The organism is Sphingomonas sp. P4_D12 (assembly GCF_056401895.1).
Genome location: NZ_JBFUIL010000012.1, coordinates 1 through 113325 on the forward strand (window position 1 = coordinate 1; position 113325 = coordinate 113325).

A 113325-nucleotide genomic window follows, 5' to 3' on the forward strand; every position below is an offset into this window, starting at 1 on the left:
GTCGATGGGGCATGGCGCCGGCCGCTGTCTTCATGGAGAGCGGCAGTCCCGACACGGCGAACCGCGAGCGGGCAAAATTCCATTCCCCGTCTAGGCAGGACATTAAGCGGGAAACCCGCACCTGCTGTCTCGGACGGTAACGCAGGGGAAGGCCAAAGCCCGCCTGCGAGGGCGCGCCTGTGCGGGGATTTGGGGGGAAGTCAATGTTTGGGGATGCCGGTTTAAATGTTGGGGGGCGCCGGTTTAACTGTCCTATGGTCCGGCCACAGCTTTTCCGGCATGCGGATAAGTCTAAGCGTATCCCGCAAGTCGGTTGGTTGCTAACCGCTAATCGAGCCCTGCGCCATATATATTCCTCTCGCGATACCCTTGCCTCAGTCTGTTAATTCGCCTTCAGAATATTCATCTAGATAACTTATCCGATCCGTAAGATCTTGGACAAGCTCTTTCGTCAAGAAGGCCGGGCAAGCCCGGATAATACGGAGCTTTTTCTCAAGAAAGTCTATTATGTCATTTCTGTATTCTTCGGTGGGAAGCATGATGCTATACCGATCTCCAAGAGCATTTATATCCTCCAAGGGCATAAGCGTCAGACTGGCCGGCGAAACGACCACAGTTCCAGAGGAGTTTTCGTAGTAACAGTCGTAGAAATGGCTTGCGTGGATAGTCATACCATCGAGGCAGGCGCTATTAAAAGAAGCTTGTCTCACTGTACACTGATAAAATCTGGCCTTAGATAGATCGGATTTTGTCAAATCTATGTCGCTTATCGACATTCCCATGAAAAGAGTTCCTCTTAAGCTGGAGAAGCTCATCTCTATTGCGCCAGAATTAATGTTAGATATTTCTTGCTTGTCAGCTACGATGTTATCAAGGCATCGTGCGATAATAGAAGTTGGGGAATTATGCAGGATCCTGTGTATAATGCTTGAAAGATGAGTAGGGCTTGTCCAGTGCATTACTATTTTTGCGTTATCGTCTTCGGATATTGATCTAAAGGCAAGCGAAATAGAATTAATAATCACCCATAAGCAAGTTTCTGCGTTGGCCTGTTCAAACTGTGTTCGAGTTAAACCGCCGGGATTTAAATTTACAGGAAATCCGTCCGCGGCTGCTCGCATGGCAAGCGATTGGAATTCGATCTTTTTTGATCTCGCGTTCTCCTTTTCAACAGTACTCCCGACCTTAAGGCGGGCTTCGTCTCTGATGAAGTGGAGCATTTCAGGTGTAAATATTCCTGTACCAGTCGCTTTAAACCAGTCCTGCAGAGCATAGTCGGGGCGACGGTCGGCCTGAGTAGCAACCTCGTCCGATATCGCTAAAATTGACCGAGATGCCAAATATTCTCCGAAGCTCTTGTGGGTAAACTCGAAGCCCCTCTGAGAAACTTCGGACGATTTTAGGTAAAAATTTAGCGCAAGATTCGTGACGTCGTCTCCGTTGTCCTCGGTAAATGCTGACCAAGCTTCTCTTGCTTCGGTTATGTCTAATGCGAGCTCGAAATTATCGACCGTCGCGACTTTTGTGTCACCACCGAGCCACGCTGCGAGGGCGATGGTTTCCATCAGCTTGTTGAAGTCAGATTTCGACATGTGACGGCCTGGACCGTGGCGTTTGGGAGAGCCTTCCCCCCATCCTCGGTCATAAATCGAATCAACCAGTGCCGAATAAATCCTATTTCGATTTTCCGCTGCCTGCTCCCAGTGATCAGTCGCGTAGCCAGCTAGTGCCAACAGGTAGCACAGCAGTGGCTCGTGAGTTATCCCCGCCAACCTTGCAGCCGAAAAAGCGGCCGGAGTATCAAGCGGCTCATTCTTTAACTTGGCCCATTGCGACCACCATTGCGGGCGCTGGTCTGACGTCCACAGATCATTATCGCTATCCGCGTGTTCGTTGACCGGCAGGAACCCATGGACCTCAAGGCATCCATGCAGGGGGGGCGTCAAATACTTTTCCGCAGCTTGAAATGATGGCATTCTCCCGCTTACCACGACTTTTATTAGCCTGTTGCCACTGCCCGTTAGCGTGGACACTAAGCTGTTCAGACGGTTGGCAAAAAGTCCTACAACTTCTTTTGCCGCCTCTCCCGGCGCGACGAGCTCGTCCAATCCGTCGAAGATCAACAGGAGAGGTGGGCCATCTTCAACTGCCGAACGAGCGAGGGGAGCGCTCGTAAATGCGCTATCAGTAGATTCCGCGAAGTATGAATTGATGGACTCGCGCAAGTCTCGTTCTAAGCCGATGTGCTGCAAGGGGATAAACAATGGGCGCCACTGCGACATTTTGGCGGTTCGGCTTGCCAAAGCCTTTAGCGTAGTAGATTTTCCGCTTCCTGGGCCGCCGCCGATCAACCGCAGCCAATCTGCAGGATCTGGGTCGCCTAACCAAGTGCTTAGTACGTGATCCAGCATCGCCACCTCATGGCTTTCAGAGGTGGGTCCGGAGGCATAATGGTAGGATGCGCGAGATTGCTTTTCCTTTACCCATAGGCATCGCAACGGCACGTAAAGCTGAGATATTGCTATCTTACCCTCTTCTTGACCGAAGAGAGGCCTAACACCAAAATCATAGACGAGTTTTGCTCGATAGCGCGACCAACTTAAGGCCATGTTCGCCGCAGGCTCGCCAGGGTTACTAATAGTGTCCATTACCGGTTGATAAAAATCTGGTTTTCGAGACCATATTTCATAGATGGCGCGGTTGAACGCGGCATCCATCTTATAGTTAAATTCGATTGGGTCAGATATTTTGTTCGCCGAAACAAGATATTCTATAACTCGTCGAATAATTGTGCGATATACTGGTATAGAAGTAGGGTGCTGGAAGAAGTTGCTCGGTATCATTAGCGGATCGCTAGTGATGACTGCTTTCGCCTCGTCGATTCCAGCTCGGAGCGCGGCCTTTAAGTGCTCAGGATCGAAATTCTCGGTCTTACTGATTTGGTCCATCGACCACGCGAAAGATAACACTGCGAGCGCCCACGCACGCTGCGCGGGGTTCGGATCCATGCGTACTGAGGCAAGAAATTTGACGAGTGCTCCGATCCCACTCGCCGCGCCATCTGGCGCTCCTTTCATAAAGAAATCAGTGGCGGCGGCGCTCAACCCGCCTGCAAACTCCGACCAATCCGCGGAAAGCCGGATCTCGGGCATCAGCTCAACTGACACTACGCTTGGCGTGTCCTTATTTTCAGTCACGAATCCCCCCTCAGCAGTCTGGATCTCGGCTGCAATCATTATTGATGCCACAGCAAGGTATGACCAAAAATGGTGGAAAAGGTCCATTTTGAATTAGGCCGACTTACGGTGACGTAGCCTAATTGAGGTGGCCAGCCTCCTGCTTAGGTGGCGGGTCGTCGTTCGGTGCTCCAGAGCAGGAGGGTAACAGGCGGCGATTAGGCAGAACTGGATGTTTCTGAGGAGCGACTCCAGTCGGCGACCGTGTCGAGCCGGTGAACTACGCGGCCTTTCTGACGTTCCACGGACCAAGGCGATAGCCGGTTAAATCTCTCGATTACGATGCCAGTTTACTAATGCACCAAACTCCCTCGCACTCATCGCTTTGGGATACGCGCAGCCCCGTGCCTTGCGCCGCTGCACCCAAGGCCCACATCCTTACCATGCCCCCGACGATCTCCATCCAACCCGTCGAAGTGCATCCGGGCAGCAGCACCGAGCGCCTCCCCGCCCTGGGCGGGCGCGCAGCCTTTTAGGCGCCTGACCTAGGGACCCCTCGCGCCGGCGACTGTGCCGGCTCCCTGGACAGAAGCGGCGTTTCCGACGGCCCATGAGCCGCGTTCGCTTGCTGGTGAGCCGCGTCGCCGAGCTTGCTCGCGCATTGCGGGCGCGGCGGCCCTAAGCGCTTCTGCTAGACCATGTAGGACTCGGCCGGCGCCGGGGCGCCTTGGCACTGGGACCTCCCGTATCAACCGGCCAATCAGAGCGCCGGCCACACCGTCACCGCAACGCCCCGCGTCGACTTGAGCGGCGATGGTGGGTCGCGTACCTCACAGTGACGTTGAGGCTGCGCGGGCGTGCGTCAGCATTGGTAGCGAATGGGGATCGATATGCCGGAATCGCCTGAACTTGAGATACTCCATGCCACGATCGAACGCGTCTGGAGCGAACATGACGAGGCGAAGAGGCTCGCGGCGATCGAGGATCTGTATCATCGCGACGCGCAGATCTTCGAGCCGGCGCGCGCGGTGACAGGCCATCAGGCAATCTCAGACGTGGTGAAGGGAGTCCTTGCCGACATGCCTCCTGGCTTCAGCTTCAAGGTGTTGCCGGGAGGCCATGGCCATCATGGCATCGCCACCGCGCAGTGGACGGGCGGTCCCGGCGATCAGGTCATCGTCAGCGGCGCCGACGTTGCGCGGATTGCGGACGGGAAAGTCATCGAACACTATTTCTTCTTCGACGCAGCGGACTGAACGCTTCCTCGGACGGCACGCCCGGAGCGGCCGGAAAGCGCCGCTCCGACCGGAGCGTTATACGAGCACCGGGACGCCTCGATCGCCCGGCGCGGCCTCCGTGGTTTGGGACCTGCCCGATCCGCGGTTCAGGAGTCGTGGCCACCGGATAGCGGCCGTTCGGTAAAACCGAGCAACAAGGCGCTCGCGACCTGTCGCGCTTCCGAGGCGAGCGCTTCGTCCGCGAGTTCGCCGGACGTCCAGAAGGACAGCACGCCGCGAAAGGCGAAGGCGAGTTGCCGCGGCAAACAGCGTAGCGCCTCTTCCTGCCGGCTGGTGGTCAAGCCCTCGCCATCGCCCAGCGCCAGCCGCCACAAGGCCGTGGAATGGGCCAGGGCCTTTCCGGGGACGGGGCCGGCCGTACCGATCCACCCCATCACTGCCCGATTGATCCTCGGCTCCTCCAGCATTCCCGCTGCCGCGATGCCGATGGCGAGCAGCACGCGGTCGGTCGCGTAGGGGAGCGGTGGCTGTTCGGCGAAGCGCTTCGCCATCGTGTCGATGCGCCGTTCGGCAAGGGCGTGCATGATCGCCGCCTTGCTCCCGAACTGGTTGAACGGCGTCGCGAAGCTGACTCCCGCCTCGGCCGCCAGGTCGCGCATTGAGAACTCGGCCTTGCCCTCGCGCAGCAAGCGCTCCGCCGCATCGATCACGCGCTGACGCAGCGGCTCCCCCCTGGTGGCGGTCGAAGAAGGTTGGGGCTTGTCGCTTGCCATCTCACTATCTATATCATGATATAGTTATCAACTCAGTCTGGAGTTAGACCATGGCGGCTGCCTTGCCCAAGACTTTCCTCATCACCGGCGTCAGTTCGGGCCTCGGGCGTGCCTTCGCGGCGGGCGCGCTCGACGCGGGGCATCGCGTGATCGGCACCGTGCGGCGGGACAGCGACGCCGAAGCCTTTGCCGCGCTGGCGCCCGGCCGCGCCCATCCGCTCGTGCTCGACGTGACCAGCTTCGACGCGATTCCGGCGGCGGTGACCGATGCCGAACGGACGGTCGGTGCGATCGACGTGTTGGTGAACAATGCCGGCTATGGTCACGAAGGGGTATTGGAGGAATCCTCGATGGACGACCTCCAGCGCCAGTTCGCGGCCAATGTGTTCGGCCCGGTCGCGATGATGAAGGCAGTGCTGCCGGGCATGCGCGCGCGGCGTCGCGGCCATATCGTCAACGTCACGTCGATGGGCGGCTTCATCACCATGCCCGGCATCAGCTTCTATTGCGGCAGCAAGTTCGCGCTTGAAGGCATTTCCGAAGCGCTGGGCAAGGAGGTGGCGGATTTCGGGATCCGGGTGACGGCGCTCGCTCCCGGTCAATTCCGCACCGACTGGGCCGGACGGTCGATGGATCGCACCCCGCGCAGCATCGCGGACTATGACGCCGTCATGGATCCGATCCGCGCCGCACGACAAACCAAGAGCGGCAATCAGCCGGGCGATCCGGCCAAGGCGGCGCAAGCGCTGCTGGCCTTGATCGAAGCGCCGAACCCGCCGGCGCGGCTGTTCCTGGGTGAAGATGCCCTGGGGCTGGTCGACCAGAAGCTCGATCAGATGAAGGCCGAAATCACCGCCTGGGATTCTCTCTCGCGCTCCACCAGCTTCACGTCCGCCTCGAGCCCTTCAACTCCCTAAGCGACCCTCCTCGCGAGGGCGCCGAACACAACACGGCCGGAGCTCTGGGGCTTCGGAGCCGGCCGCGTGCCCATTCGCCATCATCATTCGCATGGAAAGAAACTTGTCATGACCACGACTGCCGATATCTCCACCTCGAACCGCAACGGGCTCACGGGCTATTATGCCCTCCGAGCTCTCGTATCGGCCTTATGGGTCGCCCTGGCGTTTACCATCGGCAAGGCCCATCCGCCGCTCGGCATCGCGCTGATCATCGCCTATCCCGCATGGGACAGCCTCGCCAATTATGTCGATGCGAAGGGCAATGGCGGCCTTCGCGCCAATCCTAGCCAGATGCTGAATGTCATCGTGAGCGCGATCGTCGCGCTCGCGGTCGCGGCTACTCGTGATTTCCACGTCGTGATCGCCATCATCGGCATTTGGGCCGGGCTTGCCGGTATTCTGCAATTGACCACTGCCGTTCGTCGCTGGCGCACCTCCGGCGCACAATGGCCGATGATCCTGAGCGGCGGGCAATCCGCCTTGGCCGGCGCAGTGTTCGTGAAGAAAGCGACCGATGCGACCGCGAGCCTGACCGTCGCCGATGTCGCGCCCTACGCGGCGTTCGGCGCCTTCTACTTCGCCATTTCCGCGGCGATCCTGTTCCTAAAGCGCAGCGATCACGCGGCGTTTCGGTCGCGGTAGAACTGGACGCCCAATTGCAGGCTTTCGGCGATGCGGTCCGCCTTTTCCTGGAACGCGGCGGCCGCCTCGGGCGCGAGCACCTCGGTGCTGGTCTGGCGCCACAAAGCGAGCCAGCGCGCGAAATTGTCGGGCGTCATATGCGGCTCATGGCGGACATGGGCGACCATCGGCTGGCCCTTATAGCGGCCGCTGGTCAGCAGCACCGACGACCAGAACGCCTGGAGCTTGGCGAGGTGACGCGGCCAGTCCTCGATCGCGCCGTTGAAGATCGGGCCGAGCACCGCATCCTCCCGGACGCGCGCATAGAAAGCGGGAACGAGTTTGGCGATGTCGTCTTCGGTGATCTCCATGGCCTGGAGATAGGTCGGCGGGGCTGAATTGCGACTCTGTGGCCCAATTGCGGGACTGGCCGCTGCGCCGCCAAACTCGACGAGCCGCCCGGCGCCCCGGACGGCTCGTCTTCACATCAGAACTTCACAGAGATCTTGCCGTAATAATAGCCGCCATTGATCCCGTAGGGCGAGAAGGTCAGCGGCGAGTCGATGACGTTGCCGCCATTCACCAGGGTGAAGTTGGTCGTGCCCGGTACCAGCGCGACCGTCGGCGGCTTCTTGTTGAACAGATTGTTGGCGCCGATCGTCAGCGTGACCGTGTGGGCGATCGTATAGCTGGCGTCGAGATCAACGATAAACGCGGTGCCGATGTCCTGTTTGTAATAGGTGCCGCCATCGGGCGAGGCATAGGACGAGCTCTTGCCGAACAATGTCCCGCGCAGGGTCGAGGAGAAGGCGCCGAGCTTATAGGCTGCCGACCCGACGATCTTCACCTTGGGCGATGCGGTTTCCAGATTGGAGATCGCCGATTTGTCGAACAAGGCGATCGGCGTCGTGCCACCGGAGGGCGTGAGCTGGGTCGGGGCGAGCCCGATCCGTGTCGCCTTGGTCTCGTTATAGGTCCCCGAAATCGTCCAATCGACCTTGCCGGCATCGCCGAAGTCGCTGAAATAGGTCAGCACGACATCGACGCCGCGCGTCCGCGTGTCCGCGCCGTTGGTGAAGATGTTGATGCCGGTCTGGCTGACGGTCGGGTCGAGCACGTTGCCGTTGGCGACGATCGCCTGCGTCACCACCGGGAAATTGATCGCGCCGCCGCTGCCGAAGATCGATCCGGTGCCGAGAATGCGGTTGCGGATCTTCACCTGATAGGCATCGAGCGTGATCACCAGCCGCGATGCCGGCCTGAACACGAATCCGGCGCTATAGTTGGTCGACTTTTCCGGACCGAGGTTGCTGAAGCCGAGCAATTTGGCCGCGGCCGAGTTGGCCGGAAGCTGGACGAAGGCCGAGGTCGGCGAAACGTTGGTCGCCGAATAATAGCTTTCGGCCAAAGTCGGCGCGCGGAAGCCGGTCGAGACCGTGCCGCGGATCGCCACCGCCGGGCTGAAATCGTAGCGGCCGGTCGCTTTCCAGGTCCAGGTCGAGCCGAAGTCCGAATAATCCTCGTAGCGCAGCGCGGCATCGAGCTTCAGCCCGTCGACCGGCTCGGCCGACAAATCGAGATAGCCGGCCCAATTGTGCCGGCTATGCTTGCCCGCATCGGACGGCCGGAAGCCGGGATAGGATTGTCCGCCCTCCTTGTAGATCGAGCCCGGATCGCCCGATCCGATCTCATAGATATTGCGCCGATATTCGCCGCCGAACGCGATGTTGAGCGGATGGGCGAGGCCGAGATCGACTTCCTTCGAGAAATCCGCGTTGATCGTCCATTCGGTCGCCTTGAACAGCCCGTCATAGAAATCGGTGGGCGTGAAATGGGTGTCGATGAACAGCGAGCGGTTGGCCGAATCGAGCGTGTAGATCAGGTTCTTGTCCTGCCCGTAGGTCGCGCTGAGATCCCATCGGAAGCCGTTCAGGTCGCCCTTGATGCCGCCGGTCACCGAATAATCGTCCTCGCGAATGCCCTCGCGCGGGTTGAAGCCGTTGGGCGGGGTGTCGCCATCGGGATCGTAGACGATCGAGCCCGGCGCGCCGAGCGTTCCGCCGACGCCGAGCACCGGCGAGGCGATGATGCGGTCGGGCACGCGCAGATTTTCATACGCCGACGCGATGCGCTTCGAATAGCTGCCGAAGCTGTAGACCTCGACGTCGCCGAAATCGTAGCCGGCATTGTACTGCAAATTGGTCAGGTGCGAGCGCGCGTCGCCGTTGATCCGGTTGACATAGGGAAAGCCGGGAATCCCGGCGTAGAGAGCCTGTTGCGCTGCCGAGAGGTTGGTGCGCAGCACGCCGTTGGAGTCGGTCACGCGGCGATCCAGGCCGCCGACCTGGCTGAACGCGTGGAAGCGGTGGAAGAAAGTGAGGTCGAGGAACCCATTCTCGCCGATCTTGGTGCCCATGGTGAAACTGCCGGCCCAGGTCTCGCCGCCGGTATCGTAATAGGAGCCGCCGGTGGCGATCGCTTCGCCGCCGCTGGTATCGTCCTTCAGGATGATGTTGATGACGCCGGCGATCGCGTCCGAGCCGTATTGCGCGGCCGCGCCCTGTTCGAGCACTTCGATGCGCTTGACCGAGGCGGGAGTGATGAGGTCGAGATCGGCCGCCGCCGCGCCTTGATAGGGGCCGCCGAGGACGGCGAGGTTGGCGGTGCCATGCCGGCGCTTGCCGTTGACCAGTACCAATGTGTGATTGGGGCTGAGGCCGCGAAGTCGCGCCGACAGCGTCAGATTCGCGGTGTCGCCGCCGAACGCCTGGGCGTTGAACGAGGGGACGAGCTGGGTCAGCACCTGGTTGAGATTGGGCTGACCGACGCGGCTGAGTGTCGCCGCGTCCAGGACCTTGATCGGCGCGGAGCTTTCCGCCGCCGTGGTGCCGACGACGCGGGTGCCGGTGACGATGATCTCGTCGCTGGCTTGGCCACTTACCGCTGTCGCCGCGGGAAGCGTGGCGGCCTGGGGATCGCCAGGTGCGTCCGCGGGCGGCGCGGTTGCCGCCTTGTCAGCCGTCACATCCGCCGTCTTGTCGGCGGGAGTGTCAGCTGTTCTGGCCTGTGCCCCGGCCGCCCACAAGATGCCGAGTGCCAGTGCCGTAATAGATACCGATCTTTTCATTGAAGGCCCCTTTCAACAGAAAGCCTTCAGACACCCCTCCCGCTCAGTGCCGTTCGTGAAGCTCCGGCGGACGTTGCTTGTCCTGGATCGCCGCGACGCGAACGGATTGGCCGCCTGGCCCACCGGGGCGCGGCAGCGGTGGATATGGAAAATGCGACTGGGCGCGCGGCCGCGTTGGACGCGGGGGAGCCGCTGCCCAGTCGTGTAAACAGTGTAAGGAACGGCGTGAGCCGCATCGTCAGACGGTCCAGACCTTGTCCAAGGCGGTGCAGAAAGCGGCCATCTCGGCCATCGATCCGACGGTGACGCGCGACACGCTGGGCCAGATCGGCCAGGATCGGCCGATCTCCACGCTCTGCGTCCTGAACGCGGCCTGCATGTCCTTGGCCGGCTTGGTCTTCCAGTCGATCATGAACATGTTCGCCTCGGTCGGGATGACCTTCAACCCGCGTTTCTTGACATGATCGACGGCGAAGGCGCGCGCCGCCTGCATCTGGGCGCGGCGTTGCGCGATCAGCGGCGCGGCGGTGAGGCTGGCGGTCGCGCAGACCAGAGAGGGGAGCGGCAATGCGCCCGACTGCATGCCGCCGTCATAGCGCATCATCTTGGTGATATTGGCGGGCTGGGTCATGATATAGCCCATCCGCATTCCGGCCATGCCGAAGATCTTCGAAAAGGTCCGCATGACGATGACGTCGGGATATTTGACCGCGAAGGGTGACGCCACCGGCACGCCGGCGAAATGCGTATAGGCCTCGTCGATCAGCACCATCGATCCGGCCGGCTTGTTCTGGATCAGCCATTCGATATCGGCGAGCGGCGTGATCGTCCCGGTCGGGTTGTTGGGCGTGCAGATATAATAAAGCCCGGCATTGGGGTCCGCGGCCAGCATCGCCTTCACGTCGTGGCGGAAATCGGGGGTCAGCGGCACCGCCTTGACCGGTGCGCCGAGCCACGCCGCGGTGCGCCCGGCGAGCTCGAAGGTCGGATCGGCGGTGACCAGACCCTTGGTCGGCGAGCAATAGGTTACTACCGCGCGCGACAGCGGATCGCTCGATCCGGGCCAGGGGGCGACATGGTCGAACGGCACGCCTTCGACCGACATTACTGCCTTGATGAAATCGTTGCGCTCGGCGTGCGGGGAATAGCGATTGCCTTGCGCGATCATCTTCGCCGCTGCTGCCTGGCCGGGGGCGAGCGGCCCGGTCCAGCATTCGTTGGCGCCGATCCGCGTCTTGGCGGAGGGGGCAGGATCGGGCACGCCGGCCGATGCCCAGGCGGGCCGGCCGCTCGCCGCCGCCAGCGCACCGACGCCAAAGATCGCGGCGATGCGGCCGAGGTCGCGGCGGGCATAACCGCGGCTGAGCAGGTCATCGGCCGATTCCTCGTTCAGAACGGTGTCAATGACGGTTTCTTTGTCGATCATCTTGTCTGTCTCCCTGTTCGCGTTGGTCGGTCCCATCGACCAGTCGCCGTTGTCAGAATTTTATCGCGTTCCTCAGCATCACGATCGAAATGAAGATGAGATAGAGGCCGAATACGCGCTTGAGCGGTCCGGCCGGCAGGCTGTGCGCCGCGGCCACGCCAAGCGGCGCCGTCAGCACCGACATCGAGGCGATCACCACCGTCGCCGGCAGGTTGACATAGCCGAGCGATCCCCAGGGCAGGCCATGCTCGCGAAAGCCGATGATCGCGAAGCCGATCGCGCTGGGGATCGCGATCAGCGCGCCAATGCCCGACGCGGTCGCGATCGCGCGATGGATCGAGCGGCCATGCAGCGTCATCACCATGATCGCGATCGTGCCGCCGCCAATCCCGAGCAGCGAGGAAAAGGTGCCGAGCCCGCCGGCAATCGCGACGCGCGGCGCCAGGCCAGGCATCGAATCCGAGATGACGTGATCGCTGAAGCGCGGCACCAGAAAGTTGAGCGACATCAGCAGCACGCCGATGGCGAAGATCATCAGCAGGACATGCCCATCGACATGGCTGGCAAGGACGACCCCGACGGCATCGCCGAAGATCAGCCATGGCGCCCAGGCGCGCAGAATCTCGAATTCGACCGCGCCGCGCTTGGCATGCGATCGCAAGGATCGCAACGAGGTCAGGATAATCGTCGCGGCTGACGTGCCGATCGCGACGTGCGCATATTGATGCTTGTCGCCGCCCAATAACGGCAGGACCAGCATCAGCGCTGGAACGACGATGAACCCCCCACCAATACCAAAAATGCCGGCGGCAAAACCCGCGATCAGTCCGGCGCATAACAGCGCGAGCAACGGAATCAGCCAAACGCCTTGTGAAGCAGTCAAGAGCGACCCTCCCTTTTAGGTGAGGCCTCTCCTGTGAGACGGGGCTTGTCGCCGCCCTGTCGATTCGTAAGCTGCGCAAGCGATCGACCATTTGCAACAAGAAAATAGGACGATGGCTTTTTTCGTAACTAATTTACTTAAATAAAGGGATTTTGGTCGCCGATTACCGTCCGTGCAGCCGGGCAAGCGCGACGCCGGCCAGGTTCTGCGATCGCTTCACGTGACGAATCTGCAGCTTGCCCAGCCGCGATTGCGACGAGGCCAGGGCCTGGAGGTGATGGATGTGATCACGCGGGCATCTGACCGTGCCATTGGCCTGACCGACGACCGCCAGCGAATCCCCCAGGAACACCGCTTCGTGCAAGCCAAGTTCCCCGGCCAGCTCCACCGCGTGCAACAACGCCAGCCATTCCGCGTCCATCGCCGACCCAGGCCCGAGACGCTGTCGCACATAGTCGCGCCCCTGCACGACCACCGCGGTTTCCATCCCCGACGCCGGCCGCCAGCCGCCGTCGAAGAATAGCTTCACACGTCCAGCGATCGCCATTCCCCCGGCGCGATGCCGTCGAGCGACCAGTCGCCGATGCTCCACCGCACCAGCCGGAGCGTCGGGTGGCCAACCGCCGCGGTCATGCGGCGGACCTGGCGGTTGCGGCCTTCGCGGATCGTCAGGCGAATCCAGCCATCGGGTATGTTCTTGCGGAAACGGATCGGGGGGTCGCGCAGCCATAGATCGGGGGCCGGGATGCGCTCGGCCTCCGCCGGGCGCGTGATGCCGTCCTTCAGCCGCACGCCGCTCCCCAAGGTCGCCAGCGCGTCGTCGGTCACGTCGCCTTCGAGCTGGGCGAGATAGGTCTTGGCCGTCTTGAATTTCGGGTCGGCGATCCGCGATTGCAGCCGGCCGTCATCGGTCAGCAGCAACAGCCCCTCGCTGTCGAGGTCGAGCCGCCCGGCAGGATAGACTCCCGCCACGTCGATGAACGCGGAGAGGGTAGGGCGAGACGACCCCTCGGTGCCGCGGTCGGTGAACTGGCACAGTACGCCATAGGGTTTGTTGAACAGGATCAGCCGCGCCATCCGGCGCCTTTGATCCACAGCGGTCCGATTTACAATATTGAGGAGCGGCGAGTTGAGTGCGTTAATTGAGTTATCGCCCAATTCCCAACCGTCACCCCGGCCTTATGCCGGGGTCCACCATGCCGCAAGCGTGGGACAAGAGGCGCCAGGGCCGGGCTTAGCCGCACGGTGGATGCCGGGACGAGCCCGGCATGACGAATTGGCAGTGAAATCGTGAGCCTAAGCGGATACCACCGCCTCGACCTCGGCCCGCCCCTCCGCGCCCAGGCTCAGCGCCACCGCCTCGGCGACCTTGATGCCATCGACTGCCGCCGAGAGAATCCCGCCGGCATAGCCCGCGCCTTCGCCCGCCGGGAACAGGCCGGCGGTGTTCAGGCTCTGAAAATCCTTTCCGCGAGTGAAGCGCACCGGCGACGATGTCCGCGTCTCGACCCCGGTCATCAGCACGTCGGGATGGTCGTATCCGGGGATCTGGCGGCCGAATACCGGCAGCGCCTCGCGCATCGCGGTCACCGCGAAATCGGGCAGGCATTGGCTGAGGTCGGTCAGTTGCACGCCGGGGCGATAGGAGGGGGCGACCTCGCCCAATTCCTGCGACGGCCGTCCGGCCAGGAAGTCGCCGAGCTTCTGCGCCGGTGCCTTGTAGTTGGAGCCGCCCGCGACGAATGCGCGCTCTTCCCAATGGCGTTGCAGCGCGATCCCCGCGAGCGGATCGCCGGGATAGTCGCGCTCCGGATCGATCGCGACGACCAGCCCCGAATTGGCGTTGCGCTCGTTGCGCGAATATTGGCTCATGCCGTTGGTCGCGACGCGGCCCTCTTCGGACGTCGCCGCCACCACGGTGCCGCCCGGGCACATGCAGAAACTGTAGACTGCACGCCCGTTCGAGGCGTGGTGCGAGATATGATATTCGGCCGCGCCGAGGATCGGATTGCCCGCGCTGGGACCGAAGCGCGCTTTGTCGATCCACGATTGCGGGTGTTCGATGCGGACGCCGAGCGAGAAGGGCTTGGCCTCGACATATACACCCGCGGCCTGGAGCATGGCAAAGGTGTCGCGCGCGCTATGGCCGATCGCCAGCACGACGCGGTCGGCCTCGAGATACTCGCCGGTGTGAAGGTGAAGGCCGCGGATATGGCGCTGGCCGGTAGCGTCGGTCGCTATGTCGACGCCGTCGACGCGCGCGCCGAAACGATATTCGCCGCCCAATTCCTCGATCGTCGCGCGGATGCTCTCGACCATCGTTACCAGGCGGAAGGTACCGATATGCGGATGCGCCTCGGTCAGGATTTCCTCCGGCGCACCTGCCTTGACGAACTCGGTCAGCACCTTGCGGTCGAGATGGCGGCGGTCCTTGATCCGGCTGTAGAGCTTGCCGTCGGAAAAGGTGCCCGCGCCGCCTTCGCCGAACTGGACGTTGCTTTCGGGGTTGAGCACGCTTTTGCGCCACAGGCCCCAGGTGTCCTTGGTACGCTCACGCACGACCTTGCCGCGTTCGACGATGATCGGACGGAACCCCATTTGCGCGAGCACGAGCGCGGCGAGCAGACCGCACGGGCCGGTGCCGATGACGACGGGGCGCAGGCCCCTGCCGGTGGCGCGGGCGATCGGGCGATAGGTGGTGTCGGGGCTGGGCCGGACATTGCGATCGTCGGCGAAGCGCGCGAGCAATGCCGCTTCGTCGCGCACGGTCAGGTCGATCGCATAGATCAGCATGATCGCATTCTTGCGCCGCGCGTCGTTGCCGCGCCGGGCGATCTCGAAGCTCAGTAGCTCGTCCGCATTGATCCCCAGCCGCGCGCAGATCGCGGCGGGAAGCGCTTCGGCGGGATGGTCGAGCGGCAGTGCAAGGTCGGTCAGGCGGATCATCGGCGGTGCTGTAGCGGGGTAGGGGGCGCCATGCCAGATTCCCCTCCCGCTTGCGGGAGGGGCTAGGGGAGGGCGTGTTTCTCTAGCGCCGCCTTCGACATGCCCTCCCTCATCCCCTCCCGCAAGCGGGAGGGGAGCTTAGGTCAGCCCTTCGCCAGAGACCACGTGATCATGCATGTCGTCTTGCCGGCGATCGTGTCGTTCTCGCCCGCTTTGGCCCACCGTCGGCGCTCAGCGCCAGAAACGTTTGGCGTCAATCAGGGCGTCATAGGCTTGCTCGGCCTGGCGGAGCAGCTGCTCGCGCTTGCCGCTCCCCGGCGGTTTGGCGTCGATCCCGAGCGACGCCAGGATTCGGGGCGCGACGACCAGGTCGTTGAGCTCGCCGAGCTTGTCCTGCAACGTCTCCAGTGCTTCCAGAAACGGCTCGTAGCGGCGCCGCGCCTTGCCGGTGCGATAGAGCGAGGCGAAGAACTGCGTCGCATAGCGCAGCTTCTTGGTGGCGATCCGCGCCTTGTGGCGATGTTGGTCATCGAGTCCGGCCAGCCCCTTGCCGCGCCGCTTGAGCTGGCGCCGCCGCTGCTCGAGCAGATCGGCCGCGAACGGCTCGATATCGCCATGCAGTATCGCGGCGTCCGCCGGAGTCGAACGCCAGTCGCCGAACGACAGCCATTCGGTCAGGTCGAGCATCAGCAGGCGGGTTCGCGCTGACGCCAGCTCGGTCCGGACATGGTCGAAACACGAATCGCGCGCGACGAGCAACCGCTCGCGCAATGTATGGCTCCCGCGCTCGATCAGCGCGTCGAGATTGCGCACGTCACCGAGTTCGGCGGCAAGCCAGCTCAGCTCGACGCGCAGCAGGTCGCCCCGATCGTCGCCGGCGATCAGCGGCTTGAACAGCGAGAACGCGGTACGCAACCGGCGCAACCCGACTCGCGCCTGATGCAGCGGCTCGGGCGCGCCGGTTCGCAACACGATGTCCTCGTTGCAGCGGAACTGCTTCAGGCAGGATCGGGCGATGACCCGAAAAGCCTCAGCCGGCGTGCAGTTCGGGTCGATCGTGATCGGTTCGCTCCTGGCCGGAAGGTCGATTTCGCCTTCGGCCAGCAGATAGCCGCGCTCGGCCTTCGACAAAGCGGAGAGGCGGAGTGGTGCCGCCTCGTCCAGGCGGCGCGCGACGTCGAACAATGCCTGCGCCGAACCGCTCTCCAGCTCCAATTCGACTTCGCACAGCGTCAGGCGCCGATCGCCCGCGCGGATCTCGCCTTGGTCGATCGCACAGGCGAAACGCGTGCCGCCAGCATCGAGTGCACGGGTCGCGCGCCGGACGTCGGTCACGAACACCCGCTCGAGGCGCGCCACCGCGTCGCGCCCGACGATTTGCGCCAACGGGCCGCTGCGAGCATCGAGTACCGGCCGGTCGCTGCGCACCTCGTGCTCCCATTCGCCGCGCACGAACAGTCCGGCCGCGGCGCCCTCGCTCTTGACCGTCTGAACCTGCGTCCCGCCTTCGCGTCGGATGCGCAGCGCATAGCCGGCCTCGCGCACCTCGCGGTCCGGCGTGTCGAAATAGGTTGCCACGAGATACTCGACGTTGGCATCCGCGCCGGCGAACGCCGTCGCCGCATCCAGTCGATCGCGGTCGGCTGGATCGAATTCGAGCTTCAACTCGATTTCGCGCGGTTGATCCATGGTCGACAAAAGGCTCCCGAAGGGCGCGCCGATCAAGATGCTTTCTGCGGACCGCTCCTCGCGGGCACGCGCGAGGTGCTAAATCCCTCCCGCAAGCGGGAGGGGAGAATAGTTGGTCAGCCTTCGGCCTTGTCGGCCATATCCATGAAATTGCGCGCGGCGTTGCGATCCGCCTCGTCCTTGAACGCGACATCGAGGTCGGGCGCGACGCCGAGCATGTACATCAAGGTCCACAAGCCGAAGCGCCGCGGGCGGTCCTTTTCCAGGCCCAGCTCGACCCGCATCCGCTCGGTCCCCGCCTCGAACGAAGCAGGCGTCAGCGTGGCCATATCGGCAGTGCCGAAATAGTGGCGCAGGCGATCGTCGAGATCCATGGCTCGATTAACGCGCCCGGACCAGCGCGGCGTCAAGCGCCTGTAGAAACCGCGAGCGGTCGGCCTTGGTGAAGGCGGCCGGCCCGCCGATCTGATCGCCGCCCGCGCGCAGATCGGCCATGATCGCTCGCGTCGCGATCGCCGTGCCGATCGAGCTTGTCGTGAACGGCTTGCCGGTGGGGGAGAGTACTTGCGCGCCCGCCCTGAGCGTGCGGTCGGCGAGCAGAATGTCGGCTGAGATCACCACCGCGCCCGGCCCTGCGGCCTCGGCGATCCAGTCGTCGGCGGCGTCGAACGCATCGCTCACCACGATGCGTGTGATCAGCGGATGCGCGGGGACGCGGAGATGACTGTTGCTGACCACCCAGACGGGGATCTCAAGCCGCCAGGCGACCTTGTAGATCTCCTCCTTGACTGGGCATGCATCGGCATCGACCAGGATGCGGCGGCCGGTAGCAGCGCGATTAGCCGTCGTTTCAGACGTCATGAGGTCTCAACCCCCGTTTGCTCGACACGAACGGAGAGGGCGGAGCGCTTTGCCGGACGGGAAGGTCACGCACGCGGCGGGCGCGGTCCCTTGTTCGGAGCGCCACCCTTGCGATGCGCATGCGGCGGACGGCCGCGACCGGCCGGCGGGCCCTGACGGCGCGGGGCGCCGCCCTGGCCATCGCCGGTCGGAGCCGCACGGTGCAGCGTCGCGCGGCCCGGTGCGGGCGCGGGAGCGGGGCTTGAGCCCTCGACCGGCTCGATCCGCACGCCGCTATCGTCCTCGCCATCCGCGCCCGCGCTCTTGAGCACGGCGGCGGCGAACCGCGCGGCGATGCCGCGCGGGATCTGGAAGCCGGTTTCGTTGGCCTGGATGCGGATCGCGCCGACCTCGTTCTTGGTGATCCCGCCGCGGCGGCAGATCAACGGCAGGATCCAGCGCGGATCGGCATTCTGGCGACGGCCGATATTCATGCGGAACCACACGGTATCGTCGAACCCATCGCGATGATGCGCCTTGGGCCCTTCGGGCACGCGGTCGATCATTTCCTCGGGCGCCGGCATCGCGGCACGGTGAGCGTGAACCAAGGCCGCGGCGATCTCCTGCGGCGACTTGTTCTTGAGCAGCTCCTCGCCGATCACCCAATCGTCGGGATCGGGCTCGACCGGTGCGCTTAGCGCCTCGATCAGGCGGTCGCGATCCTTGATGCGGATATCGTCGGCGGTCGGCACCGGCACCCATTCGGCGGCGATGCGCGCCGAGCGCAGCATCATCTCGACCCGGCGGCGGCGCGGATAAGGGACGATCAACACCGCAGTGCCCTTCTTGCCCGCGCGGCCGGTGCGGCCCGAACGATGCTGGAGCACTTCGGCGTCGCGCGGCATCTCGACATGGACGACGAGGCTGAGCGTGGGGAGATCGATGCCGCGCGCGGCGACGTCGGTCGCGACGCAGACGCGCGCGCGGCGATCGCGCAGCGCCTGGAGCGCGTGGTTGCGCTCGTTCTGCGAATGCTCACCCGACAAGGCAACCGCCGCGAAGCCGCGTTCGACCAGGCTGGCATGGAGATGCCGGACATTGTCGCGCGTCGCGCAGAACAGCATCGCCGTCTCCGCCTCGTAGAAACGGAGCAGGTTGATCACCGCATGTTCGATATCGGCCGGCGCGACTGCGACTGCCTGGTACGAGATGTCGCCATGCCCGCGCTCTTCGCCGACGGTCGAGATGCGCAGCGCATCGCGCTGATACTTCTTGGCGAGCGCGACGATCTGACGCGGCAACGTCGCCGAGAACAGCAAGGTGCGGCGTTCGGCGGGGGCGGCGTCGAGCAAGGTCTCGAGGTCCTCGCGAAAGCCCATGTCGAGCATCTCGTCGGCCTCATCGAGCACGGCGACGCGCAGGTTCGACAGATCGAGCGCGCCGCGCTCGCCATGATCGCGCAAGCGGCCCGGCGTGCCGACCACGACATGCACGCCCTGCGCCAGCACGCGGCGCTCGCGCGAGGGATCCATGCCGCCGACACAGGTGGCGATGCGCGCACCGGTCTTGGCGTAGAGCCAGGACAATTCCTTGGCGACCTGAAGCGCGAGTTCGCGGGTCGGTGCGATCACCAACGCGAGCGGCGCGCCGGCGGGCGGGGTCTGGCCTTTGTGGAGCAGCTCCTCGGCCATGGCGAGGCCGAACGCGACGGTCTTGCCCGACCCGGTCTGCGCGGACACCAGCAGGTCGCGGCCATTGGACTCAGGCTTGCTGACTTCGGCCTGGACGGGAGTGAGTGCTTCGTAACCGCGCGCGGTCAGCGCCTCGGCAAGCAACGGGGGAAGGTGGGAAAAGGGCATTCTGTCTCGATGGCAATAACGGCGTCGGCCCGGAGCGACTGGCGCCGGGCAGGTAACGCGGTACGGATGTGGATTGGTCAGGGCCTCTACCCGCTTTTTGGCGATTTGGCAAAAGCGGGAGTGGAGGCATAGACTTGGGTTATGGGCGAGCGCACAAAAGAGCGCGCTCACCCTCTTTGCAATCAAACTGACCCGGTGACGTCACAGCGCTGACACCGGCGCGTCACCGCTCTGCAAAAACCCATCCCTAGGCGCGGCGCGACAGCAGAATCGCTGCACCAGCAAAAGGGATAAAAGGGTGGCCAACCGAGCACTTACCGTGCGCTGCGGAATCGTAGCGTTTCTCCTGACCGCAAGCCCCTCGGCACTTGCCCAGAGCGCACCGGTAGCTGTCGACAGCGATGCGGCGCCCGACGCGCAGACCGACCAGGACATTGTCGTCACCGGGCGCGCCGGCGCGGGCGAGCGCACCAAGCTCGATACCAGCTATGCGATCACCACGCTCAACAACGATGCGCTGCGCTCGCGGGCTGCGTCGAGCGTCACCGAGACGCTGAAGTCGGTCCCCGGCTTCTGGGTCGAGGCATCGGGCGGCGAAGGATCGGGCAACGTCCGCGCGCGCGGCATCCCGGTCGACGGGTTCGGATCGATCAACCTGCTCGAAGACGGCCTGCCGGTGCAGCACGATCCGGCGCTGGGCTATCTCAATGCCGACCAGGCGTTCCGCATGGATGAGTCGATCGACCGCGTCGAAGTGGTGCGCGGCGGTCCGTCTTCGGTTTTCTATTCGAACGCGCCCGGCGGCGTGGTCAATTTCATCACTCGCAAGCCGGGCGACGAATTGTCGGGCCGCGCGCGCATGCTTTACGGCCCAACCGCCGACCTGTTCCGCTTCGACGGCTGGGTCGGCACGCCGCTGGCCGATGGCTGGAAGTTCGATGTGGGCGGCTTCTACCGCAACGAGCGCGGCGTTCGCGATCCGGGCTATACCGGCAACAAAGGCGGCCAGATCCGCGCCGATCTGTCGAAGGATTTCGGCAACGCACAGATCGCGCTCAGCTACAAACATCTGGCGGATGACGCGATCTTTTACACCGGCATCCCGCTGACCAAGGATTCCGACGGCAATATCGTCAGCCTGCCGGGGTTCAACGCCAATTACGACACCACCGCCAGCCGCGAGACGGCGTTCCTGACGCTCAAAAGCGCCAACGGCCCGGTGTTCTTCGACAATACCCAGGGGACGCGCATCCGGCTCAACCAATATTCGGCGATGGCGGATTGGGAGTTCGCGCCCGGCTGGAAATTGTCGAACAAGGCGCGCTATCGCGACAGCAACACGGTGCGCAACGGCGTCTATCCCGCCTCGATCAGCACGGCGGCGGCGTTGCTGACTCAATATGGATCGTCGCTGCTCAAGGCCTATCCGGGCGCGACCAATGTCCAGCTCCGCTATGTCGATACCGGCCAGGCGTTCGACGTGGCCAACCAGAACGGCAATGGCGACGTGTTCATCAACGCCGCGCGCCCGGTGACGGTCGACGAGAGCGAGTTCGTCGACGACCTCCATCTCGCGCACCGCTTCCAGATGGGCAGCATGACGCACGATTTCGCGTTGGGCTTCTATTACGCGCACATCCGCGAGACCTTCAAACGCTACTCGGCTTCGACTGTTCAGGACGTGTCGGGCAATTCGCGGCTGCTCGATCTGGTCGCGCTCAACGCGGCGGGTCAGGTGGTCGGTGCGCTGACCCAGAACGGCGTCAGCCGCTACGGATCGGAATTCGCCAACGGCTATGGCAAGTCGGACGTCTTCGCCCTCTACGGATCGGACGAGTGGCAGATCACGCCGCAATTGCGGCTCGACGGCGGCATCCGCTGGGAAAAGGTCACCGCCAAGGGCGCGCAGGAAGGCCAGAAGACCGTCAATCTCGGCGACCCGACCACGCTCGCTGACGATCAGGTGCTGACCGGCAACGGCGTCTTCACGCCCTATGACCGCAAGTTCGACCATGTCGGCTACACGATCGGCGCCGATTGGCAGTTCAGCCACAGCGCGGGCGTGTTCGCGCGCTATACCTCGGCATTCCGCATGCCGAGCGTGGGCAGCTTCATCACCTCCGCCAACGCGCAGCCGGTGACGCAGGGGATCAAGATGTGGGAAGCAGGGTTCAAGCTCTCGACCCCGTTGGTCAGCTTTTACGCGACCGGGTTCCTGACGGATTTCGATGCCTATTCGATCGGCAACACCCAGTTCGACCCGAAGACGTTGGGCTATATCACCCAGACCGTCTACACCGACACCCGCGATTATGGTGTCGAGCTCGAAGGCACGATCCGGCCGGTTTCGTGGTTCGACCTCACGATCAACGCGACGATCCAGAACCCGACCTTCCGCAACCTCAAGTATAACGAACTGTCGGGCACGACGTTGATCCCGCGCGATTATTCGGGTCACCAGCTGCTCCGCGTCCCCAAACTCGGGCTGCGCGCCACCCCGGCGGTGACCCTGCTCGACGGGCGTTTCCGCGCGCAGATGGACGTGGAGCATTATTCGAAACGCTATGCCGACGCCGCCAACATTTCGAAGTTGCCGGCCTATACCGTGCTCAACGCCAGCGTGCGGTTCAAGCTGACCGACCGCATCTCGTTCTGGGCTTATGGCGACAATCTGACCAACGCGATCGGGCTGACCGAAGGCAATCCGCGCGCGGGTGAGCTGACCAGCGGCCAGGCCAACGACCAATTGTTCATCGGCCGGCCGATCTTCGGCCGCAATTTCCGCTTCGCCGTCGACTTCGCCTTCTGATGCGCAGATTTCATCTTTTCGTCGCGCTGATCCTGGCCGCCCTCGCCGCTCCGGCGGCGATGGCCGGCCAAGATCAGGCGCAGCCCGACGTGACCGTCGCCGGCGTCATCACCGGCAAGGATGCGCAGACCTATCGCGAGATTCCGTTCGACGTCCCCGCGGGCGTCGAGCGGATCACGGTCGCTTTGTCCTATGACAAGACCAACAAGACGGTGATCGACCTCGGCGTGTGGGATTCGAAGCAGTTTCGCGGCTGGAGCGGCGGCTCGTACGACAAAGTGACGATCGCGCCGAGCGACGCGACGCCGGGCTACCTGCCGGGACCGATCCCGACCGGCCGTTGGCACGTCCAGTTCGGGGTGCCCAATGCTCGCCCGAACAGCAGCGCCGCCTATAAAGTGAGGGTCTATTTCGACCGCGGCAGCTCGGCGCGCGCGAGCGCCGCGATCGCCAACCCGCCGCTCGTCGACAGACCCGATTGGTATCGCGGCGACCTTCATATGCACGACGCCAACAGCGACGGCAGTTGCAAGAGCCAGCTTGGGCGCAAGGTGCCGTGTCCGCTGTTCCGGACGGTCGAGGCGGCGAGCGCGTTGGGGCTCGATTTCATCGCGGTGACCGACCACAATACCGTCGCGCATTTCGATGATCTGCGCGAGTTGCAGCCCTGGTTCGACAAGATGCTGCTGATCCCCGGGGTCGAGGTCACCACCTTTCGCGGCCACACTAACATCTTCGGACCGTCGCGCTTCGTCGATTTCCGCGTCGGCACGCCCGGCGTTCCCAATCTTCCCGCGCTTCAGAAGAGTATCGCCGCTGCCGGCGCGATCATGTCGATCAACCATCCGGCGTCGCCGAGTGGCGAAATCTGCATGGGCTGCGGCTGGCTGTGGACCGACACCGACTGGAGCCAAGTGACCGCGGTCGAGGCGGTCAACGGCGTCAATGTCGAGGGCCCCTATGCCGGGCTCGGTTTCTGGTACGCCCGGCTCAACGAAGGCAAGCGCCTGACCGGGATCGGCGGCAGCGATACGCACGACCCCGACGGCCCGTCGCGGATCGGACGGCCAACCACGGTGGTCTATGCCGACAGCTTGTCGGTCCCCGGCATCACCGCGGGGATCAAGCGCGGCAACGTGTTCATCGACACCGAGGGGACGCGCGACCGTTTGCTCGAAATGGCGGTCGTATCCGGCGGGCGTCGTGCGGTAATGGGCGAACGGCTGCGTCCCAACGCGACGCTGTCGATGGAACTGCACCTGGTCGCCGTACGCGGCGCGGCGGTCGAGGTCATCGCCAATGGCAAGGCGTTGGCCGGCCTGGGCTCGACGATCGACAGCGACGATGCGCGCATGAAGGTATCGCTCGATCGTGCACGAGCGTGTGGCTGGATCAGCGCCAATGTGCGCGGCAAGACCGGGCTGCTGCTGATCGGCAACCCCGTCTATATCGACTGCCGCTGAGGCGTTGGTTCTCGCAGTCCGGTGACGAGCGTCCGGCGGTTGTCGCCGGGCGCCCGCGATCCCATCTCTCTTGGTGCGATCTTCCCCAATAAGAGGTGCCCTGATGACGCTCCCCGCCGATCCCGTCTGGTTCATCACTGGCTGCTCGACCGGCTTCGGCCGTGAGCTCGCCAAACTCGTGCTCGATCGCGGCTGGCGCGTGATGGCGACGGCACGTGGCAAGGAGCGTGTCGCCGATATCGTCGAGATCGCGCCCGATCGGGCGCTGGCGGTCGACCTCGACGTCACCGACAAAGCGCAGATCGATGCGGCGGTGGCGGCGGCGAAGGACAGGTTCGGCCGGATCGACGTGCTCGTGAACAATGCCGGCTATGGCTATCAGAGCGCGATCGAGGAAGGCGAGGATCGGGAGATACGCGATCAGTTCGAGGCCAATGTCTTCGGCCTGTTCGCGATAACGCGCGCGGTGCTGCCGGTGATGCGCGAGCAGGGCAGCGGCAATATCGTCAACATCAGTTCGGTCGGCGGTCTGCTCGGCTTCCCTGCCTCGGGCTATTATTCCGCGACCAAGCACGCGGTCGAGGGTTTCACCGATTCCCTCCGCGCCGAAGTCGGGCCGCTCGGCATCGCCGCGATGTGCGTCGAGCCGGGGCCGTTCCGCACCGATTGGGCTGGCCGCTCGCTGCGCCAGACCAGGAACCGGATCGAGGCTTATGCCGAGACCGCGGGCAAGCGCATGGCGACGACCAGCGGTTATAGCGGCGAGCAACCGGGCGACCCGGTCCGCGCCGGCGAGGCGATCATCGAAGCGGTGTCGCGCAGCGACGTGCCGCGGCACCTGGTGCTCGGCAGGTTCGCGTATGAGACAGCGGTGGCGAAGCTGAAGGAGCGTCTGGCGATCATCGAGGGTGATCGCGACCTCAGTCTGGGCGCCGACTATCCGGAGATGGCCGAGGCATAAACCGGCGGGCGGCCAGGAACGCGGTGATCACCAACCCCGCAGCGATGAGAGTGGCGATGAGCCGGTCGATCAGCAGCCCTTGGCCGATCGTCTCGCCGCCGCTGGTCAGCAGCATGATCAGCGGCGTGGTTGCCGCGGTATAAGCGACATAGCTGCGGTTCCTGAGCCACGGGCTCAGCGCCGCGAGCGTCGCGATGATCGCGACGAGCGCCCAACCCGGTAACGGATGGATAGCGATCGCTTCGGTCGCCACCACACCCGCCGCCACGCCAAGCGCGCGCTGCGAGACCTTGGCGACAAGATTGTCGCTTTGCCGTTGCGTGAGCAAGGCGACGGCAACCGCGATCCAGCTATAGTGATGCTGCGGGAACGCGCCCCGAATCGCGGCGGCGCAGGCGAGGCAGGCCGTCAACCGGACCGGGTAACTCCATGCCGCCCAAGTCCGGAGCATCGTCCGCCAGTGACGGAACTTCTGCTCGAAGCTCGCGGTCGATTCGCGTTCGCTCGCCACGATCGAGCCGATGTCGAATCGCCGCGCCGCCACACCGATCGCCAACCCGCAGAGCGCCGCCCATAATGCCCCCTCGGCGATGAGAACCACCAGGGCGATCCGGTTGGGCGTGTGCGCCGCGACACCGAGTCCGATCGTTGCAAAGATGATGAAGCGCTGGCTCGCGACCGCCATCGGCCGGCTGAATCCGCCGAGCAGCGCCGCGGCACCGGCGGCAAGCACCAGCCCCACGTCGCTCCGCGGTCCGTGCTGGGCGATGATCGCGGCCGCCACCGCGGCGGCGATCGCCGCGACGACGATGTCACGGACGATCCGCCAATGCTCTTTCAGACTTGCGCCGCGCGGCGCGGCGCCGACCCACATCGCGCCGAGCGAAGCGGCCAGGCCGATATTGGGCCGCCCGATCAACACGCCGATCAGGATCGGCACGCCCATGCCGAGCGCGGTGACCGCCATCGCCGAGGGATCGAGCGCATCCGCGCCGTCCCATTCCAACGCCCCGCCGAACACCGCGCGGGTGCCGTGGACAGCTCGAGAAAAAGCAGGGCTCATGCTCGCGCGGCTAGGGCTGGCCTCCATGATGAGGCAAGGAGACGATGAGCCAAGCTTAGGAAAGCAGTCGCCGGATCGCGTCGCGCAGGCCGGTTGCGTCGCAGGGTTCGATCAGCGTCAGGCCCGGTTGCGGCGGCAGGCCGCATGCTTCGGTGGCGATCACCGGCAAGTCAGCGGCAAGCGCGCGGAGCAAGGTCGCAGGGCGATGCTCGACGATCGCGGGCAGGATCACGCCGGCGAGTTCGCCCGGCACTCCCTGGGCCAGGCGAACGTCGCGATCGCCCCAGAAATCCGGTTGCTCTTCGCCTGGGCGCTCGATCAACAACGCGATGTCGAGTTGCTCCATTGCCTCGCGCATCGCATGCGCACCTTTGCGCGCGAGGGCAGGGCCCGCGAACAGGAAAGTACGGCCGCCGCGCGTAACGGGCAGGGGCGTCGCTGCCTGCCAGTCGATCAGGTCGACGCGTGCCGACGGAAAACGGGCGGCAATCGCGCGATGTGGCGTGATCAGCCGAACCGCTTCGCCCAGCGCCGCACGCTCTGCCGCGGCGATCGCCTCCGGCGCGCGGAAATCGCCGAGCGTCGCGCTATCGGGATAAAGATCGCGCGCGGCGTCCAGCACGCGATGCATCGCGTCGATCGGCAAGCGGTCGAGCAACACCTCGAAGCTGCGACCCCGTAACGCCCCCACCCGCCAGAGATGCGGCAGCAGCGCCTGCGCGATGACGAGATGCGTGTGCGTCGCGCCGAGCTTGCGCGCATAGGCGGCCGCCAGCCGCGCATCGGCGTCGAGCAGCACGCGCGCTCGCGGCGTGCCCGGTCCCATGCCACGCAAGGCAAGCGAGCGGCGCAGCGCGGCGAGGTCGGCGCTATATTCGCGCGCGATGACGGGCCAGCCCGCCGCGGCTTTGCCAACCCGGCGCGACGGCAGCATCAGCAGGTCGTCCGGCCCGGCTCGGTCGCGCAGCAACGCGGCGAATTCGGGGCTCGCGCCATCGACCAGCCAAGCGGTGGGCGTGCTGGTATCGATGTCGTCGGGATCGTGGCGATGGCAAGTCGTCTGGCCGCAGGTCAGGCAATCGTGCGCGATCGCACCGGTCAGGACATCGGGAGTGGGTACGGAAGCGCCGGGGATGTCGCCACGGATCGTCAGTTCGAGCTCGTCGGCGCTCAGCCGCGCCTCGATGCGGAACGGCCGCGGCGAACGGATGCGGAAATCGAGGTAATTCCAGAATACCGTGGCGTCGCGCCCCACTTCGGCGCGCGATCCGGGAACCACGCGCGTGTGGGCATGGCGCTCGACCACGTCCAGCCCGGCGTCGAGCACCGCTTCGTGGAGCGCGTTGGACAATTGGCAGAGGCCACCGCCGACGGTCGCGATCATGCAGCCTTCGCGCAGCTCGCGTCCTTCGACGAAGCCGCGGCGGCGCAGCGGTTTGCCGACCTGGCGCCAGAAGCTGAGCACTTCACCCGCGCCGACCTCGATCCCGTCGAGCCCCGAAATCGCCGCGCGCAAATTCTGGATCTTGCCGGCGTTGAGCGCGCGGTCCTTGGCACCCCCGCGCGTGGTCCAGAGCGGCGAGCGGATCGTCGCGAGCACGGGAGCGGCCGTCAGTGTCTCGCCTCGGCGATGACGTTTTGGGGCGTCGAGCGTGAGATCGGCGCCTGCACGGCGCAGGCGCAGCAATGCGGCCTTGGTCTCGAACACCAGATTGCCGACACGCGTTGGTACCGCGCGGTCGGGCAGGGCGGTGACGTTTGCCAGCCGATCACTCATTGCACGCCGCACCTCTCGCCGAGACTATCGCGCGCGAAGGCGCTATCAGGCAAGACCAAGATAGCTGGCGGGGGAAAGCGCATGATGTTGAGGCGGATCGTCATCGGATTGGTCGCGCTCGCCGCACCTGCTACCGCATTGTCCGGACAGTCGGTTCCCCCGGCGATCTACACCGATCCCGCGCCCGACCCGAAGCACCCCGCGCGGATGGACGTGTTGCACATCCCGAGCAGCGGCGTGGCGATCAATGGTGTCGCCTATGTCCCCGCGGGCGCAGGGCCGCATCCCGTCGTGGTGCTGTGTCATGGCTTGCCCGGCAATGAGAAGAATCTGGACCTGGCACAGGCATTGCGGCGAGCGGGCTGGACCGTGGTCACGTTCAACTATCGCGGGTCATGGGGCAGTCCCGGCCAATATAGCTTCGCCAACGATCTGGCCGACGCCGACGCGGTGCTGGCCTATCTGCGCACGCCCGCGTCGGTCGCGGCACTCGGCAGCGACACCAAGCGGATGGTGTTGATCGGCCATAGCCTGGGGGGCTGGGTCACGCTGATGACGGCGGCGCACGACAAGGGGCTGATCGGCGCGGCGGCGATATCGGCGGCCGATGTCGGCTTGATCGGAAAGCTGCCGCGCGATGCGGCGATCAAGCGGCTCGAGGGCGCCGGGCTGGAGACGCTCACAACAACTAGCTCGAGCGAAGCCGACGAAGCGATCGCCAGGAGCGATGCCTATGATTTCATCAACGCGGCCCCGGGTCTCAAGCGACTGCCGTTGCTGTTGCTGACATCCGACGACGGGCTGCGCGGTCCCGCCGAAGCGCTGGGCGCATCAATCCGCAGGCAGGGTGGGGACAAGGTCGCGGCGGTCCATGTCGCGACCGATCACAGCTGGTCCGACGCGCGAATCCGGCTCGAGAGCGAGATCATCCGCTGGCTCGACACGCTGCCCAAATAAGCTGGTCGGCGGCGCCTCAACCCAGGAAGTTACTGAGGACGTCGGGGTGGAACCCGAACTTGGCGAAACCGCAAATGCCCATGAAGATTCCGAACGCGCCGAAGAACCATGATCCGAACAGCAGCATCGGGCTTTCCGCGAGCGCCGCGACCGCGGCCATCGCGATCGCGGTCGAGATCGCCGCCTCGCTCGCGTCGAATTGATCGTCATGCACGTTGAGCGCGTCGTAATTGTCGGCTTGCGCCTGGGCCTGGGCCTTCAGCTTGGGCGTTTCGGTGCGATATTTGGCGATGTCCGCGTCGAGCCGGGCGAGCGTCGCCTTCGACGCTTCGCTGGTCGCGGGCGTGGTCGCCAGCACGGCGATCTCGCTCCGCGCGGTCTCCGATATGTGCAGTTTGGTGCGGGTCGCCTGATATTCGTTCCAGCTATCGACCGAGTCCGCCTTGGCTTGCTGCATGGTCTGGACGAGGTTGCCGTCCTTGATGTTGCAGAGGCCAGTGAAGATCGACAGGATCACGACCGTCAGCGCCACGGCGCGATTGAGCCTCTTGTCCTTCGCTTCGGCACTGACTTCGACTTCCACTCTCGATCTCCCGCACCACGCGCCGCCACCGACGTCGCCCGCCTCTCGGCCCATTTCGGCGGTTCGTAAATATGGACGATGGCGCCGCGTGCAATGTCCGTCCTGTCGGTCGGCCAGACGCCCTCGCGCGTCGCCGCTTTGGTCGGCGCCAGCGATCTGGCGGAGAGTACCTGCGCCACATTGATGAGGTGCCGCACAGCTCTCTACTCCTGCGCTTGACTCCGTACCATGGTACGGATGCTAAATGCGTTTTCATGACGATCAACGTCGAGCACGCGATCACGAATCTGTCGGCATTGCTCCCGATCGTCGCGGCCCAGGCATCGGCGACAGAGAATCGACGCTGCCTCTCCAGCGAACTGGCCGCGACCCTGGGCGAGCATGGCCTTTTCCGCATGCTGGTGCCGCGTACGTTGGGTGGCGGGGAATTGGCGCCGCTCGACGTACTGGACGTCGTCGAGACACTAGCAGGGCAAGATGGTTCGGTAGCTTGGTGTGTGACGGTGTGCGCGACGACGGGGATGTTGGCGGCCTATCTCGACGAGACCGCGGCGGCCGAGATCTTCGGCGCGCGCGATGCCGTGGTCGGCGGCGTCGCCGCGCCTCGGGGCGTCGGGGTCGCTCACGACGACGATTTCGCTATCTCAGGCCGCTGGAGTTGGGCAAGTGCCAGCGCGGTCTGCACTTGGCTGGTGGGTGGATTTCGGGTCTACGGCGAAGGCGGCGCGCTGCGTCTGGGGCTTTTTCCCGCCGCGCAAGTCCGCCTGATCGACGACTGGGATCCATCGGGGCTGCGCGGCACGGGGAGCGGGTCGTTCGAAGTCGCGGACGTGGTCGTTCCCGGACGGAGGACGTGCATCATCTCCGCGAAACCGCGATCCGGCGTCGCAGCGGTATATGCCTTTCCGGTGGCCGTGATGACCGCATTATGCATCGCGTCCGTCGGTTGTGGCCTGGCCCGGGCAGCCTTCGACGAGGCCGGCAGAATTCTTCAGACCGATGATCCGATGCTCGCTACCATGACCGCAGCGTTAGCGCGGCAATCGGCGGCGCGTGCGTTCCTGCGCGAGCAGGTCGCGATCGCCTGGGACGTCGCGATGGCCGGAGACAGTTTGAGCGAGGCGACGGTCGCGCAATTGCGCCTGTCGGCGGTTCATGCCGCCCGAACCGCCGCCGAACAATGCCGCGTCATCCAGGATGTTGCGGGCGGTGCCGGTGTGCCATTTTCCGGTGCGCCGGCGCGCCGCGTCAGGGACGCCCAGACCGTGACGGCGCATGCGTTGGTGTCGCGGCGCCTCTATCCGCAGCTTGGCGGGCAGCTGTTCACGCCGGCCGCGGCGAGCGTCAATGGCTGAAGCGATCAGGCTGCAAGTCGGCGATCAGGCGCCGGCCGTATCGTTCACGTCGATCGCGAGCGGTGCGATCCGCGCGGAGGACGACGACCGCCCGCTGCACCTGCAATTTCGACGATTCGCGGGCTGTCCGATCTGCCACCTGCATCTGCACAGTTTTCTGCGGCGCGCCTCGGAACTCGATCCTTATGTCCGCGAAGTCGTGTTCTTCCACAGCTCCGCCGAAGAATTGCGGCCGCATCTCGCGCATTTGCCGCCCGTCACCATCGCCGATCCCGACAAGCGGATATATCGAGCATTCGGCGTGGAGGCGGGGCGACGCGCGCTCCTTCACCCGAAAGCGATCCTGGCCGCGTTGCTGTCGTCGGCGGTGGCATCTTATCGCATCGTGCAAGGTCGGCAGGCCTTGCCCGCGCGATCGCCGCAAGGTGGGAGATTCGGGTTGCCTGCCGATTTCCTGGTTAGCCGGACCGGCCGGATCGTCGCTTGCCATTACGGGCTGCATGCGGACGACCAATGGTCGGTGGGTGACGTCCTGGAACTGGCGGGGCGGCCGGATCGGTTGCAGTAGCTGCTCGATCGACGCCGATGGAACGCGGCGACCGGTCAGGGACATCAACGAAAAAGGGCCGGGGGTGACCCGGCCCTTTATTCTGTTCGACGGGCGGAATGAATTCCGCCCTGCAGGTCGCATGCCGCTGGAGCTTACGCGCCGGCGACTTCCGCGACGTCGATCTTGATGCCCGGGCCCATCGTCGAGCTGACCGCCAGCTTGCGGACGTACTTGCCCTTGGCGCCCGACGGCTTGGCCTTGACGATCGCGTCGACCAGCGCGTCGAAATTCGCGCGCAGGTCGGCGGCCGGGAACGATGCCTTGCCGATGCCCGAATGGATGATGCCGGCCTTTTCGACGCGATATTCGACCTGGCCGCCCTTGGCCGCCTTGACCGCCGCGGCGACGTCCATCGTCACGGTGCCCAGCTTCGGGTTCGGCATCAGGCCCTTGGGACCCAGCACCTTACCCAGGCGACCGACGATGCCCATCATGTCCGGGGTCGCGATGCAGCGATCGAAATCGATCGTGCCGCCCTGTACGATTTCCATCAGGTCCTCGGCACCGACCACGTCGGCACCAGCGGCCTTCGCTTCGTCGGCCTTGGCGCCCTTGGCGAACACGCCGACGCGGACGTCCTTGCCGGTGCCCTTGGGCAGGGTCACGACGCCACGGACCATCTGGTCGGCGTGGCGCGGATCGACGCCCAGGTTGATCGCGACTTCAATCGTCTCGTCGAACTTGCTGGTCGCATTGGCCTTGGCCAGGCCGATCGCCTCGTCAACGCCGTGCAGCTTCTCGCGGTCGATCGTGATCGCCTTGTTCTTCTTGCTCACGAAAGTCATCGGTTCAGCCCTCCACCACTTCGAGGCCCATCGCGCGGGCGGAGCCTTCGATGATGCGGGTCGCCGCGTCGATATCGTTGGCGTTCAGGTCCTTCATCTTCACTTCGGCGATCTTCGACAGCTCGGAGCGCTTGATCTTGCCCGCGGAGACCTTGCCCGGCTCCTTCGAGCCCGACTTCAGGTTCGCGGCCTTCTTGATCAGGAACGTCGCCGGCGGGGTCTTGGTCTCGAACGAGAACGACCGGTCGGCATAGACGGTGATGATCGTCGGGATCGGCGTGCTCTTCTCGAGGTCGCCGGTCGCGGCGTTGAACGCCTTGCAGAATTCCATGATGTTGACGCCGCGCTGACCCAGCGCCGGGCCGATCGGCGGCGACGGATTGGCAGCGCCCGCGGGCACCTGCAGCTTGATATAGCCTGTGATCTTCTTTGCCATTGTACTCACTCTGTAGTGGGCGGTGGGGCAGGGCCCCGCCGTCCAGGTCAAGTTTAGCGGTTAGACGGGCGCGCGACGCGAACCCTCCCGCAATTCCACAGCTGTAGCTTAGGAAGGGCGGGCCGATAGCGGAAAGTGGGCCGGGAAGCAACAGCGTCGCAGCCGCGCAGGATTAGCGTGAGCTAATCCTGAGACGGCGCCCGTCCGGCCGGCCTCGCGAAGCGAGGTCCGACGACGCGGAATTCACTTCCGCGTCGGATGCTGGGGGTGCGGGGAAACCGGGAAACAAATCCACTTCGGGAGCCCGACGCGGGAGTAAATCCCGCGTCGTCGGTCGGGTTCGGCTCCGCCGACCCGCCGGCCGGTCGAACGCCGTCTCGTGAATTAGCGCCGCTAATTCACGTGCGGTCGCTGCGTAAGGCTACGCCTTACTTGCTGCGCTCGACCTGCTCGAAATCCAGCTCGACCGGCGTCGCACGCCCGAAGATCGACACCGAGACCTTGACCTTCGACTTGTCGAAATCGAGCTCCTCGACGATGCCGTTGAACGACGCGAACGGGCCGTCGAGCACCTTGACCGAATCGCCGATCTCGTAATCGACCTTGACCTGCTGGCGCGGGGCCGAGGCCGCGGCCTCTTCCTTGCTGTTGAGCATGCGCGCGGCTTCGGCGTCGCTGATCGCCTGGGGCTTGCCGTTGGGGCCGAGGAAGCCGGTCACCTTGGGCGTGTTCTTGACCAGGTGATAGACGTCGTCGTTCATCGCGAGCTTGGCCAGCACATAGCCGGGCATAAATTTGCGCTCGACCTGGATCTTCTTGCCGCGGCGCGCCTCGGTGATCGTCTCGGTCGGAACCTCGATCTGTTCGACCAGTTGCTCGAGACCCATGCGGTTTGCTTCCGACAGGATCGCGTCGCGAACCTTGCCCTCAAAGCCCGAATAAGCGTGGATGATGTACCAGCGTGCCATGGGAAACCTTATTTCGCGAGGCTCAGCAGGTACTCGACGCCCGTGTCGAACACCTTGTCGATGGCGAAGAAGAACACCGCCAGGATGACCGTCATGATCATCACCATCACCCCGGTCATGACCGTCTCGCGACGCGTCGGCCATACGACCTTGCGCGTCTCGGCCTGGACCTGCCGGATGAATTCCATGGGGGACGTTTTCGCCACGTGCCTGAACCTATGTAATCGTTGCCGAGTTTGGGGACATAGGACCGCCGCCCGGTCCCTCAAGGGGCACGGACGACAATCAATCCCGATTTCGGATTGAGGCGGAAATAGCGCTGCACCGATCGGAAGGCAAGCGTTCGCGCTAGATCGAGGATCAGGGCGTCGCCGCAATCGACCGTTCGTCGCGATTAACCATTTTCCGAGGGATCGCGACGGTTCCACCTGCGTTCGGCGCCCAACGTACCAGATCAGGGAGGCTCCATGGAACTCGACCATGCCACTATCCGGATTCTCGCCGCGATCGAACGCGAGCGGGACTATCCGGTCGAAGAGGAAGAGTGGCAGGGGAGCTCGGATTCGAACCGAGGGCCTTCGGTTTTGGAGACCGACGCTCTAACCAGCTGAGCTACACCCCTGTGCGGCGGATGCCTGTAGCGCCACCGCGCGCGGGCGGCAATAGTTAGACTCGTTTTCAGCTTCGCTGAGACGGTGCCGGCCCGCTCCCCCACCCGGCCGCCCAATGAGGGTTTTGTTTGGGGGGTGGGGGGGGGGGGCGGGGCGGCGCCAATAATAGCCCTGAACCTTGGTGCAGCCGAGATCCTGGATCAGCCGGTGCTCGTCCTCGGTCTCGACGCCTTCCGCGGTCGTTGCCATACCCAAAGACTGGGCAAGCGCGACAACGGCGCGGATGATCGCGACCGGCTCCTTCTGACCCTTGGATGCGCCCTGGACGAAGCTGCGATCGATCTTGATCGTCGAAAAGCGGGTGCGCGCAAGATAGCCCAGCGACGAATAACCGGTACCAAAATCGTCGAGGCTCAGGCGCACGCCGAGATCGAGCACGCGTTCGAGCACCTGCACCGCCACGGTGCCTTCGCGCATGAACACGCCCTCGGTCACTTCGAGTTCGAGCCGCTCCGGCGGCAGCCCGCTATTGGCGAGTGCCGATGCGACCACCGACACGAACGCGGGATTGTGGAGCTGTTCGGGCGATACGTTGACCGCGACCCGCGTCGGCGACGGCCATCGCGACGCTTCGTCGCACGCCTGGCGCAACACCCATTCGCCCATTGGAACGATCAGCCGTGCGTCTTCTGCCAGGGGCACGAACTTGGCCGGTGAAATGATGCCCAGTTCGGGATGCGTCCAACGCAAGAGCGCTTCGAAGCCGGTGAGGCTGCCCGACCCGGCGACCACCACAGGCTGGTATTCGAGGTGCATCTCACCCTTTTCGAGCGCCTGGCGCAGCGCCATTTCGAGCACGCGACGCTCTTCCGCCTTGACGTGGAGCTGAGGCTCGTAGGTGTGGAAGACGCCGCCGCCGGCATCTTTCGACCGATAAAGGGCAAGGTCCGCCGAGCGGATCAGCATTTCGGCGGTGCGGCCGTCGCGCGGGCCGATCGCGACGCCGACCGACGCACCGATATAGAGCGTGTGCGCATCGACCTCGTATGGCCGCGACAACATCTCGATAATCGCCTGTGCCAGCTTTTCGACGCGGGCCGTGTCGGACGCGTCGCGTACCACCACCGCGAATTCGTCGCCGCCGAGCCGGCCCACGACCTCATTGTCGCTGACCAGATGGCCGAGCCGTTCCGAGACGCGCCCGAGCAACCGATCGCCGACCGGATGGCCGAGCGAATCGTTGACCGCCTTGAAGCGATCGAGATCGATCATCATGAACGCGCAGCGCGTGCCCCATTTCTCCGCTTCGGCCATCGCGCGGCCGAGTTGCTCGTTGAGGTGGAGCCGGTTGGGCAGGCCGGTGAGCATGTCGTACCGCGCCATGCGGTTGATCTTGTCGGCCGATTCGCGCTGGGCGGTGACGTCGGATCCCACGCCGCGAAAACCGAGAAAGGCGCCGTCGTCATCGTGGCGCGGGCTGGCGGCAAGTGCGAACCATCTTTCGGCCTCACCGACCTGCACGGGCAGCAGGATATCGCGAAACGGTTCGCGATTCTTGAGTTTGTCGGCGAGCATGCGCAGCCCGGAGGAGAAGTCGCCGCTTTCCCAATGGACGCCGGCCAGCGCCTGGAGCAGCGGCATGCCGTTGATCTTCACCGGATCGAGATGGACCGAGCGCGCGAAGCGCGGGCTGGCGCGGACGATGCGCCGGGCGCTGTCGGTCTCCCACAGCCAGTCGCCATCTTCTTCTTCGAATTCGCGGAGCAGCAGGCTGACGGTTTCGTCGCGTTCGGACAGACCGATTTCGTTGGCGCGGATCACCACCAGTGATTTTCCGCGCTGGAAACAGCTGACCATCAGCAGGACGACGAACAGCATCGTCGCCGCGGCCAGCAACGGGCTGCCGATCAATACCAGCATGACGGCAATGGCGGTGCCAAGGATACCGAGGAAGCTCAGCGTCGCCAGTGGCAGCGCCGCCATCGCCACGGCCGACGCCGTAAGCATGACCGACAGCACGATCCACAATGCCATCGCGGTGCCGATATCGACGCGTGACCCCAGTGCCAGCGGTGGAATCGACCAGACCGAGGCAAGCGCGATCCCTTCCAGCACGGTATCGCGCACATCGCTGAGGGTCGCGGAATTGGCGTCGCGATGGCGCGAGGCGAGGCGCCGCATCGTCACGCCGACCCCGACCAGGCCGGTCAGGACCGCCCAGCCGATCAACATTTCGCGCGGCACCTGGCCGTCGAACATCATGACGACCAAAGCCGCGCCGATCAGGTTGGCGCCGAGCAGGAACAAGGCGAGCTGGCGTCCGGCGTGCAATTGCGCCGCCCGGATCGGACCCCAGTCGGTGGTGTCCGCCGGATCGTAGAGACCAAGCAACGCGCGGACGTCGATCCGCGGGGTGGCGAATTGGGAAGAGGGCTCCGTGCTCACCCCCTGCGGATAGCGCCTACAGGGTTAGCGAAGGGTTAGGCGCACGCAGGATTTTTTCGCGAATTCGCCCCGAAATGGAGAGCAATAGTCGCGACCGAGCCGCCAAAACTGTGGATAACCCCGCTCGATTGATCCAGATCAGTCCGTATTTTGCCGGCCCGCTAGGGCTTCAGGCGGCGATCGCGTATGGCTTGATCTCACCAGCGAGGTACAGATTGCGCGCCTTCGCCCGACTCAACTTGCCCGAACTCGTGCGCGGCAGCGTGCGCGGCGGGATCAGTTCGATCACGCAATTCATGCCGGTAACCGACCGCACCCGCTCGCGAATCTCGTCGCGCAGGCGCAGGCGTTCGGCTTCATCGGACGTCCGGCACTGGACCAGGACGGCCGGCGTCTCTTCGCCGCCCGGCGTGGTGATCGCGAAGGCGGCGATATCGCCCGCCTTGAAGCCGGGCAGCTGCTCGACTGCCCATTCGATGTCCTGCGGCCAATGGTTGCGGCCGTTGACGATGATCATGTCCTTGGCGCGGCCGACAATGTAAATATAGCCGTCCGACATATAGCCCATGTCGCCGGTATCGAGCCAACCGTCCTGCATGCAGGCGGCGGTCGCTTCGGGGTCGCGGAAATAGCCGACCATCACCGACGGCCCCGCGCACCACACCTTGCCGATCGCGCGTTCGGGCAGCGGCGTGCCGTCTTCCTCGCGAATCTCGATCTTCATGTCGCGCGCCGGTTTGCCGCAATTGACGATCGCGCGATACCGCTGCGGGCGATCGTGGCGGCCTTCCTGGCCCGACAGCTGGGTTTCCTCGACCAGTTCGACGCGGATGCCTTCGCCGGGCGGCATGATCGATACCGCGAGGGTCGCCTCGGCCAGGCCATAGCTCGGCAGGAACGCGGTCGCCTTGAACCCGGCATCGCCGAATGCGTCGACGAACGACTGCATCACGTCGGGACGGATCATGTCGGCGCCGTTGCCCGCCACGCGCCAGCGCGACAAATCGAATCGATCCCGCGCCTTGGTCTGGCTCGACATGCGGCGCGCGCAGATGTCGTAGCCGAAGGTCGGCGAATAAGAGAGCGTGGTGCCGGGATTGCGGCTGATCAGGTCGAGCCAGGCGAGCGGACGGCGGGCGAAATCCTCGGTCTTGAGGTAATCGGTCGATACCTGGTTGGCGACGATCGACAGGAAGCAGCCGACCAGTCCCATGTCATGATACCAGGGCAACCACGAGACGCAGCGATCGCCATCGCCGACATGCATGCCATGGCTGTGCGCGGCGAGATTGTTGAGCAGCGCATGATGCGTGATCGCGACGCCATGCGGAAAGCGCGTCGACCCGCTCGAATATTGCAGATACGCGATGTCCTCGCCCGTGGCCTGCGGCAATTCGGCGTCGGGAGCGGGGCGCTCGGCGAAGCTCGCCCAGTCGATTCCCTCGACATTCTGGATCCTTGCCGCTTCGGCGCACATCGCGCCGATCTCGGGCGGATAGATCAGCATCGTCGGGTCGCAGCTTCTCAGCTGGACCGACAGCTGGTCGATATAACTTTGCGCGCCGCCGAAGCTGGTCGGTAGCGGCAGCGGCACCGGCCAGGCGCCGGCATAGACCACGCCGAAGAACAGGCTGGCGAACTCGACACCGGTTTCCGCGATCAGCGCGATCCGGTCCTCAGGCTTCACGCCCGACGCGATCAGCCGGCGGGCCATCGCCAGCGCGTCCTGCCGCATTTCGGAAAAAGGATAAGCGCGGACCAGCGCGCCGCGCGGATCGTGGAAATTGAGCCCGCGCACGCCTTGCGCGGCATAATCCAGCGCTTCGCCCAAAGTCCCGAAATCGGCCAGTCGGCGCGGCAAGGCGTCGTCGGTCGGAGTCGGCGCCAGGCTCTCCGTTCGCTCGCCTACCACGTCAGTCGCCATGTCTAATGTCATCACTTTCGCGCCCATGTTCCTGCGGCTCTTACCGGCCGCTTCATGCCAGCGACGGCCCCCTGCCGCCCGCACGCGTTCAAATTCGGTTGTCAGTGTGGCACAAACATGGCGACATGGCCCGAGTTCCTCGTCAATCCGCCCCACCGCTCGACCGTTCGAGCCTCGAACGACTGGCATTGCGCTATGTCGAACGCTTCGCGACGACGCGCGGACGGCTGACCGATTATCTCCGCCGCAAGATCCGCGAGCGGGGCTGGGACGGGGAAGCCGCCGACCCGGCGGCGATCGCCGATCGCATGGCCGAACTCGGCTATATCGACGATCGCGCCTGGGGAGAGGCCAAGGCGAGTACGATGGCGCGGCGCGGATTGGGGGCTCGACGCGTGGCAGGCGTATTGCGCCAGGCCGGTATCGGCGGCGACGATGTTGACGCTATCGCGCCGGCGGTCGCCGATCGGTCGGTCGACGCCGCGATCGCTTATGCGCGTCGGCGTCGGATCGGCCCGTTCGCCGACCAGCCGGGCGATCGCCCGACCCGCGAGAAGCATGTCGCGGCGCTGCTCCGCGCTGGCCATTCGTTCCAGCTGGCTCGCGCGCTGGCCAGCATGAATCCGGGCGATGATCCCGTTAAGCTGCTCGAATAGAACGATCCCGAAACGAGCGGCGCTAAGCCTTTGGCTTTCATCGTGATCGTGTTACACTGGTTGTTCGCAGGGGGTGACTGTGCGCGTAGAATCGCAGCTGGAGACGGGCGACCGCCCGCTGGAGCCGTTGGAGGAGGTTGACGTCGGGGCGCTGGCGGACGGCGAATCGCACCATCGTGGCGTCGTCAAATGGTTCGATGTCACGCGCGGTTTCGGCTTCCTGGTCGATGACGATCAGGCCGGTGATATCCTCATCCATTTTTCGGTCCTCCAGCCGCATGGTCGGCGCAGCCTGCCCGAAGGCGCGCGGGTCGATTGCATCGCGGTCCGCCGCGACCGCGGCCTGCAGGCAAGCGCGATCCTGGCCATCGACCTGTCGACCGCGATCGAGCCGCCGCCGCGCGTCCGCCCCGATGCCGATCGGGTCGATCCGGTCTCGATGCTCGACCAGGCCGGCCCGTTCGAACCGGTCGCGGTCAAATGGTTCAATCGCCTGAAGGGCTATGGTTTCCTGGTGCGCGACGCCGACTCGGCCGATATATTCGTGCATATGGAAACGCTGCGCCGAGCCGGTCTGCATGAGGTGGAACCCGAGCAACGTCTGAGGGCGCGGATCGTTGAGGGCCGCAAGGGCCCGTTGGCGGTCATGGTCGAACAGGACTGATTTCATGAAATTCCGCTATGTGTTGCTGCCGTTGGCGCTGTGCGCCTTGCCGACTGCCTGCGCGCAGAGCGATCCCGCGAGCGCGAACAGTGATTCCGCGACCAAAACGATCGCGCTGACCGTCGCCAGCAGCAACGGCACTCACGCTTTCCAGGTCGAGGTCGCCAAGAGCGCGGCCGAACAGGAAAAGGGGCTGATGTTCCGGACCGACATTCCCGACAATGGCGGGATGCTGTTCTGGCCCTATCCGGCTGGCGGCGGCGCGCCCAAGGAAGCGAGCTTCTGGATGAAGAACACGCCGAGCCCGCTCGACATCATCTTCATCCGCGCCAACGGCACGATCGCGCGCATCGCGGAAAACGCGATTCCCGAAGATGAGACGCCGATTTCATCGGGTGAGCCGGTCGGCGCGGTGCTGGAGCTCAAGGGCGGGCGCAGTTCCGAGCTGGGGATTGCCGAGGGCGACAAGGTAACCTGGACCGGCAAATGACTCCTCAGCACCCCGGCGTAAGCTGGGGTCTCGGGCCGCATCGCCGCATTGCCAAAGATCCCAGCTTTCGCTGGGATGACGACGGCAGGCGTTGAACGCCGGACCGTCACCCGCTAAGCGCGGCCTATGGGTATCAATCTCAATCCCTTCACCTGGTGGACCGGCGCGACCTGGGGCACGATGGTCGGCCTGCTCGGCAAGGAACGCGTTGGCGAGGATGACCTCGGCAACGTCTATTACCGGGGCGGCAAGGACACTAACGGCAACCCGCGGCGCTGGGTGATCTATAACGGTGCGAACGACGCCAGCCGGGTGCCGCCCGAATGGTTCAGCTGGCTGCATCACCAGATCGACGACGTGCCCGATCGCGCGCTACCGGCGCAGCGTCGCTGGGAAAAGCCCGCCGTGCCCAATCTGACCGGGACCGCTCTGGCCTATCGGCCGCCGGGCGCGCTCGAAAAGGGCGGGCATCGTGCGCCTGCCACGGGTGATTACGAAGCCTGGACGCCGGAAGGATGAACTGGCGCCGCGTCGGCGGTATCACCGCGCTGGTGGCCGGAATCGGCGCGGCCGGCTGGGCTGGCTATAATTGGTACGAGACGCCGACGGCGCCGCCGCCCGACGCGGTGGCGACCGCCGCGCCGACCGCGCTCGACGATAGCGGCCAATCAGGTGGCGTCGAGACGATCGACGTATCGGGCGATGCGACCAATCCGACCCAGGGCGCGACGCCGATGAACCAGCGCGTCGCGACACTCGGCCTGCTCAACAAGCGCAACAGCCAGACGCGCGATCTGACGATGAAGCCCGGCGAGGCGATTCGCGTCGGGAATGCCATCGTCCGCCTGCGCGCGTGCGAGGAAACCGCGCCTTGGGAAGCCGAGCATTATACCGGTGCGTTCGTCCAGCTCGACATCGAACAGACCGACAAGCAGTGGAAGCGGGTATTTTCGGGCTGGCTGTACAAGGAGCGGCCGAACCTGAACGTCGTGATCGATCCGATCTACGACGTCTGGGTCAAGAGCTGCACGATGTCCTTCCCCAAAGGCGGCGCCGACACCGTGACGGCGCCGACCGAATCGCCCAAATCGGGCAGCCGGTCGAGCGCGCCGAAATCCCCCGCCGCGGCGCCCGACACCGCAGCGCCGAGCGAACCGTCGATCGCCGCGCCCAGCAACGCGACATAATCGCCCCGGCTGATCTCGATCGCGCCGAGCGAGGCGAGATGGGGCGTCATGAATTGGCAATCGAGCAGAGTGAACCCGCCCACGCGCAGGCGCGCCACCAACCAGGCGAGGGCCACTTTTGACGCATCGGTCGCGCGGCTGACCATCGATTCGCCGAAGAACGCCTTGCCGAGCGCGAGGCCGTAGAGACCGCCGATCAGCTGATCGCCGTCCCAACATTCGATCGAATGCGCGCGGCCCTGATAATGAAGCGTGGTGAACACGCTTTCGATCGTGGTGTTGATCCATGTCTCCGGCCGATCAGCGGCGCTTTCGGCACAGAGCGCGATCATGTCCTCGAACGCGGCGTCGGCAGTGACGCGGAACCGGTCCGAGGCAATCACCTTCCGGAGCGATTTCGACAGATGGAACCCGTCGAGCGGCAGGATCGCGCGCTTGCGCGGTTCGACCCAATAGACTCCGGCCGCGTCGCGCGCGTCGGCCATCGGAAAGACGCCGACGGCATAGGCCCCCAGAACGAGATTGGGATCGAGAACCTCATAGGACGGCTCTGGAGGCGGTTTCATCGCGCCAGCCGCTTCTCGATCGTCTGCCACAGCGTGGCGAATGCGTGCGCCGCCGCCGAGCTTCCGGCGAATTGACCCACCGCCGCGCGGCGATCGCCCATCTGTTCGACGATGCTGGCCATTGGGATGATCGGCCAGTCGGGATGTGCCGCCACCGCTTCGCCGTGCAACCGGCGGCGGCGATCGACCATGACATGGACCGGCAGCACCTTGGCCTTGCCCAAGGACGCGGCCATGTCGTCGAAGGCGCGTTGCGACAGCGGCGAGGGGATGACCGGCACGACGATCAGGTCGGCGGCGCGGATCACCTGTTCGCTGGTTTCGGTGAGGCCGGGCGGGCAATCCAGGATCACCCGATCATAATCCTTGGCCAAGGATGCCAACAGCTTTTGCAGCCGCTTCTTCTTGTCGAGTTCGTGGAACAGCAGGTCGAGCCCGCGCAGCGACGTGTCCGCGGCGATCACGTCGAGTCGCGCGATCGCGGTAGCCCGGGCGAGCTTGCTCGGCTCGATGTCTTTGGTGAACACCGACTGCGCGTCGGCCTTGCCCTTTTTGGTCGGCAGCAAAAAGGTGCTGGCCGCTTGCGGATCGAGATCCCAAAGCAATGTCCGGCGCGACGAGAGCGTGGCGGCGGCCCAGGCTAAATTGACCGCCAGCGTCGTTTTGCCGACGCCGCCTTTCAGGCTGTAGATCGCGATCGTTGCCATGCCGCTCCCGTTGGGCGATGATCGGCAAGGTGCCCAATCTGGGCAGTTGATGCAACAGCGGTCCGCGCCGAAACGCGGACCGCTGGGTTGGAATCACGCGTCGCAGGTCTGGGCGGGCTTGCCCGGCGCGGTCAGCTTGATCGATTTGGGCGTGCCCGACACTTCCCAGCCGCCGTCGCCGACATAGGGCTTGCCCGCTTCGGGCGCCTTCAGCACGACTGCCGTGGCGTCCGCAGGAGCCGACACGGTCAGCTGCTTGTCGCCTTCGAAAAAAGTCACGTGCGCCAATGTGTTATCGCCATGGCAGCGCATCGAGACCTCGGCCTTGATCGCCGGCGGAAGCTCGAATTTCGGCTTTTCGGCGACCGTCTTGTTCTCGACGGTGGTCGAGTTCTCGACAGTCGTGGCGTTGGTCTTGGATTGACAGGCCGTCAGCGCCAGAAGCGCTACGGCGGTTGCGGGGAGAAGGGGGGTCTTCATAGGCCTTCGCGCTTCGCGCACGCAGCAGCGAAGGTCAAGATGTAACCATTTTGGGCCGTTCCGGGCGTGATGCGTTGCAACAAAAGTGTCATTCGTGAAATTCGTCCATATCGGGGATACGGCCGAACGCAATTTTCGTACCGACGCGATCGATCCGTCCACCATAAAACGGCCCGAGCGACACCGCGTGGCGGCCGAATTTCTCGTTGAGCCGGTCCATCGCTCGGCTGAGCGCCAGCCCGCGCGTCTCGCGCGCCAGCGGGTCGTCGGGGTCGAGATGCTCGAACAGCGATCCCTGTTCGCCGGCGACCGGGACGATCTCGTTGAGCGTCACGCCGATCATCCGCACGCGCAGCGAACCGTGACGCTGTCGCCCTTCTTCGGCCAGCCGGGGAAACAAGGCATCGAGCGCAGCAAGCACCTGGAAACTGTCCTGCGTTGGCGCCAGGCGGCGGCTGGTCTGCCATACGATTTTGTCCTGCTCGAACCGGACATGGAGCACCAGCAGGCGCGCCGCATAGCCCTTGCGCCTGAGCCGGCTCGCCGCCTTGAGCGCCAGCCGCCGCGCGGTCAGCCGCACCGGCTCGAGCCCGCGCTTGCCGGGCGACAGCACGTGGCTGTGGCCGATCGACCGCGTTTGGGTCGCCTTGTCGGGCAGGTCGACGCCGTGGAGCAGATACCATAATCGATCGCCATTGGTGCCGCCCCAGGCGGTGCCGGCGTCGCGCGGGCGGCGCTCGCAATATTGACGGATATCGTTGACTCCGTCGCGCGCCAGCCGGCGCTCCATGTTCGCGCCGATCCCCGAAATGTCGCGCAACGCCAGTCCGAATAGCCGATGCGGCAATTGCTCGGCGGTCAGGATGATCAGCCCGTCGGGCTTCTGCATGTCAGAGGCGAGTTTGGCGAGCAGCCGGTTGGGCGCGATCCCGACCGACGAGGTCAGGCACTCGCCGACATTGGCACGGATCCCGGCCTTGATCCGCCGCGCCAATGCCATCGCCTGGTCGGGCGAATTCTCGTTGTCGAGCAGGCGGCACGCGACTTCGTCGATCGAACAGACGCGCGTCACGGGGATGTGCTTCCAGATTTCCGCGATCACGGCGTCGTGGAACTCGACATATTTGTCGTGGCGCGCGGGCGCGATCAGCAACTCGCGGCACAACCTCTTGGCTTCCCACACCGGCGTGCCGGTGGTGATGCCATAGCGCTTGGCTTCGACCGAGGCGGCGATCGCAACCGTGGTGTCGGACCCGACCGGCGCGACGATCACCGGCTTACCACGCAAGGCGGGGTCGAGCTGCTGTTCGACGCTGGCGAAATAGGAGTTCAGGTCGAGGAACAACCAGCGCAGCGGGCGCGGCGGCAAGGTCAAGTCGACCGACACGCCATATGCGTCGGAGGGGGCAGGGGAGAGCGATTCGGCCAGCGCCATAGGGTGGAACATTATCAGAACATTGGCGCGTGAAATAGCTCAGAGATAGGCACGGAGCGCCGTCCAAGCGCCCTGCTTCGCCGCAAGGCCGATCGTGTGGAGCGGGCTGCTCGACGGCAATGCGATCAGGTCATATCGCCGGACGTGCTCCTCCATCAGTCGTCGGCCGATCTTGTATGCGGTGCCGCCGTTGAACGCGATCGCGCGCAATCGAGGCAGCGACGCGGCGAGATGCTCGAGATCGTTGGGCGCATGATCGCGGATCGCGGCGTCGCTGCTGCCGGGGCGAGTGGCTGTCGCGACGACGTCCCACAGGCCGATATGCGCGTCGAGCAGCGTCGCCAGCCGATCCTCATAGTCCAAGGCTGCCAGATCGCGCCCGACCACGGGGGAGAGCAGGCGCCAGAACTGGTTCTGCGGATGCGCATAGTAACGTTGGGCGGCGAGGCTGCGGTCGCCGGGCAGGCTGCCGCAGATCAATAACCGCGTTCGCGCGTCGACGACCGGCGGGAAGGAGCGTTTGAGTGTCACGGCGTCAGTGTAGCGCGGCCCGCCAGACACGTCCCGCCTTGACCGCGCGGGCCGATCGGGTGACGATCTCTCCAATCAGGGAGATGGGCATGAAGCGAGTGCTGTTGGTGGGCGTGATCCTGAGCATGCTGGCGGGATGCGGCGGCAGCCCGGCGGCGGTCGGGCAGAATTCGGCCGATTCGATCACCACTACAGCGGTCGGGAATGTCGTCGCGACCGTGCCGAGCCCGACGCCGACGCCCACAGCGAATGCTGCGGCGGCGGCACCCGACAACGGAGCGATGTCCGACGACAGCGCCGCGTCCAACGACACCTCGGCAGATGCCGCGGCGAGCAGCGACGCGCACCAGGAGTAACGCTGAAACCCCTCTCCCCCGTGGGCGCATCGGGCCGCTCGGCGTTAGCCGAGTGGGAAGGTAAGGGGGCGAGCCGCAGGCTCGCGCGGCGCTAGCGCGCCCCCCTCATCCAAGCTTCGCTAGGCAGCAGGCTGCCAAGCTTCGCTATCCTTCTCCCACAAGGGGAGAAGGAAGAGGACACACACAACAAGGAATTGCCTCCCACGCAGCAGCGATTGCTTGCCCGCGCCGCGTGCCGGTTTATCTAAGGCGCTATGCCCATCACGCCCGACACCCTGTCGCTCATCGGCCATACCCCTCTCGTCCGGCTCAATGGGCCGAGCGAAGCGGCCGGCGCCGAGATTTTCGGTAAATGCGAATTCGCCAATCCCGGCGCGAGCGTGAAGGATCGCGCCGCGTTGTTCATCGTCCAGGACGCCGAGGAGCGCGGATTGATCGCGCCGGGCGGGACGATCGTCGAGGGGACGGCGGGGAATACCGGTATCGGCCTGGCGCTGGTCGCCAATGCCAAGGGCTACAAGACGATCATCGTCATGCCCGAGACGCAGAGCCGGGAGAAGATGGACACGCTGCACGCGCTCGGCGCCGAACTCGTGCTGGTGCCGGCCGCGCCTTATTCGAACCCCGGCCATTTCGTGCATACCAGCCGGCGGATCGCCGAAGAGACGCCGAACGCGATCTGGGCCAATCAGTTCGACAATATCGCCAACCGCAGGGCGCATATCGTCGGCACCGCCGAGGAGATCTGGGACCAGATGGATGGGCGGATCGACGGGTTCACCTGCGCGGTGGGGACGGGTGGGACGCTGGCCGGCGTTGGGCTCGGCCTTAAGTCGCACGACGAGAACGTGACGATCGCGCTCAGCGACCCCGATGGCGCCGCGCTCTATTCCTATTACGCCTGCGGCGAACTCCGCAGCGAGGGATCGTCGGTGGCGGAAGGGATCGGGCAGGCACGGATCACCGCCAACCTGGAAGGCGCGCCGGTCGACACCCAATTCCGCATCTCGGACGCCGAAGGATATCATTGGGTCAGGCGCCTGCTCGACGAAGAAGGGCTTTGCCTGGGCCTGTCGTCGGGGATCAATGTCGCCGGTGCCGTCGCGCTGGCGAAACAATTGGGCCCGGACAGCAGGGTCGCCACGATCCTGTGCGACACGGGATTCCGCTACCTTTCAACGCTCTACAACAACGACTGGTTGGCATCCAAAGGATTGGTTCCCGCCTGATGCGGTAGACCGTGGCACCAGCAAGGTCGACAAACGCCTCGCGATGCGTTACATAAATGCCACACAAGTATGAAAACACTGGTTCGCGACAACATTCAAACGATGCAGCGGGTGAAGGTCGGCATGATCGGCCTTGCGGCGGTATTGCTGATGATCGGCGTCGCCGCGACCCTGTTTGCGATCGTCAGCCGGGAACGTCCGCTCAATGCGGTGGGCGCGCCCAAGGTCGATGTCGCCGCCAACCTTGCCGCGTCGAACAGCACCGCCCCAATCGATACCGCGACGAGCGAACCGCTCGCCGAAATGGGCGTCGCTCCGGCGGCATCACCCACTCCCGCCAAGCACTGATGTCCGCCTCCCTGCCGGGAAGCGATGGGAAATCATCCCAAAGCTGGGCTGAGTCGCGCCGATTCCAACATTTCAAGCCCTTGCCGGTGCCTGCAGGGGTCAGAAGGGCAGGCTATGGTTAAAGAAAATTTCATAGTGTTTGGAATAGCTTAGCCAAAAGTGGGCAATTTTGGCCCATCAAACACCAAAAATTCCCATTGAATCCCATCCGGTGGCTTGATACGCCAGTCTCCGGAAGTGGGGCGTTTTTACCCGTTGATTCTGATCACCGCGGCGCGAGCGAGGGCTCGTTCCGCGAACGGGAAAACGCATGTCTGGTTCGGGGCGAACGGTGGCTGGGAGTATCTATACGGGAACGGCGCTGCAGCTTGTCGATGACAAGAACCGCGTTTCCATACCCGCCAAGTTCCGCGACGCCGTCATCGACAACACGCCGCCCGAGCGCTTCAAGAAAGGCCCGTTCGTCCTCATGGGGCAGCACCCCGAGGCGAAGTGCCTGATCGCCTACGACCAGGGCTATGTCGACGCGAAGCTGGCCAAGGCCGCGGCAGGCGATAACGATCCCGCGTTCAACGTCCTTCGCGTCATTGCCGGCGGCGCCGAGGAAGTCGGCTTCGACAGCACCGGCCGCGCCGTCATCATCAACTGGATGAAAGAAGAGGCGGGCATCGCCAAGCACGCTTTCTTCTACGGGTCGCTGACGCATTTCGAGATCTGGGATCCCCACACCCTGCTCGCCGCGACCGACGACCAGGCTGCCCCCGTCCTCAAGCGCATCTGCCGCAACCTCATGCAGGAAAAGAACATCCTGTGAGCACGCCCACTCCCCATATTCCGGTGCTCATCGATGAGGTGATCGACGCTCTCCGCCCCACCCCGGGAGAGCGCCATGTCGATGCGACCTTCGGCGCCGGCGGTTACACTCGGGCGATCCTCGCCACGGGCGCCGAGGTGGTCGCGTTCGACCGCGACCCCGATGCGATCGCCGGCGGTGAGGAGATGGTCGCGGCGTCGGACGGGCGGCTCACGCTCGTCGAGGCGCCATTCTCCGCGCTCGAGTCCGAACTCGACGCCCGCGGCCTCGCCCCGGTCGACGGCGTCGTGATGGATATCGGCGTGTCGTCGATGCAGCTCGACCAGGCTGAGCGCGGCTTCTCGTTCCAGGGCGACGGGCCGCTCGACATGCGGATGAGCCAGTCGGGCGAGAGTGCCGCCGATTTCCTCAACAATGCCGATGAGAGCGACATCGCCGATGTCCTCTACCTTTATGGCGAAGAACCCCGCTCGCGCCGCGTCGCCCGCGCGATCGTCTCCGCAAGACCCCTTACGCGGACTTCCGAACTCGCGACGGTGGTGCGGAAGGCGCTAGGCCATAAACCGCACGACAAGAAGGATCCCGCGACACGGACCTTCCAGGCCGTGCGGATTCATATCAACCGGGAGCTCGGCGAGCTGGCCGATGGTCTCGCCGCGGCGGAGCGTGTGCTCAAGCCCGGCGGGCGGCTGGCTGTGGTGACCTTCCACAGCCTGGAGGACCGGCTGGTGAAGCATTTTCTGCGCGAACGGAGCGGCGCGATGCCGTCCGGTTCTCGCCATCTGCCGCCGCAGGCCGCTCCGGCCGAGGCGACATTCGAAACGATCGGGCGCGCGGTGCGCCCCAGTGATGCCGAGCTGGCGCGGAACCCGCGTGCTCGTTCGGCGACCTTGCGTGTGGCCAGGCGGACCGCGTCGGCAGCCTGGGTTGCGGGAGAAATGTGATGGTTGTGGCGCATCGATTTCGTTGGTTTGGCTGGTTCGTGCTCTGCGTGAGCGTGATCCTCGGCTGTTACCTCATGTCATCGCGCGTGGCGGCGGAACGCAACAAGCTCGCGGCGATCGAATCCTCGATCGCGCGGACGCAGCGTGACATCACCGCGCTCGAAACCGAATTCGACACGCGCGCCAGCTTCGCGCAGCTGCAGCGCTGGAACGGCGACACGCTCAAGCTGTCGGCGCCGACCGCCGGGCAATATATCCGTAACGACGCCGAGCTCGCCCAGGTCGATTTCAACGCGCCGACCCCAACGAACGGCCCGCAAGTCCAGACCGCCGCGGCGGTCATCCCGAGCGCCCCTGTGATGCCGACCGAAGTGGCGGTCGCCGCTACACCGGCCGCGCCGGTGGCGAGCGCTCCAGCCAAGATGAAGGCGGCGGTCGCGATGGTTTCGGCGCCTGTCGGCGCGAAGCTCCAGCCCGCCGCGGCCAAAACGACGATCAAGGCGAAGCCGGCGACGGTGGCGCTGCTCGATCGCAAGCTGCTCAGCGACACGACGTTGGGCTCGCTGTCGCGCGGCGCGCGTCGGGAGGATGGCGCGCGATGAGCAATCTGCTCGCACGACCGATCGCGCCGCGTCGTCTTGCCGACGAACGCGCGCTGGTCCGTGCGACCGCGCAAAAGCGATTGATGATCATGATGCTGCTCTACGGCGCAGCGATCGGAGTCGTCGTCGCCAAGCTCAGCTTTTTCGCGTTCTCCGCGGGAACCGCGACCGCGTCGACGATGGCCGACCGCGTGATCCGCGGCGATATCGTCGACCGCAACGGCGAGCCGCTGGCGCGCACGATCGACGCCTGGGCAATCGGTATCCACCCCGACCAGATCCTCGGCGATCGCCGTGAGATCGCACAGCGCCTGGCCAATATCCTCGGCCTCGACGAAAACCAGATCTACGCCAGGCTGCAGGGCACCAGGTTCACCTATATCGAGCGCGATGCCTCGGCATCGCTCGTCACCGAGGTCAATGCGATCGGCGAGCCGGCGATCGTGTTCGAACGCCAGCAACAGCGCCTCTATCCGCAATCGGAACTCGGCGCGCAGGTGCTCGGCTTCCTCGACGTCAACAACAAGGGCGCGAGCGGGATGGAGCGCGCGCTCGATCTGCGGCTGACCTCGCCCGACACCGCGGCCAAGCCGGTCGCGCTGTCGATCGACGCGCGCGCGCAATCGGCGCTCGAGAACGAGCTTGGCCAACAGGTCACCACCTTGAAGGCCAAGGGTGGGGCGGGCGTGGTGCTCGACGTTCGCACCGGCGAGATCATGGCGCTGGCGTCCTTCCCCACATTCAATCCCAACAATCCCGGCGCAGCGCCGAAACCGGCCGTGACTGAGGACGGCAAGCAGCTGCCCGGCCCGTTCTTCAACCGCGTGACCAGTGCGGCATACGAGCTTGGCTCGACCTTCAAGCCGATCACCATGGCCGCGGCGATCGACAGCGGTACCGTCACCTCGATGGCCAAGCGTTTCGACGCTACCCAGCCGCTGCAGATCGACGGCTTCAAGATCCATGACCATGATGGCGAAGGGCGCTGGCTCGATATCCCGGAGACGCTGATCCACTCGTCGAATATCGCCACCGCGCGGATTGCCGACGAAATGGGCGGCGACAAATTGTCGGCGATGTTCCGGTCGATGGGTTTCGACAAGCCGATGCCGTTCGAGTTGCCGGCGCGGGGTCGGACGATGTTCCCGCAGAAGTTCAGTCGCGTGACGACGATGACCACCGGCTTCGGGCACGGCATCGCGGTGACGCCGCTGCACCTGGCCGCAGCCTATGCTGCCCTGGTCAATGGCGGCGTGTGGCGGCCTGTCACGCTGATGAAGGTTCAGCCCGGTGCCGACGTTCCGGGGCGGCGCGTGATCAGCGAACAGACCAGCTACCGCATTCGCCAGCTGCTTCGGCTCGTGGTTACCCAGGGTACCGGCCGGACTGCCGATGCGCCCGGCTTCCGCGTTGGCGGCAAGACCGGCACCGCGGAAGTCGCGACGGGCGGCGGATATTCGAAGAAAGCCAACGTCTCGACCTTCGCGGCGGCTTTCCCAATGGACGCGCCACGCTATGTGGTGATCGTAATGCTCGATTCGCCACAGGGAGCCGTCAGGACCGCGGCCTATACCGCCGCACCGGTGGTCAACCGCTTCATCATGCGCGCCGGGCCGATGCTCGGGGTGATGCCCGACCCCTCGCGCGACATCAATGTCGACGAGCTGATGCCGCTGATCTGGCACCGCCCCGGCGAAAAGCCGCAGACGATGGCGGATCCCGAATGAAACTCGGCGGGCTGGTGACGGGCGGGGGCGACGCCAGCGTCACCGGCTTCGCGATCGACCACCGCAAGGTCGCGCCCGGCACGATCTTCGGCGCGTTCGAAGGCACGCGCGTCAATGGCGAGGACTTCATCCCGGCGGCGGTCGCGGCGGGTGCGATCGCGGTCGTCGCGCGTCCGGACGTCACTGTCGACGGGGCGCTGCACATCGCCTCGGACAATCCGCGCCAGGCTTTCGCGCATCTCGCCGCTTTATTCTTCGCGCCTTTCCCGGAAACGGTGGTTGCAGTCACCGGCACCAACGGCAAGACCTCGACGGTCGAGATGACGCGTCAATTGTGGCGGATGGCGGGGCATCATGCCGCGTCGATCGGGACGCTTGGCGTGACGACCTCGGATGACAGCGTCTCGACCGGTCTGACGACGCCGGATGTCGTCACGTTCCTGTCGAACGTCGCCGGGCTCGCACGCGAAGGCGTCACCCATGTCGCGTTCGAGGCATCGAGCCATGGCCTGTCGCAATATCGCACCGAGGGGCTGAAAGTGATCGCCGCGGCCTTCACCAACCTCAGCCGCGACCATCTCGATTACCATGGCGACATGGCCGCTTATCTGACGGCGAAGCTCAGGCTGTTTTCGGAAGTGCTCGACCCGGACGGTACCGCCGTCGTTTGGGCCGACGATCCGCAGGCCGCGCGCGTCGTCGATCTCGCCCATGCGCGGCGCCAACGTATCGTCACGGTCGGCGAACGCGGCGGCGCGCTTCGATTGGTCAGTCGCGACCCGACTTTGCTCGGCCAGGGCCTGTTGATCGAAGCCGAGGATCGCGAGCTGAAGGTCACATTGCCGTTGATCGGCGCCTATCAGGCGGCCAATGCGCTGACCGCGGCGGGGCTGGTGATCGCGACCGGCGGCGACGTTGCCCAGACCATCGCCAATCTGGCGCGGTTGCAGCCGGTGCGCGGACGGCTCGAACGCGCGGTGATCACGCGGACCGGGGCACCGGTCTATGTCGACTACGCGCACACGCCCGACGCGCTGGAGGCAGCGATCGCCGCGCTCAAGCCGCACACCGCCGGACGGCTGATCGTCGTGTTCGGCGCCGGCGGCGACCGCGATCACGGCAAGCGCGAGCTGATGGGAGAGATCGCCGTGCGCTACGGCGACCTGGTGATCGTCACCGACGACAATCCCCGCAGCGAAGACCCGGCCGCGATCCGCGCCGAAGTGCTCAAGGGTGCGCCGGGGGCGATCGAGATCGGCGACCGCCGCTCGGCCATCGCTTATGCCGTCGGGCAAGCGGGTGCCGAGGACATTGTGCTGATCGCTGGCAAGGGGCACGAACAGGGCCAGATTGTCGGTGACCTGGTGCTGCCATTCGACGACGTGAGTGTAGCGCGCGAGGAGGCGGCGGCGTGACGCGTGGCCAAAACCGGGCTGCCCGGTTAGAGGAGGGGATGCTTGCCACTTTCCTCGCAATCGCCCTCTCTCGATCACCTCGTTGGGCCGGAGGAGCGCAATGACGCTCTGGACATCGGCCGACATCGCGACAGCCACCAACGGCGCCGCTTCGGCGGCGTTCGACGTTTCTGGCGTCACGTTCGATTCGCGTGAAGTGGGGCAGGGCGACCTGTTCGTCGCGCTGACCGGCGAGACCACCGACGGCCACAAATTCCTCGACCAGGCGTTCGATCGCGGCGCGTCGGGCGCGATCGTCAGCCAGGACACGCCGCATCCCAATGTCCGAGTGTCGGACACGTTCGCGGCGCTGGAGGCACTGGCCAAGGCGTCGCGCGCCAGAACGTCGGCGCGGATCGTCGGAGTCACCGGATCGGCGGGAAAGACCGGCACCAAGGAAGCCTTGTTCGCCGCGCTCGACCGCTCGCCGGCCAAGTCGGCGCATCGCTCGGTCAAGAGTTACAACAACCATACTGGCGTGCCGCTCAGCCTGGCGCGGATGCCGGCCGAGGTCGATTACGGCGTGTTCGAGATGGGGATGAACCATCCCGGCGAACTCGCGCATCTGACGACCCTGGTGCGGCCGCATGTGGCGATCGTCACCGCGATCGCGCCGGCGCACGCGGCGTTCTTTCCCGACGAAAGCGCGATCGCCGACGCCAAGGGCGAGATTTTCCAGGGCCTGGAGCCGGATGGGGTCGCGATCATCCCTTATGACAGTCCGCATCGCGACCGTCTCGCCGCGGCCGCCGCGCCCCATGCCGCGCGTACGGTCACTTTCGGAATCGACGAGGGCGCGGACGTCCGCGCGATCGAAGCGGTCAAGGCGGCCAATGGCGGCACTTTCGTCACCGCGCGGGTCGGCGGGCGCGAGCTCAGCTACACCGTCTCGCAACCCGGCAAGCATTGGGTATCCAATTCGCTGGCGGTGCTGGCCGCGGTCGATGCGGTCGGCGGCGATCTCGCCCTGGCCGGGCTGGCACTCGCCGATCTCGGCGGGCTTGCTGGACGCGGTGCCCGCTTCTCGGTCGAGATAAAGGGCGGCCGCGCGCTGGTGATCGACGAGGCGTACAATGCCAATCCGGCATCGATGCGCATGACGCTCGCGGTGCTCGGTGAAGAAGCCGCGACGCGCAAGATCGCGGTGTTAGGCGAAATGCGCGAACTCGGCGACAAATCGGATGAGTATCACGCCGCGCTTGCCGCGCCGGTTCGTGACGCTGGCGTCCAGCTGGTCATTCTCGTCGGCGAAAAGATGCAGCCGCTCGCCGAAGCGCTTGAGGGCCAGGTCGAAATCGTCCATGTGCCCGACGCCGCTGCCGCGCGCGACCGCCTGATGGCGACACTCGAAGCGGGCGACGCGGTTCTCATCAAGGGTTCGAACGGGGTTGGGTTGGCTGCGGTGGTCGCAGCGCTCGCCGGCGGGAAAATATAATGCTGTATTGGATCGCGCAGGCGCTGGGTTTCCCGCATGTTCTCAATCTGGTCCGCTACCAGACCTTCCGCTCGGGCGCGGCGGTGGCGACAGCCTTGCTGATCGGCCTGATCATCGGGCCGCGCTTCATCGGCTGGCTGCGCGTCCGCCAGGGTAAGGGGCAGCCGATCCGCGCCGACGGTCCGCAAACGCACCTCGCCAAGCGCGGCACGCCGACGATGGGCGGGCTGATGATCCTGACCAGCATGACGATCTCGATCCTGATCTGGATGGACCTGACCAATCCGTATGTCTGGGCGTGCCTGTTCGTGACCCTGGGATTCGGCACGATCGGGTTCCTCGACGATTACGACAAGGTGCGCAAAGCAAGCACCGCAGGCGTCTCGGGCAGGGTGCGCCTGCTCGGCGAATTCGCCATTGCCGGCATTGCCAGCGCGATCATCATCCACACCAATACCGCCAACGGCACGCATCTCTATCTGCCGTTCTTCAATTCGGTGGTGATCGATCTCGGCTGGTTCTACGTCGTCTTCGCGGCGTTCACGATCGTCGCGTTCGGCAATGCGGTGAACCTGACCGACGGCCTCGACGGGCTCGCGACGATGCCGGTGATCATCGCCAGCGTCGCCTTCATGCTGATCGTCTATCTCGCCGGTAACGCGAAATTCGCCGATTATCTCGGCATCCCGCACATTCCGCGCGTCGGCGATCTCGCGATCTTCTGCGGCGCGATGATCGGGGCGGGGCTCGCCTTCCTGTGGTTCAATGCGCCGCCGGCGGCAGTATTCATGGGCGATACCGGCAGCCTCGCTTTGGGCGGCGCGCTCGGCGCGATCGCGGTCACCGTGCACCATGAGATCGTGCTCGGCATCATCGGCGGGTTGTTCGTGGTCGAGGCGATGAGCGTGATCATCCAGGTGTTCGTCTATAAGCGCACCGGCAAGCGCGTGTTCCGCATGGCGCCGATCCACCACCATTTCGAACAACTTGGCTGGCCGGAATCGACTGTCGTGATCCGTTTCTGGATCGTGGCGCTGGTGCTGGCGCTGGCCGGTCTGGCGACGCTGAAGCTGCGGTGATCACCAGTCCGTCCTGGCGCGGCGAACGCTATGCGGTGCTCGGGCTGGCGCGCTCCGGTCAGGCGACTGTGCGCGCGCTGCTGGCATCGGGCGCCGAGGTCGTCGCGTGGGACACGGACGAGAGCAAGCGGACGATCGATGGCGTCGACTATGCCGATCCGGTCGAGATTGATCTCACGGGGTTCGCCGGCGTTATCGTGTCGCCGGGCGTGCCGCTCAACCACCATCCGATCGCGGCCAAGGCGCGCGCGGCAGGCGTGCCCGTGATTGGCGATATCGAGCTGTTCGCCCAGGCGCGCGACTATCTGCCGTCGCACCGTGTCGTCGGCATCACCGGCACCAACGGCAAGTCGACCACCACTGCGCTGATCCATCACATCCTGGAAACGGCGGGTATTCCGGCGCGGCTTGGCGGCAATATCGGGCTGCCGATCCTCGGCGAGGAGCCCCTGCCGGTGGGGGGCGTCTATGTGCTCGAATTGTCGAGCTATCAGATCGACCTGACCTTCACGCTCGATTGCGACGTCGCCGTCTTACTCAACATCACGCCCGATCATCTCGATCGCTATGATGGGTTCGACGCTTATGCCGCATCCAAAGCGCGGCTGTTCGCGATGCAATCGAAGGATCACGACGCGGTGATCGGGATTGGCGACGCCGCTTCCGCCAAGATCGCGCGCAGCCTGTCGGCGCGTGGCGAGCATCTGTTCAAGATCGCGCCGGGCGTATGCATGGACCAGTCGCGTTGGCCGTCGCTGCAAGGCCCGCACAATGCGCAAAACGCGCTCGCCGCGATCACCGCCTGCCAGGCGCTCGGCGTCGCCGAATCGGCGATCGATGCCGGGCTCGAAAGCTTCAAGGGCCTGCCGCACCGCATGGAGCGTGTCGGCACGGTCGACGGCGTCGTTTATGTCAATGACAGCAAGGCGACCAATCCGGACTCGACGGCGCCGGCGCTGGCGGCATTTGACGGCATCCACTGGATTCTCGGCGGCCAGGCCAAGACCAAGGACCTAGACGCTTGCCGCCCGTCATTCGGGCATGTCCGCGCCGCTTATACGATCGGCGAAGCCGGGCCGATGTTCCTCGACCTGCTCAAGAACGACATCCCGACCGTTTATGCCGAAACGCTGACGCATGCGGTCGAGCTATGCCGCGCCGCCGCCAAGCCGGGCGAGACCGTCTTGCTGTCGCCGGCCTGCGCCTCGTTCGATCAGTTTCGCGATTACGAGGACCGCGGCGACACCTTCCGTGGACTGGTCGAGTCACTGGCATGAACTCGCGGCCCGCCAAGGACGGATTCCTGACCCGGGTCGCGCGACGCGGCGGCCGGTCGGACCGCTCGCCGCTCGGCGCGTGGTTCTGGGACATCGACTGGGTGTTGTTGATCCTGACTCTGTTCCTGATGGCGATCGGATTGGTCGCGGTTGCCGCTGCGTCTCCCGCATCGGCGCAGCGTTATTCAGACGCCACGCATCACATGCCCGCGCTCTATTATTTCTGGCGCCAGGTGATGTGGGTCGCGGTGTCGCTGCCGGTGCTGTTCATCGTCTCGATGCTGCCGACCGAGAGCGCGCGGCGGATGGCGCTGATCGGCTGCGCGGGATTCCTGATCATGCTGATGCTGGTGCCGCTGATCGGCGTTCAGGTGAATGGCGCGCGGCGTTGGCTCGGCGTCGGCGTCGCGCAATTCCAGCCGTCCGAATTCCTCAAGCCGTGCTTCATCGTCGCCGTCGCGTGGTTGTTGTCGCTCAAGAACAAGGAGCAGGGATTGTCGGGCGGCATGCTCGCCGCGCTGACCGGCGGATTGACCGCCTTGGTCGCCGCGTTGCTGATGCTGCAGCCCGATTTCGGCCAGACGGTGGTGTTCTGCGCGGTATGGCTCGCCTTGCTGCTGATCTCGGGGATTTCGGCGCGGGTGATCGGGGCGCTGTTCGGCGCCGCGTTCGTCGGCGTGATCTCAGCCTATCTCTTCTATTCGACCGCGCGCACCCGTATCGACGCCTTCCTGTTTCCGGACTCGACCGACGCCGCCGACCATTTCCAGGTCAACGCCGCGCGCGCGACGCTGACCGCGGGCGGTTGGTTCGGCACCGGTCCCGGCGGGGGACAGATGAAGTTCCGTTTGCCCGAAGCGCATACCGATTATGTCTTCTCGGTGATCGGCGAGGAATTCGGGCTGATCTCCTGCGCGATCGTCGCGGTGATCTTCCTCGCGATCGTCGTGCGCGTGTTCGTCAAGCTGCTGGATGAGCAGGAAGAATTCCGCGTCTTGGCCGCCTCGGGCCTGGCCATCCAGTTCGGGTTGCAGGCGCTGATCTCGATGGCGGTCAATACCGGCCTGGCGCCGTCCAAGGGCATGACGATGCCGTTCATCAGCTATGGCGGATCGTCGATGATCGCACTGTCGATCGGCATGGGGTTGCTGCTTGCGTTTACGCGCCGGAACCCGTTTGTGAGCCGCTCACCCTATGTCGTGAAATGGAGCGGCGAATGACGAGAGTGCGGCAATTCGTTCTGGCCGCAGGCGGAACCGGCGGGCACATGGTGCCGGCCGCGGCGCTGGCCGCCGAGCTGAAGAAACGCGGCCACAAGGTCGATCTGATCAGCGACGAGCGCGGCGTGCGCTTCCCGGGCCTGTTCGACGGGATCGAGACGCACGTGCTCCCCGCTGGCCGCATGCAGGGCGGGCCGTTAGGCTGGTATCGCGCGGGTCGCGCGATGCTCGAGGGTCGCAAGCTGGCGATCAGCCTGTTCGAGAAGATCAAGCCGGCCGCGGTGATCGGCTTCGGCGGCTATCCCGCGCTGCCGGCGTTGCTCGCCGGGTTCAACCAGAAGGTGCCGACCGCGGTGCACGAGCAGAACGCCGTGCTCGGCCGCGTCAACCGGCTGGTGGCGGGGCGGGTCGATGCCATCGCCACCTCCTATGCCAAGGTCGACCGGCTGGCCGAAAAATATCGCGGCAAGGCGCATCTGACTGGCAATCCCGTGCGTGAGGACGTGCTGGCGCTGCGCGACAAGCCGTATCCGCTGCTCGAAGAGGACAGCATCTTCCGCGTGCTCGTCACCGGCGGCAGCCAGGGTGCCAGCATCCTGAGCAGCGTCGTGCCCGACGGATTGTCGATGCTCCCGGTCAATTTCCGCCGCCGGCTGCAGGTGACGCACCAGGCACGGGTCGAGGATATCGACAAGGCACGGGCGAAATATGCCGAGCTGTCGATTGCCGCCGACCTCGCCACTTACCTACCCGATCTGCCGGAGCATCTCGCCTGGGCGCACCTGGTGATCGCGCGTGCGGGCGCGTCGACCATCGCCGAGCTGACCGCCGCCGGCCGCCCGGCGATCCTGGTGCCGCTGCCGAGTGCGACCGACGACCATCAGACCGAGAATGCGCGCGAAATCTCCGAAGCCGGCGGCGCGCGGACGATCCCGCAGAGCCAGTTCACCCCGGTCGAACTCGCCAAGCAGATGCAGAAACTCGGCCTCGATCCCGCCGCGCTGCAGAATGCCGCGGCGCGCGCGAGATCGTGCGGCCATCCCGACGCCGCCCGCGACCTCGCCGATCTGGTCGAGGGGCTGGACCATCCTCCCGCCGACATTCCCGTCGGCAAAGTTCAGACCGCCGCTCCCGGCGGAGAGGCAGCAGCATTCGCATGACCGGGCTCAAGACCGATATCGGCGCCATCCACTTCGTCGGCATCGGCGGGATCGGCATGTCCGGCATTGCCGAGGTGATGCACAATCTCGGCTACAAGGTGCAGGGTTCGGATGTCGCCGAGGGCTATGTCGTGCAAGGGCTGCGCGACAAGGGCATCGAGGTGAAGATCGGCCATGCCGCCGACAATCTCGGTGACGCCGCGGTCGTCGTCGTCTCGACCGCGATCAAGCGCGCCAATCCCGAGGTCGAGTGCGCGCTCGAACGCCGTATCCCGGTGGTGCGCCGCGCCGAGATGCTCGCCGAACTGATGCGCCTCAAATCGACCGTTGCGGTCGCCGGCACCCACGGCAAGACCACCACGACCTCGATGGTCGCCGCCTTGCTCGACGCCGGCGGGATCGACCCGACCGTGATCAACGGCGGCATCATCAACAGCTATGGCTCGAACGCACGGCTCGGCGACAGCGAGTGGATGGTGGTCGAGGCCGATGAAAGCGACGGCAGCTTCCTGCGCCTCGACGGCACGCTGGCGGTGGTCACCAATATCGATCCCGAACATCTCGACCATTATGGCAGCTTCGACGCGATCAAGGACGCGTTCGTCCAGTTCATCGAGAACGTGCCTTTCTATGGCGCCGCCTTCCTGTGCCTCGATCATCCCGAAGTGCAGGCAGTGCTGCCGCGCGTCCGCGACCGCCGCATCGTCACCTACGGTTTCTCGACCCAGGCCGATATCCGCGGCGTCAATGTGACCCCGATCCCCGGTGGCAACCGGTTCGAGGCGATCATCCGTGGCCGCGACGGCACGACGCGCTCGATCGAGCATATCGAACTGCCGATGCCCGGCCGCCACAACGTCCAGAACGCGCTGTCGGCGATCGGCGTCGCGCTCGAACTCGGCGTCGATGATGCGACGATCCAGCAGGGTTTCGCCAAGTTCGGCGGCGTCAAGCGCCGCTTCACCAAGGTCGGCGAAGTTGCTTTTGCGGGAAATGGGGGCGCGGTCGTGATCGACGATTACGGCCACCATCCGGTCGAGATCCGCGCGGTGCTGTCGGCGGCGCGCGAAGGGGTCGCCAACCGCGTCATCGCGGTGGTCCAGCCGCATCGCTACACGCGGCTCGCCAACCTGATGGAGGACTTCCAGCAGGCGTTCAACGATGCCGACATGGTCTATGTCACGCCGGTTTATGCCGCGGGCGAGCAACCGATCGAGGGGGTCGACGCGCAGGCTTTGGTCGATGGCTTGAAGCGCCGCGGCCACCGCGCGGCGGCGACGATCGGCTCGGCTGAAGAGTTGGCGACGGAGTTGGCGTCGGTCGTCCAGCCAGGCGACATGATCGTGTGCCTGGGCGCGGGCGACATCACCAAATGGGCGGCTGGCTTGGCCGACGGGATCGAGGCGGTGCGGTGACGGTCTGCTATGCCATGCCTCCGGTTCGCGGAAAACTGACCCAGGGCGCGCCGCTCGCGCCGCTGGTATGGTTCAAGAGCGGCGGCGCGGCCGAATATCTGTTCGAGCCGGCCGATGTCGAAGACCTCTCGACTTTCCTCTACGCGCTCGACCCGTCGGTGCCGGTGATGGGGCTCGGCCTGGGCTCGAACCTGATCGTCCGCGATGGCGGCGTCCCGGGCGTGGTGGTGCGACTAGGCAAGACGTTCGCCAAGGTCGAGCGGATCGACGAAACCACGCTTCGCTGCGGTGGTGGCGCGAGCGGCATCCTCGTTTCGTCGAATGCGCGCGACGCCGGAATCGCCGGCCTCGAATTCATGCGCTCGATCCCTGGCACGGTCGGCGGGTTCGTCCGGATGAACGGCGGCGCTTATGGCCGCGAGGTCAAGGACGTGCTGGTCGAGGCCGATGTGGTCCTGCGTTCGGGCGAGCGCCGGACGCTCGCGCTCGGCGATCTCGGCTACACCTATCGCCACAGCGATTTGCCCGCGGGCGCGATCGTGGTCGGCGCGACCTTCCGCGGCCACCCGGGCGAGCCGTCCGCGATCCAGGTCGAAATGGACCGTATCGCCGCCGCGCGCGAGGAATCGCAGCCGCTGCGCAGCCGCACCGGGGGCTCGACCTTCAAGAATCCCGAGGGGCACAAGGCTTGGCAATTAGTCGATCAGGCGGGCTGCCGAGGACTTCGCAAGGGCGGCGCGCAAGTGTCGGAGAAGCATTGCAATTTCCTGCTCAACCTGGGTGACGCGACGAGCGCGGACATCGAGGGGCTGGGCGAAGAGGTACGCGAGAAGGTGAAGGCGAAGTTGGGCGTGATGCTGGAATGGGAAATTCAGCGGGTGGGAGTGGCGAAATGAGCGCTCCCCTCCACGTCGCCGTCCTGATGGGCGGCTGGTCAGCCGAGCGCGAAGTCTCGCTGATGTCGGGCAAAGGCATCGCCGAGGCGCTGGAATCGCTCGGCCATCGCGTGACGCGGATCGATATGGATCGCGACGTCGCGGCCAGGCTCGCCGCGGCCAAGCCCGATATCGTGTTCAACGCGCTCCACGGCACGCCGGGCGAGGATGGCTCGGTGCAGGGCATGCTCGACCTGATGGGCCTCAAATACACCCATTCGGGCATGGTCACTTCGGTCATCGCGATCGACAAGGTGCTGACCAAGCAGGCTTTGGTCCCGCACGGCATCCCGATGCCCGGCGGACGCATCGTCAAATCAGCGGAAGTGTTCGAGGGCGATCCGCTCAAGCGGCCCTATGTGTTGAAGCCCGTCAACGAGGGCTCGTCGGTCGGCGTCGCGATCGTCACCGACGACGGCAATTACGGCAATCCGATTGGCCGCGACGTCGCGGGTCCGTGGCAGGAATTCGAGGAATTGCTCGCCGAGCCTTACGTCCGTGGCCGCGAATTGACGACGGCGATCCTCGGCGGCCGCGCGCTCGGTGTGACCGAACTCAAGCCCAAATCGGGCTGGTACGATTACGACGCCAAGTACACCGACGGCATGACCGAACACGTCTTCCCCGCGCAGATCCCCGATGCGATCGCCGCGGCTTGCAAGCGGCTTGCGCTCGAAGCGCACCATCTGCTCGGCTGCAAGGGCGCGTCGCGCTCCGACTTCCGCTGGGACGATGAACACGGCGAGGACGGATTGTTCCTGCTCGAAGTCAATACCCAGCCCGGCATGACGCCGTTGAGCCTGGTGCCCGAACAGGCGAGACATCTCGGCATCTCCTATCCGGAACTGGTGCAGATGATCATCGACGAGGCGCTGGCATGAGCAGGGCGCCGACCAAGAGCGGGCGGCCGACCGCACGCCGGCCGTCGGCCAAGCGCAAGCAGAAGAAGCCGTCGATCATCGACCGCATTCTCGCCTGGCTGCCGATCAGCCAGCATGCGCTGCAGCGCATCGCGACCTGGTCGATCTTCGCGCTTGCGGTTGGCGCGGCGCTGGTCGTGGCACAAATCTTCGGCATTCCCGGCGCGGTCGGCACCGCGGTTGCCGAACAGGCCGGCAATGCCGGCTTCCGGGTCGAGCAGATCGAAATCCGTGGCGTCAAACGGATGGACCAGATGACGGTCTATGCCGTTGCGCTCGAACAGAAATCGCGCGCGATGCCATTGGTCGATCTCAACCAGATCCGCGACAAATTGCTGCAATATGGCTGGGTGCAGGATGCCCATGTCTCGCGGCGGCTGCCCGACACCTTATTGATCCGGATCGTCGAGCGCACGCCGGCGGCGGTGTGGCAGAACCAGGGGACCTTGAGCCTGATCGATCGCGACGGAGTCTATCTGGAGCCGGTATCGGCCGATGCCATGCCCGATCTGCCGCTGGTGATCGGTCCCGGCGCCGATCGCCAGGAGCCGGCCTATCAGACGCTGATGACCATTGCGCCCGCGCTCAAGCCGAAGGTGCGCGCCGCGACCTGGGTCGGCAACCGCCGCTGGGACCTGTTGTTCGACACCGGCGAGACTTTGTCGCTGCCCGAGGGAACCGATGAGGCTGCCAAGGCGCTCCGGTTGTTTGCGGAGAGGGATGGTACGCTTCGACTTTTGGGTAGAGGATGGTTAAAGTTCGATATGCGCAATCCGGATCGGATGGTGATGCGCAAGCCCGACGGATCGAGCCGGATTGGGGTTCCGACGAGTTCGAAGGGTAGTGCGTCGACGCCGGCGCCGGCGTCGACGGATCGCGCGGCGTCGCGCGACCAGGTTTGAGTGGGGGAATAGAGTTATGGCCAAGACACCGCCGGAGGGGTTGATCACGGCACTCGATATCGGGTCGTCCAAGGTCTCCGCGATGATCGCGCAGAAAGGCAGCGGTGGCGAGCTGATCGTGCTCGGCACCGGCCAGCGCGAAAGCCGCGGCGTGCGGCGCGGTTGCATCGCCGACATGGCGGCGACCGAAGTCGCGGTGCGCGAAGCGGTCGAACAGGCCGAACGTATCGCCCAGACCAATATCGAGAATGTCTGGGTCGGCTTTTCGGCGGGCGGGCTGGTCAGCGACGTCGCCTCGATCGAGTTCGAAATGGGTGGGCACCGTATCGAACAAAGCGATATCGACGCGCTGCTGCGCGCGGGGCGGGAATCGATCGATCCGGCCGGCCGTATGGTGCTCCATGCCCAGCCGGCGCTCTACACGCTCGACGGCATCACCGGGGTCAAGAACCCGCTGGGGCTTCATGCCGACCGGATGGGTGTCCACATCCATGTCGTCGCCGCCGATGGATCGCCGGTGCGCAATATCGGCCTGTGCGTCGCCAAGTCGCATTTGGAGGTAAAGTCGATCATCGCCGCGCCGGTCGCGACGGGGCTCGCCTGCCTCAGCGCGGAGGAGCGTGAGCTCGGGACGGCGCTGGTCGAGATGGGCGCCGGAATCACCAACGTTTCTTTGTTCGCCGGCGGCATGCTGGTCGGCCTGGTCACCGTGCCGATGGGCGCCAGCGACATCACCGACGACATTGCCTCGACTTTCGGCGCCAGCCGCGCCCAGGCCGAGCGGATGAAGTGCTTCCATGGCTGCGCCAACGCGACGCCGCGTGACAATCACGAGATGCTCGAGATCGCGCCGCTCAGCGACGATGGCGCGGGCGAGGGGCCGCGCATCACCAAGGCGCAGCTGATCGCGGTGATCCGCCAGCGGCTCGAATTGTTGATGGGAGAGATCGGCAAGGCGCTGACCGCGATGAAATTCGACGGCAATGTCGGGCGCCAGGTCGTGCTGACCGGCGGCGGTGCCGAGCTCAAGGGTATCGCCGATTATGCGCAAGCCGCGCTCGGCCGGTCGGTCCGGGTCGGGCGCCCGCGCGGACTTGCCGGCTTGCCCGATGCGCATTCGGGACCCGCTTTCGCGACCCTGGCGGGGCTGGTCCACCACGCCGCGACCGACCCGATCGACCTCAGGTCACTGGCATCGGGCGAACATCAGCTGGTGCATCGTCCGTCGCCGATGTCGATCTTCCGTCGCCTGATTAGAACGGCTCGGGCGAATTATTAAAGAAATGCGTCATCGACCCCCATTTGTAGTGGATAGTGCGGGGGGGATAGTGCAAGAAGTTGTGGGCATAAGTGCTTCGGGGGGCGGAGCATGTCGGAGAACGCGTAATGGTTGAATTTCTTCCTCCGGATGTAGACGAACTGACTCCGCGTATCGCGGTGATCGGCGTCGGTGGCGCAGGCGGTAACGCCATCGCCAACATGATGAAGAACGACGTCCAGGGCGTCGACTTCCTGGTCGCGAATACCGATGCGCAGGCGCTCAAGCAGAGTCAGGCGGGGCAGAAGATCCAGCTCGGCGTGCGGATCACGCAAGGGCTCGGCGCGGGGGCGCGGCCTGAGATCGGTCGTGCCGCGGCGGAGGAAGCGATCGACGGCGTCGCCAAGATGCTGGAAGGCGCACATATGTGCTTCATCGCCGCCGGCATGGGCGGCGGCACCGGTACGGGGGCTGCTCCGGTCATCGCCAAGGCGGCGCGCGACATGGGCATCCTGACCGTCGGCGTGGTGACCAAGCCGTTCGCGTTCGAGGGCAGTCGCCGTGCCAAGGCGGCGGAAGCCGGTATCGAGGAACTGCAGAAGTACGTCGATACGCTGATCGTTATCCCCAACCAGAATCTGTTCCTGGTCGCCAACGCCAACACCACCTTCAAACAGGCCTTCGAAATGGCCGATGAAGTGCTGCAGCAGGGCGTGCGCGGGATCACCGATTTGATGGTCATGCCTGGCCTGATCAACCTCGACTTCGCCGACGTCCGTTCGGTGATGCAGGAAATGGGCAAGGCGATGATGGGCACCGGCGAGGCCGAGGGCGACAACCGCGCCATCGAAGCCGCGTCCAAGGCGATCGCCAACCCGCTGCTCGACGGCGTCAGCATGAAGGGCGCCAAGGGCGTGATCGTCTCGATCACCGGCGGCGAGGACATGCGCCTGCTCGAGGTCGACGAAGCGGCCAATCATATCCGCGAACTGGTCGACGAAGACGCCAACATCATCTGGGGCTCGGCGTTCAATCCCGACCTGGAAGGCAAGATCCGCGTGTCGGTCGTCGCCACCGGGATCGAGGCCGACAGCGCCGCCGTGGCTGCCGCTGCGGCGGAGCCGGCGACCCGCGCCTTCAGCTTTGGCCGCAGGGCGGAGTCGGTGATACCGGCATCGCCGATCGAAGCGGCGCCCGAGCCTGAAGCGAAGGCGGAGCCCGAGGCGGACACACAGCCGCTGACGCTCGATACGCCGGCAGACGCTACCGCACCGGACGCTGACGCCGACGAACTGGTGCTCGGCAGCGAGGTCGCGGTCGACGATGAGGCCGTTCCCGCCGAGTATGAAGAGCCTGTGGCCGCCGAGGCTGCGGCCGAGGAAACTCCGGGCTGGCTGTCGCCGGGCGAGAGCGCCGAAGAGGCTCCGGCCATCTCCTCCGGTGACGAGGCGGAAGCTCCGCCGGCGCCGCGCATGAAGCTGGGCGGTACGCTGTTCGAGCGGATGCAGAGCGTCGCGCGCGGCGGCTCGCGCTCCGAAGCAGACGAGGGTGAGAGCAAGGATTCGCTCGATATCCCGCGCTTCCTGCACCGCCAGAACAACCAGTAAGCCGATTTGCGGGGTGTCGGCGGCGTTCATCGCCGCCGCGCCCCGCCTCGCCGCTCGTGAAACCCAAGGTCATTTCCCGTTCAGCCGCCAATCGGTTTAGGCTGGCATCCGACATGATATTCCGCCGCGCTCTCGGCCTCGCCGCCGTTGTTTTAGCAATGAGCGGCGGACAGGCCTTCGCTCAGACCACCGATGAAAATCGAGATGCCGACGCGCTGGCCGCGGACATGCGCATCCTCGCTGCCAATCCGCTGGACATCGAAGCGCTGGTCACCGCTGGCGAACTGACCCTCAGGATGGGCGACAACACCGCCGCGGCGGGGTTTTTCGGCCGCGCCGAAAAGCTCGACCCGCTCAATCCGCGGGTGAAGGCCGGGCTCGGCAGCTTGTTGGTGCGTGCCGAGCGCCCCGGTGAAGCATTACGCCGGTTCCAGGAAGCCGAAGCGCGCGGGCTCGATCCCAGCAAATATGCCGGCGATCGCGGCCTCGCTTATGATCTGATCGGCGAGCAGGAACGTGCGCAACGCGACTACCGCCTGGCGCTGCGGGCAAAGCCTGATGACGAGATAACGCGGCGCTACGCACTGTCGATGGGGATTTCGGGGCGTAAGAAGGAAGCGCTCGACCTGCTCGACGCGCTGCTCCGCAAAAGCGATCGCGCGGCGTGGCGCGATCGCGCCTTCATCCTCGCGATGAGTGGCGACCGGGAAGGTGCGCAGAAGATCGCGAATTCGATGATGTCGCCGGGCCTTGGCGCCGGTCTGGCCCCGTTCTTCGACCGGCTGCCGATGCTGTCGGCCGCCGATCGCGCTTTTGCCATAAATTTCGGCGAACTGCGCGCGACGCCAGAACGCATCGCCGACGCGCGGATGATCCCGGCGCTGCCGCGGCTCGGGCCCGACCCGACCGCGCCCAGGGTGCTCGCGGCGGCGGAGCAACCCCGGCCGCGTCCGATTGTCCAGGAGGACACCAGGAAGAAGAAGCGCAAGAAAGGCGATTATCTTGCGCCTGCCGTACCTGCCGCCACGCCTACGCCGCCCGTCGAGGTAGCGATGAACCCGCCGTCTTACGTCGCACCGCGCGCGGTATCGACGCCTGCGCCGCCATTGCCGCAGCCGTCACCGCGCGTCGTCTATGCGCCGCCGCTTTCTGGGCCGAAGCCTGTGTTGACCCCGGCGCCGACTCCCCTGCCACCGCCCGTTAAGGTCGCCGAGTCTCCGAAACCAACATCGACGCCGGCGGCACCACCGCCCTCGGCGACCGTCGCCGCTCCTCCTCCAGCGCCATTGCCCGCACCAATTGTGGTCGCGGCGCCGCCCCCGCCGGCTCCCGGCTTTAGCGCGACGAGCGCCGATAGCGGTGTAGCCGACCGTCCAACCGCCGCGGAGGCGGGGATCAGCCCGGCGCCGACCGCGACCTCGCGCGTCAGCGAGGATACCGTGCTCGCCAGGATCATCGCCGGCATCTCGGTGCCGGGTGCGGAACTCGGCGTGGCGCCACTACCGACGCGCGCCGTACCACCGCCACCGCCACCGCCACCGGCGCCGAAACCGGCCGAAGTTACGCCCCAATCCAAGGTAAAGGTGGAGGCACCCAAGCCCGCCGCCAGGGCGCCCGAACCCAGGGCGACGACCCGCAAGACCGCGAACGACGAAACCACGGACGCCAGCGACGGCAAGTCCGCCAAGGGGCGCAACGGAAAACCGCCTGCTGACGCGAAGGCATCGAAGGATGACGCCGCCACGATCGACCAGGTCGCGTGCCCCCCGCTGTCCAAAGGCAAAACGACGACGCGGAGCCGGACGACGGCAAAGGGGAAATCGACTGCCAAATGCGAGGTCGCGGACACGAAGGGCGGCCGCGATGCCAGGCAGGACAGCGCCGCGCTCGACGACAATGGATGTCCGCCGCCGGCCAAGGGCAGGGCGGCGACGCGCGGCAAGGCGACACTGAAAGGGAAGTCGGTCGCCAGGTGCGAGACTGCTGACGCGAAGAGCGCGCGCGACGCAAAGGACGAGGCAGTCGCGCTCGACAAGAATGGCTGTCCGTTACCCCCAGCCAAGGGCAAAGCGGGGGCGCGGGGCCGGGCCGATCAGGTCGCCACCACGCGCGGCAAAACGAGCGCGAAAGGCAAGGCGTCAGCCAAATGCGAAGCTGCCGACGCCAAGGGCTTCAAGGCTGATATAGCGACCAAGGGCGATCCTGCGCGCGTCTGGGTGCAGGTGGCCGGCGGCGCCAACCAGGCGGCGCTGGAAAAGGCCTGGAGCGCGCTCAAGACCAAGGCGCCCGATCTGTTCCGCAATCGCCAGGGATGGTCGACGCCGCTGCGCGCGACCAACCGCGTCCTGACCGGACCGTTCAAGTCCGAGGACGAGGCGCAAGCGTTCGTCAATCAAATGGCCAAAGCCGGCCTGTCGGGCTTCGTCTTCACCAGCACCAAAGGGCAGAAGGTCGACCGTCTCGGCGGCAAGTAGTCATTTTCCGTCATCCCGGCGGAGGCCGGGATCGCTGGCCGTATTGCGCCTTCGCCAGCGGCCCCGGCCTTCGCCGGGGCGACGACTTGACAGCAAGTATCGGTTAGATTTCCCAAACTCCCGCCGCTACACGCGAGCACGATGACCAGGACGCCCGCACCTTACGCTTCGCATCCCGAGGACAGCCGTGGGCGGCTTTATCCCGAACCGGAAACCACCACGCGGGGGCCGCGCGACGCATTTCAGCGCGACCGCGACCGCGTTATCCACTCGATCAGCTTCCGCCGTCTGCGGCACAAGACCCAGGTCTTCCTGGCGCCCGATGGCGACCATTTCCGCGTCCGGCTGACCCACAGCCTGGAAGTCGCGCAGATCGGCCGTACCGTTGCGCGCACGCTCGGCCTCAACGAAGACCTCACCGAAGCGCTGTGCCTGGCGCACGATATCGGCCACCCGCCGTTCGGCCATGCCGGCGAGGATGCGCTGGAGGCAGCGCTCAAGGATCGCGGCGGGTTCGACCATAACGGCAACACGCTGCGCACGCTGACCGAGATCGACAGCCCCTATCCGCGTTTCCCCGGCCTCAATTTGACCTGGGAGACGCTGGAAGGGCTCGCCAAGCACAATGGTCCGATCATCGAACCGCAATGGGCGCTGGCCCGTGCCGACGACCAGTTTCCGCTCGAACTCACCGACTGGCCGAGCCTTGAGGCGCAAGTCGCGGCGATCGCCGACGATATCGCCTATGACAATCACGACATTGACGACGGGCTGCGTGCCGGGCTGCTGAGCCTGGATCAGCTGCTCGCCCTGCCGATGATCGCCGCGCGCTGGGACGAATGCCGCGCGCGGTTCTCGGATGTGCCGCCCGAGCGGCTGGTCGGCGAACTGATCCGCGGCCAGATCGGCGGGATGGTCATGGACCTGATCGAGACCAGCCGTGCCGCTATCGCCGACGCGCGGATAAATTCGGCCGACGAAGCGCGCGAGGCGGGCAGGGCGCTGATCACATTCTCCGAGCGGATGCGCGATGACGAGCGCGACCTGAAGCGGTTCATGTACGCCAACCTTTATCACCATCCGCGCCAAATGGCGGCGGCGGAAGCGGCGCGGCACGTCGTTGCCGGGCTGTTCGCCGCTTATCATGCCGACCCCTCGCTGATGCCGAGCGATTGGGCGGGCCGCCTGCCCGCGGACGAGCCTTGGCTCAGCCGCCACATCGCCGATTTCATCGCCGGGATGACCGACCGCTATGCGATCGCGCGCTATCGGGAAGTGGTCGGACCGATCGACCTGCCTGATGGGTTCTAAGCAAACCCATCACCGGCGCGAAGGGATGCGCCCACTGATACGTTATGCTCGGGATAGTTGTGCGACACTGGCGGGGTAGACCGCAGGTGCGAACAGGAGTGACGCGCCGATGGCGGCGACCGATGCCAGCATTGCCCTCAATCGCTTCGGGCTTGGCGCCCGACCCGATGAGAGCATTCCCGACAATCCCAAGGTCTGGCTGAAGCAGCAGATCGAGGCGTTCGATCCAAGGCCCCCCGCGATCGCCGCGGTGCCGCCGCGTGCCAAGGTGGCGGGTGAACTCGCTGATTTCTACGAACAGCAACGCGAGTTGCGGCAGATGGGGATGGGCCGCCGCCAGCAGCAGCGTGCCGCCACCGCACCAACGCCGCCGGGGCAGCCAGACATGGCACAATCCGGTGCCTCTCAAGACATGGCGATGCGGCCGAACGCCGCCATGATGCCGCCGGGCACGCCCGAACCAGGCGCCAAGCCCGATGCCGACGATCCGCTCAAGGACGCGCGGCGCTTCGTCGGCCGCCAGGTCCGCGACGATTACGCCGCCGCAGTCGGCGCGCGGATCAATGCCGCGCTGAGCAGTACCGCTCCGTTCGCCGATCGCCTGACGCATTTCTGGGCCAACCATTTTGCGGTGTCCGCCGACAAGCTCCAGGTGATCGGCCTGTCGGGCCTGCTCGAATTTGAGGCGATCCGCCCCAATCTGACGCGCACGTTCGGCGACATGCTCAATGCCGTCGAGCGCCATCCCGCGATGCTGCTCTATCTCGATCAGGCGGTGTCGGTCGGCCCCAATTCCACGGCGGGCCGGTTCGCTGCGCGGCGCCCACGCGCGAACGGCCGGAAGCTCGGTCTCAACGAGAATCTCGCGCGCGAGATCATGGAATTGCACACTTTGGGCGTGCGCAGTGGCTACACCCAGGCCGACGTCACCGAATTCGCGCGCGCGCTGACCGGCTGGTCGGTGGCTGGGATCGGTCGCGGGCCGGGCGCAAGGATGGCGGGCACCGATGGCACGCCGGGCGATTTCGTATTCGCCGAGCGCCTGCACGAACCCGGCGAGCGCACCATCATCGGGCGCACATACGGGCAGGAGGGCGAGAAACAGGCCCAAGCGGTGCTCGACACGCTGGCGACCAGTCCGGCGACCGCGCAGCACATCGCGATCAAGCTGGCGCGCCATTTCGCCGGCGATACGCCACCACCCGCGCTCGTCCAGCGGCTCCAGGCCAGCTTCGTCAAGACCGGCGGCGATCTGCCCAGCCTCTATCGCGTGCTGATCGACAGCCCCGAATGCTGGGTGCCGCAACCGGTCAAGTTCAAGTCGCCCTGGGAATGGACGGTGTCGGCCTATCGCGCGCTTGGCATGAAGCAGGTCCAGCCGCTCGCCGCGGTCGGGCTGCTCAACCAGCTCGGTCAGCCGACCTGGAAGCCGGGCTCGCCCGCGGGCTATGACGATATCGCCGCGAGCTGGGCGGGGCCCGATGCGTTGGTCCGCCGGGTCGAGGCGTCGGAACGTTTCGCCACCCGCGCCGGCGCACAGATCGACGCGCGGGCGCTTGCCCCCAGACTGTTCCCGGCGATGCTCACGCCGGCGACCGAACAGGCCTTGGCCCGCGCCGAAAGTCCCGGCCAGGCGCTCGCCTTGCTCCTCGTCTCTCCCGAAATGCTGCGGAGGTAATCATGTACGATCGCCGCTCCTTCCTGATCGGTTCCGCAGGCGCTGCCGCGCTCGCGCTGACACCGCGCATGGCCTTCGCCAAGGCGGAGACCGACCGCCGCTTCGTCTTCATCATCCAGCGCGGGGCGGCGGATGGGCTGGGCACGGTCGGCGCGGTGGGCGATCCGGCCTTTGCCGGCGCACGCGGCCAGTTGGCCGAGGATTTCGCCACCGCAAAAAAGCTCGACGCGATGTTCGCGCTCCATCCGGCGATGACCTCGCTCGCCGGGATGTACGATGCCAGGGAGGCATTGTTCGCGCACGCCATTGCCTCGCCCTATCGCGACCGTTCGCATTTCGATGGCCAGAACGTGCTCGAAAGCGGCGGACTTGGTGCGTACCAGGTCAAGGACGGCTGGATGAACCGCATGCTCGGCGTCATCCCGTCGGGCGAGGCCAAGGCAATCGCGATCTCCGCAACGATCCCGCTCGCGATGCGCGGGCCGCATGAGGTGACCAGCTACGCGCCGTCCGCGCTCCCCCAGGCATCGGACGATCTGCTAACCCGCGTCGCCGCGCTCTATCAGGGCGACAGCCAACTCCACGGGCTGTGGAGCGAAGCGATGGATACGCGTCAGCTGACCGGCGATCTCGTCGATGTCAGCGTCAAGAACGCTGCGGCGACCGGCCAGCTCGCGGCGCGGTTGCTGGCGCCCGCTAACGGCGCGCGGATCGCGATGATCGAGACCGGCGGCTGGGATACCCATGCCGGCCAGCGCGGCCGGCTGGCGGCGCAGCTCAAGGGGCTCGATGCGATGCTCGCCAGCCTGAAGACCGGCTTGGGCCCGGTGTGGAACGACACGATGATCCTGGTCGCGACTGAATTTGGGCGCACCGTCGCGGTCAACGGCACCGGCGGCACCGACCATGGTACCGGGTCGGCGGCGATGCTGGTCGGCGGCGCGGTCAAGGGCGGGCGCGTGGTGGCGGATTGGCCGGGGCTGGGGCAGGCGGCTCTGTTCGAAAGCCGCGACCTCAAGCCAACGCTTGGCCTCGACCAGTTCGTCGCCGGCGCGGTTGCCGGGCATTATCAGGTCGAGCCGGGCAAAGTGATGGCAAGCTTGTTTCCGGATACGAAAGGTGCTGCGCCGGTCAGCGGCCTGTCGCGGGCATGATCCGCGCGGGCGTGGCAGGGGGGCGAGCAGTCTCGGCCGGCGCAGAGCGATTCCAATAAGGCGGGTTGCCGAAGGCGCGCCGCAGGCTGTCGGTCAGCGCGGCGACTTTGGCGGATTGGGTGCGGGCCAGCGGATAGCAGATGTAGAGTTCGGCGCCTTCGCCTTCCGTGCCGATATCGACATGGACGAGCGATCCGTCGGCAAGCTCCGCATGGACGAAGAAATCGGGCAGCAGGGTGATGCCCAGCCCGGCCAAGGCCGCGTCGCGCATGATCAGCCCGTTGTTCACGCGCATCACGCTGCGCGGCCGGATCACGGTCCAGCCCTCCGGCCCATCGAACCGCCAATCGGCCTCGCGATTGGTATAGACGATGCCTTTATGCGCGTTGAGGCAGGCCAGCGAATGCGGCGTCCCGTTACGCGCCAGATAATCCGGCGATGCGACCAGGATCCTCCGCGTCGTCGCCAGCCGCTTGGCGACCAGCCGATTGTCCGCCACCGGACCATGGCGGATGACCGCGTCGAAGCCATCGGCCGCGGCATCGACGAACCGGTCGTCGAGGTCGAGCGTCAGTTCCAGGCCGGGATGCTCGGCAAGGAAATCGTATAAAGCCGGCCCCAAATGCAGCACGCCGAAGCTGACAGGCGCCGACAATTTCAGCGTGCCGGCCAGCGTATCGCGCCGCTCGGCGATTTCGGACTGCGCTTCCCGCGCCTCGAACAGAATCCGTTGCGCTCGGGGCAGGAAGCTGTCGCCGTCCTCGGTCAGCGATAGCTTGCGCGTGGTTCGCTGGACGAGCCGGACACCCAATGTCCGCTCGAGCTCCGTCAGCCGTTCGCTGATCACCGACTTGGCATGGCCCAATTGTCGGGCGGCCTCGCTGATCGATCCGGATTCGGCGGTAGCAACGAACGCGGCGATGCCGTCCATCTTGATCATCGTTCGATCCTTCCGAAAACCGATTTCGGCATTGGCCGGCTAGTCCGGACGATGCATCGTGGGCACTTTCCTGTCGATAGCGTCCAACGTGACGCGCCAAACAGGGATATCGCCATGTTTCGTTCAGCCATTCTCGCGTTAAGCCTGCTCGCCGCGGCGCCGGCGGCGGCACAAGTTCAGCCGTTTCCGGCATCCTTTGTCGAGCGCGACATCGCCACCAACGGCACGACGCTGCACGTCCGCGTCGGGGGCAAGGGCCCCGCCGTGGTGTTGCTGCACGGTTATGGCGAAACCGGCGATATGTGGGCGCCGCTCGCCGCCGACCTCATGCGCGATCACACCGTGATCGTTCCCGATCTGCGCGGGCTCGGTCTGTCGGCACGCCCGACCGGCGGTTATGACAAGAAGACGCAAGGTCAGGACATTGCCGGCATTCTCGATGCCCTGAAGATCGACAAGGTCGACCTCGTCACGCACGATATCGGCAATATGGTCGGCTATGCCTTTGCCGCCGAGCATCGCGATCGCATCAAGCGGTTCGTACTGATGGACGCGCCGATCCCGGGTATCGGGCCATGGGAAGAGATATTGAAGAACCCGCTGCTCTGGCATTTCCGCTTCGGCGGACCCGATATGGAGCGGTTGGTCGCCGGGCGCGAGCGCATCTATCTCGACCGTTTCTGGAATGAATTCTCCGCCACCCCGGCCAAGTTCAGCGAGACGTCGCGCGAGCATTACGCGAAACTCTACGCGCTGCCCGGCGCGATGCATGCGGGCTTCTCTCAATTCGCGGCGTTCGACCAGGACGCGATCGACGACCAGGCGTTCCTCGCCGCGGGCAAGCTGAACATGCCGGTCCTGGCGATCGGCGGCGACAAATCGTTCGGCACGACGATGGCGGCTGTCATGCGATGCACCGCGACCGATGTGACAGGAGCGGTGGTGCCGAATTCCGGCCACTGGCTGATGGAGGAACAGCCCGACGCGACGGTGAAGCTGGTTCGCGACTTCCTCGATGTCGGTAAATGAGCGCGCAGGCTTAGACTGGCGCGCCTAGCCGGGCTTGCGTGCCATACCGATCAGCGCGGTCGATCGGATTCCTTCGCGTGGCAGGTTCAGCGCGAGCGCGGCGGCTTCTTGGGCAAATGCGGCGCGCTGTTCCTCGTCGAGATCGCGCCATAAAGGCGACCAACCGAACGCGAGCTTGGCATTGTCGTGAAACCATTCGATGGGCGGTGCCGGCCAGGCCCGCTCCACCGAATGGATCGCTTGCGGTTCGAGCCCGACCGCGTGGAACGCTTCGTCGAGTAATGCCGGTGAATTGAACAGCCGCGCCATCGGTGTCGGGACGGGACGGTCGGGAAACAGGCGCCGCGCCGCCTCCTGGAACAATATCGCGGGGCCGGCACCGCCGGCATTCTCCCACACCGCGATCACCGCCAGCCCGCCCGGCCGCAGCACGCGGGCGATCTCCGCGAAACCGGCGATCGGATCGGGGAACATGAATACGCCGAACATCGAGAAAGCGGCATCGAAGCTCGCATCGGCGAAATCGAGCGCTTGGCCGTCCATCACCATCGCGCGTTCGCCCGGACGGATGGCGGCGGCCCGTTCCTGCGCCACGCGAACCATGCCGGGCGAGAAATCGATCCCGATCGCATCGGCGCCGTCCTTCAGCGCGATCGACAGCAGGGCGCCGGCTCCGGTCGCGACGTCCAGCACGCGAGCGCTCGGCGGGAGGGCGGCGAGTTGCCATGCCGCTTCGCAATACATGCCGGTCATGCGATCGGCTTCGTCGGCATAACGTTGCGCGAGCGAATCCCAGTGCGCGGGATCGTTCATGGCTTGGGGACGGGCAGTCATATTCGCCAACTAATGATACAACATTACATAGTCAATCGCGTTGGCGTTGAATATGATGGCTGGCACCGCAAATTTGAGTGTGGCGCGCGCTTGGTCTAAGGGCGCGCCTTCTCCTTATCGTTGGACCCCAGGAATGACCCTCTACACCCGCTTTGCCGCGCATATCGACGCGGCGCTCGATGCCCTGACCGCGCATGGCGACTTGCCGAGCGGGCTGGGGCGAGGCGCGGTGACGGTCGAGCCGCCGCGCGATGCCAGCCATGGCGATCTCGCGACCAACGCCGCGATGGTGCTGGCCAAGCCGGCCGGGACCAATCCGCGCGTGCTGGCCGACAAGATCGCGGCGGAACTGGGCAAGCTCGACGAAGTCGCGAGTGTTGCCGTCGCGGGCCCCGGCTTCATCAACATGACGCTGACCGACGACACGTGGCGCAACGAACTCGCCGCGATCATCGATGGCGGCCCTGATTACGGGCGCTCGACGAAGGGGCTCGGCCAGACGGTCAATGTCGAGTACGTCTCGGCCAATCCGACCGGGCCGATGCATATGGGCCATTGCCGTGGCGCGGTGGTCGGCGATGCGCTCGCCGCCTTGCTCGAATGGGGCGGCTACAAGGTCATCCGCGAATATTATGTCAATGATGCCGGCGGCCAGGTCGATACGCTCGCGCGCTCGGCGCACTTGCGGTACCGCGAGGCGCTGGGCGAGGGCGTCGGCGAAATCCCCGAGGGCCTGTACCCGGGCGACTATCTGATCCCGGTCGGCCAGGCACTGGCGACCGAGTTCGGTGACAAGTTCGTGTCGGCGCCCGAGAGCGACTGGCTGGTGCTCTTTCGCAAGATCGCGGTCGCGCAGATGCTGGTGCTGATCAAGGACGATCTGGCCCTACTCGGCATCCATCACGACCTGTTCTCGTCCGAGGCCGAGTTGCAGGCGGCGAAGAAGCCCGAAGCAGCCGAGAAGGAATTGCGCGCGCGGGGGCTGATCTATGACGGTGTACTCGAAGCGCCCAAGGGCGAGACGCCCGAGGATTGGGAGCCGGTCGAGCTGCCGCTGTTCCGCTCGTCGCAATATGGCGACGATCAGGACCGGCCGATCAAGAAGTCGGATGGCAGCTGGACCTATTTCGGCGCCGACCTCGCGTATCATTGGCAGAAGGCGCAGACCGCCGACGCGCTGATCGATATCTGGGGCGCCGATCATGCCGGCACGGTCAAGCGGATCGTCGCGGCGGTGCAAGCGCTGACCGGCGGCAAGACCCGGTTCGACGTCAAGCTGGTGCAGATGGTGCGGCTGCTGCGCGCCGGCGAGCCGGTCAAGATGTCGAAGCGTTCCGGTAACTTCGTGACGCTGGCTGACGTGGTGCGCGAAGTCGGCAAGGACGTCGTCCGCTTCACCATGCTGACGCGCAAGGCCGATGCCCAGATGGACTTCGATTTCGCCAAGGTGGTCGAAGCCTCGAAGGACAATCCTGTCTTCTATGTCCAGTACGCCCATGCGCGAGTCGCATCGCTCAAGCGCCGTGCGGCAGAGGCCGGGATCGCGTGCAATGGCGTGGACCTGTCCCAGCTTGATACGGAGGACCTGCGGCTGGTGAAGCTCGCGGCGCAGTTCCCTCGCGTGGTCGAGACCGCGGCGGCGGCGCGTGAGCCGCACCGGATTGCCTTTTATCTCTACGACTTGGCGGCAGAGTTTCACGCGCAATGGAATGTCGGCAACGATCGTCCGGAGCGCCGCTACCTGATTCCCGACCGTCCCGACCTCACCTGCGCGCGGCTTTTCCTCGGCGACGCGATCGGGCAGATTGTCCGCAACGGTCTCGCCATCATGGGGGTCGAGGCCGTCCAGGAGATGAAGTGATGGCGGGCGAAGAGGACGAATATGTGGCGTCGGAGCCTGTGCCCGAACCCGCGGCACGCGATGAGGACCGACTGCCCTGGCTCGAAACCGCGGCGGACGACGAGGATGAGGGGCCGTCCCTTGGTCGTCTCGTAGGTCTCGTCCTGCTCGGGCTGGTCGCGCTCGGAGCGGTGCTCGGCGGCGTCTATTGGTGGAAACATCGCGCGCCCGCGCCGGGCAATGGCGATCTGATCGCCGCGCAGGAAGGCGATTACAAGGTCAAGCCCGAGGATCCCGGCGGCCTCAAGGTCGATGGCGAGGGTGACGCCTCGGTCGCGACGAGCGGCGGCAATGGCGGCGGCAACAGCCAGATCGCGGTGACAAAACTGCCCGAGGCGCCGGTCGCAGGCACCCGGGCGGCGGCCAACGCGAAAACCGGACCGGGCAGTTCGGTCGCGACGACCAGCGTGGCGGGCTCGCGCGGCAAGCTGGTGGCGCCGCCACCGGGCAAGCCGATCGCCGTCGCCAATGGCGGTGGCGGCGGTGCGTTGGTCCAGCTTGGCGCTTTCCCGAGCGAAGCCGCGGCCAACACGGCGTGGACGCGGGAATCCAAGCGCTTCAATTACATCGCCAATCTCGGCAAATCGGTCGAGAAGGCGGAGGTCAATGGCCGCACTTTCTACCGCCTCAAGGTCAATGCCGGCAGCGCGGGCGCGGCGCAGGAATTATGCGGCAAGCTGAAGGTGGCGGGCGAGGCGTGCATCGTCACGAATTGACGCATTACGCGGCTTGAACAAGGTGGGAATGGAAGGCCGGGGTTGATCCCCGGCCTTTTTGTCCGGACTTGGCGACCCTGTCGTTTCGGTCGCATTCGACCCTAGGTTGGGACTGATATTCCCGTCATCATCCCCGCGGAATCCTTCCGTCGCCCCAGCGCACCTCCCGTCACCCCAGCGAAAGCTGGGGTCTCTGGCGGTGACGCGATGCCGCTTGAGATCCCAGCTTTCGCTGGGATGACGAGTCTTGGAAATGGATCGCTTTAAGAACAACGGCTTATTTGGGTTCTCAACCTAGGACTCGGCCCCCTCGGGTATTGGCTTGGGCGGGTGAAGGCGTAACCGTTCGATGCGGCGCGAATCCGCTTCGAGCACTTCGAGCGTCCAGCCCGACGGTGTCTCCAGGCACTCGCCCTTGAGCGGGACGCGGCCGGCGAGCACCGCCGCGAGGCCACCCAGCGTGTCGACATCCTCGTCATGTTCGGCGAGGCGTGGATCGATCGTCGCGCCGACGTCCTCGAGCTCGACGCGGGCGTCGGCATCCCAGGCCCCGCCGTCCAGCGGCACGAGCAACGCCTCGGGCGCGTCGTCATGCTCGTCCTCGATATCGCCGACGATCTCCTCGATCAGGTCCTCGATCGTGACCAGGCCTTCGGTGCCCGAATATTCGTCGAGCACGATCGCCAGGTGGACGCGTTTCGATTGCATGTCGACGAGCAGGTCGAGTGCGCCGCGCGACATCGGGACGTAGAGCGGCTGACGGATCAGGTCGGCAATGTCCTCGGGATGTGGCACGCCGGTGGCCAGGATCGCGAACACGTCCTTGACGTGGATCATCCCGATCACTTCGTCGAGGCTGCCGCGATACACCGGCAGGCGGCTATGTCCCGCTTCGGCGAACAACTGGACGAGGCCGGCGAAGCTGGTCTTCTCTTCGACCGCGACGATGTCCGCGCGCGGCACGCCGACATCGCCCGCGTCGCGCTCGCCGAAATGGAGCAGGTTGCGGACCATCTGGCGCTCGAGTTGCGACAGGTCGCCGGCGGCATCAGGGGCCGGATCGTCCTCGTGGCGTTCGATCACGTCCTCGAGCTGATCGCGCAGCGTCGGTTCGTGTTCTCCGAACAGCGACTTCAGCTTGCGCCAGATACTGTCGCCGGCGTCGGTACTGGGGCCCTCGGGCATTGTAGTCGGTCAGTCCTCTTTGATCAGATAGGGGTCGGCAATGCCGAGCGAGGCGAGCGCGTCGGTTTCGATCGCCTCCATCGCTTCGGCCTCGACATCGGTCATGTGGTCATAACCTAGCAGATGCAGCACGCCGTGCACGATCAAATGAGTCGCATGCGTTTCGATTGCGATATTGCGTTCCGCCGCCTCGGCCGCGCAGACGCCATAAGCGAGGACGATATCGCCGAGCAGCACCTCGCCGTCGTCCGAATTCTGCGTCACCGTTTCGAGTAGATCGGCCTGGACCATCGGGAAGCTGAGGACGTTGGTCGGCTTGTCCTTCTGGCGGTATTGGCGGTTGAGCGTGTGGACTTCGTCGTCCGATGTCAGACGCAGCGAAATCTCCACGGCGGCGGGGATCGTCAGCAATTCGCCGTGCGGCGTGAGGTCGATCGCCGCGCGCGCGGCGCGGTCGGCGAGCGTCTCCCAATCGTGTTCGGGCCAGGGGGATTCGCGGGTCAGGGCGATTTCGAGCATCAGCTGTGCGGCCCTTCATAGGCCTCGACGATGCGCCCGACGATCGGATGACGGACCACGTCGGCGGCGGTGAAGCGGCTCATCGCAATGCCCTCGATTCCTTCCAGCCGAGTGACCGCGTCGCGCATGCCCGACGCCTCGACACCGCCGGGCAAATCGACCTGGTTGGGGTCGCCGCAGATCACCATCCGGCTACGCTCGCCGAAACGGGTCAGGAACATCTTCATCTGCGCGGGCGTGGTGTTCTGCGCCTCGTCGAGGATGATGAAGGCGTCGGCCAGGGTGCGCCCACGCATGAAGGCGATCGGCGCGATCTCGATCTCGCCCGAACTGATCCGTCGCTCGACCTGTTCGGCGGGCAGGCAGTCGTTGAGCGCGTCGTAGAGCGGACGGAGATAGGGATCGACCTTCTCCTTCATGTCGCCGGGCAGGAAGCCGAGCTTCTCGCCCGCCTCGACCGCCGGGCGCGACAGGATCAGCCGCTGGACGCTGCCGGTGATCAGCTGCGACACCGCTTGGGCCACCGCGAGATAGGTCTTGCCGGTACCCGCCGGCCCGAGCGCGAAGATCATGTCGTTGCTGGTCAGTTCACGCATGTAATGCGCCTGCGCCGGCGTGCGCGGGACGATCGTCTTCTTGCGCGTCCGGATCATGATCGACGGCGCCGGGCTGGCTTCCGCTGAGATGATGCCGTCGAGCACCGGTTCGGACGCCATCGCGATCGACGCGTCGACCAATCCGGTATCGATATCCTCGCCGCGCTGCAGCCGCTTGTAGAGATCGTAGAGCACGTCGCGGCCCATCGCGACCTGCTCAGCGGATCCTTCCAGCCCGACGCGGTTGCCGCGCGCGGTGATGTAGATGCCCAGGCGATGTTCGAGCGCGACCAGATTCTGGTCATATTGCCCGAAAAGTTGCGCGAGCAGCTGTGGCTTGTCGAAGGTCAGCTCGACCCGGCTGCGTTCACCGGATTGGGCGGGGACAGGCTTGCGGCTCATGCGGTCCTTTCGGGGAATAGGGATGGGTGGAGCGGCGAATAGCCGGCTTTCATGACAGCGCCGAACGAGGCCATGCGGAAGCTGGTTCCGTCAGGCACAAGGGCGGAAAGGGCGTCGCTCATCCGTGTGTGACGATGGCAGATCGGATGCGGAGAGGACAGCGCAAATCAGTGCGTCGGTCGCAAAAAGCTGGACCGCTGTTGCTCAATCGCCTCGCCTTATAGGCAATCGCCGAATCGGATGCACACGAAGGTCACGCCCCACATGATTTCGACTGTGCAGGCGATCGGGACGATCACGATCGCCGCCAGCGCCTTCATCCACGGCTTCAACGGCAGCAGGACGACGCCGACCAGACTGAGGAGCGGAATGGTCAGGCCGAGCGCGGGTCCTAGCCACCCGCGGGTGGCCGGGAGATCACGCGTCGCATAGGCGACAATCGTTTCCCAGATCAGCGGGATCGGCAGGATCAGCAGCGCGCCGAGCCACAGCCGCCGTGAAGCGGGATGCGTGACGTCGACGGGATCGATGGCGTCGTTCACCGGGCTCAGGACCGGCCTTGCGTCATCGCTCGCCCGACATAGGCGATCGGCCAGCCGAAGCCGATGACATGGATGGCGAAGCTCAGCGCCATCATCGTAGGGTTGGTAGTCGGCTTGTAGCCAACCGCCGACATCGGCAACACGACCCAGTTCATCACGACATAGGCGACGATCGCGCAGAGCAGGCCGCCGATCAGCGGGCGGCTATAGAGGAACGGCAGGCGCGTGGCCGCGGCGATATAGGCGCCCGCCGCGACGACCGAGATGAGAATGTGGTAGAATATGCCGAGCAGCACCGCCGGCGTTCCGCCGATATAAGCGGCCTTGCCCATTGTCCCGCTGGCGATCGACTGGAACACGATCCCCGGCGAATTGCCCAGCGACGCCTGGATCGGCAGCACGAAGATCATCTCGATCGCGGCGGCGGCGATGCCGGCGATCAACGCCGCGGTCAGATAGTTTTTGGCGGTCATCGGTTCCTCCCCCTCGTCGGCGGAGAGGATGCCAGATGCCGCCTTCGACCGCCATATCCGGTTCAGCCAAGCTTTCCCGACTGGCTCACCCGCCACATCAACGGATCGAGCAAGCTGTCCGGCAAGACGTTGCGCAGGAACATGAACAGCTTGGCGCCACCCCCGATCGCGTAACGCGCTTTCGGGCTCCTCGTATCGGCGATCCGCGCGATCCCCTTCGCGACGACGTCGGGCGGGGAGACGATCGACGACGTGTCGGCGCTCCCCAGCGTCGCGGCATGACGCAGCGCATAGGGTGCGTAGTCGGTCTTGCCCGACCGTTCGACCAGGCTCTCGTGCGCGATGCCGGCCCATTCGGTGCGGATCGCGCCGGGTTCGACGATCACGACGCGGATGCCGAACGGGCGGAGTTCCATCCGCAGGCAGTCGCTCAGCCCTTCGACCGCGAATTTGGTGGCGTGGTACCAGCTGCCGAATGGCTCGCCGAACCGCCCGCCGATCGACGTGACGTTGACGATCGTGCCGCTACGCTGGGCGCGCATCATCGGTGTGGTGAGCTGACACAGGCGTGCAAGGCCGAACAGATTGACCTCGACCTGGCGCCGCGCCTCGCTCATCGGCACGTCCTCAAGCGCGCCATAGCTGCCATAACCGGCATTGTTGACCAGCAGGTCGAGGCGGCCGGCGTCGCGCCTGATCGTCTCGACCGCGGCGATGATAGACGCGTCGTCGGTCAGGTCTAGCGGCAGCAATGTGGCGCCCGCCGCCTCCAACTCCTTCATCCGGTCGAGCCGGCGCGCGGCAGCGAACACGCGCCAGCCACGCTCGATCAATTGCCGCGCGGTAGCCTCGCCGATCCCGGCTGAAGCGCCGGTCACTAGCGCGATCCTGATCATGGAAAATGCTCCTCTTGATTCGATGGAGCACGAGCATATAACCGTGGACCATAGTCCATGGTCAAGGGATAAAAGATGCTGATTTCGGAATTTGCGCGGCGCGCGGAACTCAGCACCGACACGGTCCGCTTCTATGTCCGAAAGGGCCTGCTCGCACCCGGGACGGGGATGAAGGGCGGCTCCAACCCGTACCAGATCTTCTCCGATCAGGATCTTGAGGCGGCGCGGATGATCCGCATGGCGCAAGGCCTGGGCTTTTCGTTGCGCGAGATCGCCGCGCTGGCGGCCGAGTATAATGCGGGGAGGATGACACCCGAACGCAGCTTGGAGTTGATGCGCATCCAGCTCGCGCGGCTGGAGGAAAAGGCGGCCCAGATCGGCGCCATGGTCACCTATACGCGCGCAAAGGTGGCGTGGCTGGAAGCGGGACAGCGCGGTGCGGAGCCGACGTTCGGCGAATTCGAAGGCTGTATGCCTGACGCGTTAGCCGGCGCTGATGCGAAGGAGCGCGTGGCAGGTTAGGCGGCCACCGGTATTCGCTCGACGCCCGCTAGCGAGTTGGGGCCGGCGCTGACGATCTCGACCTCGACGAGATCACCGATCTCGGCATTGGTGATCAGGTGGATCGATTGCAGCCAGGGCGACTTGCCGAGCATCTGGCCAGGCAGCTTGCCCTTGCGCTCGATCAGTACCTGGCAGGTGTGGCCGACACTCGCGGCGTTGAACGCGGCCTGGTCGCGGTTGAGCGCGGCCTGCAGGCGCTGGAGGCGCTCGTCCATCACCTCGGGCGAGATCTGACCATCCATGTCCGCTGCGGGCGTGCCCGGACGCGGGCTGTACTTGAAGCTGAACGCCTGGGCGTACGCCACTTCGTCGATCAGGCTCAGCGTGTCCGCGAACTCGGCCTCCGTCTCGCCGGGGAAGCCGACGATGAAGTCGCCGCTGAGCGCGATATCGGGCCGCACCGCGCGGACGCGGTCGAGGATGCGCAGGTACGAATCGCGGCTGTGGCTGCGGTTCATCGCCTTGAGGATGCGGTCGTTCCCCGCCTGCACCGGCAGATGGAGGAACGGCATCAGCTTTTCGATGTCGCGATGCGCGGCGATCAGGCCGTCGGTCATGTCGTTGGGATGGCTGGTCGTATAACGGATCCGTGCCAGGCCCGGGATGCGGTCGAGCTCGCTGATCAGCGCGCCGAGATCGCGATCGCCATCGGACCAGGCATTCACGTTCTGGCCGAGCAGCGTGATTTCCTTGGCGCCGGCATCGACCAAAGCCTTGGCTTCGTCGACCAGCGCGTCCCAGCCGCGGCTGATCTCGGCACCGCGGGTATAGGGAACGACGCAATAGGTGCAGAATTTGTCGCACCCTTCCTGCACAGTCAGGAACGCGGTCGGGCCGACCTTGCGACGGGCCGGCAGCGCGCCGAATTTCGACAGGACCGGCATGTCGGTGTCGAGTCCGAGTTCGCCGCGCGACGCTTTGGCGACCAGATCGGGTAGATTGTGATAGGCTTGCGGGCCGACGACGATGTCGACCTTGGCGCGATGCGCGATCTCGACGCCCTCCGCCTGCGCCACGCAGCCGGCGACCGCGATCATCGGATCGTTGCCGTGCTTCCTGAGGCGCCCGATGTCCGAATAGACCTTTTCGGTCGCCTTTTCGCGGATGTGGCAGGTGTTGAGCACGACTAGATCGGCGGCATTGGCATCGTCGGTCGCGGTCAGGCCTTGGGCCGCCATCAACTCGGTCATGCGCTCGCCGTCATAGACGTTCATCTGGCAGCCGAACGACTTGACGTGAAAGGTTTTGGGATTGGTGGGCTTCGTCATGGGCCGGCGCCTATAGCAGGTCCTCTCCGGGACGGGGAGGGGTTCGTCCTGCCCAGACATCGTGCCCGATGAACGTCGGGACATCATGGCCCAGCGCCGCGGCCAGCGCCTCGCGGATGCGGCGCATGCTTTCCGCCGCGATCGCCTTGCGGCCGGGAAAATCGCGCGGGTCGAACGGATCTAGGAAGGTGATGCGCAACCGGAAATTGCCCGGCCGCGCGAGCACGCGCAGCGCATTGTCCTTGCCGTGCTCGTCGCCGATCCAGCCGATGTCCGGCCCTACCTCGCCATAATCGAGCAGCACCGGCTGGACGAGAACGCCTGCGGGTGGTGGCTCCAGCACTTTCAGCAGCGGCGACTTGAACGGCAGCAGCGAGCGGCCGTCGGTCGTGGTCCCCTCGGGAAATACCGTGACCGACCAGTTTTCGGCGAGCGCCTCGCGCAGCCGGTTGATCTGCTCGGCGACGCCCAGCCTGTCCTCGCGCGAGACGAAGACGGTGCGGTTGAGGGTCGAGAGCCAACCGACAACCGGCGCCTTGCGCAACTCCGCCTTGGCGACGAACGCGGTGCCGCTCGCCCCGGCGATCGCCAGGATGTCGATCCAGCTGCAATGGTTGGAGATGTAGAAGACGTCGCGCTTGAGCGGTGTGCCGATCCGTTCGACGCGTGCACCCGAACAATAGCCGGCCCAGGCGAGGAACAGTCGCGGCCACGGCGAACTCAGGTGCAGCAAGCGCCAGCAATAATGGAGTGGAACGAACAGGATGAGCCCGGCGACCATGCCGGCGGCGCGCCGCCAGATACGAAGTCGGCCGGTCAATGGAATCGGCTGCGGTTTCCCCCTGGCCGCCTGAAGGCGAGCCTCAATCCTTGCGGGAGAGGCTGACTCCATACAGCTCCATCCGGTGATCGACGAGGCGGAAGCCGAGCTTCTCCGCGATCTGTTTCTGGAGCTGTTCGAGCTCGGGATCGACGAATTCGATCACTCTGCCGGTCTCGACGTCGATCAGATGGTCGTGATGCGCCTCAGGCGAGGGCTCGTAGCGCGCACGTCCGTCGCCGAAATCGTGGCGGTCGAGGATACCGGCTTCCTCGAACAAGCGAACGGTGCGGTAGACGGTCGCGATCGAGATGCCGGGATCGATCGCCGATGCGCGGGCATAGACCTTCTCGACGTCGGGATGATCCTCCGCCTCACTCAGCACGCGAGCGATCACGCGCCGCTGGTCGGTGATGCGCAATCCTTTTTCGTGACAAAGGGCTTCGAGGTCGATGTTGCGCGCCATGGGACCGATATAGGCGCAACGCCCTTGTTGCGAAAGTAGAGAGTTATTCGCAATTAGCGGAGACATGCCAACGGCATGTCCGGATCATGCGGTGCATGATCCGCCTCGTAGCTGCCGAGCGATAGCGAGGGGCGGCACTTGCGATACTAAATGAAAAAGGCCGGGAGCGATCCCGGCCTTTCGTTTTTGGCTTCCGGCTTCGCCGGAGCGATTGGATCGACCGTGCCCCGCACGGTCGAGATCGCCCTTCGGGCGATCCGGGTCCAATCACTTGGTCTTGCGGCGCTTCGTGCCCAGACCGATCTTCTTCGCCAAGGTGCGGCGCTGTTCAGCATAGTTCGGCGCGACCATCGGATAGTCGGCGGCCAGGTTCCATTTGGCGCGATACTGTTCCGGCGTCATCTGATAATGCGTCATCAGGTGGCGCTTGAGCATCTTGAGCTTCTTGCCGTCCTCAAGGCAGACGATATAGTCGGGCTTGATCGAAGCGCGGATCGAAACCGCCGGTTCCTGCTTCGGCTCGGGCGCCGGTGCCTGCGGGGTGAGACGCGAGAGCCCGCGATAGATGTTCTGGATGACCAGTTCGATATCCGAAACGGCGACGTTGTTGTTACCGAGAAATTCGGCCGCAATATCGGCGGTCAACGTGACCAAAGTTTCCTGCATATCGTTGGTGTTGTCCATCGTGATTCCTTCGACCCTATACGTAAGATGTGCGATCCCCCAACGCCGCGGGGCTTTGATCCATTTTGGATAGAAGCGCAAGGACTAACCCCAAACAAATGAGATTATTCACGCAATCTTGCGATGAAGCGTTAGCGCCGAATAAGTCCGGCCATCGACGCCGCGATAATAGTCGCGGCGTTCGCCGATCTTGGAAAAGCCTGAACTGCTGTACAATTTGATCGCGTCGTTACCGGCGCGGACTTCCAGATGAATGCTCGAAATCTTGCGAGCGGCGCAATCGGCCATCACCGCGCGAAGCAAGGCCGCACCGACACCGCGACGGCGTGCTTCAGGCATGACCGCGAGCAACAGCAACTCGGCTTCGTCCAGCACACCGCGGGTCAATGCGAATCCGACCGCGCGACCGTTGAGTTCTGCGATCGTCAGCCACACGCCGGGAACTGCCAATATTCCGATCACCTGACTTCGCGTCCACGCCTCGCCCCAGCGCGCGTCGAAGGCGTCCGCCATGATCCGGTCGACCCGATCGAGATCGCGGACATCGCCGTCGCGCAGATCGATCGCCGCGGTGCTCATGCGCCTGGCCTTTCTGGCGCCATGGGCTTGGCGTCTGGCGCACGGCCATAGATCGGACGCGGCGGCAAGCTGGTCAGGGCGAGGGGCAGCAGGGGCAGGGCCGCCGCGTTGGGAAGCGCACCCCCGGGAGCCGAGCGAGGATCGTCAAAGCGAAGCCAGCGCAAACCATCGCCGACAGCGTGCATACCCCCGAGCTTGCGCCGGGCATCAACCGGAGAAAGAGATTCCAGCGGGCCGTGGACTCGCACCGGGGGGCCGTAGAACGTCTGCATGAAGACCTCGCCATGCCCGCCTTCCAGCACAACGGCAAGAGGGCCGGCGATCGATTGGTCGCTCGCAAAGGCGGCGGCTGCGACGAGTGGCAGAGAGGAGAAACCGTGGACCGGCACGCCCCAGCCCAAACCGAGTCCGCGCGCGGCGGCGATGCCGACGCGGATGCCGGTAAAGCTGCCCGGACCGCAATCGACCAGGATCGCGTCGGCACGGCCACCATCGGGCAATGCCGCGATCATCGGCACCAGCCGTTCGGCATGACCCCGCCCGACGACCTCATGCGCCGACGCGACCACCGCGGCCCCTTCGATCAGGGCAACCGAACAGGCGGCGGTGGCGGTTTCGATGACGAGCGTGCGCATTTGACCGTCATGCCAGCGAACGAGCGTCGGGTTAAGTGTGCCCCGTACACTTAAGGCCCTCACACTTAAGGATCGTCCGGGGACGATCCGACCCGACGCTTATCTCAAGCCTCTTGAGACCCCAGCTTGCGCTGGGGCGACGATTTTTTCTCAGAGAACAGTGTTGAACTTCTCGAACGCGGGGCGCGGCAGGCGGCCGAAGATGCTCGCCGGGTCGCCATGGCCGAGTGTCGAGAGGATCGTCGAGCGGTAATTGGGCTGGTCGGCGAAGAAAGCGGCATCGACCGCGGCGTTGTTGAACCCGGTCATCGGGCCGGTGTCGAACCCCAAGGCGCGCGCGGCGATGATGAAATAGGCGGCCTGCAGCGTTGAGTTGAGGAAAGCGTGGCGCTCGCGCGATACCGGCTCGGCGAACCAGGGCCGCGCGTCGACGTGCGGGAAGAATTCCGGCAGATGCTCGTGGAATTCCGTGTCATAGGCGATGATCACACTGGCCGGCGCCTTGCGGATCTTGTCGGCATTGGTCGCGCTGGCGGCGGTGGCGAGCTTGTCCTTGGCGTCCTGGCTCAACAACCATACGAACCGCGCGGGCTGCTGGTTGGCCGAGGTCGGGCCCATCTTCACCAGCTCGTAGATCGCCTTGATATCGTCCTGGGTGACCGGTGCGTCGGTATAGCCGTTATAGGTGCGCGCGGTGCGGAAGATCGTGTCGAGTGCGCTGTCCGTGAGCTTCTCGCCCATGGCCATTCTCCTGTATTGATGCGTGAAAGACGTCGACCGGCGCAGCTCAGACCGCACGAACCTCGGTAACTTCGGGAACGTAATATTTGAGCAATTGCTCGATGCCGTTCTTGAGTGTCGCGGTCGAGGACGGACAGCCTGAGCACGCGCCCTGCATGCGCAGGAATACCTTCCCCTTCTCGAACCCCTGATAGATGATGTCGCCGCCGTCATTCGCGACGGCAGGGCGGACGCGCGTATCGATCAGTTCGCGGATCTGCGCGACGATCTCGGCATCGGCGGGATCGTCGTTCAGGCCCGCATCGTCTCCAGGAACGCTGATACCAGCCGCGGACGCCGGCTTGAACAGTGGCATGCCGGCAGAGAAATGGTCGAGCAGGATCGCCAGCACGTCGGGCTTCAGTCCCGGCCAGTCGACACCCGGACCCGCCGTGACCGAAACGAAATCGCGGCCGAAGAACACTCCGGTGACATCGCCCAGGTTGAACAGCGCCTCGGCGAGCGGCGACGCGTCAGCCTCTTCAGGTGTCGCAAAGTCGCGCGTACCCGCGTCCATCACGGTCCGGCCGGGCAGGAACTTTAGGGTCGCCGGATTGGGCGTGGCTTCGGTTTCGATCAGCATATTCATGATGTGGGCCGTAAGGTGCTCCGGATCAAGCGCCGATGGGGAAACCTATTGTTGCCATGGGCGGGCTATCCCTATTGGCGTTCGGTCGTTCACCGCCGCCTGCCAGGCGCGCGAAACGCTCAGACGTCGAGCTGTTTCACAGCGTCGTTCCAGGCCATCACGTTATCGCGCGCTTCCTGGACGAAGGCCGAGCGGCGGACGACGTTGAGGAACGTGTCGGCGATCCACTTGCCGGGGTTGCGCAGCGGGCGCTTGATCTGGATGAGCAGGACGACACGGATATTGTCGGTGTCGTTCCACACTTCGTGATCATAGGTGTCGTCGAACACCAGGGTCTCGCCCTCGGCCCAGCGCACGATACGGTCGTCGACGCGCATCCGGACGTCGCCGTCCCTGGGCACGATCAGGCCGAGGTGGCACGTGATCAGCCCCTTGGTCACGCCGCGATGCGCCGGGATGTGGGTGCCCGGCGCGAGGATCGAAAAGAACGCGCTGTTGAGGTTGGGAATCTTCGCGACGGTCGCGGTGGTCGTCGGACAGCGCTCGATATTCTCGTCGATCCGATAACCGTACCCCCACAAGAAGAAACTGCGCCACTTGTTGACCGGGGCGATCGCGCGATGGTCGGGCGAAATGCTCGACAGCGAGGGTGATTTGTCGCCCATCGCCGCGTCGAGCATCTCGTCGCGGATCGCTTGCCAATTGTCGCGCAGATGCTGGGTCCAGGGGAAGTCGCGGACGTCGAGCACCGGGTCGTTCGGCACCAGTGACGACGAGGCGATCATCCGGTCGAAGAACCCGCGCAAATGCTTGCCATAGCGGATGATGAACGGCCGCTTCTCGGCCTTGCCGCCGATCGGCGCGCCATCGGACTGGGGCGTGCCCGATATCACGGTCATGTTGGGCACGCTGCGTTCGGCGACGTTGCCCGATTTCTGCCGCAATACTGGCGGCTCCAGCTGCTGATCGACGCTCACAAAGCCTCTTCATCGTCCAACGGGACCGGCACCAGATGTCGCAGAGGGCCGATCGAGCCAAAAAATGTCGAACACGCTACACCGATGCGGCAGCGCACAATTGCCGCTAGCCCCGATCTGGGTCGAAAAAGTGGCGACACAAGGGGCAGGATATGACCTTTTACTATTGAGGCGAGGGCGGTTGCCGCTCGCCGGACGACGCCCTACACAGGCGACATGGCCATTACGTTCCGCGTTCCGCGTCTCGCCGTCCTCGTCACCATTGCTCTCGGGATGTCGCTCCCGGCGATCGCCCAGCACACAGCTCCGACTGCGCCGGCGCCGCTTGCTGTCCGTCCGGAAGTCGATCGCTCGCCCTGGCTGTTCAAGGGCAGCGATATTACCCCGGATGCCGAATGGCATTTCGGGACCTTGCCCAACGGCTTGCGCTATGCGGTACGCAAGAATGGCGTGCCGCCCGGCCAGGTGTCGATCCGCGTACGCATCGATGCGGGCTCGCTGTACGAGGACGACAGCGAACAGGGCTATGCCCATTTCATGGAGCATCTGGTGTTCCGCGGCAGCCAATATGTCGCCGACAATGAGGCGAAGCGCACCTGGCAGCGGCTGGGCGCGACCTTCGGCAGCGACACCAATGCGCAGACCACGTTCACCCAGACGGTGTTCAAGCTCGATCTGCCGTCCGCCACGCCCGCCTCAGTCGACGAGAGCCTGAAGATCCTGTCGGGGATGATGGAAGCGCCGAGCTTCGACGACAAGGTGGTCAATTCGGAGCGGCCGGTAGTGATGGCAGAGCAGCGCGAGGCGCCGGGGCCGCAGGTTCGCTTCGGCGATGCCCAGCGCGCGACGATTTTCGCCGGGCAGCCGTTCGCGACGCGCTCGCCGATCGGCACCACCAAGACGCTGGAGGCGGCCACTGCCGCCAGCTTGCGGGCGTTCCACGACAAATGGTACCGGCCCGAGCGGGCCGTCGTGATCATCTCGGGCGATGTCGATCCGCTGGTGTTCGAGACTCTGGTCGACAAGAATTTCTCGAGCTGGAAGGGTAAGGGCCCGAATCCGGCCGACCCCGATTTCGGCACCCCGGCGACCAAGCAGCCGACCACCGGCACGCTGGTCGAGCCCGGCCTGCCGACCCTGGTGTCGATGGCGGTGCTGCGTCCCTGGCATTTCAACAACGACCTGATTCTGTTCAACCAGAAGCGCCTGGTCGACCTGATCGCGATTCAGATCATCAATCGCCGGCTGGAATCGCGCGCCCGCGCCGGGGGTAGCTTCCTCCAGGCGCAAGTCAGCCTCGACGACGTGTCGCGCTCGGTCAACGGCACGTTCGTCAACATCGTGCCGGTCGGCAACAACTGGGAACAGGCGCTGAAAGACGTGCGCGCGGTGATCGCCGATGCCCAGGCCAATCCACCGAGCCAGGCCGAACTCACTCGCGAACTCGCCGAATATGATGCCGCGATGAAGAATGGCGTCGATACCTCGCGGGTCGAGGCAGGGTCGGCGCAGGCCGACAATATGGTCCAGGCGCTCGACATCCGCGAGACGGTCGCGGCGCCCGACGTGTCGTACAAGATCCTGACCGACGCGCGCGCCAAGGGCATGTTCACGCCGGCATCGATCCTGGCGTCGACCAAGCGCGTGTTCCAGGGCGATGCGACCCGCGCCTTCATCACCACGCCGGCCGCCGATCCGGCAGCGGCAACCAAGCTGGCCGCCGCGCTCGACGCCGATGTGTCGAAGCTGGCGCCCAAGCGCACCGCGCTGGCCGCGATCGACTTCTCCAAGCTGCCGCCGCTGGGCGCGCCGGGCAAGGTCGTCAGCACCGAGAGCATCCCCGATCTCGAGATGCAGAAGGTCGTGTTCGCCAATGGCGTGCGCCTGCTGCTGTTCGTCAATTCGAGCGAGACCAACCGCGTCTATGTCCGCGTACGCTGGGGCGGCGGATATAACGCCATCCCGTCCGACCACCGCACGCCGGCCTGGGCAGGCGATATGGCGCTGGTGCCGAGCGGAATCGGCAAATTGGGCCAGGAACAACTCGACCAGTTGGCGACGGGCCGGCGGCTCGGCTTCGATTTCGGAATCGACGACGATGCCTTCACGCTCGCCGGCGTCACCTCGCCGCAGGATTACAAGGATCAGCTGCGGCTGTTCGCCGACAAATTGAGTACACCCGGCTGGGATCCCGCGCCGCTGGCACGCGCCAAGGCAGTGATGCTGGCGGGCTATCCGGGACTCGATTCCTCGCCCGACGGCGTGCTCAGCCGCGACCTCGAATGGTTCCTGCACGACAAGGATCCACGCTGGGGGATTCCGCCCGCGGCGACCGTATCGGCGTTGACCCCGGCGCAGTTCCGCACCTTCTGGCAGCCGATCCTGGCATCGGGCCCGATCGAGGTGGAAGTGTTCGGCGACGTCAAGGGCGACGAGGCGATCGCTGCCGTCGCGGCGACCTTCGGCGCCCTGAAGCCGCGCGCGGCACCCGCCGCCGCCGCGCCGCCGATCAAATTCCCCGAGCATAATGCGACGCCGATCGTGCGGACGCATTCGGGCCAGGAGAATCAGGCGGTCGCGCTGATCGCCTGGCCGACCGGCGGCGGTGTCGAGGGCGTTCCCGAAAGCCGCAAGCTCGACGTGCTGGCGCAGGTGTTCAGCGACCGGCTGTACGACCGGCTGCGCACCGAAGCGGGCGCGAGCTATTCGCCCAGCGTCGGGTCGAGTTGGCCCGACGGCGCCGCGAGCGGCGGGCGGATCATGGCGATAGGCCAGGTGCCGCCCGACAAGACCGACCTCTTCTTCCGCCTGTCGCGTGAGATCGCGACCGACCTGGTCAAGAACCCGATCAGCGACGACGAACTGCAGCGGGCGAAGACGCCGATGCAGCAATATGTCATGCGGGCCTCGACCGGGAATACCTTCTGGCTCAACCTGTTGTCGGGCGCGGCCTATGATCCGCGCAAGATCGCCTCGGCGCGCAGCATCCTGCTGGATTATCAGAACGTGACCGCCGCCGATCTCCAGGCAGTGGCGGCCAAGTATCTACGGCCGGACCGGGACTGGACGATGGAAGTGGTGCCCAAGGCGGTGGCGGCGAAGGCAGGGCTGAGCGTCGCGGGCGGGGCGCAATAGGAAGCTGCAAAAGGCGTTCGCGGACACCGGCCGGCCACTCACCGCCCAAGCGCGGCCGCGATCGCGGATCGGGGGCGATGAGTGCTGACGGAAGCTCGGCATACGCCTTCCTCATCGGTTGACGGCCTCATCCGGGACATTCCGCAATGACCAAGATCTCCTGTCCGGCCGAGTGCTCGCCGGACGGGAGAAGCGAATGAAGGCGCTGTCGCCACTGCTGCGCGAATAGCCAAGGGGCCCGAGTCCGGGCGCTTGCCGTCGGGCGCGCCGGCCCAAACCGTGCGTAGCGGATTAGGGTCGTTACTGGTGTCATCAAAAGTAACAAGGTGGTATGCTTGTAACAGGCATCGGCGGATCGTGCGCCGGGTGCGGTCAACCGCTTTGATGCCAGCGTTCCACCGCAGATTTTAACCTTTTGTTAACTATCTCCGGTCACCTTTAGGCAACATTCTGAAAACAAGTTATTTAGCCGAAGAGAAGGGGGCAGAGATGCGCTGGTTCTTGGTCGGAGTGGCGACGCTTGGCGTCGCCCTGGCCGGATGCACAACGGGCCCGAAGGCAGTGGTGACCGTCGCCGCCGGTGCCCCCGTCGAACAGCCGACCGGCTGGCGGGCGACCGCGACGGCCGACGATCAGGCGCGGATCGAGGGTCTGGGCGATCGCATGCAGCGCATGCTGGCGGCGGTGCCGGCGGGTGCCCGGGCGCGCGTCGCCGCGGAAAGGCCGTTGCTCGATCCAAAGTCGGCGCTCGACGCGCCCGCGCTCTCGCCAGGATCCTATCAGTGCAGGCTGGTAAGGATTGGCGGCCGGCGCGGTGTGGTCAGCTACAAGTCCGATTTCTGCTATATCGCCATGGTCGACGGAAAGCAGAGCTTCACCAAGCAGACCGGTACGCAATTACCCGGTGGCTGGTTGTTCGACGACGATAAGGACAAGCGCCTGATCTTCCTGGGCACGCTGCGTCCGCAGCAGGCGCCGTCGGCCCCGCCATATGGGCAAGTACGTCAACGCGACGTCGCCGCCGTAATCGAGCGCATCGCGCCGTTCCGCTGGCGGATGGCGCTCGTCAAGAATGACGGGCAGGGCGACCAGATGCTCGACATCTATGAGCTGATCCCGGTGGTGAACGGGTCGAGCTGAAGGCGCGTTCTGAAGAGTCGATAGACCCTTTGTCTTGACGGGACATGCCCTCCCCTAGCCCCGCGTGAGGTGAAGAGCGCCCCGCGCTCTTCAGGCCATGCCGGGGGCATGGCCGACCTCACGCGCGTAAACGGGAGGGGAATTACCCTTTGTAGAGCGCGTCCAATCGCGGGCCGTACACCTCCTTCAACACATGACGCCGGATCTTCAAGCTGGGCGTCATCTGCTGGTTCTCGATCGTGAACGGTTCGTCGGCCAGGATGAAGCGGCGGACGCGCTCGACCACCGACAAGTCCTTGTTGACCCGCTCGACCGCGGCGAGCAGCGCGGCGCGATAGTCGAGATCGTCTGCAAGCGCCTTCGAATTGCACGCGGCCCCGGTCCTGGCGCACCATTCCTGGGTCCATTCGGGATCGGGCACCAGTACCGCGACCATATAGGGCCGCCGGTCGCCGGCGATCATCGCCTGACCGATCTCGGGCTGCAGCGTCAACATGCCCTCGACCTTTTGCGGCGACACATTGTCACCCTTGTCGTTGATGATCAGGTCCTTCTTGCGGTCGGTGATCTTGATCCGGCCCTTGTCGTCGATCATCCCGATGTCGCCGGTATGCAGCCAGCCGTCCTTGAGCACGCGCGCGGTTTCTTCGGGATTGCGCCAATAACCGTGCATGACCAGTTCGCCGCGGACCAGGATCTCGCCATCCTCGGCGATCCGGACCTCGACCCCGTCGAGCGGCGGGCCGACCGTGTCCATCTTGAGGCCGGCGCGCGGGCGGTTGCACGAAATGACCGGCGCCGCCTCGGTCTGGCCATAGCCTTGCAGGAAGGTCAGGCCGAGCGATTGGAAGAAGATGCCGATTTCGGGATTGAGCGGCGCGCCGCCCGATACCATCGCCTTGATCCGCCCGCCAAAGCGCTTGGCGATCTTGGGCATCAATAGCGATTTCACGATCAGGTTCATCGGCTGGTCGTAGAACGGCACGCCGCCCGCGGCCTTCTTGCCGCCGATCGAGACCGCGCGGCTGAGCAGGTAATTGGACACGGCGCCCTGTTTCTCGACCGCCTTGGAGATGCGCGTCCGCAGCACCTCGAACAGGCGCGGCACCACAACCATGATCGTCGGACGAACTTCCTCGATATTGCTGGCGAGCTTGTCCAACCCTTCCGCATAGTAAATCTGCGCGCCGAGCCCGATCGGGAAATGCTGGCCGCCGGTATGCTCATAGGCATGGGAAAGGGGGAGGAAGGAGAGGAACACTTCGTCCTCCCAGCCGAAATCCTCGGCGATCAGCGTGCAGCACGCCTCGACATTGTGCAGGATCGCGCCGTGATGCTGCCGCACGCCGCGCGGCGCGCCGCCGGTGCCTGAGGTGTAGATGATGCAGGCGAGATCATCGCGGTTCGCGGTGATCGGCAAGTCGTCGAGTTGCGCCGGATGGTCGGCGATCAGCTTCGACCAATTATGATAGACCAGATCGGTCTGGCCGATGCGCAACTCCTCCAGCCCGATGACGATCTTGGCCTCGCTGGCGCGGGCGGCGGCGGGGAGCAGCGGGCGGGCGAGCTTGGCGGTCGAGACGATGATCGCACGCGCGCCCGAATTCTCGATGATATGGCTGTGGTCGCGTTCGGTATTGGTGATGTAGGTCGGCACCGTCACGCAGCCGGCGGCCATGATCGCCAGATCGCTGATACACCATTCGGGACGGTTCTCGCTGACCAGCATGACGCGGTCGCCGGGCTGCAGCCCGATCGCCTTCAGCGCTGTTGCCAGGCTGGCGACTTGCCGCGCCGTCTCCACCCAGCTGAGCGGGGTCCAGGAGTCGCCTTGCTTGTGCCACAGAAACGGCTGGTCGCCCCCGGCCCGGGCGCGGGTAAAGAACATCGCGACCAGGTTGGGGAATTTCTCGATCTGCCGCATCCGGTCTCTCCCTTACGACGCGCCGCTTTCGGCTGCGCCATTTAGGCCGACGTTATTCGGATGGGCGGTTGGGCGCCATCCCCATCCGCCTGATCACGGTGACCTTGCCGTCCTGTCCCATCGCGACACCTTCGCTGCGCGGATCGGCGGCACCGACCCATTTGCCGCCGACGCGCTCGATCGCATTGGCCTTGAGCCCGAGCGGAGAGACCATGATCTTCTCGCCCAGCGCGCGCAGTTGCGGCGCCATCGCCTCGGCCTGCGTGCCCGATTCGGCGACCGCCGTCTGGCCGGGTGCATAGACAAGCCCGAGGCCGATCGCGTCCTGCGCGCTCATCTTCCAGTCGACCACCGCGACGATCGCCTTCGCCACCTGGGCGATGATCGTCGATCCGCCGGCGGCGCCGATCGCCAGCCGAACCTTGCCGTCGGGGCCATAGACGATGGTCGGCGCCATCGAGCTGCGCGGGCGCTTGCCGGGGCCGACGCGGTTGGCGACGAGATAACCGTCCTTGTCGGGGACGATGTCGAAATCGGTCAGCTCGTTGTTGAGCATGATGCCGTCGACCGACAGCCCCGATCCCCACGGCCCCTCGATCGTCGTGGTGACTTCGACGACGTTGCCGGCCTTGTCGGTGACGACGAGGTCGGTGGTGCCGGGAGTCTCGCTCGGCGGCACTCGCTTGCGCGGCGGGGCGCCTGGTGGAGTGCCCGGTGCAACGTCGGCGATCGACTTGTCGGGAGAGATCAATGCCGAGCGCGAGGTGATGTAATTGCGGCTCAGCAGGCCGGCGAGCGGCACGCTGACGAAATCGGGATCGCCGACATACATGTCGCGGTCGGCGTAAGCGAGGCGCGAGCTTTCGGCGAACAGATGCCAGGCGACCGGCGAATCCTTGCCCAGCTTCGCCATGTCGAAGCGCTCGAGCTGCTTCAGGATCATCAGCACGGTGAACCCGCCCGACGACGGCGGGCCCATGCCGCAGATGCGGTAGACGCGATAGGTGCCGCACAACGGGGCGCGCGGCTTGGCGCGATAGCTGCCGATGTCGCTGACGGTCATCTTGGACGGATTGCGCTGGGCGTTATTGACCGTCGCGACCAGCCGTTGGGCGGTGCCGCCGGTATAGAAGGCGCTAGGCCCGAGGCGAGCGACGCGATCGAACAACTCGGCCTGTTTGGGGTTCTTGATGACCGTGCCCGCCGGCCACGGCTTGCCCGACGCATCCATGAAGATCGCGCGCGCGTTCGAATCCATGTGCGCGGCATATTGGGTCAGCGCGTTGGCGAGCCGCGGCGACGCCTGAAAGCCATCGCGCGCCAGTCGTATCGCTGGCTGGAACAGCCGCGCCCAGGGCAGCTTGCCCGATTGCGCATGCGCCAGTGCCATCACGCGAAGCTGGCCGGGCACGCCGACGCTGCGCCCGCCGGGGACTGCCGCGAAGTGAGACAGCGGCTTGCCGTTGGCGTCGAAGAACCACTTGCTGTCGGCGGCCATTGGCGCCGCCTCCCGCCCGTCGATCGTGTTGATCTTGCCGTTCGCCGCGTCATGGCGAACGAAGAACGTGCCGCCGCCCATCCCGGAGCTTTGCGGCTCGACGACGTTGAGCGCGAGCATGGTTGCGATCGCCGCGTCCGTCGCGCTGCCGCCAGCGTTGAGGATTTCGACTCCGGCTGCCGCAGCGCGTGGATCGGCAGCGCTGACCATGCCGGTCGCGGCGGGCTGGGCGACCTTGGCGACCCGCGCGGGCTGTCGGGCGGATCCCGATGCCGCCATGGTGGAGAGGACAATGGCGGCAGCGACGATCAGCTTCTTCATGGCGGGAGACCCTAACGGCATGGGAATGGGAGACAAGGCGTTGCGGTGGCGCGACCTATAGACGTCGGTTACGGCGCAGCGCGAAGATCAGCCCCAAGATGACTGCGATCGGCGCGAGCAGGATGACCGTGAAGATGAGCGCGAAGATGAGGAGGTGGATGATCGACAAGGTTGCCATGTGTTTCTCCGTTGTTGGCCGACGCCGTCAACTCGCTCCGATGGCTTCTGCGATCTGCACGAACCCATCGCGTCGCATCAGGGTGTCGAGATCCCGTACGATGCGTCTCGGCAGCGCCGGCCCGCCAAAGACGAGGCCGGTATAGAGCTGCACCAAGCTCGCCCCGGCGCGGATGCGCGCATAGGCTTCGGCGCCGCTGTCGATCCCGCCGACCGCGACGAGCGGCAGCGCGCCGCCGGTCGCCGCCCTAAAATCGCGCAGTCGTTGCGCGGCGAGCGTCGCGAGCGGCGCGCCCGAGAGCCCACCGCTTTCGTCCGCGGTGGGGGAGGACAATAAGGGGCGGCTGACGGTGGTGTTGCCGACGATCAGCGCGTCGATTCCGGCATGGATCGCGGCGCGGGCGATTTCGTCGATTTGCGCAGGTTCCTGATCGGGCGCGACCTTGAGGAACAGTGGCGTCGTCCCGCGCGCCGCGGCGGCGCGGGCAAGCAAGTCGGTCAGCGCGGGGCCGTGCTGCAGGTCGCGCAGGCCCGGCGTGTTGGGCGAGCTGATATTGATCGTGACATAATCGGCGATGGGCGCGGCGGCCGCCACCCCGTTCTCGTAATCGGCGATGCGATCGGCGGCGTCCTTGTTGGCGCCGACATTGATGCCGAGCATGCCGGTGCGCCTCGCGGATCGTGCACGCGGCAGCGCGGCGGCCAACCCGCCATTATTGAACCCCATTCGGTTGATCACCGCCCGATCAGGAACGAGACGAAACAGCCGCGGTTTGGGATTGCCCGCTTGCGGCAGCGGCGTCAGCGTACCAATCTCGACTGCGCCGAAGCCGAGGCCGAAAAAACCGGCGATCGCTCGCCCGTCCTTGTCGGCGCCGGCGGCTAGACCGAGCGGATTAGGAAAGGTCAGCCCAGCCACGGTGACCGGCAACGACGGCGGCCGCGCGGCGAGCGGTGTTCCGACCACTCCCCAAGCCGCGAGCATATCGATGGTCAGGCCATGCGCGCGTTCGGCATCGATCGCGAACAGCAATGGGCGAGCAAGAAAGGCCATGAGCGCGGCCATGGCAGGACACGCTGCGAGGGTCAAAGCCCCTTACGTTACGGAAACGGTCTAAATTCACCACACGGCGAATCCATCCAATACGACTCGGGAACGAAGGGCCTAGGACAAGCATGCGACCCGAAGGGCCCCTGGGAGGGGGTTCTTTCCCTTGACGGCCCGGTTTTCGAAAGAAAATCGGGCCGCTTTCTTATGTTAAGCCAAACCGACGATATACTCATTTTGGGTGGCGATTCCGTCCGGAATGATATAAAAACCGGGCTACGAAAGAAAAACACAGGGGCGCAACTTTCGTGTCGGATATCCAACTCGATTATCGGGTTCCTTCACCCGACCTCGCGGATCATGTAACATTATTCTATAATTTTCGCGCCGACATGCCGTGGTTCGAAGATATGGAGCGGGCTGACTATGCCCAATTCCGCTTTCGCCTGAGCCCTGGCTTCGCGTGTTATTATTTCCCGAGCGGGGAGAAATATGCCCATCCGATCCATGTCGTCGGCCCCACCAGCGGCGCGACCAAGTGCCGCGTAGAAGGGCCGGTGCGGCTATTCGGGTTCGGCATCACGCCGGCTGGGTGGGCTGCGATGCTCGGCGGCGACGCGTCGGACATGCTCGACGATGCAATGGAAGTCGGGCCAAACCTGCGCCCGCGTGCCGAAGCCGCGTTTCGGGCGATCGCGAATACCGAGAATATGGACGAACGCGTGCTGATCGCGGAGGCGCTGGTCCGCGAACTCACGTGCAGGGCGACACGGGAATCGGTCAGTTTCGCGCATCAGGTGGACGCATGGCTGGAAGGCAACACGTCCCCCGACATCGATGACCTGATCGCGGTCACCGGGCTGTCGCGCCGGCAGGTCGAACGCAAGTGCAATACACTTTACGGCGCGCCGCCGAAGTTGCTGGCGCGCAAATATCGTGCGCTACGCGCGGCGGTCGCAATGTGCCGCGGCGACATCAGCTTCGATGACGCGGTCGGCCGCGGTTTCTACGACCAGTCGCACTTGATCCGTGAAGTGAAGCAATTCACTGGCCTGACGCCGAAGCAAATCCGCGATCGCCCGACCGCGCTGGCGGAGATCACGGTGCAGCAGCGGCTGGCGATGTCGGGGCTGGTGAGGCCGCTGATCACGAGTACATAATCTCCCTCTCCCATCGGGAGTGGGAAGGGTGAGGGCAGGTAATGGACCTCCCAAACCTGCCCTCACCCTTCCGCGGCTTCGCCGCTCCCTCCCTCTCCCGACGGGAGAGGGATTTAGGGAATTTAGCAGGTTGACGCAGCCCCCTCTCACGCCCACATGGCAATCGGATCGATTTGGTCTGATTTGAGAGTCGTTCGCAACAATGCGTCTTTCCAGCCTGGCCGATTATGCCGTGGTGATGATGTCCGCCGCTGCGCGCCATTGCGGCGGGGTGGGGCGTCTCAACGCGACCTGCTTGGCCGAAGAAACTGGCTTGCCGCTGCCGACCGTACAGAAATTGGTGAGCAAGCTGTCGTCTGCCGGGCTTATCGAGAGCCAGCGTGGCACTGGCGGCGGGTTTCGCCTGTCGCGCCCGCCCGCGGCGATCAGTCTGGCGGACATCGTTGAGGCGATCGAGGGGCCGATCGCGATGACCGCGTGCGTCGAGCATGGCGCGCACGATTGCTGTGTCGAGGAAAGCTGCCGCGTGAAGCCGCACTGGAATGCCGTCAACGGCGCCGTCCGCGATGTGCTGGCTGGCGTTAGCCTCGCGAGCTTGTCCGCTGCTCCTGCGCTGGAGGTTCAGGCCTGATGCAGCGCGCAGCGCAAACACTCTTCCTTCGTGTCTTCGTGTCTTCGTGCGAGTCTATTTTTCTCGCACAAAGGCACAAAGGCACAAAGATTCTTGATGGCCGCTGCGCGGCCGGGGATTTGTAATGGCGACGAAGAACGCAGAGGCATTGGCCGCCGCGAACAAGAAATATGAATGGGGCTTTGCCTCGGACGTCGAGCAAGAGTTCGCGCCCAAGGGGCTGTCCGAGGACACCGTCCGCTACATCTCCGCCAAGAAGAACGAGCCCGAATGGATGCTCGACTGGCGGCTGAAGGCGTTTCGCCTGTGGCAGACGATGGAAGCGCCCGATTGGGCCAAGCTCGACATCGCGCCGATCGATTACCAGGACGCCTATTATTACGCCGAGCCCAAGGCGAAGAAGACGATCGCGAGTCTCGACGATCTCGATCCCGAGATTCGACGGACCTACGAAAAGCTCGGCATCCCGATCGAGGAGCAGAAAGTGCTCGCCGGGGTGGAAGGCGCGCGCAAGATCGCGGTCGACGCGGTGTTCGACAGCGTCTCGGTCGCGACCACGTTCCGCGCGGAGCTGAAGGCCGCTGGCGTCATCTTCCTGTCGATCAGCGAGGCGATCCGAGAATATCCCGAGTTGGTGAAGAAGTGGCTGGGCAAGGTAGTGCCCCAGCACGACAATTATTTCGCGACGCTCAATAGCGCGGTCTTTTCCGACGGCACCTTCGTCTACGTGCCTGAGGGCGTGCGCTGCCCGATGGAGCTGTCGACCTATTTCCGCATCAATGCCGAGAATACCGGCCAGTTCGAACGTACGCTGATCGTCGCCGACAAGGGTGCCTATGTCTCGTACCTCGAGGGCTGCACCGCACCGATGCGCGACGAGAACCAGCTCCATGCCGCGGTGGTCGAACTAGTCGCGCTCGACGATGCCGAGATCAAATATTCGACGGTCCAGAACTGGTATCCGGGCGACGAGAATGGCCTTGGCGGGATCTATAATTTCGTCACCAAGCGTGCGCTCTGCCAGGGCAAGAACAGCAAGGTGTCGTGGACCCAGGTCGAGACCGGATCGGCGATCACTTGGAAATATCCCAGTTGCGTGCTGGCGGGCGAGAATTCGGTCGGCGAATTCTATTCGGTCGCGGTGACCAACAACCGCCAGCAGGCCGACACCGGCACCAAGATGATCCACCTCGGCAAGGGCTCGCGTTCGACGATCGTGTCGAAGGGGATTTCGGCAGGGCGGTCGAATAATACCTATCGTGGGCTGGTGCGCGTCGCGCCGACCGCGGAAGGCGTGCGCAACTTCACCCAGTGCGACAGCCTGCTCCTCGGCTCCGAATGCGGCGCGCATACCGTGCCGTATATCGAGGTGCGCAATCCCTCGGCGCAGATCGAGCATGAGGCGACGACCTCGAAGATCAGCGAGGACCAATTGTTCTACGCGATGCAGCGCGGCCTCGATCAGGAAGCCGCGGTCGCGCTGATCGTCAACGGCTTCGCGCGCGAGGTGCTGCAGCAATTGCCGATGGAATTCGCGGTCGAGGCGCAGAAGTTGCTGGGGATTTCGTTGGAGGGGTCGGTCGGATGATCCTCACCCCCATCCGTCATGCCGGCCTTGTGCCGGCATCCACGGAGCCGCATGCGCTGGGGTTTGAGGCCCGGTGGACCCCGGCACAAGGCCGGGGTGACGGCGTATTGCGGGCATCCGAGGTGCAGAAGGCGCTGCGGATCTCGTTTGAGGGGGGCGTGGGATGATGTCCACGCCCGTTTCGCTCCTTGTTCTGTTGGCTGTCTCGATCCTCTTCTGGCTCGAATTGCGGACCCTAATTCGTGAACGAAAGAGCGGAGTGCCCTATTTATTTTGGTGGCCCCATCCGGCGTATCGGAACCGCCCGATGAACAGGGGCTCGGCCTTCCTTTTATTTTCGTCTGCGGGCCACGTCTTTGGCGTTTTCGTTCTTGGTCTAATGGTATTCGTGACTGTTCTTTTTCTCTTGGAGTCGCTCGGTGTTATCTATCAATAACCTCCATACCGAAATCGACGGCAAGCCGATCCTCAAGGGCCTTTCGCTTAGCGTGAACGCGGGCGAAGTGCATGCGATCATGGGGCCCAACGGCGCGGGCAAGTCGACGCTTGGCTATGTGCTCGGCGGGCGACCCGGTTATGAGGTGACTGAGGGATCGGTCAGCTTCGACGGCGCGGACTTGCTCGAGATGGCGCCGCACGAGCGTGCTGCCGCCGGACTGTTCCTCGGCTTCCAATATCCGGTCGAGATTCCCGGCGTATCAAACGTCCAGTTCCTGCGCGAGGCGCTCAACAGCCAGCGCCGCGCGCGTGGTGAGGGGCCGTTGTCGGGCGGCGATTTCCTCAAGCTGGCGCGCGCCGAGGCGGCGGCGCTGTCGATGGATGCCGAGATGCTCAAGCGCCCGGTCAATGTCGGCTTCTCCGGCGGCGAGAAGAAGCGCAACGAGATGGTGCAGATGGGGATCATCGCGCCCAGGCTGGCGATCCTCGACGAAACCGATAGCGGGCTCGACATCGACGCGCTGCGCGTGGTCGGCGACGGCATCAACCGCATCATGCGCGCGCCCGACAAGGCGGTGGTGCTGATCACTCATTATCAGCGGCTGCTCGATTACGTGAAGCCCGACTTCGTCCATGTGCTCGAAGCCGGCAGGATTACGCGGACGGGTGGCGCCGAGCTGGCGATCGAGCTCGAGCGCGAAGGTTATGGAGCGGTGGCGGCGTGACGACTTTGTCCACCAAACCTTCTCCCCTTGTGGGAGAAGGATACCGCAGCTTGGCRGCTATGCTGCCTAGCGRAGGTTGGATGAGGGGTACGCGGCGCTCCGCGCCGCGGGGGGGGGGGGGGGGGGGAATCCGCCCGAGACGATCCGTGTCGCCGCGGGCGAAGAGATCGCGCGCGTCGTGGTGCAGGATTCGCCGCCCGGATCGGTGGCGATCAAGGAGATCGCGATCGTGCTCGAAAAGGGCGCGCGGGCGACCTTCCACGTGCTCAATATCGGCGGCAAGCTCGGGCGCGTATCGATCGACGTGACCTTGCACGACGGCGCACATTTCGAGCTCGGTGCGGCGATGCTCGGCGGTGGTGAGCAGACGCTGGAGATCGTCACCACACTCAACCATATCGAGCCCAACGCGACCTCGAACCAGGTCGTGCGCTCGGTACTCGGCGGCAAGGCGACCGGCAGCTATCTCGGCAAGGTCGCGGTCGCCCGCGATGCGCAGAAGACCGATGCCAGTCAGTCGGTGAAGGCGATGCTGCTCGCGCGGACCGCGACCGCCAACGCCAAGCCCGAGCTGGAGATTTTCGCCGACGACGTGAAGTGCGCGCATGGCGCGACGGTAGGCGAGTTGGACGGACAAGCGCTGTTCTATCTCGAAAGCCGCGGGATCGCGCCGGCCGATGCGAAGAAGCTGTTGTTGAGGGCATTCGTCGGCAGCGTGTTCGACGATATCGCCGACGAAGGCGAACGGATGCGGGTCGAAGCGGCGGCCCAGGCAGCGTTGGAGCGGATGCTCGATAGCTCCCTCTCCCAGCGGGAGAGGGAAGGGGCCCGCTCGGCGCAGCCGAGTGGGAAGGGTGAGGGCAGGTGATGGACGCTCAGGCCTGCCCTCACCCTTCCGCGCCTTCGGCGCTCCCTCCCTCTCCCGACGGGAGAGGGAATCTAGCGCCCCTCGACGTCGTCGCGGACTTCCCTGCCATTCCGGCCGGCTGGCATTATCTCGACAGCGCGGTCTCGGCGCAGAAGCCGAGCGTGGTGATCGACGCGATCGAGCGCGGCTATGCCCAGGATTACGCCGCAGTGCATCGCGGCGTGTACCAGCGCTCGGCCGACATGACGCTCGCCTATGAAGCGGCGCGCAAGCGGGTCGCGGAGTTCATCAACGGCAAGCCCGAGGAAATCGTCTTCGTCCGCGGCGCGACCGAGGCGATCAATCTGGTTGCGCACAGTTGGGCAGGCGAGCAGCTCAAGGCGGGCGACCGCATCCTGCTATCCACGCTCGAACACCATTCGAATATCGTGCCGTGGCAGCTGGTCGCCGAGCGGATCGGGGTCGAGATCGACGCCGTGCCGCTGACCGCCGACGGCCGAATCGATCTCGAGGCGATGGCGGCGATGATCACGCCGGCGCACAAGCTGGTCGCGCTCGGGCATGTCTCGAACGTGCTGGGATCGGTGCTCGATGCCAAGCGCGCGACCGAGATTGCGCATTCGGTGGGCGCCAAGATTCTGCTCGACGGCTGCCAGGCGGTGCCGCGCATGCCGGTCGATGTCGCCGAGATCGGCTGCGATTTCTACGTCTTCTCCGGCCACAAGCTCTACGGCCCGACCGGGATCGGCGTATTGTGGGGTCGGTACGATCTGCTCGACGCGATGCCGCCATATCAGGGTGGCGGGTCGATGATCGATCGCGTCACCTTCGCCAAGACGACCTACGCCCCCGCACCAGGGCGGTTCGAGGCGGGGACGCCGCATATCGTAGGCGTGATCGGGCTGCATGCGGCGATCGATTATGTCGAGAGCATTGGTTTGGAGCGCATCCACGCGCACGAAACGGCGCTGGTCGCGGCGGCGCGCGAGCGGTTGTCGCGGATCAATTCGGTGCGGCTGTTCGGTCCCGAAGACGCCGCCGGTATCGTCAGTTTCGCGGTGGAGGGGGTGCATCCGCACGATGTCGCCACCATCTTGGATGAGAGCAAGGTCGCGATCCGTGCCGGGCATCATTGCGCGCAGCCGTTGATGGAGGCGCTGGGCGTGCCGGCGACGGCGCGGGCGAGCTTCGGCGTCTATTCGTCGCTGGCCGATGTAGAGGCGCTTGGTGAAGCGGTCGAACGTGTGACGCGGATTTTTGGGTAGGAATCTTCGGATGAACGAAGAACGGAAGATCGAAGTGGACGAAGTGACATCGGTGGAAGCGCCGCCCAAGGCGCGCGTCGAGGCGCCGGCCGAGACGTTCGAGCGCAAGCGCGATTATCTCGCCGGATTCCTGTCGCAGAAGCCCGAGCCGCTGTCGGGCGGCGAGCCGGGTGGTGCGCTGTACGAAGCGGTGGTCGACGCGCTCAAGGAGATTTACGACCCCGAAATCCCGGTCAACATCTACGACCTCGGGCTGATCTATAATGTCGAAGTGACCAACGAGGGTCATGCCGCGGTCACCATGACCTTGACCACGCCGCATTGTCCGGTCGCTGAATCGATGCCGGCCGAGGTCGAATTGCGCGTCGGCAGCGTGCCGGGAGTCGCCGTCGCGGACGTCAATCTGGTCTGGGACCCGCCCTGGGACCCGCAGAAGATGTCCGACGACGCGAAATTGGAATTGGGAATGCTGTAATTATTCCCCTCCCGCTCGCGGGAGGGGCTAGGGGAGGGCATGTTGTCCTAGAGTGGTGACAAGCCCTCCCCCGACCCCTCCCGTGAACGGGAGGGGAGATGAGGAGTGAAGACGTGGCAACGACCCTGAGGCAGCGCCCCGCTGCCGTGATACTGACCGAACGCGCCGAGGCGCGGGTGGCGGAATTGATGTCGAAGGCGCCGGAGGGCGCGATCGGCGTGAAGCTGTCGACGCCGAAGCGTGGCTGTTCGGGGCTGGCTTATTCGGTCGACTACGTCACCACCGCCAACCCGATGGACGAGCGGATCGAAACGCCTGGCGGCACTTTCTTCGTCGATGGGGCGTCGGTGCTCTATCTGATCGGCTCGACGATGGACTGGGTCGAGGACGATTTCGCCGCCGGCTTCGTGTTCGAGAACCCCAACGCCAAGGGCGCGTGCGGGTGTGGGGAGAGCTTTACGGTTTAGTCGACCTCGAAGCCGGTTTCCTGGCTGTGGTTTAGGTTGTCTGACCAATCGGTCGCGCACCACCTCTTGGCATCCTCCGGACGTCCCGTGGCTAGGTGACGAAATTTGCCGGTTCCTCGAATCCAATTGGTTCCCGGCACAATCTTCTGATCAATAATGCTCACGGCTCTGGCCTCGAAAGCGCAACTTAGCTCGCGGCCTAATAGGCCGTTCGGCTGGCATGAAACGTTGCGAAGAACGGGCGTTACGGTTGGCGCATAGCTTCGTGAGATTTTGCCTTCGGCCACGCGACAATCGGTCAGCGCATACTGGTTTGGGATGTCGGCGGGATTGCCAGTCGGCACGGAACATGCCGCTGTAGAGCATAGAAAAAGGACGGCTAACCCTCTCATCATGCTCAACGAGTGCGCAACAACAACGCCGTCCGCAAACACTCGCACACTATTTCGTCGCGCTGGTTGTGCATGCGGTGTTTCCACGTCACCAGACCGGCATTGGGCCGCGATTTGCTCTCGCGCAATTCGGTCACTTCACTCGTCGCGTGGAGCGTATCGCCGATGAACACCGGTTTGGGCATCACCAATTTGTCATAGCCCAGATTCGCGACCAGCGTGCCCATCGTCGTCTCGGCAACGGTGATCCCGACCATCAGGCTGAACGTGAAAGTGCCGTTGACCAGGATGCGGCCGAACTCGCTCGCCTTGGCCGCCTCGGCGTCGAGATGGAGCGGTTGCGGATTGTGGGTCATGGTCGACCACATCAGATTGTCGGTCTCGGTCACCGTGCGACGGAGCGGATGCTCGATCGTCTCGCCGATTTGCCATTCGTCGAAATATTTGCCCGGCATCAGTCGCCTTTCGTCAGCATAAGCTTGAACCCGCTATGGCTCTTTTCCCAGCCGAGCCGTTCGTAGAAACGATGCGCGGCAACGCGCTCGTTGTTCGACGTCAATTGCGCCATGAAGCAGCCGCGCTCGCGGAAGCGCTCGACCGCCCAGGTGATCATCGTCGCGCCGAGGCCTAGCGAGCGCTTGTCTTTAGCGATCCGCACCGCTTCGATCTGGCCGCGCCAGGCGCCGCGATTGATCAGGCCGGGAAGCCAGCTCAGCTGCATCGTGCCGACGATCGCGCCGTTTAATTCGGCGACGATCAGGCGCTGGTTGGGATCGCGATCGATCGCCTCGAACGCGGCGAGATAGGCAGGATCGAGCGGCTCGGACGGGTCGTCGGCGCGGCCGCCAATCTGCTCCTCGGCGAGCATCGCGACGATCGTCGGCAGATCGGCAGGGGTCGCATCGCGAAACATCATGACGATCAGGCGTTACGCCATTCCAATCGGCCGAGGCAGGGTGAAAATGCTGTCCGGACGTTATGCTGCGCAGCATAGGCAAATGGTGGACGTTCGTCCGTTCGCTCGGCTAGAAAAGGATCGTTGTTCGATCCCAAGGACTTGAGGAGCGTATGAGCGCGGATATCGACAGCCCTTATCCGGTCAGCGACGATCAAGTCGCACGGTTCGCCCGCGACGGCTTCATCCGGCTGAAGAACGTGTTCGATGCCGAGACGCTCGATCATTATGGCCGTGCGATCACCGAGCAGACCATCGCGCTCAGCACCCAGACGCTGCCGCTCGAAGAACGCTCGACCTATGACAAGGCGTTCCTCCAGGTGATGAACCTGTGGGAGCAAGGCGGGCTGCCGCGCGAGTTCGTATTCGGGCGGAAGCTCGCGGGTATTGCTGCGGCATTGCTGCAGGTCGACGGGGTGCGGCTCTATCACGACCAGTCGCTCTACAAGGAACCCGGCGGCGGCATCACGCCGGCGCATGCCGATCAATATTATTGGCCGGTCGCGAGCGATCGCACGATCACTGCCTGGGTGCCGTTGCAAGCGGTGCCGCAGGATATGGGGCCATTAGCCTTCTTTTCGGGCAGCCAACATGTCGAGTTCGGCCGCGACCTCGGCATTTCGGACGAGAGCGAGGCTCGGATCACCGCCGACATGGAGCATCACGGCTTCCCGATTGTCGACGGGCCGTTCGAGCTGGGCGAGGTCAGCTTCCACCTCGGCTGGACCTTCCACCGTGCCGGGCCGAACCGGTCGCACGATCCGCGTTCGGTGATGACGGTGATCTACATGGACCGCGATATGGTGCTGAAGGCGCCGGAGAATAGCCAGCAACAGAATGACTGGGACCGCTGGTGTCCCGGCGCGACCGTGGGGCAAGTGATCGACACGCCGCTCAACCCCGTCCTGTTCGAGGCGTGATCCGCGCGATCGGCCTGGCGCTGGCGGCACTGTTGCTCGCGGCGCCGACCGGGGCCGCAACGCCGGAAAAGACGACCTCGGCGGCGATGCAGGACGAGGCGATCTATCACATCTTCTTTCGCAGCTTTCGCGATTCTAACGGCGACCGGATCGGTGACCTCAAGGGCCTGACCGCGGGGCTCGGCGATATCAAGGCGCTGGGTGTCACCTCGTTGCTGCTGACGCCGATCCAGCCATCGCCTTTCTACCACAATTACTTCGCGACCGATTTCGAGGGGATCGACCCGGCCTATGGCACGATGGCCGACTATTTCGCCTTCATCCGTGCCGCACATGCGCTCGGGTTGCGCGTCTATCTCGACGAAGAATTCCAGTATGTCGCGGAAGGACATCCCTGGCTCACGTCGTCGCGCGGCCATCCGGGAGCGAAGTTCGGTCCCTACATTCTCTACAACCGGCCGAAGATCAACGAAGAGCCCGAACCGTTCCTCGGCGTGCCCGCCTGGCCCGGCTATGATGGACGCTGGACAGGCATCTCGATGGTCAATCTGAAGTCGCCGGCGGTGCGCGGCTATTTCACGCGCCTGCTGGTCCACTGGATCGATCCGCATGGCGACGGCTCGCTGCGCGATGGCGTCGACGGTTTCCGCATCGACCATATGATGGACGATCTCGACAACAAGCACCGCCTGACCAATTTGTTCGCCGATTTCTGGGCGCCGATCTTCGCCGCAATCCGCGCGCGCAATCCGTCGGCGCGGATCATCGCCGAGCAGTCCGATTGGGGCACGGGCGATGGCTGGCTGACCAAAGGTGGCACCGACATGGTGTTCGCCTTCCCGCTGCGCTTCGCGCTCGAGAAGATGGACAAGGCGGCGATCGTCAAGGCGCTGCGCGAGAGCGGCGAAGCACCCGCGGGCAAGAGCCGCATCCTGTTCCTCGAGAATCACGATATGGACCGCTTCATCTCGGTGGTCGGCGGCGATCAGCGCAAGGCGCGGATCGGCGCCGCACTGACCCTGCTGATGCGCGGTACGCCGTCCATCTATTACGGCCAGGAACTGGGCATGCGCGGCCGGATCGATGCCAAGGTCAAGAGCGACGGCGCGCATATCGGCTTGCGCGAGGCCTATCGCTGGAGCGCCGATCTCGACGCGCCGGGGTCGGCGACCTGGTATCGCGGGGACGCCAGCGCTTGGGGTCACCGTTTCAACCGCAGCGATGACGGCGTGTCGCTTGCCGAAGAACGGGGCAAGCCGGACTCGCTTTACACCTTCTACCGTACGCTGCTGGTGTTGCGTGCGGGTCGGCCCGAATTGCGCCAGGGCGACCAGCAATTACTATGCGACGATGGTTCGACCGCGGTCTGCGTGCTGCGCAGCATGGGCGGCCATAAGGTGCTTGTCCTGGCCAATAGCGGTGCGGTGGCGGTACGTCCTGCCTTGCCAGCGATGGGGCATGGGTGGGTCGATTTGCTAGACGACAATCGCGGAGTGGATCCCGCGACCATCGAGCTGCCGCCTTATGGTTTGCGGGTGCTGGGCACGCATTGACCGAGCAAGCCGCTGCTTCGTTTCAATGGAAATCGCGCGATTTGGGCAGGATGCGGACGTTGCGTGGATGGCGGCCATGCGCGTCGGCGGTGTAGCGCGGGTCGGGGGACAGTTCGAAGTCCACACGCGCGGTCGGCGGCGGCGCGACATGATCTTCCGACAATCGATCGAGGTCGGCGGTACGGTCGATCACGCGTGCGCCGATCAAATGGACGACGCTGCCCTCGCTTGGCGCGCTGCGCTGGACCTCGCCCTCAATCGTCATCAGCCGCGATCCCATCACCTGCAACCGCTGGGTCTCGAACACGCGCGCCCATAACAGAGCATTGGTGATGCCGGTCTCGTCCTCCAGCGTGATGAAGATGGCATTGCCGGTCCCCGGGCGCTGGCGGACCAGCACGACGCCGGCGACGGTGGCGCGCGATCCGTTGCGCGCCTTGCTCACTTCCGCGCAACTCAGCACACCTTCCACGCGGAACATCGGCCGCAGGAACTGCATCGGATGGCCCTTGAGCGACAATCGGGTGAGTTCGTAATCGGCGACGACTTCCTCGCTGAGCGGCATGGCCGGCAGCGCGGCGTCTTCTTCCTGGCTAAGTTCGCGCGCGCTGGCCGCGGCGAATAGCGGCAGTTCGTCCGACGGGGTGCGGCGCACTTCCCACAAGGCGTCGCGCCGACCCTGGCCGATCGATCCCCAGGCATCGGCGTCGGCCAATAGCCGCAAGGCGCGCGAAGGCAGGTGCGCGCGACGGGCGAGTTCCTCGATCGACGTGAAGGGTGCCGCGGCACGCGCCTCGACCAGCCGTTCGGCCCATTCCTCGCGGAAACCGTCGACCTGGCGGAACCCCAATCGCAACGCGAGATAGTGCCCGTCGCGCTCCAGGCTGTTGTCCCAGCCGCTGGCATTGATGTCGATCGGCCGCACCGCGACACCATGCTTTTCCTGCACGTCGCGGACGATCTGTGCCGGTGCGTAGAAACCCATCGGCTGCGAGTTGAGCAGCGCGCAGGCGAACACTGCGGGGTGGAAGCATTTGAGCCAGGCCGAAACATAGACCAGGCGCGCGAACGCCAGCGCATGGCTTTCGGGGAAACCATAGCTGCCGAAGCCCTTGATCTGATCGTAGCAGCGCTGCGCGAAGTCGCGCTCATAGCCGCGCTTTACCATGCCCTCGACCATCTTGGTCTCGAAATGATGGATCGTGCCGACATTGCGGAACGTCGCCATTGCGCGGCGCAGGCGATTGGCGTCCTCGGGCGAGAATTTGGCGGCGACGATCGCCAGCTTCATCGCCTGTTCCTGGAACAAGGGCACGCCCATCGTCTTGCCGAGCACTTCCTCCAATTCATCGGGACGGCCGAAACGCGCCGCGGGGGCGGGGAAATCGACCTTCTCCTTCCCCGACCGGCGGCGAAGATAGGGGTGGACCATATTGCCCTGGATCGGTCCGGGCCGGACGATCGCGACCTGCACCACCAGATCGTAGAAGATGCGGGGTTTGAGACGCGGCAGCATGCTCATCTGCGCGCGGCTTTCGACCTGGAACAGGCCCAGGCTGTTGCCCTCGCACAGCATGTCATAGACTGCCGGCACCTCGCCCGGGATCGTATCGAGCGTGTGTCGCTCGCCGCCGGTCGCCTCGATCAGGTCGAACGCCTTCTTGATGCAGGTCAGCATGCCGAGCGCGAGCACGTCGACCTTCATCAATTGCAGCGCGTCGATATCGTCCTTGTCCCATTCGATGAAAGTGCGGTCCTCCATCGCCGCATTGTGGATCGGCACCGTCTCGTCGAGTCGGTCCTGGGTCAGCACGAAGCCGCCGACATGCTGCGACAGATGGCGGGGGAATTCGAGCAACTGGTCGACCAGCGACTTCAATCGCGCGATGTCGGGATTGGCCAGGTCGAACCCCGACTGCGACACCCGCTCTTCCTCGAAATGGCTCGAATAGCTTCCCCAGACAGTGCTCGCGAGGCGCGAGGTCACGTCCTCGGTCATGCCCAGCGCCTTGCCGACTTCGCGCACCGTGCTGCGCGATCGGTAATGGATCACCGTCGCGGCGATCGCGGCGCGGTGACGACCATAGCGGCGATAGACGTACTGCATCACTTCTTCGCGCCGCTCGTGCTCGAAATCGACGTCGATATCGGGAGGCTCGTCGCGCTCGGCCGAGACGAAGCGCGAGAACAACAGATCGTGCTGCATCGGATCGACCGAAGTCACGCCGAGCAGGAAGCACACCACCGAATTCGCCGCCGATCCGCGTCCCTGGCACAGGATTGGCGGGTCGCAGCTTTTGGCGAAATTCACGATGTCGTGGACGGTCAGGAAATAAGGCGCATAACCGCGCTCGCGGATCAGCGTGAATTCCTCGTAGAGCAACGCATAGAGCTTGTCGGGAACGCGATAATCATAGCGTTCGAGCGCAGTCTGCCAGACGAGATGTTCGAGCCACTTCTGCGGATCCCAGCCCGGCGGTACCGGCTCGCGCGGATATTCGTAGCTCAATTGGTCGAGCGTGAAGCCGATCCGCGAGAGCAGGATGTCGGTTGCCGCTACCGCTTCGGGATAGTCGCGAAACAGCCGCGCCATTTCCTCCGGCGGCTTGAGGTGGCGTTCGGCATTGGCTTCGAGCAGCTTGCCCGCGGCCTTCACATGCGTGCCTTTGCGGATGCAGGTGACGACATCGTGCAGCGGGCGTTGCTCGGAGGTGGCGTAGAGCGCGTCGTTGGTCGCGAGCAACGGGACGCGTGCGGCGCGGGCGATGGCGGCGAGCTTGGCGAGACGGCGCTTGTCGCGGCCGGCGCGAGGCATTGAGGCGCCTAGCCATAAGCGGTCCCCGACGACGCGTTTGAGACGGGAAAGCACCTCCTCCAGCGACCCGTCGTCACCCCGGCCTTGTGCCGGGGTCCACTCCACCACTTGTCCTAGGGTCTGCGGCTCCGTGGATG

General features: G+C 65.0%; 103 protein-coding genes, 1 tRNA gene and 1 pseudogene (1 of these 105 only partly in view). 53 read left to right on the top strand and 52 right to left on the bottom strand.

The annotated features are described in order from the left end of the window. Nucleotides 1-374: 374 nt before the first annotated feature. On the bottom strand, nt 375-3236 hold the full coding sequence (locus AC1DSD_RS20040; RefSeq protein ID WP_478032558.1) for a hypothetical protein: 2862 nt from the start codon (nt 3234-3236) through the stop codon (nt 375-377). A gap of 830 nt (nt 3237-4066) precedes the next feature. On the opposite strand from AC1DSD_RS20040, the gene AC1DSD_RS20045 reads away from it, so the two are divergent. Further along, nucleotides 4067-4432: a nuclear transport factor 2 family protein gene (locus tag AC1DSD_RS20045; RefSeq protein ID WP_478032560.1), complete on the top strand. Its 366-nt coding sequence runs from the start codon at nt 4067-4069 to the stop codon at nt 4430-4432. A gap of 128 nt (nt 4433-4560) precedes the next feature. Here AC1DSD_RS20045 and AC1DSD_RS20050 read toward each other — a convergent pair whose 3' ends face one another. Then, a complete protein-coding gene (locus tag AC1DSD_RS20050; protein ID WP_478032561.1) occupies nt 4561-5187 on the bottom strand; it encodes a TetR/AcrR family transcriptional regulator in 627 nt (208 codons plus the stop codon). A gap of 50 nt (nt 5188-5237) precedes the next feature. Between AC1DSD_RS20050 and AC1DSD_RS20055 the strand changes: the two genes are divergently transcribed. Together AC1DSD_RS20055 and AC1DSD_RS20060 are read left to right on the top strand one after the other, a co-directional pair. Further along, nucleotides 5238-6104, top strand: a complete 867-nt coding sequence (locus tag AC1DSD_RS20055; protein WP_478032562.1) for an oxidoreductase — start codon at nt 5238-5240, stop codon at nt 6102-6104. Nucleotides 6105-6212: 108 nt separating this feature from the next. Next, entirely contained in the window at nt 6213-6788 is a 576-nt protein-coding gene (locus AC1DSD_RS20060) for a DUF308 domain-containing protein (RefSeq protein WP_478032564.1), read from the top strand. Here the strand turns inward: AC1DSD_RS20060 and AC1DSD_RS20065 are convergent. The 11 genes from AC1DSD_RS20065 to AC1DSD_RS20115 all read right to left on the bottom strand — a co-directional run bounded on the left by AC1DSD_RS20065 (nt 6764) and on the right by AC1DSD_RS20115 (nt 19537). Beyond that, nucleotides 6764-7138 carry a group III truncated hemoglobin gene (locus AC1DSD_RS20065; protein WP_478032565.1) on the bottom strand — a complete coding sequence of 125 codons (375 nt, stop codon included), beginning with the start codon at nt 7136-7138 and terminating at the stop codon, nt 6764-6766. The genes AC1DSD_RS20060 and AC1DSD_RS20065 overlap by 25 nt on opposite strands. Before the next feature lie 116 nt (nt 7139-7254). Then, entirely contained in the window at nt 7255-9894 is a 2640-nt protein-coding gene (locus AC1DSD_RS20070; RefSeq protein ID WP_478032567.1) for a TonB-dependent receptor plug domain-containing protein, read from the bottom strand. A gap of 238 nt (nt 9895-10132) precedes the next feature. Beyond that, nucleotides 10133-11320, bottom strand: coding sequence for a pyridoxal phosphate-dependent aminotransferase (locus AC1DSD_RS20075; RefSeq protein ID WP_478032568.1), 1188 nt, complete (start codon nt 11318-11320; stop codon nt 10133-10135). Between the two features lie 52 nt (nt 11321-11372). After that, nucleotides 11373-12203 (bottom strand): sulfite exporter TauE/SafE family protein, encoded by an 831-nt coding sequence (locus AC1DSD_RS20080; RefSeq protein ID WP_478032570.1) that lies wholly within the window; start codon nt 12201-12203, stop codon nt 11373-11375. A gap of 163 nt (nt 12204-12366) precedes the next feature. Then, nucleotides 12367-12750 (bottom strand): reverse transcriptase-like protein, encoded by a 384-nt coding sequence (locus AC1DSD_RS20085; RefSeq protein WP_478032571.1) that lies wholly within the window; start codon nt 12748-12750, stop codon nt 12367-12369. Beyond that, a complete protein-coding gene (locus AC1DSD_RS20090; protein WP_478032572.1) occupies nt 12729-13280 on the bottom strand; it encodes a pseudouridine synthase in 552 nt (183 codons plus the stop codon). The genes AC1DSD_RS20085 and AC1DSD_RS20090 overlap by 22 nt, the downstream gene beginning before the upstream one ends. A 219-nt stretch (nt 13281-13499) precedes the next feature. Continuing rightward, nucleotides 13500-15149 carry an NAD(P)/FAD-dependent oxidoreductase gene (locus AC1DSD_RS20095; RefSeq protein ID WP_478032573.1) on the bottom strand — a complete coding sequence of 550 codons (1650 nt, stop codon included), beginning with the start codon at nt 15147-15149 and terminating at the stop codon, nt 13500-13502. A 231-nt stretch (nt 15150-15380) separates the two neighbouring features. After that, nucleotides 15381-16838: a CYTH and CHAD domain-containing protein gene (locus tag AC1DSD_RS20100; protein WP_478032574.1), complete on the bottom strand. Its 1458-nt coding sequence runs from the start codon at nt 16836-16838 to the stop codon at nt 15381-15383. A 116-nt stretch (nt 16839-16954) separates the two neighbouring features. Beyond that, on the bottom strand, nt 16955-17212 hold the full coding sequence (locus tag AC1DSD_RS20105) for a hypothetical protein (RefSeq protein ID WP_478032575.1): 258 nt from the start codon (nt 17210-17212) through the stop codon (nt 16955-16957). Between the two features lie 7 nt (nt 17213-17219). Beyond that, nucleotides 17220-17699: a YaiI/YqxD family protein gene (locus tag AC1DSD_RS20110; protein WP_478032577.1), complete on the bottom strand. Its 480-nt coding sequence runs from the start codon at nt 17697-17699 to the stop codon at nt 17220-17222. Between the two features lie 65 nt (nt 17700-17764). After that, complete coding sequence (locus AC1DSD_RS20115; RefSeq protein WP_478032578.1) at nt 17765-19537, bottom strand: DEAD/DEAH box helicase; 1773 nt, start codon at nt 19535-19537, stop codon at nt 17765-17767. Between the two features lie 298 nt (nt 19538-19835). Between AC1DSD_RS20115 and AC1DSD_RS20120 the strand changes: the two genes are divergently transcribed. From AC1DSD_RS20120 to AC1DSD_RS20130, 3 genes are all read left to right on the top strand, one after another. Beyond that, the gene (locus AC1DSD_RS20120; RefSeq protein ID WP_478032579.1) at nt 19836-22346 is read left to right on the top strand and encodes a TonB-dependent receptor; all 2511 of its coding nucleotides are present in this window, start codon (nt 19836-19838) and stop codon (nt 22344-22346) included. Then, nucleotides 22346-23809, top strand: coding sequence for a CehA/McbA family metallohydrolase (locus AC1DSD_RS20125; RefSeq protein WP_478032581.1), 1464 nt, complete (start codon nt 22346-22348; stop codon nt 23807-23809). Before AC1DSD_RS20120 ends, AC1DSD_RS20125 begins: the two co-directional genes overlap by 1 nt. Nucleotides 23810-23912: 103 nt before the next feature. Then, nucleotides 23913-24770: an oxidoreductase gene (locus AC1DSD_RS20130; RefSeq protein ID WP_478032582.1), complete on the top strand. Its 858-nt coding sequence runs from the start codon at nt 23913-23915 to the stop codon at nt 24768-24770. On the opposite strand, the gene AC1DSD_RS20135 is transcribed toward AC1DSD_RS20130, so the two are convergent. Together AC1DSD_RS20135 and AC1DSD_RS20140 are read right to left on the bottom strand one after the other, a co-directional pair. Continuing rightward, entirely contained in the window at nt 24730-25833 is a 1104-nt protein-coding gene (locus tag AC1DSD_RS20135; protein ID WP_478032583.1) for an FUSC family protein, read from the bottom strand. The two genes, AC1DSD_RS20130 and AC1DSD_RS20135, sit on opposite strands and share 41 nt — an antisense overlap. Before the next feature lie 55 nt (nt 25834-25888). Beyond that, nucleotides 25889-27610: a VanW family protein gene (locus AC1DSD_RS20140; protein WP_478032584.1), complete on the bottom strand. Its 1722-nt coding sequence runs from the start codon at nt 27608-27610 to the stop codon at nt 25889-25891. Nucleotides 27611-27691: 81 nt separating this feature from the next. On the opposite strand from AC1DSD_RS20140, the gene AC1DSD_RS20145 reads away from it, so the two are divergent. Further along, entirely contained in the window at nt 27692-28567 is an 876-nt protein-coding gene (locus AC1DSD_RS20145; RefSeq protein ID WP_478032585.1) for an alpha/beta hydrolase family protein, read from the top strand. A 16-nt stretch (nt 28568-28583) separates the two neighbouring features. On the opposite strand, the gene AC1DSD_RS20150 is transcribed toward AC1DSD_RS20145, so the two are convergent. Continuing rightward, on the bottom strand, nt 28584-29150 hold the full coding sequence (locus tag AC1DSD_RS20150; RefSeq protein WP_478032586.1) for a DUF4337 domain-containing protein: 567 nt from the start codon (nt 29148-29150) through the stop codon (nt 28584-28586). A gap of 254 nt (nt 29151-29404) precedes the next feature. On the opposite strand from AC1DSD_RS20150, the gene AC1DSD_RS20155 reads away from it, so the two are divergent. Next, nucleotides 29405-30505, top strand: coding sequence for an acyl-CoA dehydrogenase family protein (locus tag AC1DSD_RS20155; RefSeq protein ID WP_478032587.1), 1101 nt, complete (start codon nt 29405-29407; stop codon nt 30503-30505). Next, complete coding sequence (locus tag AC1DSD_RS20160) at nt 30498-31073, top strand: thioredoxin domain-containing protein (protein ID WP_478032588.1); 576 nt, start codon at nt 30498-30500, stop codon at nt 31071-31073. The genes AC1DSD_RS20155 and AC1DSD_RS20160 overlap by 8 nt, the downstream gene beginning before the upstream one ends. 134 nt (nt 31074-31207) lie before the next feature. On the opposite strand, the gene rplA is transcribed toward AC1DSD_RS20160, so the two are convergent. The 7 genes from rplA to AC1DSD_RS20195 all read right to left on the bottom strand — a co-directional run bounded on the left by rplA (nt 31208) and on the right by AC1DSD_RS20195 (nt 38284). Then, nucleotides 31208-31900: a 50S ribosomal protein L1 gene (rplA, locus tag AC1DSD_RS20165; protein ID WP_478032589.1), complete on the bottom strand. Its 693-nt coding sequence runs from the start codon at nt 31898-31900 to the stop codon at nt 31208-31210. Nucleotides 31901-31904: 4 nt separating this feature from the next. Next, the gene (gene rplK, locus AC1DSD_RS20170) at nt 31905-32336 is read right to left on the bottom strand and encodes a 50S ribosomal protein L11 (protein ID WP_066810582.1); all 432 of its coding nucleotides are present in this window, start codon (nt 32334-32336) and stop codon (nt 31905-31907) included. Between the two features lie 428 nt (nt 32337-32764). Continuing rightward, nucleotides 32765-33304, bottom strand: a complete 540-nt coding sequence (gene nusG / locus AC1DSD_RS20175) for a transcription termination/antitermination protein NusG (RefSeq protein WP_066810584.1) — start codon at nt 33302-33304, stop codon at nt 32765-32767. Between the two features lie 8 nt (nt 33305-33312). Next, nucleotides 33313-33510: a preprotein translocase subunit SecE gene (gene secE / locus AC1DSD_RS20180; protein WP_066822705.1), complete on the bottom strand. Its 198-nt coding sequence runs from the start codon at nt 33508-33510 to the stop codon at nt 33313-33315. Nucleotides 33511-33849: 339 nt separating this feature from the next. Next, nucleotides 33850-33926: transfer RNA gene (locus AC1DSD_RS20185), tRNA-Trp, on the bottom strand. Beyond that, nucleotides 33904-36360 carry a putative bifunctional diguanylate cyclase/phosphodiesterase gene (locus tag AC1DSD_RS20190; protein WP_478032590.1) on the bottom strand — a complete coding sequence of 819 codons (2457 nt, stop codon included), beginning with the start codon at nt 36358-36360 and terminating at the stop codon, nt 33904-33906. Before AC1DSD_RS20190 ends, AC1DSD_RS20185 begins: the two co-directional genes overlap by 23 nt. 169 nt (nt 36361-36529) lie before the next feature. After that, nucleotides 36530-38284 carry a fatty acyl-AMP ligase gene (locus AC1DSD_RS20195; protein WP_478032591.1) on the bottom strand — a complete coding sequence of 585 codons (1755 nt, stop codon included), beginning with the start codon at nt 38282-38284 and terminating at the stop codon, nt 36530-36532. Between the two features lie 125 nt (nt 38285-38409). Here AC1DSD_RS20195 and AC1DSD_RS20200 point away from each other — a divergent pair, with 125 nt between their 5' ends. From AC1DSD_RS20200 to AC1DSD_RS20220, 5 genes and pseudogenes are all read left to right on the top strand, one after another. Beyond that, entirely contained in the window at nt 38410-38940 is a 531-nt protein-coding gene (locus AC1DSD_RS20200; protein ID WP_478032592.1) for a regulatory protein RecX, read from the top strand. A gap of 79 nt (nt 38941-39019) precedes the next feature. Continuing rightward, nucleotides 39020-39604 carry a cold-shock protein gene (locus AC1DSD_RS20205; protein WP_478032593.1) on the top strand — a complete coding sequence of 195 codons (585 nt, stop codon included), beginning with the start codon at nt 39020-39022 and terminating at the stop codon, nt 39602-39604. 4 nt (nt 39605-39608) lie between these two features. After that, nucleotides 39609-40094 (top strand): DUF192 domain-containing protein, encoded by a 486-nt coding sequence (locus AC1DSD_RS20210; protein ID WP_478032594.1) that lies wholly within the window; start codon nt 39609-39611, stop codon nt 40092-40094. A gap of 126 nt (nt 40095-40220) precedes the next feature. After that, nucleotides 40221-40613, top strand: a complete 393-nt coding sequence (locus tag AC1DSD_RS20215) for an NADH:ubiquinone oxidoreductase subunit NDUFA12 (protein ID WP_066822722.1) — start codon at nt 40221-40223, stop codon at nt 40611-40613. A 281-nt stretch (nt 40614-40894) separates the two neighbouring features. Beyond that, nucleotides 40895-41062, top strand: a pseudogene (locus AC1DSD_RS20220) (DUF2155 domain-containing protein); the annotation flags it as partial. 35 nt (nt 41063-41097) lie between these two features. Here AC1DSD_RS20220 and aat read toward each other — a convergent pair. The 5 genes from aat to AC1DSD_RS20245 form a co-directional block, all read right to left on the bottom strand. Next, nucleotides 41098-41847 (bottom strand): leucyl/phenylalanyl-tRNA--protein transferase, encoded by a 750-nt coding sequence (aat, locus tag AC1DSD_RS20225; protein ID WP_478032595.1) that lies wholly within the window; start codon nt 41845-41847, stop codon nt 41098-41100. Continuing rightward, nucleotides 41844-42554, bottom strand: coding sequence for a ParA family protein (locus AC1DSD_RS20230; RefSeq protein WP_478032597.1), 711 nt, complete (start codon nt 42552-42554; stop codon nt 41844-41846). Before AC1DSD_RS20230 ends, aat begins: the two co-directional genes overlap by 4 nt. 93 nt (nt 42555-42647) lie before the next feature. Then, nucleotides 42648-43034, bottom strand: coding sequence for a hypothetical protein (locus AC1DSD_RS20235; protein WP_478032598.1), 387 nt, complete (start codon nt 43032-43034; stop codon nt 42648-42650). Between the two features lie 88 nt (nt 43035-43122). After that, the gene (locus AC1DSD_RS20240) at nt 43123-44481 is read right to left on the bottom strand and encodes a DNA polymerase Y family protein (RefSeq protein WP_478032600.1); all 1359 of its coding nucleotides are present in this window, start codon (nt 44479-44481) and stop codon (nt 43123-43125) included. 27 nt (nt 44482-44508) lie between these two features. Beyond that, nucleotides 44509-45030 carry a DNA-deoxyinosine glycosylase gene (locus AC1DSD_RS20245; RefSeq protein WP_478032601.1) on the bottom strand — a complete coding sequence of 174 codons (522 nt, stop codon included), beginning with the start codon at nt 45028-45030 and terminating at the stop codon, nt 44509-44511. A 59-nt stretch (nt 45031-45089) separates the two neighbouring features. Here AC1DSD_RS20245 and AC1DSD_RS20250 point away from each other — a divergent pair, with 59 nt between their 5' ends. From AC1DSD_RS20250 to AC1DSD_RS20360, 23 genes are all read left to right on the top strand, one after another. Continuing rightward, complete coding sequence (locus tag AC1DSD_RS20250; RefSeq protein ID WP_478032602.1) at nt 45090-45356, top strand: hypothetical protein; 267 nt, start codon at nt 45090-45092, stop codon at nt 45354-45356. A 254-nt stretch (nt 45357-45610) separates the two neighbouring features. Then, the gene (locus AC1DSD_RS20255; RefSeq protein ID WP_478032604.1) at nt 45611-46585 is read left to right on the top strand and encodes a cysteine synthase A; all 975 of its coding nucleotides are present in this window, start codon (nt 45611-45613) and stop codon (nt 46583-46585) included. A 69-nt stretch (nt 46586-46654) separates the two neighbouring features. Continuing rightward, nucleotides 46655-46933, top strand: coding sequence for a hypothetical protein (locus AC1DSD_RS20260; protein WP_478032605.1), 279 nt, complete (start codon nt 46655-46657; stop codon nt 46931-46933). Between the two features lie 331 nt (nt 46934-47264). Beyond that, the gene (locus AC1DSD_RS20265) at nt 47265-47747 is read left to right on the top strand and encodes a division/cell wall cluster transcriptional repressor MraZ (protein ID WP_478032606.1); all 483 of its coding nucleotides are present in this window, start codon (nt 47265-47267) and stop codon (nt 47745-47747) included. Continuing rightward, nucleotides 47744-48691 carry a 16S rRNA (cytosine(1402)-N(4))-methyltransferase RsmH gene (rsmH, locus tag AC1DSD_RS20270; protein WP_478032608.1) on the top strand — a complete coding sequence of 316 codons (948 nt, stop codon included), beginning with the start codon at nt 47744-47746 and terminating at the stop codon, nt 48689-48691. The genes AC1DSD_RS20265 and rsmH overlap by 4 nt, the downstream gene beginning before the upstream one ends. Then, complete coding sequence (locus AC1DSD_RS20275; protein ID WP_478032609.1) at nt 48691-49293, top strand: hypothetical protein; 603 nt, start codon at nt 48691-48693, stop codon at nt 49291-49293. The genes rsmH and AC1DSD_RS20275 overlap by 1 nt, the downstream gene beginning before the upstream one ends. Then, a complete protein-coding gene (locus AC1DSD_RS20280) occupies nt 49290-51020 on the top strand; it encodes a peptidoglycan D,D-transpeptidase FtsI family protein (RefSeq protein WP_478032610.1) in 1731 nt (576 codons plus the stop codon). The genes AC1DSD_RS20275 and AC1DSD_RS20280 overlap by 4 nt, the downstream gene beginning before the upstream one ends. Then, nucleotides 51017-52435 (top strand): UDP-N-acetylmuramoyl-L-alanyl-D-glutamate--2,6-diaminopimelate ligase, encoded by a 1419-nt coding sequence (locus AC1DSD_RS20285; RefSeq protein ID WP_478032611.1) that lies wholly within the window; start codon nt 51017-51019, stop codon nt 52433-52435. The genes AC1DSD_RS20280 and AC1DSD_RS20285 overlap by 4 nt, the downstream gene beginning before the upstream one ends. Before the next feature lie 100 nt (nt 52436-52535). Next, entirely contained in the window at nt 52536-53909 is a 1374-nt protein-coding gene (locus tag AC1DSD_RS20290) for a UDP-N-acetylmuramoyl-tripeptide--D-alanyl-D-alanine ligase (protein WP_478032613.1), read from the top strand. After that, nucleotides 53909-54988, top strand: coding sequence for a phospho-N-acetylmuramoyl-pentapeptide-transferase (gene mraY, locus AC1DSD_RS20295; protein WP_478032614.1), 1080 nt, complete (start codon nt 53909-53911; stop codon nt 54986-54988). The genes AC1DSD_RS20290 and mraY overlap by 1 nt, the downstream gene beginning before the upstream one ends. Continuing rightward, on the top strand, nt 54985-56265 hold the full coding sequence (gene murD / locus AC1DSD_RS20300) for a UDP-N-acetylmuramoyl-L-alanine--D-glutamate ligase (protein ID WP_478032615.1): 1281 nt from the start codon (nt 54985-54987) through the stop codon (nt 56263-56265). The genes mraY and murD overlap by 4 nt, the downstream gene beginning before the upstream one ends. Beyond that, nucleotides 56262-57485, top strand: coding sequence for an FtsW/RodA/SpoVE family cell cycle protein (locus AC1DSD_RS20305; RefSeq protein ID WP_478032616.1), 1224 nt, complete (start codon nt 56262-56264; stop codon nt 57483-57485). The genes murD and AC1DSD_RS20305 overlap by 4 nt, the downstream gene beginning before the upstream one ends. Further along, nucleotides 57482-58645: an undecaprenyldiphospho-muramoylpentapeptide beta-N-acetylglucosaminyltransferase gene (gene murG / locus AC1DSD_RS20310; protein ID WP_478032618.1), complete on the top strand. Its 1164-nt coding sequence runs from the start codon at nt 57482-57484 to the stop codon at nt 58643-58645. The genes AC1DSD_RS20305 and murG overlap by 4 nt, the downstream gene beginning before the upstream one ends. Continuing rightward, nucleotides 58642-60060, top strand: coding sequence for a UDP-N-acetylmuramate--L-alanine ligase (gene murC, locus AC1DSD_RS20315; RefSeq protein WP_478032619.1), 1419 nt, complete (start codon nt 58642-58644; stop codon nt 60058-60060). Before murG ends, murC begins: the two co-directional genes overlap by 4 nt. A gap of 14 nt (nt 60061-60074) precedes the next feature. After that, nucleotides 60075-60956 (top strand): UDP-N-acetylmuramate dehydrogenase, encoded by an 882-nt coding sequence (gene murB / locus AC1DSD_RS20320; protein ID WP_478032692.1) that lies wholly within the window; start codon nt 60075-60077, stop codon nt 60954-60956. Then, the gene (locus AC1DSD_RS20325) at nt 60953-61876 is read left to right on the top strand and encodes a D-alanine--D-alanine ligase (RefSeq protein ID WP_478032620.1); all 924 of its coding nucleotides are present in this window, start codon (nt 60953-60955) and stop codon (nt 61874-61876) included. The genes murB and AC1DSD_RS20325 overlap by 4 nt, the downstream gene beginning before the upstream one ends. Beyond that, complete coding sequence (locus AC1DSD_RS20330) at nt 61873-62817, top strand: cell division protein FtsQ/DivIB (RefSeq protein ID WP_478032621.1); 945 nt, start codon at nt 61873-61875, stop codon at nt 62815-62817. The genes AC1DSD_RS20325 and AC1DSD_RS20330 overlap by 4 nt, the downstream gene beginning before the upstream one ends. 16 nt (nt 62818-62833) lie before the next feature. Then, on the top strand, nt 62834-64096 hold the full coding sequence (gene ftsA, locus AC1DSD_RS20335; RefSeq protein ID WP_066810394.1) for a cell division protein FtsA: 1263 nt from the start codon (nt 62834-62836) through the stop codon (nt 64094-64096). Nucleotides 64097-64203: 107 nt separating this feature from the next. Next, a complete protein-coding gene (gene ftsZ, locus AC1DSD_RS20340) occupies nt 64204-65682 on the top strand; it encodes a cell division protein FtsZ (protein WP_478032622.1) in 1479 nt (492 codons plus the stop codon). A 158-nt stretch (nt 65683-65840) separates the two neighbouring features. After that, complete coding sequence (locus tag AC1DSD_RS20345) at nt 65841-68156, top strand: SPOR domain-containing protein (RefSeq protein WP_478032623.1); 2316 nt, start codon at nt 65841-65843, stop codon at nt 68154-68156. Between the two features lie 141 nt (nt 68157-68297). Continuing rightward, complete coding sequence (locus AC1DSD_RS20350; protein WP_478032624.1) at nt 68298-69467, top strand: deoxyguanosinetriphosphate triphosphohydrolase; 1170 nt, start codon at nt 68298-68300, stop codon at nt 69465-69467. Between the two features lie 109 nt (nt 69468-69576). Then, nucleotides 69577-71145: a DUF1800 domain-containing protein gene (locus AC1DSD_RS20355; protein ID WP_478032625.1), complete on the top strand. Its 1569-nt coding sequence runs from the start codon at nt 69577-69579 to the stop codon at nt 71143-71145. 2 nt (nt 71146-71147) lie between these two features. Continuing rightward, a complete protein-coding gene (locus AC1DSD_RS20360; RefSeq protein ID WP_478032626.1) occupies nt 71148-72299 on the top strand; it encodes a DUF1501 domain-containing protein in 1152 nt (383 codons plus the stop codon). Here AC1DSD_RS20360 and AC1DSD_RS20365 read toward each other — a convergent pair. After that, entirely contained in the window at nt 72277-73239 is a 963-nt protein-coding gene (locus AC1DSD_RS20365; protein ID WP_478032628.1) for a LysR family transcriptional regulator, read from the bottom strand. The two genes, AC1DSD_RS20360 and AC1DSD_RS20365, sit on opposite strands and share 23 nt — an antisense overlap. 114 nt (nt 73240-73353) lie before the next feature. Here AC1DSD_RS20365 and AC1DSD_RS20370 point away from each other — a divergent pair, with 114 nt between their 5' ends. Further along, nucleotides 73354-74268: an alpha/beta fold hydrolase gene (locus tag AC1DSD_RS20370; protein ID WP_478032629.1), complete on the top strand. Its 915-nt coding sequence runs from the start codon at nt 73354-73356 to the stop codon at nt 74266-74268. A 24-nt stretch (nt 74269-74292) separates the two neighbouring features. Here AC1DSD_RS20370 and AC1DSD_RS20375 read toward each other — a convergent pair whose 3' ends face one another. Then, nucleotides 74293-75102, bottom strand: a complete 810-nt coding sequence (locus AC1DSD_RS20375; protein ID WP_478032630.1) for a class I SAM-dependent methyltransferase — start codon at nt 75100-75102, stop codon at nt 74293-74295. Nucleotides 75103-75235: 133 nt separating this feature from the next. Here AC1DSD_RS20375 and argS point away from each other — a divergent pair, with 133 nt between their 5' ends. Beyond that, nucleotides 75236-76963, top strand: a complete 1728-nt coding sequence (argS, locus tag AC1DSD_RS20380) for an arginine--tRNA ligase (protein ID WP_478032631.1) — start codon at nt 75236-75238, stop codon at nt 76961-76963. Then, entirely contained in the window at nt 76963-77718 is a 756-nt protein-coding gene (locus AC1DSD_RS20385; RefSeq protein ID WP_478032633.1) for an SPOR domain-containing protein, read from the top strand. The genes argS and AC1DSD_RS20385 overlap by 1 nt, the downstream gene beginning before the upstream one ends. A 294-nt stretch (nt 77719-78012) precedes the next feature. On the opposite strand, the gene AC1DSD_RS20390 is transcribed toward AC1DSD_RS20385, so the two are convergent. The 6 genes from AC1DSD_RS20390 to AC1DSD_RS20415 form a co-directional block, all read right to left on the bottom strand. Then, nucleotides 78013-78903, bottom strand: a complete 891-nt coding sequence (locus AC1DSD_RS20390; protein WP_478032634.1) for a hemolysin family protein — start codon at nt 78901-78903, stop codon at nt 78013-78015. Between the two features lie 9 nt (nt 78904-78912). After that, the gene (ybeY, locus tag AC1DSD_RS20395; RefSeq protein WP_478032635.1) at nt 78913-79422 is read right to left on the bottom strand and encodes an rRNA maturation RNase YbeY; all 510 of its coding nucleotides are present in this window, start codon (nt 79420-79422) and stop codon (nt 78913-78915) included. Next, the gene (locus tag AC1DSD_RS20400) at nt 79422-80420 is read right to left on the bottom strand and encodes a PhoH family protein (protein ID WP_478032637.1); all 999 of its coding nucleotides are present in this window, start codon (nt 80418-80420) and stop codon (nt 79422-79424) included. The genes ybeY and AC1DSD_RS20400 overlap by 1 nt, the downstream gene beginning before the upstream one ends. 218 nt (nt 80421-80638) lie before the next feature. Further along, the gene (locus AC1DSD_RS20405) at nt 80639-80962 is read right to left on the bottom strand and encodes a hypothetical protein (protein ID WP_478032639.1); all 324 of its coding nucleotides are present in this window, start codon (nt 80960-80962) and stop codon (nt 80639-80641) included. 5 nt (nt 80963-80967) lie between these two features. Continuing rightward, nucleotides 80968-81435: a hypothetical protein gene (locus AC1DSD_RS20410; protein ID WP_478032641.1), complete on the bottom strand. Its 468-nt coding sequence runs from the start codon at nt 81433-81435 to the stop codon at nt 80968-80970. A 62-nt stretch (nt 81436-81497) separates the two neighbouring features. After that, a complete protein-coding gene (locus tag AC1DSD_RS20415; RefSeq protein WP_478032642.1) occupies nt 81498-82331 on the bottom strand; it encodes an oxidoreductase in 834 nt (277 codons plus the stop codon). 75 nt (nt 82332-82406) lie between these two features. Between AC1DSD_RS20415 and AC1DSD_RS20420 the strand changes: the two genes are divergently transcribed. Continuing rightward, the gene (locus AC1DSD_RS20420) at nt 82407-82853 is read left to right on the top strand and encodes a helix-turn-helix domain-containing protein (RefSeq protein ID WP_478032644.1); all 447 of its coding nucleotides are present in this window, start codon (nt 82407-82409) and stop codon (nt 82851-82853) included. Here AC1DSD_RS20420 and miaB read toward each other — a convergent pair. The 9 genes from miaB to AC1DSD_RS20465 form a co-directional block, all read right to left on the bottom strand. Further along, a complete protein-coding gene (miaB, locus tag AC1DSD_RS20425; RefSeq protein ID WP_478032646.1) occupies nt 82850-84163 on the bottom strand; it encodes a tRNA (N6-isopentenyl adenosine(37)-C2)-methylthiotransferase MiaB in 1314 nt (437 codons plus the stop codon). The two genes, AC1DSD_RS20420 and miaB, sit on opposite strands and share 4 nt — an antisense overlap. A gap of 10 nt (nt 84164-84173) precedes the next feature. Next, a complete protein-coding gene (locus AC1DSD_RS20430; protein WP_478032647.1) occupies nt 84174-85055 on the bottom strand; it encodes a lysophospholipid acyltransferase family protein in 882 nt (293 codons plus the stop codon). After that, nucleotides 85027-85449 (bottom strand): Fur family transcriptional regulator, encoded by a 423-nt coding sequence (locus AC1DSD_RS20435; protein WP_066812252.1) that lies wholly within the window; start codon nt 85447-85449, stop codon nt 85027-85029. The genes AC1DSD_RS20430 and AC1DSD_RS20435 overlap by 29 nt, the downstream gene beginning before the upstream one ends. 267 nt (nt 85450-85716) lie before the next feature. Beyond that, nucleotides 85717-86133, bottom strand: coding sequence for a Ros/MucR family transcriptional regulator (locus AC1DSD_RS20440; protein WP_066812250.1), 417 nt, complete (start codon nt 86131-86133; stop codon nt 85717-85719). A 108-nt stretch (nt 86134-86241) separates the two neighbouring features. After that, nucleotides 86242-86712: a ribosomal protein S18-alanine N-acetyltransferase gene (gene rimI, locus AC1DSD_RS20445; RefSeq protein WP_478032650.1), complete on the bottom strand. Its 471-nt coding sequence runs from the start codon at nt 86710-86712 to the stop codon at nt 86242-86244. Next, nucleotides 86709-87347, bottom strand: coding sequence for a tRNA (adenosine(37)-N6)-threonylcarbamoyltransferase complex dimerization subunit type 1 TsaB (tsaB, locus tag AC1DSD_RS20450; RefSeq protein ID WP_478032652.1), 639 nt, complete (start codon nt 87345-87347; stop codon nt 86709-86711). Before tsaB ends, rimI begins: the two co-directional genes overlap by 4 nt. A gap of 150 nt (nt 87348-87497) precedes the next feature. Next, nucleotides 87498-88088 carry a malonic semialdehyde reductase gene (locus AC1DSD_RS20455; protein ID WP_478032653.1) on the bottom strand — a complete coding sequence of 197 codons (591 nt, stop codon included), beginning with the start codon at nt 88086-88088 and terminating at the stop codon, nt 87498-87500. Nucleotides 88089-88134: 46 nt separating this feature from the next. Beyond that, nucleotides 88135-88710: a NifU family protein gene (locus tag AC1DSD_RS20460; RefSeq protein ID WP_478032694.1), complete on the bottom strand. Its 576-nt coding sequence runs from the start codon at nt 88708-88710 to the stop codon at nt 88135-88137. 125 nt (nt 88711-88835) lie between these two features. Continuing rightward, complete coding sequence (locus tag AC1DSD_RS20465) at nt 88836-89693, bottom strand: aspartyl/asparaginyl beta-hydroxylase domain-containing protein (RefSeq protein WP_478032655.1); 858 nt, start codon at nt 89691-89693, stop codon at nt 88836-88838. A 216-nt stretch (nt 89694-89909) separates the two neighbouring features. Here AC1DSD_RS20465 and AC1DSD_RS20470 point away from each other — a divergent pair, with 216 nt between their 5' ends. Together AC1DSD_RS20470 and AC1DSD_RS20475 are read left to right on the top strand one after the other, a co-directional pair. Then, nucleotides 89910-92828, top strand: coding sequence for a M16 family metallopeptidase (locus AC1DSD_RS20470; RefSeq protein WP_478032657.1), 2919 nt, complete (start codon nt 89910-89912; stop codon nt 92826-92828). Between the two features lie 489 nt (nt 92829-93317). Then, nucleotides 93318-93968 (top strand): DUF4893 domain-containing protein, encoded by a 651-nt coding sequence (locus tag AC1DSD_RS20475; protein WP_478032659.1) that lies wholly within the window; start codon nt 93318-93320, stop codon nt 93966-93968. Between the two features lie 142 nt (nt 93969-94110). Here the strand turns inward: AC1DSD_RS20475 and AC1DSD_RS20480 are convergent, their stop codons facing one another. Genes AC1DSD_RS20480 through AC1DSD_RS20495 form a run of 4 tightly spaced genes read right to left on the bottom strand, consistent with a single transcriptional unit; the run spans nt 94111 to nt 98954 of the window. Beyond that, nucleotides 94111-95892 carry an AMP-dependent synthetase/ligase gene (locus AC1DSD_RS20480; protein WP_478032660.1) on the bottom strand — a complete coding sequence of 594 codons (1782 nt, stop codon included), beginning with the start codon at nt 95890-95892 and terminating at the stop codon, nt 94111-94113. 52 nt (nt 95893-95944) lie between these two features. Beyond that, complete coding sequence (gene ggt / locus AC1DSD_RS20485) at nt 95945-97711, bottom strand: gamma-glutamyltransferase (protein WP_478032662.1); 1767 nt, start codon at nt 97709-97711, stop codon at nt 95945-95947. A 55-nt stretch (nt 97712-97766) separates the two neighbouring features. Next, nucleotides 97767-97889: a hypothetical protein gene (locus AC1DSD_RS20490; protein WP_478032663.1), complete on the bottom strand. Its 123-nt coding sequence runs from the start codon at nt 97887-97889 to the stop codon at nt 97767-97769. A gap of 27 nt (nt 97890-97916) precedes the next feature. After that, nucleotides 97917-98954 (bottom strand): quinone-dependent dihydroorotate dehydrogenase, encoded by a 1038-nt coding sequence (locus tag AC1DSD_RS20495; protein WP_478032664.1) that lies wholly within the window; start codon nt 98952-98954, stop codon nt 97917-97919. Between the two features lie 290 nt (nt 98955-99244). Between AC1DSD_RS20495 and AC1DSD_RS20500 the strand changes: the two genes are divergently transcribed. The 8 genes from AC1DSD_RS20500 (at nt 99245) to AC1DSD_RS20535 (ending at nt 106553) form a co-directional block, all read left to right on the top strand. Then, nucleotides 99245-100096 (top strand): helix-turn-helix domain-containing protein, encoded by an 852-nt coding sequence (locus AC1DSD_RS20500; protein ID WP_478032665.1) that lies wholly within the window; start codon nt 99245-99247, stop codon nt 100094-100096. A 202-nt stretch (nt 100097-100298) separates the two neighbouring features. Next, nucleotides 100299-100727: an SUF system Fe-S cluster assembly regulator gene (locus AC1DSD_RS20505; RefSeq protein WP_478032666.1), complete on the top strand. Its 429-nt coding sequence runs from the start codon at nt 100299-100301 to the stop codon at nt 100725-100727. Nucleotides 100728-100851: 124 nt separating this feature from the next. After that, complete coding sequence (sufB, locus tag AC1DSD_RS20510) at nt 100852-102315, top strand: Fe-S cluster assembly protein SufB (protein ID WP_478032667.1); 1464 nt, start codon at nt 100852-100854, stop codon at nt 102313-102315. Nucleotides 102316-102734: 419 nt separating this feature from the next. Beyond that, the gene (sufC, locus tag AC1DSD_RS20515) at nt 102735-103478 is read left to right on the top strand and encodes a Fe-S cluster assembly ATPase SufC (protein ID WP_478032669.1); all 744 of its coding nucleotides are present in this window, start codon (nt 102735-102737) and stop codon (nt 103476-103478) included. Nucleotides 103479-103554: 76 nt separating this feature from the next. Next, complete coding sequence (locus tag AC1DSD_RS20520) at nt 103555-104346, top strand: SufD family Fe-S cluster assembly protein (protein WP_478032671.1); 792 nt, start codon at nt 103555-103557, stop codon at nt 104344-104346. Next, nucleotides 104343-105611, top strand: coding sequence for a cysteine desulfurase (locus tag AC1DSD_RS20525; RefSeq protein WP_478032673.1), 1269 nt, complete (start codon nt 104343-104345; stop codon nt 105609-105611). The genes AC1DSD_RS20520 and AC1DSD_RS20525 overlap by 4 nt, the downstream gene beginning before the upstream one ends. A 10-nt stretch (nt 105612-105621) precedes the next feature. Continuing rightward, a complete protein-coding gene (locus AC1DSD_RS20530; protein WP_478032674.1) occupies nt 105622-106086 on the top strand; it encodes an SUF system Fe-S cluster assembly protein in 465 nt (154 codons plus the stop codon). 98 nt (nt 106087-106184) lie between these two features. Beyond that, complete coding sequence (locus tag AC1DSD_RS20535) at nt 106185-106553, top strand: HesB/IscA family protein (RefSeq protein WP_478032676.1); 369 nt, start codon at nt 106185-106187, stop codon at nt 106551-106553. Between the two features lie 397 nt (nt 106554-106950). Here the strand turns inward: AC1DSD_RS20535 and AC1DSD_RS20540 are convergent, their stop codons facing one another. Further along, nucleotides 106951-107400, bottom strand: coding sequence for a MaoC family dehydratase (locus tag AC1DSD_RS20540; RefSeq protein WP_478032677.1), 450 nt, complete (start codon nt 107398-107400; stop codon nt 106951-106953). Continuing rightward, entirely contained in the window at nt 107400-107861 is a 462-nt protein-coding gene (locus AC1DSD_RS20545; RefSeq protein ID WP_478032678.1) for an N-acetyltransferase family protein, read from the bottom strand. The genes AC1DSD_RS20540 and AC1DSD_RS20545 overlap by 1 nt, the downstream gene beginning before the upstream one ends. 152 nt (nt 107862-108013) lie before the next feature. Between AC1DSD_RS20545 and AC1DSD_RS20550 the strand changes: the two genes are divergently transcribed. Both AC1DSD_RS20550 and AC1DSD_RS20555 read left to right on the top strand, forming a co-directional pair. Further along, the gene (locus AC1DSD_RS20550; protein ID WP_478032680.1) at nt 108014-108820 is read left to right on the top strand and encodes a phytanoyl-CoA dioxygenase family protein; all 807 of its coding nucleotides are present in this window, start codon (nt 108014-108016) and stop codon (nt 108818-108820) included. Next, nucleotides 108817-110373 carry an alpha-amylase family glycosyl hydrolase gene (locus AC1DSD_RS20555; protein WP_478032682.1) on the top strand — a complete coding sequence of 519 codons (1557 nt, stop codon included), beginning with the start codon at nt 108817-108819 and terminating at the stop codon, nt 110371-110373. The genes AC1DSD_RS20550 and AC1DSD_RS20555 overlap by 4 nt, the downstream gene beginning before the upstream one ends. A gap of 22 nt (nt 110374-110395) precedes the next feature. Here the strand turns inward: AC1DSD_RS20555 and AC1DSD_RS20560 are convergent, their stop codons facing one another. Next, nucleotides 110396-113325, bottom strand: partial view of an error-prone DNA polymerase gene (locus AC1DSD_RS20560; protein WP_478032683.1) — the 3' portion only. Its footprint extends 649 nt past the window's final position; 2930 of the gene's 3579 nt are visible here — the last part of the coding sequence; the start codon falls outside the window, past its right edge — the gene reads right to left on this strand; the stop codon is at nt 110396-110398.

What these genes read in the sequence shown, in the direction of transcription:
- AC1DSD_RS20530 (WP_478032674.1), top strand. Translation starts at nt 105,622, where the DNA reads ATGAACGAAGAACGGAAGATCGAAGTGGACGAAGTGACATCGGTGGAA.
- murC (WP_478032619.1), top strand. Translation starts at nt 58,642, where the DNA reads ATGACCGGGCTCAAGACCGATATCGGCGCCATCCACTTCGTCGGCATC.
- AC1DSD_RS20420 (WP_478032644.1), top strand. Translation starts at nt 82,407, where the DNA reads ATGCTGATTTCGGAATTTGCGCGGCGCGCGGAACTCAGCACCGACACG.
- AC1DSD_RS20065 (WP_478032565.1), bottom strand. Translation starts at nt 7,138, where the DNA reads ATGGAGATCACCGAAGACGACATCGCCAAACTCGTTCCCGCTTTCTAT.
- rplK (WP_066810582.1), bottom strand. Translation starts at nt 32,336, where the DNA reads ATGGCAAAGAAGATCACAGGCTATATCAAGCTGCAGGTGCCCGCGGGC.
- ftsA (WP_066810394.1), top strand. Translation starts at nt 62,834, where the DNA reads ATGGCCAAGACACCGCCGGAGGGGTTGATCACGGCACTCGATATCGGG.
- AC1DSD_RS20545 (WP_478032678.1), bottom strand. Translation starts at nt 107,861, where the DNA reads ATGATGTTTCGCGATGCGACCCCTGCCGATCTGCCGACGATCGTCGCG.
- AC1DSD_RS20280 (WP_478032610.1), top strand. Translation starts at nt 49,290, where the DNA reads ATGAGCAATCTGCTCGCACGACCGATCGCGCCGCGTCGTCTTGCCGAC.
- AC1DSD_RS20470 (WP_478032657.1), top strand. Translation starts at nt 89,910, where the DNA reads ATGGCCATTACGTTCCGCGTTCCGCGTCTCGCCGTCCTCGTCACCATT.
- AC1DSD_RS20435 (WP_066812252.1), bottom strand. Translation starts at nt 85,449, where the DNA reads ATGGCGCGCAACATCGACCTCGAAGCCCTTTGTCACGAAAAAGGATTG.
- AC1DSD_RS20215 (WP_066822722.1), top strand. Translation starts at nt 40,221, where the DNA reads ATGGGTATCAATCTCAATCCCTTCACCTGGTGGACCGGCGCGACCTGG.
- AC1DSD_RS20415 (WP_478032642.1), bottom strand. Translation starts at nt 82,331, where the DNA reads ATGATCAGGATCGCGCTAGTGACCGGCGCTTCAGCCGGGATCGGCGAG.
- AC1DSD_RS20480 (WP_478032660.1), bottom strand. Translation starts at nt 95,892, where the DNA reads ATGCGGCAGATCGAGAAATTCCCCAACCTGGTCGCGATGTTCTTTACC.
- AC1DSD_RS20305 (WP_478032616.1), top strand. Translation starts at nt 56,262, where the DNA reads ATGAACTCGCGGCCCGCCAAGGACGGATTCCTGACCCGGGTCGCGCGA.
- AC1DSD_RS20050 (WP_478032561.1), bottom strand. Translation starts at nt 5,187, where the DNA reads ATGGCAAGCGACAAGCCCCAACCTTCTTCGACCGCCACCAGGGGGGAG.
- AC1DSD_RS20210 (WP_478032594.1), top strand. Translation starts at nt 39,609, where the DNA reads ATGAAATTCCGCTATGTGTTGCTGCCGTTGGCGCTGTGCGCCTTGCCG.
- aat (WP_478032595.1), bottom strand. Translation starts at nt 41,847, where the DNA reads ATGAAACCGCCTCCAGAGCCGTCCTATGAGGTTCTCGATCCCAATCTC.
- AC1DSD_RS20475 (WP_478032659.1), top strand. Translation starts at nt 93,318, where the DNA reads ATGCGCTGGTTCTTGGTCGGAGTGGCGACGCTTGGCGTCGCCCTGGCC.
- AC1DSD_RS20490 (WP_478032663.1), bottom strand. Translation starts at nt 97,889, where the DNA reads ATGGCAACCTTGTCGATCATCCACCTCCTCATCTTCGCGCTCATCTTC.
- AC1DSD_RS20130 (WP_478032582.1), top strand. Translation starts at nt 23,913, where the DNA reads ATGACGCTCCCCGCCGATCCCGTCTGGTTCATCACTGGCTGCTCGACC.
- AC1DSD_RS20455 (WP_478032653.1), bottom strand. Translation starts at nt 88,088, where the DNA reads ATGGGCGAGAAGCTCACGGACAGCGCACTCGACACGATCTTCCGCACC.
- AC1DSD_RS20235 (WP_478032598.1), bottom strand. Translation starts at nt 43,034, where the DNA reads ATGAAGACCCCCCTTCTCCCCGCAACCGCCGTAGCGCTTCTGGCGCTG.
- tsaB (WP_478032652.1), bottom strand. Translation starts at nt 87,347, where the DNA reads ATGCGCACGCTCGTCATCGAAACCGCCACCGCCGCCTGTTCGGTTGCC.
- sufB (WP_478032667.1), top strand. Translation starts at nt 100,852, where the DNA reads ATGGCGACGAAGAACGCAGAGGCATTGGCCGCCGCGAACAAGAAATAT.
- AC1DSD_RS20250 (WP_478032602.1), top strand. Translation starts at nt 45,090, where the DNA reads ATGAAGCGAGTGCTGTTGGTGGGCGTGATCCTGAGCATGCTGGCGGGA.
- AC1DSD_RS20095 (WP_478032573.1), bottom strand. Translation starts at nt 15,149, where the DNA reads ATGATCCGCCTGACCGACCTTGCACTGCCGCTCGACCATCCCGCCGAA.
- AC1DSD_RS20125 (WP_478032581.1), top strand. Translation starts at nt 22,346, where the DNA reads ATGCGCAGATTTCATCTTTTCGTCGCGCTGATCCTGGCCGCCCTCGCC.
- AC1DSD_RS20325 (WP_478032620.1), top strand. Translation starts at nt 60,953, where the DNA reads ATGAGCGCTCCCCTCCACGTCGCCGTCCTGATGGGCGGCTGGTCAGCC.
- miaB (WP_478032646.1), bottom strand. Translation starts at nt 84,163, where the DNA reads ATGACGAAGCCCACCAATCCCAAAACCTTTCACGTCAAGTCGTTCGGC.
- AC1DSD_RS20115 (WP_478032578.1), bottom strand. Translation starts at nt 19,537, where the DNA reads ATGCCCTTTTCCCACCTTCCCCCGTTGCTTGCCGAGGCGCTGACCGCG.
- AC1DSD_RS20535 (WP_478032676.1), top strand. Translation starts at nt 106,185, where the DNA reads ATGAGGAGTGAAGACGTGGCAACGACCCTGAGGCAGCGCCCCGCTGCC.
- AC1DSD_RS20105 (WP_478032575.1), bottom strand. Translation starts at nt 17,212, where the DNA reads ATGGATCTCGACGATCGCCTGCGCCACTATTTCGGCACTGCCGATATG.
- AC1DSD_RS20400 (WP_478032637.1), bottom strand. Translation starts at nt 80,420, where the DNA reads ATGAGCCGCAAGCCTGTCCCCGCCCAATCCGGTGAACGCAGCCGGGTC.
- AC1DSD_RS20135 (WP_478032583.1), bottom strand. Translation starts at nt 25,833, where the DNA reads ATGAGCCCTGCTTTTTCTCGAGCTGTCCACGGCACCCGCGCGGTGTTC.
- AC1DSD_RS20495 (WP_478032664.1), bottom strand. Translation starts at nt 98,954, where the DNA reads ATGGCCGCGCTCATGGCCTTTCTTGCTCGCCCATTGCTGTTCGCGATC.
- AC1DSD_RS20195 (WP_478032591.1), bottom strand. Translation starts at nt 38,284, where the DNA reads ATGGCGACTGACGTGGTAGGCGAGCGAACGGAGAGCCTGGCGCCGACT.
- argS (WP_478032631.1), top strand. Translation starts at nt 75,236, where the DNA reads ATGACCCTCTACACCCGCTTTGCCGCGCATATCGACGCGGCGCTCGAT.
- AC1DSD_RS20430 (WP_478032647.1), bottom strand. Translation starts at nt 85,055, where the DNA reads ATGGAGTCAGCCTCTCCCGCAAGGATTGAGGCTCGCCTTCAGGCGGCC.
- AC1DSD_RS20070 (WP_478032567.1), bottom strand. Translation starts at nt 9,894, where the DNA reads ATGAAAAGATCGGTATCTATTACGGCACTGGCACTCGGCATCTTGTGG.
- AC1DSD_RS20055 (WP_478032562.1), top strand. Translation starts at nt 5,238, where the DNA reads ATGGCGGCTGCCTTGCCCAAGACTTTCCTCATCACCGGCGTCAGTTCG.
- AC1DSD_RS20075 (WP_478032568.1), bottom strand. Translation starts at nt 11,320, where the DNA reads ATGATCGACAAAGAAACCGTCATTGACACCGTTCTGAACGAGGAATCG.
- AC1DSD_RS20090 (WP_478032572.1), bottom strand. Translation starts at nt 13,280, where the DNA reads ATGGCGCGGCTGATCCTGTTCAACAAACCCTATGGCGTACTGTGCCAG.
- AC1DSD_RS20260 (WP_478032605.1), top strand. Translation starts at nt 46,655, where the DNA reads ATGAAAACACTGGTTCGCGACAACATTCAAACGATGCAGCGGGTGAAG.
- AC1DSD_RS20410 (WP_478032641.1), bottom strand. Translation starts at nt 81,435, where the DNA reads ATGACCGCCAAAAACTATCTGACCGCGGCGTTGATCGCCGGCATCGCC.
- AC1DSD_RS20140 (WP_478032584.1), bottom strand. Translation starts at nt 27,610, where the DNA reads ATGAGTGATCGGCTGGCAAACGTCACCGCCCTGCCCGACCGCGCGGTA.
- AC1DSD_RS20160 (WP_478032588.1), top strand. Translation starts at nt 30,498, where the DNA reads ATGGCTGAAGCGATCAGGCTGCAAGTCGGCGATCAGGCGCCGGCCGTA.
- AC1DSD_RS20375 (WP_478032630.1), bottom strand. Translation starts at nt 75,102, where the DNA reads ATGACTGCCCGTCCCCAAGCCATGAACGATCCCGCGCACTGGGATTCG.
- AC1DSD_RS20370 (WP_478032629.1), top strand. Translation starts at nt 73,354, where the DNA reads ATGTTTCGTTCAGCCATTCTCGCGTTAAGCCTGCTCGCCGCGGCGCCG.
- AC1DSD_RS20350 (WP_478032624.1), top strand. Translation starts at nt 68,298, where the DNA reads ATGACCAGGACGCCCGCACCTTACGCTTCGCATCCCGAGGACAGCCGT.
- nusG (WP_066810584.1), bottom strand. Translation starts at nt 33,304, where the DNA reads ATGGCACGCTGGTACATCATCCACGCTTATTCGGGCTTTGAGGGCAAG.
- AC1DSD_RS20365 (WP_478032628.1), bottom strand. Translation starts at nt 73,239, where the DNA reads ATGATCAAGATGGACGGCATCGCCGCGTTCGTTGCTACCGCCGAATCC.
- AC1DSD_RS20040 (WP_478032558.1), bottom strand. Translation starts at nt 3,236, where the DNA reads ATGATTGCAGCCGAGATCCAGACTGCTGAGGGGGGATTCGTGACTGAA.
- AC1DSD_RS20275 (WP_478032609.1), top strand. Translation starts at nt 48,691, where the DNA reads ATGGTTGTGGCGCATCGATTTCGTTGGTTTGGCTGGTTCGTGCTCTGC.
- AC1DSD_RS20060 (WP_478032564.1), top strand. Translation starts at nt 6,213, where the DNA reads ATGACCACGACTGCCGATATCTCCACCTCGAACCGCAACGGGCTCACG.
- ybeY (WP_478032635.1), bottom strand. Translation starts at nt 79,422, where the DNA reads ATGCTCGAAATCGCCCTGACCCGCGAATCCCCCTGGCCCGAACACGAT.
- AC1DSD_RS20285 (WP_478032611.1), top strand. Translation starts at nt 51,017, where the DNA reads ATGAAACTCGGCGGGCTGGTGACGGGCGGGGGCGACGCCAGCGTCACC.
- AC1DSD_RS20345 (WP_478032623.1), top strand. Translation starts at nt 65,841, where the DNA reads ATGAGCGGCGGACAGGCCTTCGCTCAGACCACCGATGAAAATCGAGAT.
- AC1DSD_RS20110 (WP_478032577.1), bottom strand. Translation starts at nt 17,699, where the DNA reads ATGACGTCTGAAACGACGGCTAATCGCGCTGCTACCGGCCGCCGCATC.
- AC1DSD_RS20240 (WP_478032600.1), bottom strand. Translation starts at nt 44,481, where the DNA reads ATGTTCCACCCTATGGCGCTGGCCGAATCGCTCTCCCCTGCCCCCTCC.
- AC1DSD_RS20550 (WP_478032680.1), top strand. Translation starts at nt 108,014, where the DNA reads ATGAGCGCGGATATCGACAGCCCTTATCCGGTCAGCGACGATCAAGTC.
- AC1DSD_RS20505 (WP_478032666.1), top strand. Translation starts at nt 100,299, where the DNA reads ATGCGTCTTTCCAGCCTGGCCGATTATGCCGTGGTGATGATGTCCGCC.
- AC1DSD_RS20355 (WP_478032625.1), top strand. Translation starts at nt 69,577, where the DNA reads ATGGCGGCGACCGATGCCAGCATTGCCCTCAATCGCTTCGGGCTTGGC.
- AC1DSD_RS20155 (WP_478032587.1), top strand. Translation starts at nt 29,405, where the DNA reads ATGACGATCAACGTCGAGCACGCGATCACGAATCTGTCGGCATTGCTC.
- AC1DSD_RS20100 (WP_478032574.1), bottom strand. Translation starts at nt 16,838, where the DNA reads ATGGATCAACCGCGCGAAATCGAGTTGAAGCTCGAATTCGATCCAGCC.
- AC1DSD_RS20360 (WP_478032626.1), top strand. Translation starts at nt 71,148, where the DNA reads ATGTACGATCGCCGCTCCTTCCTGATCGGTTCCGCAGGCGCTGCCGCG.
- AC1DSD_RS20255 (WP_478032604.1), top strand. Translation starts at nt 45,611, where the DNA reads ATGCCCATCACGCCCGACACCCTGTCGCTCATCGGCCATACCCCTCTC.
- AC1DSD_RS20085 (WP_478032571.1), bottom strand. Translation starts at nt 12,750, where the DNA reads ATGGCGATCGCTGGACGTGTGAAGCTATTCTTCGACGGCGGCTGGCGG.
- AC1DSD_RS20200 (WP_478032592.1), top strand. Translation starts at nt 38,410, where the DNA reads ATGGCCCGAGTTCCTCGTCAATCCGCCCCACCGCTCGACCGTTCGAGC.
- AC1DSD_RS20145 (WP_478032585.1), top strand. Translation starts at nt 27,692, where the DNA reads ATGATGTTGAGGCGGATCGTCATCGGATTGGTCGCGCTCGCCGCACCT.
- rimI (WP_478032650.1), bottom strand. Translation starts at nt 86,712, where the DNA reads ATGAGCACCGCGGCGATCGATCTGCGCGACGGCGATGTCCGCGATCTC.
- AC1DSD_RS20385 (WP_478032633.1), top strand. Translation starts at nt 76,963, where the DNA reads ATGGCGGGCGAAGAGGACGAATATGTGGCGTCGGAGCCTGTGCCCGAA.
- murB (WP_478032692.1), top strand. Translation starts at nt 60,075, where the DNA reads ATGCCTCCGGTTCGCGGAAAACTGACCCAGGGCGCGCCGCTCGCGCCG.
- AC1DSD_RS20330 (WP_478032621.1), top strand. Translation starts at nt 61,873, where the DNA reads ATGAGCAGGGCGCCGACCAAGAGCGGGCGGCCGACCGCACGCCGGCCG.
- murG (WP_478032618.1), top strand. Translation starts at nt 57,482, where the DNA reads ATGACGAGAGTGCGGCAATTCGTTCTGGCCGCAGGCGGAACCGGCGGG.
- AC1DSD_RS20230 (WP_478032597.1), bottom strand. Translation starts at nt 42,554, where the DNA reads ATGGCAACGATCGCGATCTACAGCCTGAAAGGCGGCGTCGGCAAAACG.
- AC1DSD_RS20460 (WP_478032694.1), bottom strand. Translation starts at nt 88,710, where the DNA reads ATGCTGATCGAAACCGAAGCCACGCCCAATCCGGCGACCCTAAAGTTC.
- ggt (WP_478032662.1), bottom strand. Translation starts at nt 97,711, where the DNA reads ATGAAGAAGCTGATCGTCGCTGCCGCCATTGTCCTCTCCACCATGGCG.
- ftsZ (WP_478032622.1), top strand. Translation starts at nt 64,204, where the DNA reads ATGGTTGAATTTCTTCCTCCGGATGTAGACGAACTGACTCCGCGTATC.
- rplA (WP_478032589.1), bottom strand. Translation starts at nt 31,900, where the DNA reads ATGACTTTCGTGAGCAAGAAGAACAAGGCGATCACGATCGACCGCGAG.
- AC1DSD_RS20045 (WP_478032560.1), top strand. Translation starts at nt 4,067, where the DNA reads ATGCCGGAATCGCCTGAACTTGAGATACTCCATGCCACGATCGAACGC.
- AC1DSD_RS20290 (WP_478032613.1), top strand. Translation starts at nt 52,536, where the DNA reads ATGACGCTCTGGACATCGGCCGACATCGCGACAGCCACCAACGGCGCC.
- AC1DSD_RS20540 (WP_478032677.1), bottom strand. Translation starts at nt 107,400, where the DNA reads ATGCCGGGCAAATATTTCGACGAATGGCAAATCGGCGAGACGATCGAG.
- AC1DSD_RS20390 (WP_478032634.1), bottom strand. Translation starts at nt 78,903, where the DNA reads ATGCCCGAGGGCCCCAGTACCGACGCCGGCGACAGTATCTGGCGCAAG.
- mraY (WP_478032614.1), top strand. Translation starts at nt 53,909, where the DNA reads ATGCTGTATTGGATCGCGCAGGCGCTGGGTTTCCCGCATGTTCTCAAT.
- AC1DSD_RS20440 (WP_066812250.1), bottom strand. Translation starts at nt 86,133, where the DNA reads ATGGACAACACCAACGATATGCAGGAAACTTTGGTCACGTTGACCGCC.